We start from the raw sequence: 115,343 nt of genomic DNA, 5'->3' as shown, positions 1-115,343 counted from the left end.
CGATGAACTTTTTACACGGCTCGGTTGGTGGAAAACCACCCAACAAATTCCGCAGTGGTTCAACGAAGGGCTTGCCTTGATGGTTGATTATCGTTTTGTAGAAAACAAACCTCCCGCCCTGCGCTACTTAGATTACAAAGATGAATGTGATTATATTTCGAGCGGTGGGCAAGTAACCCTCGCGCTTAGCGAAATTAGCTCAATGCGTGGATTTTTTACGGGACCCGAAGGCCGTGTTATGTTGGCCTACATGACTTCGGGAATGGAAGTGTCTCGTTGGCTGGCCGCCGCAGGACAACCTGCCATCCCCGCTCTCGTCAAGCACCTTCAGGAAGGGCGTGACTTTCACGACGTTTATCAGCAATTAGAAGCTCATAAATAGAGTACTAGTTAAGCCTATTTAAAGTTTTACCCGCCGATTAGCGCAGATTAAAAGCCGCAGATAAACGCTGAGGTATGCCTTCATCAAGTCCTTTTTCAGCAGACTTCTGAGGGTAAATGATAAAATTATTTACTTAACAATCTAATAAACAACCCTAGTCCGTTTTATGGGTTCATTTTCAGCTTCAAAAACTCAGCTGTGTAGTTATTTTCTAATGCCAGCATACTCTCGGGCGTACCCGCAAACGTAATGTAACCGCCCTTGTCTCCCCCTTCAGGCCCCAAATCAATAATCCAATCAGCCGATTTAATTACTTCGACGTTGTGCTCAATCACAATCACCGTATCTCCCTGATTAACAAGCGCATTGATGGATTTTAACAATTTTTGAATGTCATGAAAATGAAGTCCCGTGGTTGGTTCGTCAAAAATAAACAACGAACGCCCTTGATTAGGATTCGATTTACTCAAGAAGAAGGCCAGTTTTACCCGTTGGGCCTCACCTCCTGATAGGGTATTGGACGATTGCCCCAACTTGATGTAACCAAGTCCCACATCTTTCAAAGGTTGAAGACGTTCGGCCAATTTAGGTTCTTCTTGCTGAAAGAAATCAATGGCTTCGTCAATCGTCATATTTAAAATATCCGAAATATCGGCCGAGTTTCCATCGGGACGTTGATAACGGACATCGAGTACTTCTTGTTTGAAACGCTTTCCACCGCAACCTTCACATTTAAGGTAAATATCGGCCATGAACTGCATTTCAATTTTTACTTGGCCTTCGCCTTGGCACGTTTCGCAGCGCCCCCCCTCGACGTTGAAGGAAAAATGGGATGGTTTGTATCCTCTAGCTTTGGCCAAAGGCACATCGCTCATCATTTGGCGAATGTAGTCATAGGCTTTGATGTACGTAACGGGATTAGAACGAGACGATTTCCCAATGGGATTTTGGTCCACCATTTCTAGGTTGTCGATGCGCTCAACACTTCCCGTCAGATTGGCATATTTGCCTGCATCTTCGTTGTACTCTCCTTTTACACGCGCCAAGGCGGGGAATAAAATCTTCCGAATCAGCGTCGATTTGCCCGACCCCGATACCCCCGTCACCACCGTGAGTGTCCCCAACGGGAATTTCACGTCCACGTCTTTCAGGTTATTTTCTTTGGCTCCCGTCAACTCCAGCCAATGCGTCGCTTTCCGACGGAAGGTGGGGACGGGCACTTGGTCGCGGCCTGTGAGGAAGTCGATGGTGTGGGATCCGTTTGAATACTCGTCATTCTGCCCTCGTACCTCGTCATTATTAATATCCTCCCAGCTCCCTTGCCAAACCACTTCTCCGCCCAAATTTCCTGCATCTGGGCCGATGTCGATGATTTGGTCGGCGGCGCGCATGACTTCTTCCTCGTGCTCAACCACAATTACGGTATTTCCCATGTCGCGCAATGACTCCAGCACACTTACCAACTTTCGGGTATCACGGGGGTGAAGACCAATGCTTGGCTCGTCCAAGATGTACATTGAACCTACCAATGCACTCCCCAGCGAAGTCGCCAACTTAATCCGTTGAAATTCCCCCCCTGAAAGCGAATTAGTCAAGCGGTTGAGGGTCAAATAACCCAACCCCACGCGATCCATGTATTCCAAGCGGTTTTCAATTTCAATCAAAATTCGTTTGGCCACGCCGTATTGAAAATCGGGTAGCGTTAGGTTTTTGAAAAATTGTAACACCCCCGAAATTGGCATCAAAACCAAATCAGTAATGGAAGTACCATTTATTTTTACGTAACTCGCATCCTGGCGCAAGCGTGAGCCCCGACATTCTGGGCAGTTTGTTCGCCCACGATACCGCGATAACATCACGCGGTATTGTACTTTGTGCGTCTGCGATTCCAAATGCTCGAAAAATGCCGTTAGACCTTCAAAATAGCTATTACCCGTCCAGAGTAACGTTTTTTGTTCTTCGGTCAGCTCTTTATAAGCACGGTGAATCGGGAAATCAAAACGAATGCCGTGACGCAATAAAGGGGCCTGCCATTCGCTCATTTTTTCGGAGCGCCAGGGCGCAATTGCTCCTTCAAATACCGAAAGATTTTTGTCGGGGATAACCAGTTCGGGGTCTAAGCCCAGTACTTTTCCAAAACCTTCGCAGCGTTTGCAAGCTCCGTAGGGATTATTAAAGCTAAAGAGGTTGACGCTCGGTTCTTCAAATTTTAACCCATCCAATTCAAACTTATCAGAAAACGAACGTTTTTCTCCACCCACTACTTTTATCCAACACAGCCCTTCTCCTTCAAAAAAGGCCGTTTGCACCGAGTCCGAAAGACGGAAAAGCGTATCTTCGTCCTCGTGCTTAATGGCCGCTCGGTCCACCAAAATAAATAGCTCGGTTCCCTCCAAAGCCCCCTCAACGTTACCTTCCTCCAATAGTTCCTCAATCGAACGTGTTTCGTCATTGACCACGATTCTCGTGTAGCCTTTGGAAAGTAGAATGGTTAATTCTTGTTCGAGCGTCCGATTTTCTTTCACGATAAGCGGTGCCAAAACCATTGCCCGCGTCCCTTCCTCGTGGCCCATGAGGTAATTGACCACGTCGGTCACGGTGTCTTTGCGAACGACTTCTCCCGAAACAGGCGAGTGAGTTACCCCAATTCGGGCAAAAAGCAGTTTCAAATAATCGTAGATTTCGGTAGTAGTTCCTACCGTTGAGCGCGGATTCCGTGTATTGACTTTTTGTTCGATGGCTACCGCAGGCGAGATTCCTTTGATATAATCCACTTCGGGTTTTTCCATTCTCCCCAAAAACTGACGGGCGTAGCTGCTCAAGCTTTCGACGTACATGCGTTGACCTTCAGCAAAAAGCGTATCAAATGCCAACGATGATTTGCCCGACCCCGACACACCCGTTACGACAACGAGTTTGTTTCGTGGAATGGCCACATCAATATTTTTAAGGTTATTGACTCGCGCCCCTTTGATGAGGATAAATTTTTTGGGATCTAGTCCTTCAAAATCAGAAGAAGATACAGTCGGATTACTTGTCGTTTGATTCATTGGGCTGGTTTGCAAAACTCACAAAAGTAGGGAAAACGGCTCCGATATACTAACAATCGCTGAGGTGAGTTTTGGGGTTATAACAAAAAATCGGAGCAATTTGTCTCTTGACAAACTGCTCCGATTGAAAGAATGTTTTATTGACTATTAGTATTGCTCCAATAAGTACTTAATAACATCCGTAGTGGTCACAATTCCAACGAGTTGGCCATTTTCGACAACAGGCAGTGCGTGGTATTCTTCCGAAGCTAGAATTTCTGCCACTTCTTTAATACTCAACGCCGCCTCCACAGTACGTGGTTTTTGGGTCATTACTTGCGAAATACTGAGCATTTCCAAAATCGCTTCGTCAGCACCTTCTTGATTTTCAAATAATGAGCTGAACGTCAAACGATTTATATCTGTACTGCTAATGATTCCCACCACGTCGTGTCCTTCCAAAACTGGAACGTGCCGAATGTGATTTTTCTTTACTAAGTCAATAACATCATGCAAATCGTCTGATACTTGAACAGTGGCTACGTTTTTGGTCATGATGTGCGAAATTGGTTCTCTTCTTTTCATTGGGAGGATTGATTGATTGTGATGCCCAATAGTACCCTCTTTTTGACAGAACCTTTATGACTAATGCTACCATTACAAGGTGCTTTTTGTCATGTTTTGTTGCTATCCTTACGGTAACAATACGCGGTCAATGACGTGGATTACGCCATTAGTTGCGACCACATCGGCCGAAGTCACTGTGGCATTGTTTGTTCCGTTTCCAGCTCCGCGCACCTGTACTGTCGAGCCCAATGTCACAGTAAGTGGTGCTTGGCCTGCGGTAGTTACTGTTCCTGCCACCAAGTTAGTAGAGAAAACACGCCCCGCAACAACGTGCGCAAGTAGCACATTCGTTAATGTTGTCAACGTAGCACCGCTCGCTGCATTTATTGCGTCAATGCTATTGAAAGGAGTAGCTTGGAAAGCCGCATTGGTAGGAGCAAATACCGTGTAAGGTGAGCTACCTGTTAGCACCGCTGTGACTGTTGCACCCACTGCTGGGTTGGCCTGAATCACTTTACTGAGTGCCGCCACCAAAAAAGTAAAGTTGGTGTTTCCTTGGGCCACTTGAAGTAGATTACCCGCAGGTGGTAACAAAACACGATTGATAACGTGAATCACACCATTGTCAGCCGCCACATCGGCTGCTATCACCCTAGCTCCGTTAATCGATACCCCAGCAGTTCCTTTGGTAATGTAAGCTTTTGCTCCCCCCAAGGTAGTCACCTCCGTGTTGCTTGCCGTTGGTAGGTCGGTCGAAAGATTTTTCGTTGCCAACACATGGTACTGTAGTACTGCCTTTAAGGTATTGACATCCAAACTGTTGACAGTAGCGAGGTCTAATCCTGACGCTGTAAATGCCGCATCGTTAGGGGCAAAAACGGTCAACGTACCTGCACGCAACGCATCCGCTAATCCTGCGCGAGTCACTGCTGCCCGTAAAATTGTAAAATCATTGTTTTGAAGAACTACATCGGTAATGGTGTTTGTAGTGGGTTCATCTTTTTCACAACTCATTAAAAAGAAGCTGCTTGCTAACATTGTTAGTACCAGTGAGGCTGTTTTGAACGTTTTCCAATAGATGTTCATGGTTTTGAAAAGTTATAAGTGTAGATAATAAATTGTTTAAAGACAGACATATAACTTTTTGTTTAAGAGAAATTGTTTAACTTTTATATGAAAAAATTAAACAAAAATATTTTTGAACAAAAAAATAAGGCTTTCGAATAACTCGAAAGCCTTATTTTACAGGCACTTATGTAGCAACAACTATCCTTCTACTTGTGCGTATTCTTCTACAGGAATACACGCACAAATCAAGTTACGATCACCATAAGCCGAATCGATACGGCTGACACTTGGCCAAAATTTATTGAAACGCAAGTGTGGCAATGGAAATACTGCTTTTTCTCGGCTATACGGGCGATCCCAGTTTTCAGTCAACGCGGTGCGAACCGTATGTGGTGCATTTTTCAGTACGTTATTTGCTTTGTCAGCCACCCCTTCTTCCACTTCACGAATTTCGGCACGGATGCTCAACAATGCGTCGCAGAAACGATCCAATTCCGCTTTTGATTCTGATTCGGTAGGCTCAATCATCAGCGTACCTGCCACTGGAAACGACAAGGTTGGTGAGTGGAAACCATAATCCATCAAACGTTTGGCAAGGTCTTCGGCTTCGATACCTACGGCTTTGAAAGGACGGCAATCCACAATCATTTCGTGAGCGCAACGTCCGTTGGTTCCCGTGTACAAAATTTCAAATTGCCCTTCAGCCGATAAGCGTTGCTTGATGTAGTTGGCGTTTGTGATGGCCATTTTGGTCGCATTCGTCAATCCTTCGCCTCCCATCATGGCGATGTAGGCGTGCGAGATGGTCAGAATGCTTGCCGAGCCATAAGGTGCTGCTGAGACGGCCCCAGCCCCTTCCTTGACCTCGGTGAGGTTAACGTGCCCTGGCAAATGCGGCACCAAATGTGCTGCTACACCGATAGGCCCCATACCTGGCCCACCACCACCGTGAGGGATACAGAATGTTTTGTGCAAATTGAGGTGGCAAACGTCCGCTCCAATTGTCGCAGGACTCGTAAGTCCTACTTGCGCGTTCATGTTTGCACCATCCATATACACTTGTCCACCGTGACTGTGGATAAGTGAACAAATATCAATAATACTTTCTTCAAACACCCCGTGGGTTGACGGATACGTCACCATCAAACACGAAAGTTCGTTGCTGTATTGTTCTGCTTTCGCTTTTAAGTCTTCTACGTCAATGTTTCCGCGCTCATCGCACTTCGTCACGACTACCTTCATCCCTGCCATTACCGCCGAAGCTGGGTTTGTACCATGCGCCGATGATGGAATCAGGGCCACGTTTCGGTGACTTTCGCCGCGCGCTTCGTGATAGGCACGGATCGTCAATAAACCAGCGTATTCACCTTGCGCTCCTGAGTTTGGTTGAAGAGACATAGCGGCAAAGCCCGTAATTTCGCACAACCAATCGTTCAAGTGCTTGAACAACAGCTGATACCCTTCCGTTTGGAAAGTAGGAGCAAATGGGTGCATTTTACCAAACTCTGGCCACGTCACTGGAATCATCTCGGCTGTAGCGTTGAGTTTCATCGTACAGCTTCCCAACGAAATCATGGAGTGCACCAACGACAAGTCTTTATTTTCCAACGACTTCAAATAGCGAAGCATATCGTGCTCCGTATGATAGTTACTGAATACGGGGTGCGTCAAGTATGCGGATTGACGCGCTAAGTTCGCAGGTAACGATACTTCTACTTCATCAGGAATGCTCATTTCGATACCTTCGCCCGATGCAGTTGCAAACAAATCCAACAATTCAATCAAGTTGGCAAATGTTTTCGCTTCATCAAACGATACCCCTACCGAGCCATTGGCGTTGAAGCGCAAGTTGATACCGCGCTTACGAGACTCTTCTTCAAGCTGCTCTGCATTACGCACATTGACCGTCACCGTATCGAAGTAATTTTGAGTAGCCACTTCATAACCCATTTCCGAAATGGCATCGGCAAATGCTTTCGTTAAGCCTTGGATTTTTGAAGCAATGCTTTTCAAACCTTCTGGGCCGTGATAAACTGCATAAGCAGCAGCCATCACCGAAAGTAGTACTTGGGCAGTACAGATATTTGAGGTAGCTTTTTCGCGGCGAATGTGCTGCTCACGCGTTTGGAGCGCCATACGCAACGCACGATTTCCTTCCGTATCTACCGATACTCCAATGATACGGCCAGGAATCTGACGTTTATAAGCATCTTTGGTGGCAAAAAACGCCGCGTGCGGCCCGCCGTATCCCATCGGAACGCCGAAACGTTGGGCCGAACCAACGACCACGTCTGCCCCCATTTCGCCTGGGGCTTTCAACAACGTAAGGCTCAATAAATCGGCAGCGACTGCCACAAAAACGTTCAGTTCATGGGCCGCAGCAATAAAATCAGTATAATCAATGACCTCTCCGTCGGTGGCTGGGTATTGTACCAACACCCCAAAAATGGCAGGGTCAGTCAAATCCACCTTAGAATGGTCGCCTACTACCACATTGATTTCCAACGGAGTAGCACGCGTATAAATCAAATCTATGGTTTGTGGGTGGCAACGATCCGATACAAAAAACGTCTCCGCTTTCTTTTTGGCCCCCGTACGCAAGCTATGAAGCATTGTCATCGCTTCAGCTGCGGCCGTTGCCTCGTCCAAAAGCGACGCGTTGGCAATCTCCATTCCCGTCAAATCAATCACCGCTGTTTGGAAATTCAACAACATCTCCAATCGCCCCTGCGCAATCTCAGCTTGATACGGCGTGTAGGCCGTGTACCATGCTGGATTTTCCAAGATGTTACGCAAGATGACATTCGGGACAATCGTATCGTAGTAACCTGTACCAATGTAAGACTGGTAAATGCGGTTGAGGCGTGCTACTTTTTTCAAGTCGTTGAGGTACTCAAACTCCGACTTAGGAGCGGGCAACTCTAGCGGTCTTGCTAAGCGAATAGCGGCAGGAACGGTTTGCTCAATCAACTCATCGACGGTACTTACTCCGATGGTTTGTAGCATTTCTTGTAACTCTTCGGGACGTTGGCCGTGGTGACGGCGCTCAAAGGATTCTTGTTGGTGAAGACTGATTTTCATCCGATTTATCAGAGCGGTCTATTGTGTGTAAGATTTCGCAAAATTAGTCAAAAAAAAGGGTCTTTGTTGCGCCCTTTTCTTGGAAAAACAAAAACCAAGGGGTAAAGTTTCGCTTTTTAGGCTTATTACGTAAAACGTAAATTCGATTTCGCAACTTCTTGTTCCCCCACCCTAATGAAGAATATTTTTTATCTACTGGCTATCATTGTGTTTTTGTACTGCCCAACAGTCTATTCACAAAATGCTACTTTGCAAATCGACCTCAACAAAGAAATTGGACCTATGCAACCTGCGTGGGCTTGGTTTGGGTACGATGAGCCCAATTATACGTACATGAAAGACGGCAAAAAGCTGCTGTCTGAGATTTCAGCCCTTAGTCCTGTGCCTGTATATGTACGCGCTCACAACCTACTCACAACAGGCGACGGTACTCCCGCGCTCAAATGGGGTTCTACCAACGCTTACACCGAAGATGCCCAAGGAAATCCTGTCTATGACTGGACGATTGTGGACAAAATCTTTGACACCTACGTCGAACGGGGGATGAAACCAATGGCTCAAATTGGATTTATGCCCGAGGCACTTTCAACCAAACCTCAGCCCTATCGCCACCAATGGGCGCCTGGTCAGCACTATACTTCGATTTATACGGGTTGGACTCACCCTCCTAAAGATTACTCCAAATGGGCCGAATTGGTCTATCAGTGGGTCAAACATTCGGTGGAAAGGTACGGTAAAAAAGAAGTAGAAAGCTGGTATTGGGAACTATGGAACGAGCCCGATAGCCCTTATTGGGGCGGCACGGTGCAGGAATATTGCAAATTGTACGATTACTCAGTCGATGCCGTTAGGCGCGCATTGCCAACGGCCAAAATCGGCGGCCCTCACGTCACAGGCCCTTCTGGTCGTCGCGGTGGTGATTTTCTGAAAAAATTCTTAAAACACTGTGTTTCTGATACCAATTACGTAACAGGTAAAGTTGGCACTCCCCTTGATTTTGTTGCTTTTCACGCCAAGGGTGCCCCTAAACTCGTCAATGGCCACGTTCAAATGAACATGGGTACGCAGCTACGTGATATTTCAACGGGTTTTCAAATAGTAGCTTCGTTTGCCGAATTAAAACACTTACCCATCGTCATCGGAGAGTCTGACCCCGAAGGCTGCGCAGCCTGTGGCATGAAAACCGACCCGCAAAATGCTTACCGCAACGGCACGATGTATTCAAGCTACACAGCCGCGTCGTTTGCCCGAAAATACGCCTTGGCCGACCTCCATCAGGTCAATTTCAAAGGGGCAGTATCGTGGTCATTTGAATTTGAAGATCAACCGTGGTTTTATGGATTTCGTGATTTAGCCACCAACGGCGTGGATAAACCCGTGCTGAACGTGTTTCGGATGTTTGGTAAAATGGGCGGTAAACGTGTCGAAGTCAGTGGAAATATGATGTATCCGACCCTCACGGTGCGAGACTCAAGTGTACGAAGAACTACTCCTGACATCGGTGGCTTGGCAGCCAAAGACCACCGTAAAGCCACCGTACTTTTCTGGAATTACCACGATGATGACGTTCCTTCCGCTGCTTCTTCGGTGCAGTTAACGTTTGACCATCTTCCAGCCAAAAAGGTAAAAATCACCCAATACCGCATCGACAGTCAACACAGTAATAGCTATGAAGTATGGAAAAAAATGGGCTCTCCTACCAACCCTACTTCCGAACAAATAAAAGAGCTTGAGAAAGCGGGGCAGTTAGCGCAGCTAGGCGCACCTCAAACCCAAACCGTTCAAAATAATCAACTCGTAGTCACTACTTCCTTAGAGCGTCAAGGAGTAGGATTGGTAACGTTAGAGTGGTAATGATTAGAGCTATTTTTATGCAGGCTGTACAGTTTTCCACTCTTCCCAAAAATGGCGAATCTTTGAGCGATTTACGGTTTGTTCTGCGTGCCAAAGTTCATAGTTTTTTTGCAAATTCACCCAAAACTGTGGTGTATTGCCAAACGCTTCGGCCAACTTTACTGCCATCTCGGGGCTAATACCCGCTCGTCCATTGACAATAGCTGATAAATTGGCGCGAGCAACCCCTAACCCTTCGGCTACTTCCGTGATGGTTAAATTATGCTCGTTAATATAATCCTCACGTAAAATTTCGCCTGGATGCACTGGTGGTAAATTACGTTTTAACATGGTTGTCTCTTTTTAGTGATAATCTAAAAAATCTATGTCGTGTATATCCCCCCCTTCAAATCGAAAAACAATCCGATAGTTAGGGGTAACTTTGATAGACCAAAAATCTACCAAATCGCCTGTGAGCTTATGGATACCAGAACCCATTGCTTGAATGTCATCAACCGATGAAACCGCGTCTAACTGATCTAAAATACGGTTAATCTTGCGCAAGTATTGGGGTGGTAGCTTCGCACTGTTGCCCTCAGTATAATATTGAAACAAGCCTTTGTGGCGAATAGACTGTATCATACTTGTTTTGTAATGTGTAATATTACGCATTACAAACGTATTTTCAAAAACAACAAATCAATACCCTACTTATTCTTCTCAAAATTCCGCAGAAACTCCTCGCGGTCGGTGATTTTAAAATCAGCCTGCCATTCGTATTCTAGTCCTCGGTGGAGGCCGTGTTGAGCCCCAAAATAGTACATATTTTTCATGGCGGCGATGGTCTGAGCTGAGTTGCCTTTTATTTTTTCAATCACTTGATTAACGGTGCTGTCCAACTCCGTCAAGGGTACCGATTTATTCACTAAGCCTATCCGCTCAGCCTCTTTACCCGATACAGGTTGAGCCGTAAACGAGAGCTCCATCGCCTTCATTAAGCCTACTTTTTGTTGGAGGCGTTGGGTCATTCCCCATTTGGGCGCAATTCCCCACTTTGTATGTGTGTCACCGATTTGGGCCTCGTCGGCCGCATACACTAAATCAAAGGCAAGCATCAGTTCAGTAGCGCCCGTGTAACAGTGGCCATTGACTTGGGCAATGGTGACTTGAGGCATGGCTTGCAGCGTCAGAATAAAAGCCGCGCCCATTTCCATTACTTCAAAGTTAGAAAAGTGCCCTCCTTCAATGCTTTCATTCAGCGCTTTTAGGTCAACTCCTGCCGACCAAGCTCGCCCTTCTCCTGTAACAATAAAAACTTTAATCGCCTCATCCAATGACACTTTTCTCGCCACATCTGCTAATTCGGCGATGAGATTCGGACTCAGTGCATTCAACACTGACGGGCGGTTGAGGGTTACTTTGGCTACGCCTGCTTCTTGCGAAAAGAGAATATCTTGGTAGGTTGTCATATTTTTCTTGATTAATCTTTCTTAAATATCTGTATTTCTAACCGTAAAACGCTCATTTGCTGGCACATTTTTAGCTAGATTATTTACGGGGTAAAACAATTTTGGCGCTTAAAATCGTTTCTAAACTTGAAGAATCAGCCCTCCGAGACATTTTAATCGTAACTTTGCGGCCTCATTTACTCCAAATCTATAAGTTTTGGCAAACCTTATAGGTTTTAAAAAAAGCATCGAACTGAAAACAAACTTCTTTAATGTATAAAGGAAAAAAAGTAATTATCGTTATGCCCGCATACAAAGCGTCGCAAACGTTAGAAAAAACCTACCGAGAAATCCCGTTTGATTTGGTAGATGATATTATTTTAGTCGATGATGCTAGTCCAGACAACACCGTTGAAGTAGCCGAACGGCTGGGAATCAAACACGTCATTCGCCACGATAAAAACAAAGGCTACGGTGGCAATCAAAAAACGTGCTACACCAAAGCCCTTGAGCTAGGCGGTGACATTGTCATCATGCTTCACCCTGATTATCAATACACTCCGCTGTTATTAACGGCTATGATTTCAATTATTGGAAATGGGCTGTATCAAGTCGTGTTTGGATCGCGTATCTTAGGGAAAGGCGCCCTCAAAGGCGGAATGCCTCTATATAAGTACATCGCCAACCGCATTTTGACGTTGACTCAAAACATTTTGATGAACCAAAAACTCTCCGAATACCACACAGGCTACCGTGCGTTTTCGGGGGAAGTTTTGCGGAGCGTTCCTTTTCAAAAATGCAATGATGACTTTGTTTTTGATAACGAAATGATTGCCCAAATTTTCTGGAAAGGCTACGAAATTGGCGAAGTAACTTGTCCTACCAAATACTTTGAAGAGGCGTCGTCTATCAATTTCCAACGAAGCATGAAATACGGCTTTGGCGTTTTAGGAGTATCAAGCCGCTATTTTTTGGCAAAAATTGGACTTTGGAAATGGGATTTGCTGGACTAAGTTTAGAATGACGAATAAGTAGTGCAACAAGCGCGGTTGTGAGCAACCGCTGACACACTGAGTGCCTCTGGTTGCTCACAACCATATAAAAACAAAAAAGGGCAGCTTGTAGCTGTCCTTTTTGTTCACTGTCGACTGTAAAATATAGACTACCAATTGTTTTAAGCGTCTTTCCAACCAATCGCGCATCCTACGGCTTTGGTATGGGTCACTACGACGGGTTTACCCGCCAAAATGTTGTTGACTGCATCTTCCACGTAGCGTTTTGTAACGCCAGCGGGGTCTTGGTAATTATCATCTATGGTGCCAATGTATTGTACCGTGAATTTAGCATTTTCATTTCGTAAAACAAAAACATGTGGCGTACGAGTAGCTCCAAATGCTTTGGCCACGGCCTGCGTTGCATCTTGTAAATAAGGGAAAGTATAGCCTTTTTCCGTCGCTCGCTTCTTCATATTCTCCATCGACTCGTCTTCGTAATCCGAGGCGTCATTAGAATTAATTGCCACGACGGAAAAATTGAGTGCGGCATATTTTTTATCCAGCGCAATGATGCGCTCTTCGTAGGCTTTGGCAAAGGGGCAATGGTTGCAGGTAAACACCACAATTACGCCTTTTTTGTCTTTGTAATCCGACAAACTTACGGTTCCTCCTTTGGCATTTTGCAGCTTAAACTCGGCTACAGTTCCCCCAATCGGATACCCTACGGATGAAGCCTGTGCGCGTTGCTGATGGAACAACAACGTCGTGGCTATACCTACTGTCAACGCTGCGAATAGTGTCGCCCAAAATTTATTTTTCATGGTCGTTGGTATGTTTGCCATTCTGACGAAATCTAGTTAAAAAGTCACAGAAAATCAGAGAGTTCCTTTTCCAAACGGAGGGCGTCAAGTTTTTGTTCAATAAACACTTTTTTTCCCTTTGCATTGTTGAAAATCAGGGTGGCAGGAATGGCACCTGACCATTCTTTACTCACCTTTTCAATCCAGCTATTGGCGTCGGGTTCATTGAGCAACCATACCTGCGATGTTAGCTTTCGTTCGGCGACAAACGGAATCACTCTCGTTGTTAATTCTCTAGCAAAATCCATGCTAATTAACACTACTTTAAGCTTCTGTTTCAGGTATTTCTGTTGAGTTTGCTCAAAATACGGCAATTCCGTCACGCAAGGTTTACACCACGTTGCCCAAAAATTCAGTACGTAGGTAGTATCGCTTTTTTGGGTAAAAAGACTATCCACCGCTGCCCATTTTACTAAAGGCACTTGCTGGGCTCTTCCTACCATTTGCACGCCTACTAACAATATACCTACAATCCAGCCTTGCACCTTCATATACCTACTTGATTTGTAGTTCCATTAAGCTTCTATCAAATGTCTCGGTCGGGTTTTGAGAAACCCTCTTCACGATACTCAATACGTCGGGTTGTGAGCAACCCTCCACACGACAATCTCGGTCGGGTTTTGAGCAACCCGATTCGCGACAATGATGCCCAAGTAAATACGTGATTTTTACTCACATTTACAAATGCCTTTTTTAGTGGGCTTCCAACCAGTTGAGTCCCTTTCCAATCCCCGTTTCCATTTTTACGGGCAATGGAATCGCATTGACCATCAACTCATTTACGTGGTAGCTCAGTTTTTCGATTTCATCGCGGTGCGCATCAAAGACCAATTCGTCGTGCACCTGCAACAACATGCGCGATTGTAACTTTTCACGTTTCAGAAAATCGTGAATATTAATCATCGCTACTTTAATCATGTCTGCTGCTGAGCCTTGAATCGGTGCGTTAATCGCGTTTCGTTCAGCAAAACCGCGCGTTGTTTGATTTTGTGAATCGATATCGGCCAAATAACGCCGACGGCCCAAAATTGTTTCAACGTATTTTTGTTCGCGGGCTTTGTTAATCACCATGTCCATATAAATCTTTACGGCAGGAAATTCTTGGAAGTAGGCTTTAATAATCTCGCTTGCTTCGCCTCGGGCAATCCCCAAGCGTTGTGCCAAACCAAAAGCCGAAATACCGTAAATAATACCAAAATTGACCATTTTGGCCTTCCGTCGCATATCCGACGTTACTTCTTCTAAACTTACTTTAAATACTTTACTAGCCGTACTTGCGTGGATATCAATGCCGTTGTTGAAGGCTTCTAGCATGGTGGTATCTTGACTAAAAGCCGCCATGATGCGAAGTTCGATTTGTGAGTAGTCCGCCGACAAAATCACATAATCTTCATTTCTAGGAATAAAGGCTTTCCGAATTTCACGTCCACGCGGTGTACGAATCGGGATGTTTTGCAGATTGGGATTGGTACTACTCAAACGCCCCGTTGCAGCGACTGCCTGATTGAACGAAGTATGAATTCGTCCCGTCGAAGGATTGATAAGCTGCGGCAGCGCATCCACGTAGGTCGATTTTAGTTTTTGTAACTCACGGTAATCTAAAATCTTACGCGCAATTTCGTGCTCCGATTCCAGATCCGACAAAATATCTTCTCCCGTAGCGTATTGTCCCGTTGCTGTTTTCTTGGGGTTTTTGACCAACTTCATTTTTTCAAACAAAATCACCCCCAGTTGCTTCGGCGAGCCAATATTAAACTCCTCTCCTGCCAATCCAAAAATCTCTTGCTCAACTTGCTTCATGTCGATTTCCAATACGCCCGACATTTCGGATAAAACGTTGGTATCTACTCTTATCCCTTCGCGTTCCATCGCTGCCAAAACGGGCACCAACGGCACTTCTACGCCTTTGAATAGCTTTTCGGCTTGGTTCTCGACCAAAAGCGGCTGTAGTTTGTGCTTGAGTTGGAGGGTAATATCGGCGTCTTCGGCGGCATATTCCACCAACTTTTCGATGGCTACATCCCGCATAGTCAACTGTTTAGGGCCTTTTTTACCAATAAGCGCCTCAATCGCCACGGGTTCGTAGTTGAGATAGGCATTGGCCAAAGCATCCATGTTATGGCGCTTGTCGGGTTCAATGAGATAATGCGCCAACATGGTATCGTACAACGGACCACGAACTTCTACTCCATAATTTTGCAGAATCAACATATCGTATTTGAGGTTCTGCGCTATCTTTTCAATCTTCTCATTTTCAAGAATTTCTCGAAAATCTTCCACAATAACTTGCGCTTCGGCACGGTCGGCTGGTACAGGTACATAAAACGCCTCTCCTTCACGGTAAGCAAACGCCAACCCTACCAATTCGGCATCAACGGCGTCCACAGAGGTGGTTTCAGTATCAAAACAGAAAGATTCTTGCAAACTCAAATAATACGCCAACGATTGACGAAGCTCGGGGGTATTCACCAAATGATAGCGGTGGGCCGTGGTAGCCACTGTACGGCGCTCACTGCTCGTTTCTGGTGTAGTGGTGGGTATGCCAGCCGAAGCAGACTCAGTTGGCTTACTCACAGAAGGCGCTGCTGTTGGCGCTTCACCAAACAGGTTCAATTGACCTGTTTTATTAGCAGCGGGAATGGCCACGGGGGCTTCTGTTTCGCCCAGAAGGCGTTTTTTGAGGGTTTTAAACTCCAACTCATCCAACAACGACGAAAGTAGCTCACGGTTAGGCTCGCACATGCGCAAATCTTCCTCTTCAAAAGCAATCGGCACGTTAATATCAATCGTCGCCAATTGTTTTGACAACACCGCTAAGTCTTTGCCTTCAATGACTTTTTCTTTGAGTTTACCTGCGAGCTTATCAGTATTAACGATCAGGTTTTCGACCGACCCAAACTCTGCGACGAGTTTCTGCGCCGTTTTTTCCCCAACCCCAGGAATTCCAGGAATGTTATCGGAAGCATCTCCTTGCAGCCCCAACATATCCACCACTTGACTAATGTCGCTGATTCCCCACCGCTCGCACACCTCCTTAGGCCCCATAATCTCCACTCCTTTTCCCGAAATAGCAGGTTTGTAAAGATAGATGTGCTCTTCCACCAACTGCCCATAGTCTTTGTCGGGGGTCATCATAAAAACCTCAAACCCTTCGCGAGCGGCTTTTTTGGCAAGTGTCCCAACTACGTCGTCGGCTTCGTAGCCTTCCATTTCCAAGATAGGAATACACATTGCCTTGAGTAGCTGTTTTACGTACGGAACCGCCGTTGTAATGTCTTCGGGTTGTTCTTGACGCTGTGCTTTGTAGGCTTCAAATTGCACATGTCGAAAAGTAGGCTTTGGTGTATCAAAAGCCACCCCAAGGTGGGTCGGTTTTTCATCTTTTAATACTTCTAATAAGGTATTGGCAAAACCAAAAATAGCACTGGTATTTAACCCTTTAGAAGAAATTCGAGGATTTTTAACAAACGCAAAGTGAGCACGGTAAATCAGGGCAAAAGCGTCTAAGAGAAATAATTTTTTTTCGGGTTTCATGGGGTGTTTGAATGTATATTAGCTACAAATAACGCAAAGTTTGGAGAGATTTTTGAAGTTTGTAAACTACCTTTTGCCTTTGTTCGTTACTTTAGGTGTTTTTTAAGATAAAATAAGCAAATGGAAAATCCCATACAAAACGACCGTTGGACAGTTCGTTTACCCATTTTATTGAGTGTTACCCTTGCCGCAGGCATGTTATTAGGTGCTACTTTTTTTGGTGGCAGCAAGGGAATTGCCGATGTAGCCAGAGGACACACCAAGTTTAAGGAGGTGCTACAACTCATTGATAACAACTACGTTGACACCGTCAACACCGACGAGTTGGTGGATTATTCCATCACCAAAATGCTCGAAAAACTCGACCCTCACACTTACTATTTTAACCCCAAAGATGCCGTAGCTGCCCGCTCACAACTCGAAAGTGGTTTTGATGGCATCGGTATTGAGTTCAACCTTTACAAAGATACCGTTTACGTCGTAACGCCACTGGTAGGTGGCCCTTCGGAAGCCGCTGGTATTCAGAGCGGCGACAAAATTCTCAAGGTCAATAACGATATTTTTACGGGCAAAAAAGTGGATAACGCCTTTATTTTTTCCAAACTCCGTGGGCCACGCGGTAGCGAGGTTAAAATCGAAATTTTGCGCCGTGGTGTACCAAAACCACTATCGTTCTTACTTCGCCGCGACCGCATTCCAACCTTCTCAGTCGATGCCGCTTACATGATGGACAAAGAAATCGGCTATGTCAAAGTTACGCGTTTCTCGGAGTCAACCTACGATGAGTTCAAAAACGCCGTGAGTTCGCTCAAAACCCAAGGCATGAAAAAACTCATGCTCGACCTCCGTGGCAACCCTGGCGGATACATGGACCGCGCAACCAACATGGTGGACGAGTTGTTGGCGGGTGATAAATTGATTGTTTATACCGACGGCAAAGACGACCGCTACGACCGCCAAACCCGCGCCAAAAACGCAGGGATGTTTGAAAATGGCAGCGTGGTGGTGCTCATCGACGAAAGCAGTGCTTCGGCTTCTGAAATTGTGGCAGGGGCACTCCAAGACCACGACCGCGCGCTTATCGTCGGACGCCGTTCGTTTGGAAAAGGCTTAGTGCAAATGCCCGTCAACCTTTCAGACGGCTCCGAACTGCGTCTAACCATTTCGCGTTACTACACGCCAAGCGGTCGTAGTATTCAAAAACCGTACAAGATGGGTGATTTGGAAGGTTATGAAAAAGACATCAAAAATCGTTTCGAACACGGCGAGTTATTTGTTTCTGACAGCATCAAAAATAACCCTAAACTTCAGTATCGCACCGACGCTGGACGCGTTGTGTACGGTGGAGGGGGCATTACGCCCGACGTATTTGTACCACGCGATACCAGCATGATGTCGCCGTATTTGTACGAGTTGTTCGCCAAAAATACGGTACGGGATTATGCCCTCAACTACGTCAATCAAAATCGCAAACAGTTTGAAAAACAAACCTTTGCAGAGTTTTTGAAAAGCTATAATGTCACCGATGCCGATTTGAACGGCGTGGTTAAAAACGCTACCGCCGACAACATCAAGTTCAACGAAAAAGAGTTCAGCCGTTCTAAGCCTTACATTCGTACCTACCTCAAGGCACTTATTGCCCGTTATGCTTACCAAAAACGTGATAAAGGTGGCCTCAACAATGAGTTTTACCAAGTCATGTCAAACACCGACGAAGGTATCCGTAAGGCATCAACCCTTTTTGACGAAGCCGAAAAATTGGCCAAAGGGAACGTAAGCTTAAAAGACGCCAAAAAATAATGACGCCCAAATCAGTCGCAAGCTCACAGGTAACCATTACGGAGTTAATGATTCCTTCGTACGCCAATTTTGGAGGTAAAATTCACGGGGGAATCTTGCTTTCGCTCATGGACAAAGTCGCCTATGCCTGTGCGTCCAAACACGCAGGCACGTACGTGGTGACGGTGTCAGTTGATGGCGTTAATTTTCTTCAACCTATTGAAGTGGGAGAACTCGTTTCGTTGCACGCTTCGGTCAATTACGTGGGGCGAAGCTCGATGGTGATTGGCATTCGGGTCATTGCCGAAAACGTCCGCTCAGGTACCCAAAAACACACCAATACCTCGTATTTTACGATGGTTGCCAAAGACGACAATGGCAAACCTACCGAAGTTCCTCCGCTGTTGCTAGACTCCAAAGAAGACATTCGACGGTTTTTGGAAGCCATCAAACGACGTGAGCTAAAAAACCTCTATGCCGACGAGTTCGACAACGAGAAAACGCGCTTGAGCGTGGAAGAAAACCTCCATTTGCTAGAAAAAGAACGTTGTGTAATCGCCCAAAGGTAAGCCGACATTGTGTATCTTTGCGCACTTAAAAATCAGAAAAAACTATGTTTGGAGATATGATGGGAATGCTTGGAAAGGTAAAGGAATTCCAAGCCAAAATGAAAGAGGCTCAAGAAAGCCTTGGCCAATTGAGCGAGTCGGCCGAAGCAGGTGCGGGCATGGTGAAAGTCACCATAAACGGCCGCAAACAAGTCACTAGCTTGACCATTGACCCCGATTTGATGAAACCCGAAGACGCCGAAGTAGTACAAGATTTAATCATTGCGGCGGTGAATCGGGCGATGGAAAATATCGAAGAAAAAATTAAAGCGCGAATTCAGGAATCAACGGAAGGCGTTTTGCCCAACATTCCAGGGTTGGACTTGAGCAAATTCATGAAATAATACGCAATGGATAAAATCGCCATTGTCATTTTGAATTACAACGGGAGAAACTTTCTTGAAAAGTTTCTCCCGTCTGTTATTGCACATTCGGAATCTTACCCGATTTACGTAGCTGATAGTGCTTCCAAAGACGATTCAGTCGCTTGGACGCGGGCGCACTATCCCAGCGTTCGGTTGATAGAACTTCCGCAAAACCGAGGCTATGCGGGTGGCTATAATGCCGCTTTGGGCCAAATTGAGGCTGAATATTACGTTTTACTCAATTCTGACGTCGAAGTCACTGCCAACTGGCTCGCTCCGATGGTACAGTTTTTGGACATTCATCCCAACGTTGGCGCTTGCCAGCCCAAGCTACTGGCTTACCACGATAAAACGCAGTTTGAATACGCAGGAGCTGCGGGTGGGTTTATGGATTGGCTAGGTTTTCCTTACTGCCGTGGGCGGATGTTTGACCATTGCGAAACCGATAAAGGCCAGTACGATACCCCAATGCCCATTTTTTGGGCGTCGGGGGCATGTTTGTTTATTCGAGGGCATTTATTCCACAAACTTGGCGGCTTCGACGAGGACTTTTTTGCCCACATGGAAGAAATCGACCTCTGCTGGCGTTTGCACACGGGCGGTCACGAGATTTATTGCCTTCCTCAATCGACGGTCTATCACGTCGGTGGAGGTACGTTACCGCCTTCTAACCCCTTCAAAACCTACCTCAACTACCGCAACAGCCTTGCGATGCTCTACAAAAACTTACCGTCCAATAACCGTTTTGGCATTATTTTTTGGAGATTAGTTGTGGATGGAATTTCGGCGGTTCGGTTTATACCAAAAGGTGAGTGGGCTAACATTTGGGCTATCATTCGGGCTCATTTTGCGTTTTATGGGTGGATTGGACGGAATTTATCGCAGAAGCGAGAAAAAATTATTCGAGAAATCGGACAACCAAAAGAGGCTCATTCCCTGCCTATTGCGCCCAAGAGTGTGATTTGGGGCTATTTTGTCAAAGGTCAGAAAACGTTCGACTCATTTTCAAGACCTTAATCAAAAAAATTACTTGTTTTATATTCTGCCAAAAAGCCGATAAAATCCTTTAATTTTGCGGCTTATAAAACTTTAGTCACTCTGCGAAAGCAAACAATATGGCATTATTTGATTTTTTAACGAGCGAGATTGCAATTGACTTAGGAACGGCCAATACCCTGATTATCCATAAGGATAAAATTGTGGTGGATGAGCCTTCCATCATTGCTTTGGACAAGAACAACGGGAAGGTGCTGGCGATTGGTCACAAAGCGATGCAGATGCACGAAAAAACCAACGAAAATATAAAAACCATCCGCCCGTTAAAAGACGGTGTAATTGCCGACTTTACCGCCGCGGAATTGATGATTAGAGGAATGATTAAGATGATTGCACCAAACAATCGCTTTTTTACGCCTTCGCATCGAATGGTTATTTGTATTCCTTCGGGTATCACCGAAGTAGAAAAACGGGCCGTAAAAGACTCAGCCGAGCACGCAGGTGCCAAAGAAGTCTATATGGTTCACGAACCGATTGCAGCTTCTATTGGAATTGGTATCGACATCACTCAACCTAACGGTACCATGATTGTCGATATTGGTGGAGGAACGACCGAAATCGCCGTGATTGCCCTTTCGGGTATCGTGTGCGAGCAGTCGATTCGTATTGCGGGCGACGTTTTCACCAAAGATATTGTGGATTACATGCGCCGCGAGCACAACCTTCTCATCGGAGAACGTTCGGCTGAGCAAATCAAAATTGAAGTTGGTTCGGCTTTGCCAGAATTGGACAGCCCTCCAGCTGACTTCGAGATTCGTGGACGTGACCTTATGACGGGTATTCCAAAAGAAATCAAAGTAACCTACAGCGAAATTGCTTACGCCCTCGACAAGTCGATTTCTAAAATCGAAGAAGCGGTGATGAAAGCCCTCGAAATTTCGCCCCCAGAACTTTCTGCCGATATTTATACCAACGGTATTCACCTCACGGGTGGTGGAGCGTTGTTACACGGTTTGGACAAGCGCCTTGCAGCCAAAACCAAACTTCCTATTCACGTTGCCGACGATCCACTCAAGGCAGTTGTAAAAGGAACAGGCGAAATCCTGAAAAATTTAGAATTGTATAAATCGGTATTGATTCAGTAATTATTCGGATAGTGTATAGTCCATAGTCAATGGTCGATAGTCCACAGTATGCTTACTATTGACTGTGGGCTATCGACTATGGACTGCTGACCATCGACTGTCAACCAACAAATGCTCCAACTATTTGAGTTTATTGGGCGTAACCGCAATTTTATCCTCTTTGTTTTGTTAGAGGTGTTCAGTTTTTGGTTGCTTGTCAATAACAACAACTACTGGAGTGTTGAGTATTTTAATACAGCTAATACCCTGAGTGCCAAGAGCCTTGAATTGTCTAACGCAGCGCGCGAATACACCAATTTACGGGATGTAAACGCGGCCTTGGCCGAAGAGAACCGCCGTCTCAACGAGCTGATTACCAAACTCCAACAACAAAAACCCGCCAATGCCCCAGTAGGTTACCAAGCAGATTCTGCCTTTGCCAATCGGTATAAATTTGTGACGATTGCCAAGGTCATTGAAAACAGTACGCACCGAGCTGACAATTACTTGACCATCGACAAAGGCTATGCCGACGGCATCAAAGAAGGCATGGGCGTTGTATCGGCGACGGGCGTAGTGGGTAAGGTCAAAATTTGTAACAAAAAATTCTCAGTCATCACCTCCATTCTGCACTCGCAGTTTATGGTTTCTACCAAGCTACTCCGCAGTGGTGACCAAGGAACGGCCAAGTGGGAAAATAATACCACGCCTTCCCTCATTCAGCTGAAGGACATTTCTCGTTATACCACCATCATGAAGGGCGATACAGCAGTAACTTCTGACCAAAACGTCGTTTTTCCACCTGGAATCGCCGTTGGTATTGTAAAATCGTTTCGTGTAGCGCCTGACCAAGCATTTTTTGACATCGACCTCAAACTTTCTACCGACTTTTCGAAGATTTCGTACGTGTATTTGGTAGAAAACAAATTATTGGAACAACAACAGTCGCTTCAAGAAAGCCTCACTCCAAAACGCAAATGAACCCAACCGAAATCATACGCACTGTCGTCAGATGGCTCGTGTACGTGTTGCTCCACATTTTTGTCGCACGTCACTTGGTGTTGTTCGACTATGCGTTCTGTTTTATTTACGTAGGCGCTATTTTATTCTTACCGATTGAAATCAACCTCACGGCGTTATTGTTCATTGGTTTTTTTACGGGTGTTATTATCGATACCTTCGACAACACCCTGGGGCTTCATACCTCAGCCTCCGTGCTAATTGCCTACCTTCGTCCTATTATTATTAAATATCAGCTTGGGCAAAAGCTTACAGAAGGCCGTCTTCAGCTATCCATTAAAGAGTTGGGCTTCCCCACTTTTTTGTCCTACATCCTGATGCTGATTTCCATTCACCACATGGTGTTGTTTTTGGTTGAAGCAGGTAGCCTCCGTTTATTCCCTTATACCTTCTTAAAAATCGTGTGCAGCCTTGTGTTTACAACAATCACGATTATTCTAACGCGCCTTTTTTCTCGTTAACCTTCGCTTATTTTTCACTGACATTTTGTCCCACTTTTCATTTTCCAAAACCATTGGAATAGTTTTTGACGTATATTAGTACGAACTAATCTGGGAACATTTATCAACAATTAATCACAAAAAAATAACCTTTCATGGGTTGTTTTTGTTGATTGAAGAAAGATGATTTGCGGAGAAGGGTGATGGTTTGTTAAAATTCGTAAATTTACGGCAGCCATGTCAGTCATTATGTCAGAAGAAATCGAAGAAATACCTTTAGCCGCCTCCGAAACGTCGTACAGCGATACAGAGCGCAACGACATCTTCAACCGCGAGTTTATGCCCCACATAAACTCCATGTACAACTTTGCCTTTAGGCTAACCATGGACGAGGACGATGCAAACGACCTTGTCCAAGATACCTATTTAAAAGCTTTCCGTTTTATTTCTTCCTTCGAGCGGGGAACTAATGCCAAAGCGTGGTTGTTCAGAATCCTGAAAAACAGTTTTATCAACGACTACCGTAAGCGTAGTAAGGAACCTTCTAAAGTCGATTACCAAGAAGTAGAGACTACCTACAACTCGGAAGAAGCCGCAGAAGTTGACCATACGACCGACTTGCGCGTCGAGACTGTCCAAGACATGATTGGCGACGAAGTGGCTACGGCCCTCAATTCGTTGCCCGTCGATTTTCGTACGGTGATTATCCTTTGTGACATCGAAGGGTTTACCTACGAAGAGATGGCTAAGATTCTGGATATTCCTATTGGTACAGTTCGTTCTCGTCTGCACCGTGCTCGGAATCTCCTCAAAGACAAACTCAGGACGTATGCCGCTTCTATGGGCTACGATACTGACGAAGATTAGCAATCATAATCACCCTTTTCTTGCGGGCTAACGCGTAGAAAAATCACCAAAAGCAGACACCCAAAATGTTTGCTCATAAACATTTGTGTTGTTGGTGAACGATTTGCTTGGTTAAATTGGTTTAGTTTGAATAACAGGGAGATTAGAAAATAAAAAGTCGTTTACACTGCCCAACAGGAAGCTCAGAAGTATTCGTGAACTTTTTCTTTGAAGAATTCCTTTTTATAATAAATAATAAAAAAACAGAAAGATTCAAAGAATTCATTGAACCTTTACAATAGTATTGGATATGCAATCGTCACCTTCTGCCACAGAGAACACGAAGTATCAGAAAGAGTACTGCGAGCACCACGCAGAGTGTCTGAAAAAGATTCAGGCGGTCTTAGATGGAGGAGCAACCGAGGACGAGAAGGATCACTTCCGACAGAACATGGACCACTGCTTGCATTGCATCAAAATGTATCACCTCGAAAAGTGCGTTAAAGAATCTCTTCAATCGAAAATTGATAAACGCCTTTGCCCCGACAATCTCGTCGCTACAATCAAAGCCAAACTCAATATATAATACGCTTTGGAAGGAAAACTCATCATCTTCTCCGCCCCGTCTGGTTCTGGTAAAACCACTATCGTTAGACACCTCCTTACTAAGTACAACAACTTAGGCTTTTCTATTTCGGCCTGCACCCGCGACCGCCGTGGCCGCAACGAAGTGGATGGTAAAGATTATTACTTTCTCACGCCCGACGATTTTAAGAAAAGAATTGACAACAACGAGTTTGTTGAATGGGAAGAAGTATATCCTGGAGGCTACTACGGTACGTTAAAATCAGAAATCGAACGCTTGTGGGCCAGTGGCAAACACGTCGTTTTTGACGTTGATGTAAAAGGCGGGCTCAAGCTAAAAGAGTATTTCCATGAACGGGCATTGGCCATCTTTGTAAAAGCTCCCAGCGAAGAAGCCATCAAAGAACGCCTCATGTCACGCGGGACAGAAACCGAAGACAGCTTGTCTAAACGACTCTTCAAGGTAAAATTTGAAATGTCATTCCAAGATAAATTTGACGTTATTCTAGTCAATGATGATTTAGAAGCTGCACTTGCCAAAGCCGAAGAATTGGTCGAAGACTTTACAAAATAGCAGTTGCAAAAGGTTTTACTACTCACTCCGCCTTTCACTCAGCTGAATACCCCCTACCCTGCTACGGCCTACATCAAGGGGTTTTTGAACACGCTGGGCGTTGTTTCTCACCAAGCCGATTTGGGGATTGAAGTCATTTTGAAGCTATTTTCGCCCCAAGGACTTACCCAACTCTTCGATTCCCTCGAAAAAGCCGAGCATGACATAGAGCTTACCGAAAACGCGTTTCGTGTCTATCACCTTCGCGACGAATACATCGCGACCATTGAACCCGTTATTTCGTTCTTACAAAATAAAAATCCCACCCTCGCCCACAGCATCTGCGACCGCGCCTATTTGCCTGAAGCTTCCCGCTTCAAAGACGTAGAAGACCTCGATTGGGCGTTTGGAACCATGGGTACGCAGGATAAAGCCCGCCATTTGGCGACTCTCTACTTGGAAGATTTGGGCGATTTTCTGCAAGAGGCCATCGACCCTCATTTTGGATTTAGCCGCTACGCCGAACGCTTAGGACGAACTGCCACGCATTTTGACGAACTCTTGGCCGAACTTCAAAAGCCTGATACGCTTATTACCGTTTTTCTCCACGAATTGTTGGAACAGAAAATGCGGGCATTCCAACCTACCATCGTTTGTTTGAGTGTTCCTTTTCCTGGCAATTTGTTTGGAGCGCTAAAATGCGGTCAGTACCTCAAAAAACACTACCCAACGGTCAAAATCGTGATGGGAGGTGGCTTTTGTAACACCGAACTACGCTCACTTTCTGACCCGCGCGTATTTGATTACCTCGATTTTGTATGCCTCGATGACGGTGAAGCTCCCTTGCGCACCCTGCTCGAATACCTAGAAGAAAAGCGCTCTTTGATTTCACTCAAACGTACTTTTGCTCGTACCAACAACCAAGTCGTTTATTACAACGGTGCGTCGGAGAAAGACGTAGCGCAACGAGACACTGGAACGCCCGATTATTCCGATTTATTTTTACTGGACTACCTATCGGTCATTGAAATCGTCAATCCAATGCACCGTCTTTGGAGCGATGGACGTTGGAATAAATTGACCCTTGCCCACGGTTGCTACTGGGGAAAATGTTCTTTCTGTGACATTTCGCTGGATTATATCAAAAACTATGAACCCCTCACGGCGGCGTTGATTTGCGACCGAATCGAAGAAATTATTGCCAAAACCCAGCAAAATGGCTTTCATTTTGTGGACGAAGCCGCTCCACCCGCTTTACTTCGTGACGTAGCCATTGAAATCATTCGCCGCAAGCTAACCGTCGTTTGGTGGACCAATATTCGTTTTGAAAAAAACTTTACCCACGATTTATCTTTATTACTCAAAGCCTCGGGCTGCATTGCCATGTCAGGTGGATTAGAAGTAGCCTCTGACCGCTTACTGGCGATGATGAAAAAAGGTGTGACCGTAGGACAAGTAGCTCGCGTAGCCGATGGATTTACCCAAGCTGGCATCATGGTTCACGCTTATTTGATGTACGGTTTCCCAACACAAACGGCCCAAGAAACCATCGATTCGCTCGAAATGGTGCGGCAATTATTTGAAAACGGCGTTCTCCAATCGGGTTTTTGGCACCGTTTTGCCATGACCTCGCACAGCCCCGTGGGTTTGGCGCCCGATGCTTTCGACGTGCAACGCATTGGGCCTAGCTTCGGAGGTTTTGCCGACAATGATCTGTACCACGACGACCCCAAAGGTGCCAACCACGATTTGTATAGCGAAGGGCTTCGTAAGTCTCTCTTTAACTACATGCACGGAGTAGGTTTTGATATTCCATTGTCAAAATGGTTTGCTACCAAAACCCCAAACACGACCATTCCATCGAATTACATCCAACGGCAAATGGCGCAAAACGAAGATAGCGTTCGTAAAAATGCTTTTGTGGTTTGGCTTGGGAAGCTCCCTAACGTGGAGTATTTTGAGGTAAAGCAAGGGAAAAAAGTTATCGAACTCGCGGAATTACATTTCTTCGACAAAAAACACGATTGGAGTATTCAAGTCCCCGCCCAACAGGCGCATTTTTTGGAGGAGTTGTTTCCTAAAATCGCGGTTCACCTTTTTGAACAACCGCTTGCTTACCAACAATTACAAACGGAGTTTGAAACAGCCCAATTGGGAAGTTTTTCGGCATTTTCTAAAACGCCGACTTGGAAGAAACTCCGTGAGAATGGATTGCTCATTTTATAAAAGAGAGGGGCGTCGGAGACGCGGGGCCGTGTTTCGCCCCGACGAGACGTCGGGACGAGCTCTTAGGGCGTTGGAGACGCGGGGCCGTATTTCGCCCCGATGGGACGTCGGGGCGAGCGCGAGCAGTTAGGCTAAATTTAGCCCTACAACGAGCCCCCACATGAGCAAGAAACTGATAATCAAAGAGACATTCACCAACACGCCCGCGATTCGAGAATCGTAATTGAGCTCATCCGCAAAGGGAAGAATCGTCATTCCAATTGGTAGAATTACACAGACAATCAGCACATTGCGAAACATGGAAGGCTCAGGAACAAACGTGTAAAGCAACACAACCGCCAATAGCCCACAGCCATACCGAATAGCCAGCACCTTTGCCACCGCCCATACTTGGCTCTTTTCGAGGGCAAAACTCATGTAAATCCCCATCAGCAAAAGCACCAACGGCTTGTTGGCTTTGGCCAGTACGTCCAAAAAATCGTAGGCAACCGTCGGGAGTTCGATGTCGAGGGCGTTGATAGTTAAGCCAATAAACATGGCTTGCAGGGGCGGAAGTTGGAGTACTTTTCGCAGCACTTTTTTAAATTCTACAGAAGCCCCTTCCTCTTTTACCGCAAAATAACTTCCCACCGAATAGACCAATCCGAAAGTGATGATGGTGTTACCAATGTCGAACATCGCCACGTAAACCAGCCCTTCCCTTCCCCAAATTCCCTCAATAATGGGAAAAGCAAATAAACCCACATTAAGCCCCCCACAGGCCATCGTCAGCATTCCTCTTATGCGGTCGGGGTATTTGGCAAACCAAAACCAGCCAATCAGGGTCATGATCACTCCCAAAGCAATGCAAAGCAAAGGGCTAAAAAACAAGGCGGGTTTAAAATCAATGCGAATCGTGCTGACAATCATCAACGCAGGAAACGTCGTGTGCATCAGAAATTTAGAGATTGATTTCCCGTCTTTTTCGGTCACAAAATCAAATTTTTTAATCAAAAAACCCATTGTAGCAATGCCAAGGGTAATGAGAAAAACGCTGTTGGTCTGATTCATCGGAGGTGAGTTGAAGAGCGAATGCGAAGCACTACGAATGCAAAACTACAAAAGTGCGTTGGAAGGACGACCAAAAACTTTGAAAAGTCTAATTTTTAGGCCAATATTTTATGCGTACTTTTTGTTGAGATAAAGCGTCAAAAAATGGCATTTTCTTGCCTGATTACAATCTATTTTTTGTTAAGTACAATTTTGCAAACGTTATCGGTAACGATTGCGTAAAAATATCGGCGCAAATCGTTGATTTACTCCATAATTAAAAATAAACTCAATCCTACCAAACTACAAAATTGGTAGTCAAAGCCAACACATTCATAGCTAAAAAATACAATTTTGAACTCTTCTATTCATCCTGCATTCGAGAAAGCCTTGGTGGCCGACGGTGACATCCCTTGGGAAAAAGTTGACGATAAAATCCAACGGAAGATTATGTCCTTCTCCAACGAGTTAATGTTGGTCAAAGTAGCCTTTTTACAAGGAGGAATAGGCACTATGCACAAGCATCCTCATTTGCAAATCAGCTACGTAGCCAGTGGAGCTTTTGAGGTGACGATTGGAGACGAGCGTCGTTTGCTCCAAGCAGGAGATGTTTATTTTGTCCCTTCTAATGTATTGCATGGCGCGGTATGTCACGAAGAAGGGGTACTCATCGACGTATTTAACCCACTCCGCGAGGATTTTTTGTAGCCTAAGGTACAGGAAAGCATTACCACAAACAGTCATTACTTTTAGCCTCCATTTTTTAACTATCAATATGAAACGCGTTCTTCTACATCTCATCGTAGGTATATTGGTGGCCTACACAGCTACCGCCCAAAAAGCGCCCTATTCGGTACGCATGGCTGAGTCGTTTATGACTTGGCACAAAGACTCCATCATGGTCAAAGAAAACAAACCTGCCAGTTGGGATTATGAGCAGGGCTTGATGTACAAAGCCATCGAAAAAGTATGGAATCGGACAGGCAACGGCAAATACTACGAGTACGTGCGCCGCGATATGGATCGCTATGTTCAAAAAGACGGCTCTATCCGTACTTACAAATACGACGATTTTAACCTTGATAATATCCCTACGGGCAGGGCCTTGTTGACCTTGTACCAACAAACACAACCCGACAAAGATAAGTACCGCAAAGCCGCCGATTTGCTTTGGAAACAAATTGAGAACCAACCCCAAACCAAAGAAGGTGGATTTTGGCACAAAAAGCGTTATCCTTATCAAATGTGGCTCGACGGCTTGTTTATGGCCGAGCCTTTTGCCGCCGAATACAGCCTTATTTTTAACCATCCTGAGCATTTCGACCACATCGCCAAGCAGTTTACCCTCATCGAAAAATACGCCGTTGACCCCAAAACAGGCTTGGTTTATCACGCTTACGACGAAAGTAAAGAGCAAAAATGGGCAGACCCAAAAACGGGTCTTTCACCTCACTTTTGGAGCAGAGCGATTGGCTGGTACGCCATGGCATTGGTCGATGTCTTAGATTATATGCCCGCCAACCATCCTGAACACGCCAATCTTATCAAATACCTTCAACGCCTTGCTCCTGCCTTGGTAAAATACCAAGACGCTAAGTCGGGCGTGTGGTACCAAATGACTACCCAAGGAACGCGCAAAGGAAACTACTTTGAAGCGTCGGCTTCGTGCATGTTTGTGTATGCCCTCGCCAAAGGCGTACGCATGGGATATTTGCCTGCCACTTACCTTGCTTCGGCCAAAAAAGGATACGCGGGTATCTTGAAAGAATTTGTGGAAGAAGAAGCCAATGGCACCGTTAGCCTCAACAAAACAGTGAGTGTGGGCGGCTTGGGAGGCTCTCCTTACCGCGACGGTAGCTATGAATATTACTTGAGCGAGCCCATCCGTAAAAACGACCTCAAAGGCGTAGGGCCGTTTATTTTTGCCAGTGTAGAAATGGAAATTGCCGCAGAAAACAGCCTCGGAAAAGGCAAAGTGGTGGCAGCAGATTATTATTTTAATCATGAATTCAGAAAAGACCACAATGGCAACCAAGAACAATTCCACTACACGTGGGAAGATCGCCAGCACTCAGGTTTTTGGCTTTGGGGAACCATTTTTCGCGATTTGGGGGCCAAAACCACCAGCATTACGGCCGCTCCAACCGCTGCTAACCTCAAAAACGTCAGTGTCTATATCATCGTTGACCCTGACACCAAGAAAGAAACTGCTACCCCAAATTTTGTTCAGGATGCCGACATCAAAGCCATTAGCGCTTGGGTAAAAGCAGGCGGGACGCTCGTGCTCATGTCTAATGACACATCCAACTGCGAACACCCTCGCTTCAACCGTTTGGCCAAAGAATTTGGACTCCAGTTTTTGCCCAAAAACGTCAACATGGTACAAGGACAGCAGTGGGAACAGGGACGCGTGGACATTCCAGTGGGGAATGCAGTGTTCAAAAACACCAAAGCCGTTTACATCAAAGAGTTATCTCCGTTGGAAGTAACAGCTCCCGCTCAAGCCCTTGTCACGCAAAAAGGCGACATCATCATGGCCGTATCGAAAGTCGGCAAAGGGACGGTTTTTGCCGTGGGTGACCCTTGGCTTTACAACGAATATACCGACGGTCGCCGCATTCCGATGACATACGAAAATTTTTCGGCCGCCAAAGACTTAGCATCGTGGTTATTGAACCCAAAAAAATAAAAAATGAGCTATTTATCTATAAACAAATTACCTCAACTTCGCCAACATCCTAACTTGGTGGTACCTGAGGCATCGTTATTCGACCTTCCAGAAAAAGTTTTACAATTTGGAACGGGGGTATTGCTGCGAGGCTTACCCGACTATTTGATTGACAAAGCCAATCGCCAAGGCGTATTCAATGGCCGCATTGTTGTGGTAAAATCAACTGACTCGGGCGATTCGGCTGCTTTCGACGAGCAAGATGGTTTATATACGCTTTGTGTGCGCGGGATTGAAAACAATGAACTCGTCGAAGAAAACATCATCTGCTCGGCAATCAGCCGCGTGCTTTCGGCCAAGTCGCAGTGGGAGACCATTCTTGAATGCGCAAAAAATCCTGAGCTGCAAATTATTCTTTCCAATACCACCGAGGTAGGCATTCAACTCGTTCAAGACGATATTTCGGACACACCTCCTACTTCGTTTCCTGGCAAATTACTGGCATTTCTTTACGCTCGTTTCAAAGCGTTTGGGGGAAGCCAAGAATCAGGTTTGGTGATTGTTCCGACCGAGTTGATTCCTGATAACGGAACCAAATTGGAGTCGATTGTGATTGAACTAGCCCACCGCAACGGCCTAGAGTCTGGCTTCTTTGACTGGCTCGAAAGTGCCAATCATTTCTGCAATTCACTTGTTGACCGCATTGTGCCTGGCAAACCCGACGCCAACACTTGTCAAGCGTTGTACGATGAACTAGGCTACGAAGATAAATTGCTGACGTTGAGCGAAGTATTTCGTCTGTGGGCCATTGAGGGCGACGAACACGTCAAACAAGTTCTTTCATTTGCCACAACCGACGATGGCATTTTTATTGAGCCCGATATTAACTTGTTCCGTGAACTCAAGCTTCGCTTACTCAACGGCACGCACACGCTTAGCTGCGGGTTAGCTTACCTTGCGGGTTATGACACGGTTATCAGCGCCATGCAAGACGAAATTATGGCTTCTTTCATCGGCAATTTAATGCTGGCCGAATTGGGATTAGCCATTCCGTACCCCATGGACGACAAACGTCCGCAGCGGTTTGGAATGCAAGTGATTGACCGTTTCCGCAACCCACACCTCAATCACCAGTGGCTTAGCATCACGCTGAACTACACCTCCAAAATGAAAATGCGAAACGTAGCCACGTTGCTGCGTTATTACGAAATTTTTGACTGCGTTCCTCAATATATCTCTTTAGGATTTGCCGCTTACTTGTATTTTATGAAACCAGTTGCCAAAGAAGGTTTTGTGTATTTTGGTGAACGTAACGGCATTCCTTACCCTATTCAAGACGAAAAAGCTGAGTATTTCTACCAAAAATGGCAACAATACGATACCGCAGAACTTGTTGAAAAAGTGCTACAAGACAAAACACTTTGGGACACCGACTTGTCGCTTTTACCTGGCTTTACACAAAGTATCATAGATAACTTAGAAAATATGCTCGACAATGGGGTAAAACAGTCCCTCGAAAGCTTTTTTCTAAGACATCCCTCTCAGGTAGCCGAAACGAACGAGATTCTCTAAATTTAATCCTCATTTACTAACATGTTGGTAACTAAGACATTTCTTGACGAAGATTTTTTACTCCAAACCGATAGCGCACGCACACTCTACCACGAGTTTGCGAAGCAAATGCCTATCATTGATTATCATAACCACCTTCCTCCTGACCAAATCGTAGCCGATAAAACGTTTGAAAACCTCACACAAATTTGGCTCTATGGCGACCACTACAAATGGCGGGCTATGCGTACCAATGGTATTCACGAAAACTATTGTACGGGCGCTGCTAGCGATTACGAAAAGTTTGAAAAATGGGCCGAAACCGTGCCTTATACGCTTCGTAATCCACTCTACCACTGGACTCACCTTGAGTTGCAGCGCTATTTCGACATTCACGAAGTTTTAAGCCCTAAAAGTGCTCGCCGTATCTATGATGAGTGTTCGGAGAAACTTCGTACACCTGATTATTCGGTGCGTAACTTGCTCCGCAAAATGAACGTCGAAGTAGTTTGTACTACCGACGACCCACTCGATACATTGGAATACCACCAACAATTAGCTACAGAAGGAACGCTTGAAATTCAAATGCGTCCCGCTTTCCGTCCTGATAAATTTATCTTAATTGGCAACGCCAACTTTGCTACTTACCTCCAAAAATTAGGGACTATCGTTGGTTTTGAAATCAACCGCTACGATGACCTTACCAAGGCACTCCGTGCGCGCGCCGATTTCTTTGCTTCTTTGGGCTGTAAATTGTCTGACCACGGCCTAGAGCAAATCTACGCAGCCGACTTCACACCCGAAGCAGCCGATAGCATTTTGCAAAAAGCACTTGCAGGACAAGCACTGTCTCAAAACGACATTTTGGTGTATCAATCGGCCATTTTGCACTTTTTGGGCACCATGTACCACGAACTTGGCTGGACGCAACAGTTCCACTTAGGAGCACTTCGCAACAACAACGCGCGTGCGCTGCGTCTTTTGGGGCCTGATACAGGCTGGGATTCGATTGGTGACTGGTCGCAAGCAATGGCATTATCGAAATTCTTAGGCCGCTTGGACGAATACGACCAATTGGCCAAAACCATTATCTACAACCTCAATCCTGCCGATAACGAAGTGATTGCCACCATGATTGGCAACTTCAACGACGGGTCGATTGCGGGTAAAGTCCAGTTTGGCTCTGGTTGGTGGTTTTTAGACCAAAAAGACGGCATGGAAAAACAAATCACGGCCTTGTCGAACATGGGCTTGTTGAGCCGTTTTGTAGGTATGCTCACCGACTCTCGTTCGTTTCTGTCGTTCCCTCGCCACGAGTATTTTCGTCGTATTTTGTGCAATATGTTCGGAAATGACATCGAAAACGGCGAAATCCCCAACGATATGGAATGGGTTGGCCAAGTGGTTCAGAACATTTGTTACAATAACGCAAAACAATACTTTGGATTTTAGGGCCTTTTCTTCTCAAGCCCTAAGATTCATTAGGTTTTCATTTTTCGTGCAGGCGGTTGCTCACAACCGCCTATGTACTAAAAATATAGCACTATGGACATCAAAAATAACGTAGGATTGGGGACTATTTGTTGCTTCGGGGAAGTTCTCCTTCGCTTTTCGCCTCAGTTCAACGGAGAATGGATTAAGCACACAAACATGCCTGTGTTTGTGGGAGGAGCCGAGCTCAATGTGGCCAATGCCCTTGCCAATTGGAACATTCCCGTTCGGTACAGTACCATCATGCCCGAAAACCAACTTTCGGTCGAAATCAAAGAATACTTAACCCAAAAAGGCATTGATACCACGGGTATTCGCCATTTTGGAAGCCGAATTGGGGCGTATTACCTACCGCAAGGCGCTGACCTCAAAAACGCAGGCGTGATTTACGACCGCGCGTTTTCGTCGTTTTCCGAACTTGCCGTGGGGAAAGTCAACTGGGAAGAAGTGTTAGAAGGTTGCTCTTGGTTTCATTTTAGTGCCATCAGCCCCGCCCTCAACCAAGACGTAGCGGATGCCTGTAAAGAGGCTTTGGAAGTAGCTTCCCGCAAAGGACTGACCATTTCGGTGGACCTCAATTACCGCGCAAAACTGTGGCAATACGGCAAAAAGCCTACTGACATTATGCCCGAACTGGTCAAGTACTGCGATGTCATCATGGGCAATATTTGGGCTGCCAATACCCTTTTGGGCATTCCTGTTGACAAAACAGTGGAGGTAATTCATACCCAAGAAAGGTACTTACAACACAGCATTACCACTGCCGAGGCCCTTCAAGCGGCTTATCCCAAATGCAAAGTGGTAGCGCATACGTTCCGTTTTGACGCCTTTGGACAAGGGATTGAGTATTACACCACCCTCTACAAAGACGGGCAGCAGTACGTTTCGCCTGAATTTACAACCGATAAAGTAGTCGATAAAGTAGGCAGCGGTGACTGTTTTATGGGAGGGCTGATTTACGGATTAAGCCAAAATCATGCTCCGCAAGACATTATTGATTTTGCGGCGGCGGCAGCTTTTGGTAAATTACAAGAATATGGCGATGCCACCCAACAACGCGTAGAAGATGTACACGAAACGCTCCAAAGTTTGTTAAGCAACTAAGACTTTCCAAGTTTACAGTTCTACCTAAACATAAAACTTGGAAAGTCTTAAAATAGATAACCATTAATTCCCCCTCAGAAATGGCCTTTGAACCACAAAAAGTCTATCAAACCTTAGCCACTGCCCCAATTGTCCCCGTGTTTTATCATGCCGATGCCACCCTAACTTGCCAAATTATCAAAGCGTGTTATGAAGGTGGAATTCGGGCGTTTGAGTTTACCAATCGTGGCGACAAAGCCAAAGAAGTTTTCAAAGTATTGCGCCAATACATAAGTACAAACTACCCAGAAATGGCTTTAGGTATTGGAACGATTTTCAATGGACAGCAAGCCGAAGAGTTCATAGCAGCGGGTGCCGACTTTTTGGTACAACCCGTTACGTCTCCCGATGTTGCCGACGTTTGTAAAGCCCATAACATTGCTTGGATGCCAGGTGCGATGACCATCTCGGAGGTGTATAACGCCACCGTACTAGGCGCCGAAATCGTGAAGATTTTCCCTGGCAATGTGGTTGGGTCTGGCTTTGTAAAAGCACTTAAAGGCCCCATGCCTGCCACCAAAGTAATGGTAACGGGCGGCGTAGAACCCACGCCAGAAAGCCTCAAAGAGTGGTTTGGAGCAGGGGTAAGCGCCGTGGGAATCGGCTCGCAGCTTTTTCCAAAAAATGTCGTTGAAGCAGGCAATTTCGAAGAAATTACTCAAAAGATAAGTGCTCTAATTAGTTATTACCAAACCCTTACAAAGTAGTCGGTTGATCCTAAACAACCTGCTACATTACAAGGATTAAAACCCTTCTACTAAATGGAAAAAATCGGTAATTATCGCTGGACGATTTGTGGTCTGGTGTTTTTTGCAACTACCATCAACTACCTTGACAGGCAAGTTATTAGCCTTCTAAAATCCACCCTTTCTGAAGAACTCAATTGGAATGATGGTGACTATGCCAATATTGAGATTGCATTTAAACTATTTTATGCTTTCGGGATGCTTGGTGCAGGACGTTTAGTGGATAAGTTGGGTACTAAAATTGGCTATGCAGTGGCCACTACATTGTGGAGCGTCGCAGCAGTAGCCCATGCTTTGGTCAATACGGTTTTCGGGTTTGCAGTAGTTCGCTCAGCGTTAGGTATTACCGAAGCGGGCAACTTCCCAGCTGCGATTAAAACCGTAGCAGAGTGGTTTCCTAAAAAAGAACGTGCTTTTGCCACGGGGATTTTCAACTCAGGCACCAACTTTGGAGCGATTGTAGCCCCGCTTTCTGTGCCGTTTATCGCGGCCGAAATGGGCTGGCAATGGGCTTTTATTATTACAGGGATGTTGGGCTTTATATGGCTAGTGCTTTGGCTAATGTTTTACGAAACGCCAAGCAAAAGCCCCAAACTCTCTAAAGCCGAATACGATTACATTCACTCTGACGCGGCGGAGGTATTGGCCGATAAAAACGATATAAACAAACCACAAGTGCCTTGGGTCAAACTATTAGGTTTCAAACAAACATGGGCTTTTGCACTTGGCAAACTCCTCACTGACCCTATCTGGTGGTTTTACTTGTTTTGGTTACCCGACTTTCTTCAAAGCCAATACAAACTCACAGGTACTGAAATCGCGATTCCTGTGGCGTTGGTTTATACGTTATCCACGATTGGAAGCGTAGGTGGAGGTTATATCCCTATGTATCTTATCAAGATGGGCTGGCCTGTCTTTAAGGCCCGTAAAACTTCGATGTTAGTTTACGCACTTTGTGTGTCACCTATCGTTTTTGCTCAAATTTTGGGTGGTATAAACATGTGGTTGGCCGTTTTAGTCATTGGTTTTGCGGCAGCAGCTCACCAAGCATGGAGCGCCAATATTTTCACGACAGTTTCTGATATGTTTCCCAAATACACCACGGCCTCTGTCACTGGAATCGGCGGTATGTTTGGCGCACTGGGTGGTATTTTGCTTTCACTGTTGGTTCAGAAAAACATGTTTGTCTATTACCGTTCTATTAATCAAATCGAAACGGCGTATTACATCATGTTTTTTGTGTGCGGCGCAGCTTATATTTTGGCCTGGGTGGTTATGCACTTCTTAGTACCAAAAATGAAACCAGTTGATTTGTAATCATGAAAAAGGTAATCTTTGTGCTTTTTCTTAGCGTTTGCTCGTGGGCAGCGCAAGCACAGTCGAAAGATGAAATAGCGGTAGCCAACGCCGTCGAAGCGCTCAAAAAAGCGATGATTGATGCTGATAAAACTGCCCTCGAAAACCTTGCCACTGATGCGCTGAGCTATGGTCATTCGGGCGGCAAAGTGGAAGACAAAGCCGAGTTTGTTCGCGCTATTGTCAGCGGAGAATCTGATTTTGTTACTATTGACCTGAGCGAACAAACCATCAAAATTGTGGGCAACAATGCCATCGTTCGCCACAAACTTTTTGCCAAAACCAACAATAAAGGACAAGCAGGAACTGCTAACATTGCGATTCTACTCGTTTGGCAAAAACAAAAAGGGCAGTGGAAATTGCTGGCGCGCCAGGCGGTTAAGCTTTAATACGTGAGTCGGGTTGTGAGCAGCCCGACTACTTCAAGAGGCTGTCCAAAAAGTCTGGTATCACCAAATTATCTTCAGCGTCTGTTCAACCTCACGGCAGCGGCCGGCCGTCCCCTAAATCCCCCTCTCCTTTCTGGAGATGGGGACTTTTAAAGCCCTTCTCATGGAAGGACAGGGCCGCCTGAGCGGAAGGGTTGGGATGAGGTTGAAACCAAAGAATATTTTGTAACCTGTTACTTTTTGGACAACCTCTTTTATTTTTTATTTCAAATGTAATGTCCCAAAAGAATCGGGGCGGTGGAATCTTGGCGTAGCACCACTCATGGTGGGGCTCCAACACAAAAAAGCACAATCGGCAGGGCTGCACTTCCAGTCAGCATTTGAATGCGATTGAAGCGAGACAATGCGGTAAAAATTGAAGCGATAGGTATCTTTCTTCCCTCCCAACAACGTCCACGGAATCTGCATTTTACCCGACCACGTATCGCCTGCGGTCTTCACTTCGTGTTTTATTCCTGCTTTTTCGTAAGGGACAAACGCCAAATTTTGCGGGGCTTCTTTCGTGGGGTTTTCAATCCACCCCACAAACAGCGCATTAGTAGGATTAATTTCTAGTTCCAAATACCGCGTCGGAATGGCTTCTCCTTCGGCAATAAACAACTCAAACACTTCCTGATTCCACATATCGGTATTGTGCCCTCGGTAGCTATTTTCTTTCCAAAAAGGGTTTTGGCCGCACTCAAAATCAATGTACAAATACGTGTCATCGTAACGAAGTTTTACGAGCGTAGGCTGAGGTGCCATACGGCCGTCGGTAGCGTATTTGAATTGTGTTTCGGGCAACGTCAACCATTGCTGGGAAGTTAATGTAACAGAAGGATTGGCAAGATTCATGAGAAATAACGATAGTAGAAAACTGTACATAATTGGCTAATAATTAACGGCTCCGTCTTTTTTAAAGGGCTTTCCCGACCATGCTTTCTTTTGCGTCCATTCGGCATCGGTATCGCTCCAGAAAGGGTCAGATGCAGGTAAGCCAAGCGGCAAAAAGCCCAACGTAGTCAGGTACATACTTCCTGAATTGGAATACGAATCGGCAATCGTGGGCTGGTGTCCCGCAAAGCCCAGCGTCAACCAGCCTTCTTGGTCGAACACCCCTTCTTGCGAAAACATCCGCTTGATGACGGCCGTCAGGGCACAACGCGCCTGCGACGGAGTGACGTTTTCGGGTAGCTGATGAATCAATGCAGCGTGTGTCAACGACTGAAACGCAGCTACTCGGTACGTAATACTACGACCGAAGGCAGGAAAAGTACCTTCGGGAGAGATTAAACGTTCCAAAAAATCGGCATGACGCTGCATCCGTTTTACAGCTTTGGTATATCTATCTTGCAATGCTTGGTGATTGCCCGACAGCGATTGACGTTTGTTAACCTCTAACCAAGTTTGCAGCACATCCACGAGCATGGGTTGGATTACAAACGAATTGTAATAATCAATGTGAAACACTTCGCCGTCTTTAAACCAGCCATCTCCTACGTACCACTCCTCTATTTTTCGCACGCCAAACTCAATGCGGTAACGGTCGGCATTTTCACCAATCGACAACAAGAATGCTTCTACAATAGCCGCAAAAAGTACCCAGTTGTTATTGGGCGGAACTACCCGACGTAACAGCGTAAACTCCTCAATCACACGTTTTTTAGCAACCGCATCCAATGGCTTCCAAAGGGCATCGGGCGCTTTGAGAAACGCCTGTGCCAGAAAGGCGGCATCCACCAGCGTTTGGCCTTCTTTTCGCCAAAGCATGTAGTCGGGCGAGTCAGGATTAACGCTGTTTTCGATGCTTTTGAGGGCATATTGTTTGAGTTTTTTACGCAATGTACCTTCTTCGGTATCATCATCGGGCAACGCCAACCACGGCGCTACGCCTACGATGGTACGCCCAAAAGCCTCCAGATACGCGACTTTGGCATTGCGATTGTCCCACGTGGGGCTAAACTCCACTTTCCAGTTTTTGACCAGCGTGTGTTGGCTCAAATTTTTCAGGACGGGTTCGGCGATTTTGTAAAGTAACTTGGCCCAGTACAGGCGCACGTTTTCGGCGGCGGGGTCCGATGGCTTTTGCCAATTCAGCACACCCCACCCCAAAGCAGCGTTGGTATGTAGGAAATTTCGTCGGTTCATTAGTTTCTTTTATTTCTCAATTTACCCCTTCTTACTCCAGCACTTTCAAACATACAGGCATTGATACTTTGATTTCTTTGCCAGTGGGCGTCAATTTTCCTGTTTTGGTATCCCGACTAAAAATCACGACGTTATCGGTATCTTGATTCGCCACAAGCACCCATTTTCCCGTAGGATCAATCATAAAATTACGGGGCGTTTTTCCGAGTACGTCTTGGTTACCAACGTAGGTAAGTTCCCCCGTTTTGGCAGCAATGCTATAAATAACTAAGCTCTCTTGGGCGCGGTTAGAGCCGTACAAAAACTTACCATCGGGCGAAATGTGAATATCAGCGCACCACATACGCCCCGTGTAGCCACTGGGGAGCGTCGTCACCGTTTGTATAGGGGTTAACTTTCCTTTTTTGTATTCAAAACTTGTCATCGTTGCGTCCAGTTCGTTGATGGCATAGGCCCATTTTCCGTTGGGATGAAACGTAAAGTGGCGCGGCCCCGCCCCTGGCGTAGCCGCCGTAAATGCAGGATTTCCAGGCGTAAGGCGCCCAGCTTTGGTATCGAGGGTGTAGGTCATGATTTTATCCATGCCTAAATCTGGCACAAACACATCGACGTTGTTAGGAGCCACATTGATAGAATGGACGTGTGCTTTTTCTTGCCGTTGTGCATTCACACTTTTGCCTTCGTGCTGAATGGTCTGGGTAGCCACCCCAAGCGAGCCGTCGGCTTGTACGGGCAAAATACTCAAACTACCACCGCCGTAGTTTCCTACCATTACCCACTTCCCCCTTTTATCAGTGGCGACGTGACACGGGCCATTTCCTCCTGCCGATTGGGTATTTAATAGGCTCAATGTACCCGTATTTCGGTCAAATGAATACGAATTTACCGCTCCGCCATTTACTTCCGCGACCGAATACACAAAACGCTTATCGGGAGAAATCGCCAAAAAGGAAGGATTTTTGACCCCTTTGGCAATACTTACTGGGTTAAAATCGCCCGTTTCGGTATTGAATTTATAGACATAAATGCCTTCGCTGGTTTTTGTTGTGTAGGTACCAATAAAGAGGTATTTTTCTGAGTTTTGCCCCCATGCCCCTATGTTGAGTATTGCCAATAGGCCAACCAGTAAGAATTTGATTCGTTTCATTCTGTCCGTTTTTTATAAAAGTAAAAAGCGAACTCCGCAAGAGTCCGCTTTTTAAAGGATTTTGGATGTGTTTCTTACCCAACCCGTCCCAAAACTGTACTTTGGGGACGCTATGGATTAGTGTCTCTGACACGCTTGCATCAAAAAAGGCGTCGGAGACGCTGGGCCGTGTTTCGCCCCGATGGGAAATCGGGGCGAGCTGCGCGCGGGGCGTGCTAAAGTTTGAACTTTATTGGTGCTAATTTTTTGGCGCGGCCTATTTCTTTCCCCTCCACAAATACACGTAAACCTTTGCCTTTTTTGTAATGCTTACCCGTTTTATCCCAAAGGATTGTCACACTTTTTCCGTGGTACATAACCTTATCCAAACAAAACCAATCCCATTGATTTTGAGGCACTAATGGGCGAATTTCCAAAATATCATCGGCGCGGGGTTTGAGCCCAATCAAATCGCTGATAATCAAATCGGCGTAGCCCGAATGGTTGTAAAATTTACTTCGCGGGTCGTCACCTTTGAGCCAGCGGCCATTTTTTTCGTCTTGGTATTCTCCGAGGTACAACTTACCATTCATTTGGTGGGAACGAGCATAACGATGAAGCTCATCGTAGAAAACCTGCGGCGTCATGCTCCCGTGGTTCTTGTAATTATTAAGCAAATTTGAAAGCCCTCGGAGCGTCTGAGTCGTCGCAAAAGGCCAGACGGGGCCGTCCCACTCACAACCATGTCCCGAGCCATGCGTACGAAATAAAGGGTGACGGCGCTCGGCAGTAGTCAGCCCCCAAGGGGCTCGAAAGCCAGTCGTATCGGTGAGTTGCTCCCACTGTCGGGCGTATTTTGGGGCATCTTCGGGTAGGTTGAAGTACCACGGAATAAACCCAATGGCCTCGCGGGCGTTGTCAAGGCTACCGTTTTCGTGTTTTACTTTAAAGAATGAAGCTGATTCATCCCACAAGTTTTCATGGACAAGGCGTCTGAGTCTTTCGGCTTTTTGCTGGTATTTTTGGCGTAAGGTATCGTTCCCCACAACCGCCGACATGCGAGACAGAGCGAGGGCGTTGCCGTACATGTAGCTATTGATGGTCGGGCGGATGTTTTTTTCTTTTCGCGAGCCACTTATTGATTCTTCCATGGCGTCGCGCACGTCAAACTGCCAAAAAAGCTGCGTTGGTAGCATTTTTTCCGTCTCCCACTTACGATAATCGGCCTCTAAATCGAGCAGTGTTTGTTGCACAAAAGCTTTATCTAAGTTTACCAAATACCGACCATAAACGGCATCGTCCACCCAACTACTGAAAGCATGAAAACGCTGGACGGTATGTTTTGGGTCAACGTACAGCCAAAACGAAATGTAATCGTTGAGATACTGCGGATTGTGTAACCAGCGCCCTTCATAAATATGATGCCCCAAAGCGCTGCTAATGGCATTGTACTTACCCGCATGATTGACTTTGGTGATAAACTCGGTAAAAATAAAACCTTCAGGCGTTTGTTTGAGATGCTTTCGGAACGACCACCAGCGGTAGTTATAGACCGTACGAATGACGGAATCGGGGCAATCAAAGAGCGGAATATTTTCTGAAAGCCAAGCAAACGATTGCTCGTTGGTGACGTGGTTTTTGACCGCTTCGTCGTCGATGGAGTTAAAGTAAGCAACGTCTTTTTTGAGTTGGTCGGTGGTTAAAACCGTTGCTTTTTGAGCCACCCCCTGAAAAGGCAAGAGGGCAAGGAGCAAAAATTGGACCGTCGCACGGCAAATTTGCAAGGGATAAAAGGTAAAAAGTAGATTACGTTTTTTTGTGGACATCGGTTAAATTTTTTACTTGTCACCTTGAAAAGAGTCTAATTTCTTCTTTTGTGGTCGCTCGCGTTCCGCGTGTGACGATTATTAAAATGCCTCTGGCATAATGTTTTCGGGGCTGGAAGCCCAAAAATTGTCGTCACTCGCGAGACGCGAGCGACTGCATTACTCAAACAGCCAATCAATATTTTTCTTGTTACCAGCCATACCCGCGTCGAAAATGGGGATGGCTTGGTTTCCTTTCATAAACCCTAGAATGAGGCACGCTCCTTTGCCCAAATTCAGGGTGTGGGTGCCCGCCCCAAACGAGTACGCGTGGACGTTGGCAGGTGGAAAGCCGTTGACCAAAACAGCATTTGAAATTTTGATTTCAGCCTGCCCATAGTCGTTGGCGCTGGCGTCGGTTTCTAACTCAGGAGTTGGTAAATAATTGGCTTTCTTTTCATTGAAAAACCCAACCAATAATTTCACTGGCTCTTGCGTCGTGAAAGTCAGGGTTGTGCGTTGCGATTGTAGTTGGTTTTTGGCCAACTTAATTCCTTTCAGCGCCTGTAATTCGGGCGCAATTCCGCTAATCACCGCCGCCGTATCGCTAAAAACGGTTTGTCCCTTTACCGCCGAAAACCATGCTGCTTGCGGACTCTGCAAGGCCACTTCGGCGGGTTGTAATATCACCAATTGCTTGGTAGTTTGCGAACTGTGTGTTTTGAGCGAATCAATTTTATACTTGAACGTTTTCAACTCTTTTTCATAAACTGGCAACATTTCTGTCCACGTCTTATACGCACCCTCAAACCCACGCATCGGAATTTTGCGTTGCTGCGTTTGCATACTGTTGGCGTACAGATAGGTGTCTTTGGTCAAGGCAACGAGCTTGGCGTAATGGCCCACGCTTTTTTCCAGATGAGGCAATGCTTTTTCCAAATCACGCACATCGTTTGAGTACTTAAAACGTAGCGTTGCTAGAGCCGCCCGTGCTTTTTCGGCATAAAAATTCGCCATGGCGTCTTGGCAATGTACGTCGTTACGAAGGCGGCCAAACTCTTCCTTGTTTTGAGTAACACTTGCGGCGGCGCGTTCAATCGCTTCCACGGCCTTTTGACCATGTACCACCACTTCGTCGGCCACGATAACGGGCGTTTCCCCAATGTGCGACTGTCGGTTCCATTCTTTTTCAGCGTACTCAATAATCATTTCACCTTCAGGCGCTTCCGATTCATACATGAGCGTAAACAAACCATATCGAAATGGATTGATAAGTTGGGTCATCAACATGCCCAACGTCAGCGTTTGGCGATTTCCGTCCGTGATTCCGTATCGGCGAAGAAGTTTAGGGGAAATTTCTCCTGTTTGTTCGTAGGCTTCCAACACATCTTTGCCTTTGTCGAGTGGTAAGCCGTATTTTTCCGCCAATTGGTTGCCCCAATAATTGATTTCGGCGGGGCGCTCCCGTTTTGAATTCCACGCGTATCGCGCCCACGTTTTGTACCAAATCCAATCACGATCCAGTTGAAAAAGACGTTTTTCGGCTTTATCGGCCGTATAAGGCCAATCCCAATACGATGCCTGCGGATACAAATGAAGGCCATTGGCTTCATATACATTGTGCATGGCTTGTACCGATTTCTGAATAAAATCAGCCGAGCCGTAGCGAAAAGGCTCCAAATTGGCCAAAATATGCACATTTTCGACGTGTACCGTTCCGATTCGACTTAGGCTACGGTGCAAATCCGCCCACTTACCCCGAGGCGTGTAGGTCGTTAGCGCTTCGCCGTTGTACTTGGCCATGGTGTAGAGGTTTTTGTACAAAGGCAACGCTGCTTTCATCACCCGAGGGGCGTCGGTATCGTGGGCACGGAGAACAATGGGTGGCTCCGTCGTTTTCCCCAAGGCTTTGAGTCCATCTTGGACGCCTGGAATAATCGTTTTGGTAAACCAATCTACATCATCTTGCCCCTGTCCCTCCATGGCTTCCCCGAGGGTAATGAGTAATCCAACGTTGGGGTATTTTTCGACAAAAGCCGCAATCGACTTACGGGTATAATCGGCAATGAGCGGCACAATCGGGCGGTTGCGGTCTTGGGTTTTAATGCCGTGTTTTTCGGCGAAAGGTTTAGAAACAATGATGTTATAAAACATCTGAATCACCCATATTCCGCGCTTATCGGCCTCGGCGGTGAGGAAACTAAAAAGTGCTTCATTTTTTTGAAACGTTGCCTCGTCCACCTCCAACGCGTACGGGTAGTCTTTCAATTTTACCAACGACGCAAACGGGTGTCCGTTCCATAAATAGAGCGAGTTGTACCGATTTTCAACCATCATGTCTAAATACCTAATCCACTGTGCTTTATCGTACAACCACGGAAACGTTTCGGGCGTGTAAGGATATTCATATACCTCACGACCAGGCAAATAAACGGGCTTTTGAACCCCGATACACGTACCGCGCAGCACCATTTCGGGTTGGTCTTTGAGCGAAAGTTGCTGGGGTAATCGCTGATTTTTCTTGAGTTGCTCCGCCAATTCTAAACACCCATACAACACACCCGAAGCATCTGCTCCCGCAATAAACAACGGAGAAGTGGGCTGCTTGAGGAGTTCAAAACTTTCCTTTGAAGAGCTCGCTGCAAGCGTTACTTTTTGACCAAGCGTCAGTTTTTGGAAGGTTGGGTCAGTAGCCAAACCCACCACAATTTGGTAGCTATTTTTAGTGATGCTTTTGTTCAAAGTCACTTGATAACCCGCAACGCTCAAGGCAGTTTTTAGCTTTTCTACCCCAAAATTCACCCGTGCGTTCGGGTCAGTTGCCCAGATGTTGACGGTTTTTTGGGAAAAGACAGCCTTAACCGAAAACAGGATAAGACATAGCCAATAAAATGGTTGTTTTCTCATGAATTTGTATTTTTTGGAACACAGAGGTTCACAGAGTTAGACACAGAGTATCATCACTGAGTATGCCAAAACATCAGTTGTTCGCCGTTTTCAATGATTTTATCACAAACACGGCTTCCGTCTCCACGGCGCTGCTGTTAGGCAAATCATAGTTTTGGTCGGTGGGCGTATCGGCATCGGGGAAACGGCGGACTTCGCCCGTGCGGAAAACAACCCGTTTGAACGAGGCCACGGGAGCAAAATAGACTTTTGCCCCCTTGCTTTGGCCATTTACAAACACATTAAAAATTCGTTTGCTTTGGTCGAGTTCAAGGCGAATTTCGTAGGCTTTTCCTGCTTCGTATTTCATAATGCCCGAATTTCGGTAGCCGACTTTGGCTTTCAGTTCCCCATCCGCATCAAAAATCAAACGCGTTGCGGCGCTGCCTTTGGCGTCTTGTAATTCAATGTGCAAGCGTCCTTTGTCGGTTTGTTGGGGAACAACCGTAAACGTAATCTCCACTTTCTTACTTTCAGGAATAATACGTTCGGCTTTGGCGTAGTCAAACGCGTCGCTGTCGCGTAGCACCAAGTTTTTGGAACCATCCGCCGCTTTTTCCATTTTTACCGAGGCGCGCAATGGACTAAAAACATTCCAATAGTTGAGTTCTTGTCCCGAAGGTAAATCGTTAAATACCTCATTGACGTGCGTTTTTACTTCGTCAGTGATAGGAACGGGAATTTTTGACACCCAAATATCCTCTTTATTCATGCTGTACGTTACCCACAGGTTTTTATCAGGTGGCGTACCATTTCCTTCTTCGATTCCCCGAACATACTGAGGCCCGTACGATTTGTAATTTCCTCCGTAGCGCATGGACGTAATTTCGCCATTGACCAACAACAAGTTATCGTAGGTAAGGCCATCTTTACTGACCGATACCGCCAACGGCCAGCGAAACTCCGCAGGGTTATAGACCGTGGCATAGCGCCCATCAGACGTCCTTTGTCCCCAAATTTTAGCGTTGCTGTTAACAAAGCCTGGTGCCCGCAATGGCGCATACAACCACGTTTTGCCGTTGTCCTTACTTACCGACGTCAAGGCATGTTTCCACAAACCAACGACGTTTCCATTGGGCAAATGATAATAACTAAACGCCTTTAGCTCCCGCTTCAACGGTACGAGAGGGTCGTCGCGGTCGGCTTCTTCGAGCCATTGCTGCATCATGAGCGGGTTGGCCAACAGTTCGTTGCAAGCCTCCACAAAACCAGCATCGTTGGAGGTGGTATAAAACGGATAAGCCGATTTCGACTTGTCCCAAGTAGCATTGTGACGAATAAAATAAATAGGTCCAAACCGTCCATCGGGATAAATTTCACGCACCACTCGTCCAATTCCTTTCCCATCGTTCGGGTCATCTTTGGCATCCAAGGCAATCCCGTAGTACGCCAACGTCAGCAAGCGATTTTTTTTCGATACAAAAAAGCCCATGCGTTGGTGCATGACAGCATCTAAGTTTTTGGCCACGCCCGCATACCCTTGTTTTGTCCAGCCGTCAGGAATACGATACGTCGGAAAAAGCACCGTTGGGGTTGTCCATTGATAGCCGTCTTTGGAGGAGGTAATGAGCGTCGCCCCAGGCGGAACGTGTTCTCCGACGGGATTGCTTAAATAATGCAAGTAAAAGGTGTTGTTCCAATACACGAGCATTGGGGCGTGGTTGTAGGTCCAATCCAGCGCCGTTCCGTTTTTACTTTCACGGTCGGCCCTGAATACCTGAATGTTATGCACTCCCACCGCAGGACTCAATTGCCCGTGGTGGTAGTCCACGTTGGAAAGCGTTTTGCCTACGTAACGAATGGTGTCTTGGGCTTGGACAACTGTGCCAATTAGCCAAGCGAGTAAGAGGATAAAATGGTGTTTGTGCTTCATTTGTACCAAAGTTAGTCAGGGCTAAAGCCCCTCTCTATTACGTTTTTTTCATGCCCCACGCTAAAGCATGGGGTTATAAGAGTTTCATTTCTTCTGTAATTCGCCTTCTTTATCTTTTCATGCCCCACGCTAAAGCATGGGGTTATAAGAGTTTGTTCCCTCTCCTCCTGTAACCACGTCCTTTAGGGCGTGGATCAGCCTTAGCTACTCAGCAAAAGGGCTTCAGCCCTGGCCTACTCACTCCAGTAAACCTTTTAGTACTTTTTTACTTCCTTTAAAAATCGTCCCATGCTTGTGTCCTTGCGGCACAGCGATATGGGCATTGGCGTCGCTAAAGGTGTTAAAATCTTTGGTTCGGACGGCGTCGTACCGCTTATCTTGGTAGGTATCAAAGTAAATCAGCCATTCGTCTCCCGTTTTCACTACCGAAGGCCCTTCCGTAAATTTTTTGCTAAACGGCACCGATACGTTTTCAAAAGGGCCTAACGGCGTTTTACCAAAGGCAACTTTCAGGTTTCGTTCAGGACGAGTGTTATCTTTTAGAACCAACACATAGTCGTTTTTTTGACGCTTGACAATCACCGCATCAATCACACTAAAACCTGGGTCAAAAAAGAGTTGGGTAGGGGTAAATGTCTTAAAATCTTTGGTTGTGGTACAATACATTCGGTGGTTGTTGTCTTCATCTTCAATTCCCCGAGGAAAACGAAACGGAATCGTGGAAGCCCAAATAATGATAAATCGGTCGGCTTCGTCGTCATAAAATAGCTCAGGCGCCCACACATTGACGGTGGTTGGCTCATGCGCCATCACAGGCAAGAGCCGTTGCTCCGACCAGTGAAGCAGGTCTTTCGAACTGGCATAGCCAAACCCTTTGTCTCCCTTCCAGCTCGTTGTCCAAACCAAATGATACGTACCGTCTTTTCCTCTTGCTATTGAGGGGTCACGCATTACTTTCTGCGTTCCGATTTCGGGCTTCAATAAGGTTTTATTGAGGCCATTCCAGTGACGCCCGTCGTAGCTGTATAACATTCGTAAGCCCTCGTTGGCGGGCTCGTGAAAAGAAGTAAATAGCCACACGTCTTTGCGGCACGAGCAGCATAAACATGTGAGGAGAAAAAGGAATAAAAGTCGTTTCATTGGAAAACGTTAATGGTTTGACCCTTTTCAAGGTTTAGAACCTTGGAAAGGGTTATCTTTTTTGCAACCAAATGACCGAAGCAGCCCCTGTCCCATTTTTGATAGTTGCTACGCTCCCACCCTTCACGGAGTCATTCGATGAAACCACTGCTCCCGTTTTGGGATGAATAAATTTCACCGAAAATGAATGGGGAACCGCCGTTAAATCAAGCATTACTTCGGCAGCTTCGGTATAAATGACAAATCCAACGTTGGCATTTCCTAGCATCCATTGCTGCGGGGCAGAAGATGCCAACGGCTTCATGGTGGGTAGGTCTTTCAAAAATTGAGTGTCTGCCACCGAAGGGATACTTGCCATCGAGCCACCCGCTAACAATACTGCCCACCCAAAAGAATCATAACTATCGCCCGAGTACATCACGGCTTTGTCAGGAAATTGTTGGCGATACTCACTGACCGCCCGATACACTTGGTCAAATGAACTGCGTTTGGGAGAAAGTAAGCGCGCATGTTGGCGGGGTGCCAAATTTTGCCCTCCTGCGGGCGCGTAAGCCGTGCCATTGGCTTGGTAATGCCAGTACCGAATGTCTATCATATCAACCGTGGCGGCGCGTGAAGCATCTGCCAAAATTGCGTCTTGGACATCTTTGGTTGTACTTAGACCTACCAACACATTTTTCTTTTTCTCTTTTTCCCACTCTTTGATGACATCGAGCCAAAACTGCACAAACGCTAATGGCCCCGTATATTCTGCACTAATCAACTGAATTACACCTGTTTGTTCCATAAAATTATCAAGGCACTGACGGATATAAGCTCGGTGCAGCTGCCGACGAACGGGGTGCGACACATCATAAAACTGCTCCGCCATAAAAATCCGCTTGTCGCCCGCGTAAGGCACGGGTTCGGGAAAGCCCGTTTGGTTGAGGTTATTGGCAGGACGCCACGGAAAATCGGCGTAATGCGCTCCCGCTTCGATGATGTTGTGTTGGAAATAGTTTTGGTGAATCAGCACCAGCCCTTTTTGGTCGGCCAATTGGGCAAACCGTTGGAGGCGGCTCCAATACCACCGATTATACTGCGTCAAATCGTATTTGCTCAGGCCGTCCCAAGCCGTTTCTTTTCCGCTCCGTGCAAACGGCAATTCATAAAAGGGAGTCCACACTTCACCGTCCATCCGTCGGATGCGCTCGTGGTCATCGCGGCGGCGGTCGTACCAAAGGCCATAATTGTGGTCAATCGCCAACACGTTATTGGCCTTCATCCAATCACTCACCTCATTCAGGTCGTCGGTCAGGCCACGCCCCGTCATCCGAGGTACAAAGCGAGTCAAATGAGGTTTGGCATTTTCCAACCCGTGCGGGCGCGCGCTTCCATTCCACCAAGGCACTTCTTGTCGCTTGCCCGTTTGTACGACATTCCCACGCACCAACCAACCATTTTGAAGGGTCAATGCAGGTACATTCATAATCTTCGATGCCGTTGGCAAGCCAAGTTGTTCGATTGTTTTTGCCGTTGTTTGGGTTGTAATGGGCTGTCTTTCGGGGGCTTTTTGAATAAATTCATCTAAGGTCAAAACGGGTTGCTGCGCCAATTTTGTCAGCGCCATCGCTACCTCTACTTTAGGGCTACTCGACGCTTCAGACGCCACGGGCATCAGAATTGCCCGAGCGTTGGCCGAATTACCGATGCGTTCGGAGAGTTGGGCATAATACAAACTTCGAGGGCGAATATGTTCGTTGGACATTTCCCAATGCCCATTTCCCGTAAACTGTGCCCACGTACCAAACGCCCAATTTTGAGCCGTAGGAGGCTTTGAACAATCGACCTTGGCCGCTGTGCATTGCCAAAATACGCTGTTGGCCGCCGTCCAACCTGCCCCTTGACCGTCTTGGCCACGGTTTCCAAAACTAAGCGCTTTCCCGTCGATATTGACCACATCAAACAATATACCCGACGCCCAACTGTCGATGGTTCCGCTGAAACTATACGGCTCATGCGATTCACATTGCACAAAGGCATTGGGGCCTGCCGCACAGTATCCCACGGCAAAATCATGGTAGCCATTTTCGGCATATAAGCGTTGAAAAAGGCATTGTTGACCTTGGGTAAAAAAGGTATAACGACGCTCTCCGCCAACCTCTGAAACAGGCTCGAACGCTCGGCAATCCTCGACGGTAACGCGACGAGCAGAAGTCAAAACACTCACAGCAGCACCTGCAAAGTATTTGAATGTTACTTGGCGTACCCACGCATCTTGCACTTGGTCGAACGAAACTCCTACCCAGCGATGGTCTTCGTCTTTGGGGTTGGTAACATCATAGGCCGACACCAATTGTAGGTTTTCGACCCCTACGTTGGTAATCGTGTTTTGTTGTTGATAAACTCGTACGTTTCCGCCTCCGTACGTGGCATCCAAGGCAACGGTGAGGGGAGCGTCCAGCGTTAATTCATTCCCCGAAATGGCTGTAATCGTTCTATCCCAATAGCTATCACGTTGTCCCACCTTCCAGCCCAACGCCGTTACTCCTCCGCCAAAATGCTCCATCCCAAGGGCTTGAATCCATTCTTTGGTCGAAGGGCGATGTACTTGTACTGCATCTCCTACTTTTACACCCGACGCGTCATCAACGAATAGGGTCGTTGCATTGACGGGTACGTACGGATTTGTGATTCGTAAACGGCTCTTTGATACTACATTTTGGCCACCAATGACATTGACTAAATGTTCTCGCGACGTACCTGTGCCTACGATGGTAGTACCATTTTCAGTCATGCCACTTCCCCGCAGCACAACCCCCGACGCTTTGAGGGTCAGTTGGCCCGCCACTTCAAACGTTCCTTTTCCTAGCAAAACCGTTCCTCTGAAGCCGTTTCTATCCAATGGTAATGTGGCTACATAATCAATCGCCGCCTGAATGCGGTTAGTTGCATCGCCTTTTTGCGTGTTTACTACTACCTGAATCGGCACGTCGGGAATGGCCTCGGCTCCTGCCCGATACCCACAGTATGAAAAGTCGGGGATGCGGTTGCCGAGAGAATCAGGGGTGTAAACCAAATGCCCCTGCTCATTTTGGTAAACAGGGGGTTGTTTCTTGACAGGTTTGGGAGTTTGAGCCTGAAGCTCTGCTCCCATTAGTGCCGCCAGAAATAGTAGTGTATGTAAAAATATTCTCAAAACGGATTTTGACTTATTCGTTTACGATTTGGTCGGGTTGTGAGCAACCCTCAGCACGAGGAACACAATATTCGACATTCTGCCCTCTGCACTCGACATTTTATTAGTCGGGTTGTGAGCAACCCTCAGCACGATTTACAATTTACAATGATAGACACAGAGTAGCACAAAGTTTTTCACGGAGTTACACAATGTATAAACCTCTGTGAAACTTTGTACCTAACTTCGTGAAACTCTGTGGCCAAACAAAACACTAGGGTTTAACCTGTTTTACCGACACTACGCTATTGAGGTAGTCCTCGATATTGGTATAGCCATCCTTGTTTTTATCCGCACTTGCATCCGATGGGTCGCGTGGGTTGAGACCGTTTTTAGTTTCCCAAGCGTCAGGCATTCCATCTTTATCGGTATCGGTATAAGGAGTTCCTTTGTAGTCAGGATACCCACCTACTTGCGCAATGTCCGTGATGATACCTTGTTTGTACGAATCAATGGGCAAACGACGGTGTTTAAACTGCGTCTCAGGAAGTTTTACACCTTCTAAGTACGTAATTTTTCCTGTACGAACTTGCTCCACAATGCGTGTATCCACGGGGTCACGTTTTGGCAAAGTAGCTCCTGCATTGGCCAATACATAGTCGTGGGCTTTAGCCGTAGGTAGAATCGTCATTTCGGGCATCGGAAGTGGTGCATTCACTTTGATGTCTGGCATATACTTATCGGCATTTTTGAAATTTTCGACTTGAACCCCACCCTTCCAGTTGTCTTTCGTCACCACGTCATTTCCTTCCACTACGTTGCCGTCCACGTAGGCACGCCCAAACGTCAAATACCCCAGTTTACTTCTGCCTGATTCGGGTTTCAAAATACGGTACCCGATAGGAGAATCTTTGGGAGTCAATGGCCCTGGTTTAAAATAATTGTTGACAATATTATACATCGCGCGATAATCGCCACCGTCCACCGAGCGGTGTACCCAGTTGAAGACTACGTTATTGACGAAATTGAAAACTCCAAACCAACCAATCGAGGGGTTACGCCCTGCATTATCAGCCCAGAGATTACGCATAAATGTGCAGTTTTCGCCCCCCAACGTGCTGCCAAAGGCGTGATTCCACGTATCTAATGCTTCGGAAAAAATAGAGTTTTGAATGGTAATATTGACCGTCGGTAGCTTTTGTTCAATAGCTCCCGTGCTGTCGTTGTACATGTGGCGGTACATCGACATATTTTCGTCTAAGCCCCAACTGGCCGAAACGTGGTCAATGATGATATTCCCAATGGGATTGCCACCAATGGAATCATCGCGACGACCAACAAAAGTTTCTCCCCGACGAAAACGCATGTACCGAATCACGACGTCGTGCGTATTAATCCAGACTGACTCACCTGCCACACAAACACCATCGCCTGGGGCTGTCTGCCCTGCAATCGTAATGTATGGTGCACGAATAATCAAGGGCGTTTTGAGGCGAATGATACCTGCTACGTTAAACACAATGGTGCGCGCACCTCCTTGTTCACAGGCATCGCGGAGGGTTCCTGGGCCGCTGTCTTCGAGGCTAGTCACCACATACACTTTACCCCCGCGACCGCCAAACGAAAAAGCGCCTCCCCCTTCAGCTCCTGGAAAAGCAGGAATTGAAGCTTGTGGCAAATCGACAGGGCGTGCTGCCCACGGAATGTACGGTTTTCCTTCGCGGGATTCTTTTTGAATGATGGGCAATGCCTTTTGCCAAGCAATATTCGACTGGTGCATCGCTTCTTTGAGCATTTCGTCGCTGGCTTTTTGCACGTCTTGGGGAACTTGCGGATACTGGGCTACAACGGGTTGTTTTGTTCCCAGTAACACCGCTATCACCAAAAGTGATGAAAATTTAGCCCGCAGATGACGCAGATTTTCAAGCGCAGATAACCGCTGATTTTTTAGAAAACCAGTATTGTATAATTCTAAGTCTGGTGTGATTACAGTCTCTTTCATAGATTTGTTTTTTTTACTTCAAAGGGTCAAAGCCGCCGCCCCAGGTATTATTTTGAATAATTTTAGGATTATTGTCAATGGCCGACTGCGGGATGGCAAAGAAATAATACTCTGGTTTCCAGTTGATTGCGTATTTAGTATCCAATTGCTTAGTCACAATCGTGAAATAATTGGTATAAGCTACATCCAAATCAACGTTGTCGCGCGTGGTAGCAAAATCAGCAGGCACGCCCGTTGTTTTAAGGTTGATGGTCACGCCTGTTCTTCTTTTTCCGTTCAACGTCTTCTCAATAAGTTTCCAACGACGCAAGTCCCAAAAACGCTTTCCTTCAAAGGCAAACTCAAGCTGGCGCTCAAACAAAATCGCTTCAAACATTTCGGCGCGCGTCATGTTGGCTTTTAGGCCGTATAATCCGTCGGTTCCTGCCTCAATCCCCGCTCTTTTACGGATGGCTTTGAGGTGGGTATAAGCTTCATCAAGGCTATTGATTCCACAAGCACTTTCGGCTAAATTAAGCAACACTTCCGCAAAACGAATCTCAATCCAATCGGTTCCAGAAAACTGTACATCGCTTACGCCTACTGTTGGGTTAATCGCCTTTCGTGTATAAAAACCTGTGTTTGAAGCCTTTACTTCTACTGTTTTGTTACTCACAAAATACGTCCAAAGCTTGTACGATGTATTTCCATTCAAAGGCCAATTCACGCCATTGTAAGCAATGGTTTTGTCAAAACGAGGATCACGGTTTTTGTAAAACAATTGGTCAGAATAAGTGTATTTGGTCGATTCTCCTGCTTTTTTACCATCTTTCATTGGGAATGCTTTTACCATTTCCCACGAAGGCTGGTTAGAACCTCCCGCTGTACCTGCGTACGATGGGCGAGTGGAGTTATCATAGCCGTTGTTTTTTCTGGTTTGGTCACCCGTTGACGTGTTAAAACCCGTCAAGAAAACCGCTTCTGGATTGTTCACTTCCTGAAACCACAATTGGTCAAACGAGGCGTGTAAACCGTATCCGTTGGCCACTAGCAAATCATACGCTTGTTTGTTGGCTGCATACGAAGCTTGCCATTTAGCCGCATCGTCCGTTGGGTTAAACTGCGGACTTGCCGCGTACAACAAGGCACGACCTTTGAGCGCAGCCGCACCTCCTTTGGTGATACGCCCCCAATCTGATGAGCCTCCCCACCTGCCTGGCAAGAACAACATTGCTGAATCTAAATCGCTGACAATTTGCTTGTACGTTTCGGTGGTCGTATTTCTTGACAAAAACGCGGCTTCGCGGGCTTCTACTCCTACTGCTTGAAGTGGTTTTGTGACCAAAGGTACGCCTCCATACAAACGAACCAAGTCAAAATAACGCCATGCCCGAAAGAATTGAGCCTGCGCGTTGAGGCGGTTTTTAGTAGCTTGGGCAATTGTTCCTCCGTTTACATCATTGATAAAAGTATTGATTACTCGAATCTTCCCGTAGTTGTTTGTGGCGTTCAGTGCCGTGCCAAAATCAGCTACGTCGTTGACCAATAGGGTTCCTTCAAAAAACTTACTTTCACCCGACGACTCATCCGAAAGGTCGGGGCGTGTACCCCATGCTCCTCCCCAAACGGGTAGGTTTTGATCGTAGATGTAGTCCAAATTCATGCGTGCCAGGACAGAGTCTTTAAAGATAAGACTACCGTTGACCGAACCTAAATCAGTTTTATCGAGTACCTTTTCGCAACTTGCCAGTCCAAGCAGTCCCAAAAGGCTGAGTATAGAAAAATAATTACGTTTCATTGTTGTCATTTGTTTTGTGGCAAACCACTTTTTTGTTCATTACTAACAGGTTACAACGCGGCTGAGAGCAACCGCGCTCACTACAATCCAAGGTTTAGACCCAACGAGAACGAGCGCAAAGTTGGATACGCATCATAGCTTCCTGAGTACGCTTTGTAGCTGTATGGATTGTAGAAATTGAACGGATTGACAGCTACGACATAAACTTTAAGATTGCTCATGCCCAGTTTTTTTGCTGCCTTCGCGGGCAATCCATACGACACGTTGAAGTTACGCATTCCCGCCGACAACGAATTGGCAAACCAAAAATCAGATACCACTTGGTAAGTATCTCTATAATAAGGATTTGGATAAGCCGCTGTGGTATTTTCGGGTGTCCAGTGATCAGCCCAAAACTGCGGACGGTTGGCGGTCAAGGTTGCTTGATTACGCGCTGACGATTCGATGACGGCTTGTCCTCCAAACGAAGCCCCCATTACGACCGATACCGATAAGTTTTTGTAGGTAGTACTTACGTTGAAACCCAGTCCGTAATGATTGTTTGCTTTTTTGGTTAAAAACAACTGGTCATCCGTCGTAATTTTTCCGTCGGGAGCGGTGTATTGTCCTGTTGCATCTTTGGGCCCTCTCACGTCCTGATAATAAAGCATTCCTGGCTTAGGAGCAGCCCCAAAAATGGTATAACCTGGGTTTTTCTCCAACCAGCTATCCACGTCTTGCTGCGTACGAAACATACCCGCATATTGGTAGCCTTGCACGCCCATGTCAGTAGATTTTCCGATAGGGTCTTCGTAAGTGCCAATTTTACCTTTGTCCACATCCACCTTCAATTGTTTGTTGTCACTCCACGACAAAAACGCGTTGACTTTGTACGTCCAATCATTGGTGATTTTATCAGCCCAGCCCAACGAAATTTCGTAGCCAAAACCATCGACTGACGCATAGTTTTCCGATGGAAGAGTAGCACCGACGAGCAATGGCACCGACGACGTAAGCGCCGTAAGCATATTGTAACGATGGTCGTAGAACGCATCTAGTCCTAGCGACAAGCGATTTTTCAAGAATTGAGCATCAATCCCGAAGTTGTACTTGGTGTTGTTATCCCAACGTGCCTGACGGTTGGCCATGGCGTTGTTAGGGGAAATAATCAACGGACGGTCGCTATTTCCGCCAAACACGGCTCCTTTGCCCGTTTGGATAGAATAGCTTGTGAGCCAGTTATAGGCTTTGGTGGCATCTCCCCCCATGAATCCAACCGACCCACGGAATTTCAAGAAATCAATAAAAGAGACGTTGTTTTTGAAGAAATTTTCGTCCGAAATGACCCAACCAGCCGACACCGACGGGAAAAAGCCCCAGCGGTATTCGGGGGCAAAGTTGGTAGAAGCATCGTAGCGAGCGGCAACTTCCAACAAGTATTTATTGCCGTAGTTGTAATTGATACGGCCTGCGTACGACAAGTTTCCTGACTCTGATTGGCTTTCAGAAGCCGTTTGAGTACCTGTGGCATAACGCATGTTGGGCAGCCCACCGATGATGACACCTTCGGCCATAGCGGCCACGTTGTCGTAATTGGTTTCTGACTGCTCAAAGAAGGCAATTCCCGAAACATGATGTTTGCCAAATTGACGGTCGTAGTTCAAATAGCCATTAAATTGGTACGTATCGTTGTAGCTTGGGTTGATACGTACGCGGTCGCCATTGTTCATAGATACCGTCCGTAAAATATTGCCTCCATAAATGTGTTTATTCTGACCTAACATACTGAAAGCGTACACGTTGTACTTGGTTCCGTATTGCTTTCCGAAGCTATTATCAATGGTTTTGGCAAATAATACGCGGGCTTTTAATCCTTTGATGAACGGAATTTCATAGTCAATATTAGCCGTGACGTTCAAGCCCGTGTTGCGCGTACGGGTGAAGTTGTCGGAGTTTTGCACTTCAAAAAAGTGAAACGCATCAACTGTGTTTACGTTTCCTGCATTCGACAATAATACTGGAAGGCCGTTTACATACGGCGGGTTAAATTGAGGCGTAAACAGCAGCGACTTCATGTCGTTTTCAGGATTTTCGCCGCCTTGTTTGAGGTAGTACATTTGTTTATCATACAAATCACCGCTCAACGACAAGCCCGTTTTCAGCCCTTTGGCTACGACGATGTCAGCACTCGCACGAAACGTCCATTTGTTGGCGTTAATGTTATCGAAATTGGCATTTTGGGCATTGTACGTAATTCCCGCAAAGTACGTAGCACGCTCTCTTCCTCCGCTTACGTTGAGCGCATGACGCATCACCGACGAAGGTTTCCACGCCATTTTTAACCAATCGTAGTTGTTTTGTTTAAAATGATCGAGTTCGTCTTGGGTATAAATTAATGGATCAGTAGCTGGACGACCTGCCGCAAAGTTGAGGTTATTCATGTAGGTAGCATGTTCATATCCATTCATCATTTTGGGCAACATCGCCGCATCCGATACCCCCACCGAGCCGCTGTAGCTAAACTTTGGCGCGCCTGCTTTTCCGCGTTTGGTACTTACCACCACTACTCCTTGGTTAGAACGCGCTCCGTAAATGGCCGCAGCCGCATCTTTTAGTACCGAAATAGCTTCTACTTCCGACACGTCCAATAAGTTGAAGTCATCTTCAGTTCTTACGACGTTGTCAATGACAAACAATGGACGCAAAGTCCCTCCGTCTTTTGACAAAATGATAGGGTTACGAACGGTCAACTGACCATTATCACCAGGGCGGCTTGTTCCTCCAGACACACTTACCCCTGGCATTTGACCCTGCAACGCCGCCGACAAACTCCCGACGGGTAATTCTTGAATGGCTTTCATGTCAACGGCAGCAACCGCCCCTGTAAGGCTCACTTTTTTCTGCGAACCATAACCGACTACAACGACTTCGCTGATGGAAGCCACGTCGTCGTCGAGGGTTAAGTTAATGTTGGTTTGGCCATTTACGGCAATTTCACGCATCTTGTACCCCACCGAACTAATCACTAGGATTTCGTTTCCTTTGGGTAAATCAATTTTAAAATTCCCTTCACCGTTGGTAAATGTTCCTACTTTTGAACCTTTGATAATCACGTTGGCCCCTGGAATGGGTTGCCCAGCAGCGTCCTTTACATTTCCTGTTACGGTAATTGCGGCCGTTTTCACGGTTGTTTTTAAGGTAGTTCCTTCGTGTTTTTCAGCGTAGGAAACTCCCATAAAACAAACAGCTACTACCGCCGTGAGACACGCCTTGGCAAGGCTTTTGTCCCATGTTAGTTTGGTTTGTAAAAAAGGATTCATTGAAGAGTAATTGGATTAGTTTTGAACTTAGTTTGAGGTTTATTAGTATTCTAAAATCGCGGTTGCTCGCACAGAGGCGCGGTTGTAAGCAACCGCTGGCACACCTTAGGTTGTGAGCAACCACGTGCAAAGAGGCACATTAGGATTTATTTTTTGCTTCTTTGATTCGTTTTTCCCAGTCTTGACCCGCCTTTTTCATGTCAATTCCTTGGGCTGATAGGTAATTGTTGATTTTGCCTTTGTATTTGCCAAACCAAGCATGTTTCTTTTCTGAGGTATCGGCGTCCATGGCCAATTCACGGGCTTCGGTGAGCCACGTCAGGATTTGGGCCTTTTGGGTTTCGGTCAAATCAGGCAGCATTTCTTGGTAGCCACGGTAGGTTTTGGGCAACACGCCGTACGTCATTCCATCTTTTATTTGGTCAACTTGGGCGGGTGTAAGTTCTTTGGCAAGGTCGGTAAGGTAGTTTTTGTGTAATTGCCCCAGTTGAACATTCATTTCCGACTCCAACTGTTTTACTTTTTCTTCCGACGGTTCGGCCAATGCTTTTTTAGCTGTTTTTACGCCTTCGTGAAGGGTATTCAAATCGAGGTATTGCTTGGCTACGCGGTGACTTACTCGTTTAAACTGAGCAGAATCAGGCAGTTGCAACGCCGCCACTATCTTTTGGGCACGCTGTATTACTACTTGTTCGTAAGTGATTTCTTTGTCGTTGGCTTGCCCCAATGCAGTCGTAGCCATGGCCCAAAAAACAAACAATAATTTCTTCATTTTCAATTAGTTATACTCATTTAAAACTTCTTCAATTCAATTATTTGCCCTTTTTGGATTACCAATTTTGTCACTTTCCCTGCGTAGCGCAGGGTGCAAGGATTCCCCGCCACAGACGTGATTTTTACGTAAGTGAGTTTGCCTTGTTCCCAACTAAAATCCAGTTCAAAACCACCACGCGCTTTGATACCTCGTACCGTTCCTGTGGGTAAGTCGGGGGGCAATGCTGGTAAAAGGTCAATGTACTTGGTGTGACTCTGTAGCAACATCTCAACGATGCCTGCCGAACCGCCAAAATTTCCATCAATCTGAAACGGCGGGTGGGCGTCGAACAAGTTGGCGTACGAGCCTCCTGCTCCCGAGGCGGGGCGCAATAACATTTTGACCATCTTTTGGGCGTGTTCACCCTCTTTGAAACGTGCCCAAAAGTTGATTTTCCACGCCAAACTCCAACCCGTTCCTTCATCGCCACGGTATAGCAGCGATTGGCGGGCAGCTTTGGTCAACTCAGGCGTTTCGTCCCAATTGATTTCGTTGCCTGGGTGTAGCCCCCACAAGTGCGATACGTGGCGGTGTTTGTTGGTGGTATCGTCTTTGTCTTCGAGCCATTCTTGCAACTGTCCGTATTTTCCAATTTGGTTAGGGGCAATTTGAGCATAGGTAGTTTGCAGTTTTTTTCGCCACGCTTCGTCGGTTTTGAGTACTTCCGACGCCGCGATGCAGCTTTTAAGTAATCCGCGAATGATTTGGTGATCCATCGTTGGGCCTGCCACCAGCCCTCCGTTTTCGGGTGAATTGGAAGGCGTACTAATTAACCAACCCGTTTTGGGGTCTTTGACCAAAAAATCCACAAAAAACACCGACGCTTCTTTCATCATCGGGTAGGCGGTTTTTTGTAAAAATTCACGGTCTTGCGTAAACAAGTAATGTTCCCACAAGTGCTGACAAAGCCATGCCGCTCCTGTGACCCAAATGCCGTGATTGGAAGCATTGATAGGGGTTGTGGTGCGCCAAATATCGGTATTGTGGTGTACGACCCAGCCGCGTGCGTTGTAGTAAGTGCGGGCCGTTTCTTGCCCTGCCACCGACAATTCTTTCATCATTTCCAACAACGGCTCATGCAATGGCGAAAGGTTAAGCACTTCGGCTCCCCAATAGTTCATCTCGGCGTTGATGTTGGTGGTATATTTACTTCCCCAAGGTGGCGCCAATAAGTCGTTCCAAATCCCCTGCAAGTTGGCGGGACGAGTCTTGGGACGTGAGCTGGAAATCAGCAAGTAACGGCCATATTGTACATATAAGGCCATCAAAGCAGGGTCTGGGGTTTGGCCAAACTGCGCAAGTCGTTGCTGAGTCGGTAGGGTTGCGGCGGCACTTTTACCCAAGTCAATCGAGAACGTTTGGTAGTACGATTGGTATTCTTTCAGGTGAGCCGTCCGTATTTCTTCGTACGTTTTTTTCCCAATAGCCGCGATTGTTTTTTCACAAAGCACCGTTGGGTTGGCCGAAATATCTTGGTAATTGACGTAGTTGGTCGCCGCTGCCAAGTAAAACGTAACCCTGTCGGCTTTTTCAATTTCAATGCCTTGGTCGGTGCATTTAAGCGTGCCATTTTGCAACTGCACTGTCAGGTAACTTTCCCCTTTCAACGCGCCATTTTTCACTTTTACCGACAATGCCAACGTATGATTGTCCACGCGGCGAAGTAAGTAACCTTTGTGCGGACTGCTCAACGCAGCCGTAAGAGACAAACTAGCTTTGCGGTCAGCTTCTAGGCAAACGGCCATAACTTGCTGAGGTTCACTCACAAAATATGTTCGGGTAAAACGCGTTCCGTTGGCGCGAAAACTGGTTTTACAAAGCGCGTCCGACAAACGGAGCTCGCGGCGATAATCGCTGATTTCGCCCAAATCTGAGAATGTCAACGTCAAATCACCAAAAGGCTGATAATCGGCCTGATATTTTGGTGTCGCAGGGGGATTTTCGTCTTGAATTCTATATTTCCACGGTTTTACTAACGAAATCAATGCACTTGCTTCACCTTCGGGATAGAGTCCAATTGGACGAGAAGTGTCTTTGTAGCCTGCAATTCCTCCTTTATCCACGTAGTTAAGTACCTGTACAGCAATCACATTTCGTCCCGTCCGAAGTACATTGGCAGGAATGCGGTATTTACGCGCCTCCATGCTGTTGGTCGCTCCAATCAACTGCCCATTGACGTACGTAAGATCATAATCACGAATACGGTTTAAGTCCAACACTACGCTTTTCCCTTGCCAATCGGCGGGAATATCGACTACCGTCCGAAACCAAACGGCTCCATCTAAGCCCTCAAACCCGACGGTTTCCCAACCTTCATACGCTGGAACAACCATCGTTTCCCAAGTCGCATCATCATAATCTGGCAACGCAGGATTTCCCTTTAGCCCTTTCAAAGCCAGCATGTCGCTTGTCCACTGCTCCTTGTTGCCCGCTTGGGTTTTTAGCCCCATAAAATGGGTTTCGGCCAGTTGTTCCGCCGCTTTTTGTTTTCCTTCAGCCAACAACTGACGGATTTCGGCCAAGTACTTCGCCGCATCTTGTCGGTTAGGGTTACGTGGCTCACCCGTCCAGAGGGTTTCTTCATTGAACTGAATACGGTCTTTTTTTACCCCTCCAAACACCATCGCCCCTACTCTGCCGTTGCCAATGGGCAACGCTTCTGTCCACTTTTCGGCAGGAACATTGTACCACAGTTGATAGTCCTGTGCGTAAGCCCAAAGAGGAAGTAGGAGGATATGAAAAAGGAGTTTTTTCATCCGTTTAAGAGGTCTGAAAAACAGACTTGATGTATTGGGTATTTGCTCCGAAATTTTTCTTGACGTTGTGCGGCTCTTTGGCATCGCGGGAACGCTCAATAACCAGCCAACCCACCCACTTCATTTCGTCGAGGGTTTGTTTTACTTTGTTGAGGTCGAGGCGGGTATTGTGTTCGAGCCAAACCCCGTCTTCATCGGTGCAATGAATTTGGCAAATACGCTTGCGACCCAGTATTTTAAGCTCTTTCAACAAGTCTCGTCCTGCTTTAAGCGGATTTGAAAAATTGAAATAGATTTGAATGTGTTTGGAGCCGATTTCTTTTAATAATTCTACTTCTCCTTGAGCGTCCAACGACGTTTCAATACCAATCACAACACCTGCTTTTTGGGCCATTTTCCCTACTACTTTTAGGCGTTCTACAATGGCAGGGCGTAATTCGGGGTTTTGCACCAAATCCCCCTGAACACCCAATGGCAAAAAGCCTACTTTCACATTCATGGCTTTCATGGTGTCGATACAGTCTTGCACCATGCGCTGGTACGTAGGGCGCGTCGCAAACGACTGAGCGTAAAAACCCGTCATTGCCAGCGAACAAATTTCCAGTTGCAATTCTTTGGCTTTGTCCAAAAACTGCTGGCGCACTTCTGACTTAGCTAATTGATTATCAAAAGTTTCCCGATTACCCAAACCTCCCATGTCGATTTCTACTCCGTCGGCTCCAATGTCTTTGGTTAGCTGGAAAGCACTTAATTTTTGGCGTTTCAAAATCATCAAATCCACTACTGCTACTTTGTAACGGTGACTTGAACCCGCCCACCCACGCGCCACTCCCAATAGCATACTTGCAATGAGTACACTACTTTGTTTCAAGAATTGGCGACGTTGGGTGAGCATGGGTACTTATTTATGGTTATTAGAGGATTCAGCTATTTTTTACGTATTATGAGACTTTCCAAGTTTTGAAAACTTGGAAAGTCTTTAGTTCTTTTCGGCTTCGGCAGGTTGGGGGGCTTTGTACCCGTCCAACTCAGGCCATTGTCCGTCTTTGATAGGAATTAACTTCATTTTTTTAGGGTCAACTACCGCGTGCTTGATGCGCTGACGACGCCACGTATAAATCACGTGAATCATCCCGTCGGAGGTCTGAATCACCGAAGGATACGAATACTGACTAATGGGGGAATCTTCCAAAATCACCGCTGCATCCCATTCTTTGCCATCTTTTGAAACAGAAAGATGCAAGGGCGTGCGCGGGCCTTTGGCCAAGTCACCTGGGGGCAGTACATGGTTGTAAACCAGCGCATGACGACCGTCTTTGAGCGTCACGGCGTCAGTACCAGAGTTGTTATTGGGCAAACTTGATTTAGCTAATTCCGACCAAGTCTCGCCATTGTCATTTGACCATGCTTCCACTAATGCGCGGTTACGGCTGCGGGCCAAAATCTGCAATTTGCCCTTGCCGTGATTCAAAATGCTCGGTTGAATGGCGTTGATGGTTTTACCGTCGTTGATGGGGCCTATTTTTCTCCATGTTTTACCAAAATCGGGCGTTACCTCAAAATGAATTTGCCAACCACCTTTTCCTTCAGTGCTAGTCGGGCTCATCAAGTTTCCGTTGGAAAGCAATACGGGTTTATTTTTAATCGGGCCTAAAAACCCTTCGGGCAGGGCTTTAGCTTCTGACCACGTAAGGCCACCGTCCGAAGAGGTCTTCAACCAACCTTTCCACTCCGACGGGCTTGGACCGATTTTGTAAAACAACATCAAATCTCCGTTAGGGATTTGAAACAAAACGGGGTTCCAACACGCATAGCGGAGTTTGTCGTTGACAACGCCATCGGCTACGTTCTGGGGAGCAGTCCACTTGCCATTTACCTGACGGCTGACCCAAATACACACGTCGGGATTGCGTTCTTTGGTCCCCCCAAACCAAGCCGCGACCAAACCTTTGGACGTCTCGGCGATGGTTGAGGCGTGACTCTCAGGAAAAGGCGCGGTTTCAAAAATAAACTCATCTACCACTACTCCCGACTGCCATTTGGCCAATTGCGAAAAAGCAGCTTGAGTGACGACTAAGCACAAGAAAAAAGGAATAAAAAAACGTTGGATTACCATGAAAACAAAAGCTAATTGTGTTATTTTTTGGTTAACTACCTCTAACAAACGAAGAAAAAAGCAACAAAAACAAAAACAAATGAAAGAATTTTCTTTTTTCTTTTCAGTTCATTTGTCGTTTTTCTCCGCCAATGGGCTCTTTAGGGCTTCATTGTGTTAAGGTGGCTTCTTAAAAAAAGGCTTTTTGAGCCATTTAAAGGGGTTTTTGCAATTTTTCAAGAATTACCCGCCGAAACCTGATGACAATTATACTTTTTTAAAAAAAACTAACCCTCCTGAACTGTCTGCTTGAATAGAACTTTAACCCTATTTATTGGTAATAAAAAAGGGAGCAAAGCGCCCCCTTTCTCGAAAAAATACGAAACTATGGTTTGGTTAAAAAAGGCTATTTAATTTTCGTTTCAAAAACCTTGTTTAAGAACTGAACGCTGTGGCTCAAGACAGGTTCAAACCAAGGATGAAACAGTACAAACGTATGCGGCGCGTCGGGAAAAGAGTGAACTTCCGAATAGATATGAAGCGCATCAAGTTTTCGCCGCATGTCGTCACGACCAGCGTGCATACGATCTACAGAACTATTCACAAACAAAATAGGAGGCGTGTTTTTGTCCACATGGTTGAGGGCGCCCGCTTCGTGCCAAAGTTCAGGTTTTTGGGTTTTGTTGTAGCCAAACCAATACGTAGCGGCCGAAATCCCTTTGCTATCGTCGCCTTCTCCCGATTCGGGATGAATAAAGGCCAATGTTCCATCCAAATCGACAATGGCGTTGATTCGACTTGAAAAAGCCATGTACTCACCTTGGCTTCCTTCAAAAGCTGGATTGTCGTTGGTTGTTCCTAACAAAGCCGCCAATTGTCCTCCCGCCGAAAAGCCCAAAGAGGCAATTTTATTGGGGTCAATTTGGTATTTTTTGGCATTGGCTCGCATCCAACGTACCGCCGCTTTCAAATCATGCACAGCCGCAGGATATAATGCTTCGGTCGAAAGGCGGTACTCTACTGTTACGGCTACAAAACCTTGTTCCGCTAACTTTTGGGCCAAAGGCACGTGGTGCGTGCGGTCGCCCGAACGCCAGCCGCCGCCATGAATCACCAACACCGCTGGGCGAAGTCTCTTGGACTTACTTTTGGGATAAAACACATCCAGCTGCAAATTGCGAGCACCTACCGAACAATAGGTCACATTTCGTTCTTCCGCTACCGAAATTGGCAACGAAAAGGATACTTTAGAGACTTTTGGGTACTGTTTTTGAAGTTGAGAAAAAGCTTTTGGCACGTTGAACGAAGTATCGGGGACATTGGTCAAGCCAAAGGTCAACAAGGGGCCTTGCGGGTTCCAGTTGTCTTTACCTGCAAGCACCCTTCCAATCGTATATTTTTGGGCTTCGATTTCGGTCAACTGTTTTGACCACGACACTCGTTTTGAGGCAATGGCACCCGCTCCTTTTGAACCATATTCGGCATAAAAAGCAGTTTTTTCGGCATGAACCTTATCCCAATTATGCCAGCCTTCGGGCTTTACTACGTTCGACATCGTACAGTTCAAGAATACCGTTTGGGCATAATCTCGCCACGGTCGTCCCAAATACACACTTGCCTCGGGCGATTCGCCATCGAGTGTACATTCGTTAAATACAAAACCATGGACTTGTCCTTGCGGCGTAGAGGCTGCCGTGTAGTAGCCGCCTTGCAACTTTGAATGTATGTGGCATTGTTGAAAATAGGCCGTTGCCCACCCGAAAATAAAATCGACCGTTCCTTCAATGTAACAATTTTGGTAATATTGCCGCGTTCCTTCTCGCTTGGGATAGAGCGTATCTTGGCATCCTAAAAAACGGCAATTGATGAAACGAGCACGGTCACCATCGACAAGCATTGCTACGGCTTGCCCAACAGGGCCTGCGGAGTTGGCAAAGGTGATATTGATGGCCGTAAAATCGTTGGCAACGATGCGCGTAGAAGTGGAGGTAGTTGTTCCGAGCTTTACGCCTTGTGGGTTTATTTTTCCCGAAAAATCATCGTACGTCAAAATCGTATTTTCAGGATCTTCTCCCATGACAGTGACGTGGTTTTTGGTTGAGTCAAGGGTCAATTTTTCCTTGTAAACGCCTTTTTTGATACGAATGAGCACGTCTTTCGTATTGTTGAGCGGAATGGCATTGAATGCTGCTTGCACCGTCGTGAAATCTCCCGAGCCGTCTTGGGCAACAATCAATACGTTTTTGGAGGTTGTTTGGGCAAACAACGACCCCGTCAATAAAAGACACAACCAAAAGACGCTTTTCATATTTTTTATTGTTTATTCTTCTCATTCGTCACGACTTTAAGTCGGGACGGGCATGGGCTAAAGTCTCTGACTTACATCTCAATAATCAACGTCGGAGACGTTATACCAGAGCGTCCCCGACTGCAAGTCGGGGACAGCTTACGCGCTCATCACGACTTGGAGTCGGGACGGGCATGGGCTAAAGTCTCTGACTTGCATCTCAATAATCAACGTCGGAGACGTTACACCAGGGTGTCCCCGACTGCAAGTCGGGGACAGGGTTATTTTCCCCACTTTTGCACCCAATTGGGGTACTCGGTTGATATAAGTTTTGCGGGCCAGTTTCCATAGTAGGCATAGCCCACGCGGCGTTCGTTTTCGATTTCGGCCAAGGTTACCTTTGGTACACTATCACGCCCCGTAAAGAATGGCTTATTGGTGTCAAGTTCATAAAATCGCGCCCATAAAGTCGATGTAGGGTCGGTGACCACGATACGGTCTTTGCCCTTGGGCTGTGATGCATCTACCACATTATCAACGCGAATACCTACTATTTTTACTGAGTCTAGCCACGCTACTGCGGCCTGAATCGCTCTTTTGATTTCGGGCGAAGGATTGTCAATCGCCATCAAGAACTGAATAATACCTACGCTTTCATTGCCGCTTAGTGAGGCTAACTCAAACGCCCGTGCCTTGGCAGGAAGCAGCGTTTTTCGGTCGTGTTGTGCACACCAAGCCGTCAGTTTTCCGTGCTGAACGTACTGAGTTTTCAGGATGCAGTCGATTCCCTTCGCCATTGCGGCTTTGGCTTGGGGAATCAAGGTTTTTACTGCATCAAAATCATTTTTACCCTCGGTAATGTTTTTAAAAATCCACATCACATCCATCATCGCTTGGTCGTTATAAGTGATGTGTTTATGGTATCCACTCGTATCTGGAAAGAACTGCCCCCAGCCTCCTGCGGAGTTTTGCGCCGCCAATAAATACTTTATTCCATTTTCAGCGGCTTTCAAGTAGGTGGTATTTTGGGTCTTTTTGTAGGCCTTAACCAGCGTATTGATTTCGCGCGTTGTTGCTTTATCGTCGATGGTCGCGTCAAGTTTTCCCTTTTCAGAAAGCAGTATTGCTTTTTGCCCATCCGTTAGGCTGAGGTTGTAATTAATAGCATCACCACCTGGCTGAGGCCATCCGCCGTTGTTTCGTTGAAACAGCAACATTCGCTCGGCCACCGAGTCTTTGGCCGCTTCTTGCAGGGTAGAAATACCATACGAACAACCTCCTATTCCCAAAAATGGCAATAAAAAGATGCTCATTAAACTTCCAGTAAGGAGTTTTTTTGAATAAGTATGAAAGTACTGTTTCATAGGGGATACTTGCTAGACCTATAAGGTTTTGGAAACCTTATAGGTCCGTCGTTCATATTAATACCCAGGATTTTGCTTCAACTTACCTTGATAAGCATCCACCGTTGCTTGGTCGTACGGGAACAATTCACTTTTACCCGTCACAAAGAAACGAGCGATTCCTGCGTGTAATTGTACCCCGTCGATTAAGTTAGTGGTTAAGTGCTGACGCCAATCCAAACGCGTCCAACCCGTTGGGGCTGTTGTCAATGCAGTAGGTTGATAAAAAGAATTCATCCACTGAATTTCTTCGCCATTATTTCGCCAGAAAATATAACGAGGCACATTAGCGTATGCTCCTTTCGCATCCCGAATGTCTTGGATTTTTTGGCGCGTTTCGGCAATTTTTTGCGCTAGTAAATTCCAACGAATCAGGTCAAACTTACGAATACCTTCGCTTCCAAACTCCAAATAACGCTCATTGACGATGGCATTAAAGAACCCATCTTTGTCAGTCGGAGTTTTGCCTATTTTGCTTTCATTTCCTTTGTAGGCCCTTTTACGCACCTCTTCAAACGCCGAAATCGCAGCTGCCGTTGGCCCTCCATTCAATTCGTTTTCAGCTTCGGCAAACATCAACAAGACGTCCGCAAAACGAATCAATGGCCAGTTGTAGCCTGGGTTCAAAGCCGTACCTGGCAACAATGGATTACGCCAGTCTTTGCGAAACTTACCATCGGTGATTTCGCCCAAACGGCGAGGCGATTTAATATTTGTGGCAGCTACGGCATAAAGTGTTGTGGTTACGTCGCGGCGGGTATCAGTAGAGTCAAACGCGTAGAAATAGTTGGGTAATACCAACAAACCACCGCCTCCTGTGCCATAACGCGACGAAGCATTGACCGACGGGCCGTTGTAGTTGCCCATACGGCTGTCGGAGTTAGAATTGGAACCTCCCGCACCCACTTCAAAGATAATTTCACCATAAGGATCATAAGTAAACGAGGTCAACTTGCGCCAAACATCCTCAAAGCTAGGATTAAGCGTGTGTTCTCCCCGCTTGGCCAATAGGTCAGCACATTCGTCACGTGCAATTTTGATGTACGTTTGGTAATCGGCATTGCGCTCCAATTTGCCGCTGCTACGCAACGAATACCCTCCACGAAACATGGCTAACTTCGCTCGAAGCGCTTTTACCGCCCCTTTCGTTACTCGTTCATTGCGTACAGGAATTTCGGTTCTCCAGGGCACGAGGTCGGTGGCTACTTTGAGGTCATCAATGAGCTTTTTATACGTCTCATCACGGTCTGACTGCGGAATAAACAAGTCGGTTTGTGTATAAGCTGGAGTAAAAGGAGCAGGAACATCGCCCCAGTTACGAAGCAATTCAAACATAAACTGTGCTCTCAGCGTCAGCACTTCTCCGTGCAAACGGCGTAGTTCTTTTTTATCTGCTTCACTACCGTTGTTGTAAAGCGCCATTTGTGGAATCTGTTCGATACACAAATTGGCTTTTTCAATGCCACGGTACAATTGCAAAAATGGGTTACGGAGTTCGGCATTGGTCAACAACAACTGATAACGGCCAATGCCCCGACGACCATTATCAATATTTCCCGATACAATCATTTCGTCCGAATCGTACGGATAGTACATATTGATACGGATTCCGTAGCCGTTGTCGCCCATGAGTTCGTCATAGACACCTATCACGGCGTTGGTGGCATTGGCAAGGTTAGAAAACGCGTCCGAAATGCTAATCTGAGACTTAGGCTGTACTTCCAAGAATTCCTTGCAACCCGTCACCATCGTCATTGTTATGGCAAATGGCAGGCCCAAAGTGGCTATTTTTTTAAGTAATTTATTCATTTCTATCAAAAGTTAGAATGTCTTAAAATCAGTTTTAGTACGTGTTAGAAAGTTACATTTACCCCAACTACCCACGTTTTTGCCCGAGGATAACCAGCAAAATCGACACCTTGCGTCAATGGGTCACTACGGCGCGTGTTTACTTCTGGGTCATAGCCTGTATATTTCGTAAAGGTGGCTAGGTTGTTGACCGTTGCGTACGCTCTAAAACGCGAAATCTTGATTTTCTTCAACCACTCGTTTGGCAATGAATAACCTACTGTTAGGTTGTTCACCCGTAAAAATGAGCCATCTTCCACCGCCCACGAGTGCAGCCAATACCGCTGAACCCGCACAGGCGACCAAATCTTGGCATTTGCATTGATTGCTGCCAATTCGGTAGGATCTGTTACCACCGCACCTTGGTCGTTGATGTTTGTCCAACGGTCTTTCATGAAAGAAAGCATGTTCAAGTTCGGGAACGCGCCGTCCGTCATTTCAATTTTGTTGGCGTTATAAATATCATTGCCTACTACCCAGTTTAAGAACAAACTCAAATCAAAGTTTTTATAGACTACTTGGTTGTTCCAGCCACCAATAAATTTCGGGTTGGCATTACCAATCACGGTACGGTCTTTGTCGGCCGTAATCAAGCCATCGCCGTCGATGTCTTTCCATTTCAACATTCCTGGCTGCGGCGTTCCATATACCGAGTTCACAGGAACCCCTGGTTTAATGGTATAAGTTTTGGTGGTTTCGTTGTAGTTAAAATCGTCGATTTTGTAATAGCCATCCGTCACAAATCCATACATTAACCCAGTCGGCTCGCCTACTTTCACCAAATAGTCATCAGTTCCATCCGACCCTTGCCATCCCGAGTTACGCGTCAGTTGTGTTACAGTTCCAAGGCTTGTTACGGTATTTTTGTTGGTAGAGATGTTAAAATTTGAATTCCAAGTAATGTCTTTTTTCTGGATGATATACGCACTTAGCTGCAACTCAACGCCTTTGTTGGTCGTCGAACCTAAGTTCTTGATTTGCGACGAATAACCCGACGTTGGCGGAATAGCTACGGCCAAAAGAAGGTTATTTCCTGAGTTTTTGTACGCGTCAATCGACACTTGGAAACGGTTGTTTAAAAACGAAAGATCAAGGCCGACATTTTGCGAAACGTTTGACTCCCACTTCAAGTCTTCGTTGGCCAACGCTACAGGCGCATAGCCTGGTACTACGGTGTGGTTGAGCGCATATTCACCCGTTACGCCGTACAATTGTTGGTACAACAAATCACCAATGCGGTTGTTCCCCGCTACCCCGTAGCCAAGACGAAGCTTTCCGTCGGTTAAGATTTGATTATTTTTCAAGAAATCTTCTTTCGTAAAGCGCCACGCCAACGTACCAGACGGGAATACCAAAGCTCCGTTGGCATATTTAAACTTGGTCGAACGGTCGGAACGCAACGAGACCGTTGCTAAATATTTATCATTGTAGCCATAGCTTACGCGTCCAAATAACGAAAATAAGCGGTTAGGTGGCGTTTCATTTGAGGTTGGGCGAGGCTGCGCCGCTCCCGTAGGTGCTGAACCTAACCCCATGTTGGCCAGTGCCTGTTCTGCCGAAATATCAGAAGGGAAATAGCGCGTTTCAAAACCTGTACTTTTTGTGGCATTCTGATAAATTTCCTGACCCACAATCACGTTTAAGTCGTGCTTATTATCAAACTTTTTGGCATACTGCAAGGTGTTTGAATTGTTGATGGTAACGGTTCCTTGTTGTAAAATCGACGCTACTGGCTGTGACGCGTAGTTACGAGCTGTTCCCGTTATTTTACTCCAAAAAGAGTTCGTTTGTGCGTCGTTATTATCAATACCTACCGTAGTTTTAAACGTCAAGTTTTTCAAAATAGCGTAGCTTGCGTACCCGCTCAGGTTGATGGCTTTGGTATATGCTTTGCGGTATTCGGCTTGGGTCATCAAGATGGGGTTCACCAAGTTTCCTGACGAAATATAGAGGTTTTCATCAAAATCATCCACATCTGGCTGTGCTGCCACCAACAAAGGGCGGTATTGTACCGAGTGGCGCAAACGGTTGGTTGATTTTGTACCACTTGCCGTCGTTCCTGCCCCATTTACAGTCTGGTTCAAATAACGAACGTTGAACCCTAAACGTAACTTATCATTGGCTTTATGATCCATCTTGAACGTGGCCAAATAACGGTCAAATCCCGACTCTAACAACACGCCGTCTTCGCGGTTGGCAGTTAGGCTTAGGTTGTAGTTGGTATTGGCATTGCCCCCGTTTACGTTCAAGTTATGATTTTGGTACTGCGCTCTCCGACCAAATACCTCTTCCTGCCAATCAATGGGCGTAACGGTTTTGTACTGATTGATATTTTCCCACGTTCCGTACATGTCCGAAAAGCTTTTTTCGGCAGTGGCATCGTTGCGACTACGCTCGTATTGCCAACGCACAAAATCGTACGGACTCATCACATCCATTTTTTTAAAGATTTCGCGAAAACCCACCGAGCCATTGTAACTAACAGTGGTTTTTCCATTTTTTCCCGATTTGGTCGTAATAATGACTACCCCGTTGGCACCACGCGCTCCGTAAATAGCTGTCGTTGAGGCATCTTTCAATACATCAATGGTTTCAATGTCTTGGGGCGACAGAAAACTAAGCGCATTTTCGACCTGAATCCCATCCACGATATAAATCGGCGAATTGTCTTGGGTAATCGAACCACCCCCACGAATACGAATCTGAATGTCAGCTCCTGGGGCTCCTTCCGAAGTCGTGACACGTACCCCCGCCAAACGTCCCGTGAGGGCTTCGGCAGCGTTGGTCAACGGAATATCTTTTAACTGTTTCGCTCCTACCGACGATACAGACCCCGTCAAATCGCGGCGATTGATGGCATCTCCGTAACCAATCACGACCACTTCTTCGAGCATTTTTTGGTCGGTTTTCAAGGCGACAGAAACTTCCGAACGAGCGCCTAAAACGACCGTTTCGGGCAAATATCCTACGAAACTAAAAATAATCGCCGTTTCTTTTTTATCGGGAACGTTGATGGTAAACTTCCCATCAGTATTGGTCGTTGTTCCTACCGACGAACCTTTAACCAAGATACTTACCCCTGGTAGGGTTTCTCCTGTATTGCCGTCGGTCACAGACCCCGTCACCCGACGGGTTTGCGACCATCCCACTGAAATACAGCCCAGTAGTAACAGCAGTGTGAATAATTGTTTTTTCATATCAAGTGTTAGTTAAATTAAGTAAATGAGCAATCGTTATCGTAATGAAAGAATAGGCACTCCGTCCATATCGGTAAAGTCTTTGTTTTCACCCGCCATGCCCCAAATGAATGAGTAACTCGATGTACCACAGCCAGAATGTACCGACCACGGTGGCGAAATAATGGCTTGGTGGTTGGCTACCCACAGGTGACGCGTTTGGGTAGGCTCACCCATCAAATGCAACACGGCGTGGTTTTCAGGAATATCAAAATAACAATACACCTCCATACGACGGTCGTGGGTGTGCGACGGCATGGTATTCCAAACACTCCCTGGCTGAAGCACGGTAAGCCCCATTACCAACTGGCAACTCTGAATCCCTCCTTCATGAATGTATTTGTAAATAGTACGATGGTTAGAAGTTTCTAGTGCCCCCAACGTAACGGGCGATGCCTCCTCTTTGGTAAAAGCCCGATTGGGATGTGTATGATGCGCGGGCGAAGACAACAAGAAAAAACGAGCGGGGTTTTCGCTGCTATCGCTCTGAAAGCTTACATGCTGGGTACCTTTGCCAAGATACAAACAGCCTAGCTTATCCAATTCAAACGTTTGTCCATCAGCCACTACCGAGCCTTTTCCTGCCACGTTAATAATGCCCAACTCGCGACGTTCCAAGAAGAAATTGGCTTTGAGCGCATCCTGTGTTTCGAGCGTTACAGCCGATTGCCCTGGCATTACCCCCCCAGCCAATACGCGGTCGTAGTGCGAGTACACCCAAGTGATTTGGTCGGGAGCAAACAAGGTTTCAATCAAGAAGTTATCGCGCAACTCCTCAGTGTTCATTTGAGCTACTTCTTTACGGCTACTTTCGTGTCTGATTTGCATTTGGTTCTTTATTTTCAGTCGATTTGTTCGTTTAATAAAACATTAGCGACCCATCCAGCCACCGTCAACGGTCAGAATGGTTCCGTGGACATAGTCCGAAGCCGACGAGGCCAAAAACACCGCAGGCCCTTTGAAGTCTTCGGGCTGTCCCCAGCGGGCGGCAGGAATACGACCCAAAATTGCGGCACTTCGGTCTTCATCGGCACGGAGCGCCGACGTGTTGGCCGTCGCAATGTAGCCTGGCGCGATGGCATTGACGTTGACTCCTTTGGACGCCCACTCGTTGGCCAGCGCTTTCACAAGACTTCCAATAGCGCCTTTGCTCGCGGCATAGCTTGGAACGTTGATGCCTCCTTGAAAGGTGAGCATAGATGCCGTAAAGACGATTTTTCCGTAACCCCGCTCCAGCATCTCTTTTCCAAACTCTCTCGCCAAAATAAATTGAGCGTCCAAGTTCACCGAAAGAACCTGATCCCAATATTCATCAGAATGCTCGGCGGCTGGATTTCTCAAAATAATACCGGCATTATTGAACAAGATATCTATTTGAGCAACCTCTTCTTTGACTCGTTTTATAAAATGGTACAACGAATCTCGGTTTCCCAAATCTGCTTGATAGGGGCTAAATTTCCGTCCCAATGCCCTGACGGCCTTCTCAATTCCGCTTCCTTCCAAAGGCATTGAACGCGATACGCCCACAATATCAGCTCCCGCTTCAGCCAGCCCAACGGCCATGGCCATTCCGATACCACTATCGCATCCCGAAACCAGCGCCACTTTGCCCGTCAAGCTAAAGTTGTTCATTCGTATTAAATTTTAATTTTTTTTAGAAATTGAACTATGGTTACTCCAGCTCCCTCTTGGAGAGCTGTATTCAAGTTTAGTACCGCTTTATGGTACATTACAAATAAATTGTTGACTTTTTTTATGCAATCGTTGTCGGTAACGTTGCCAAAAAGATGGCTTTTTACTTTTAAGGATTTTTTTTTAGTTACTTTATAAAAAAGTGTATCTTCACCTCTTCAAATTATTTCCTTTACTATCAGAGGGATAAATTGTACAAAACCAACATTTAGGACTGTGGAAGTGATCACAATAAAAGACATAGCGAAGGCTCTCAACCTTTCGACCTCGACTGTTTCGAGGGCATTGCGGGGGAGTTATGAAATTAATCCCGAAACCAAACGGCTCGTGATGGAGTATGCCGAACGCATGAACTATCGCCCCAACCCTATCGCGCTTAGCTTGAAAGAAAACCGAAGCCGTTCGATTGGGATCATTATCCCCGAAATCGCCAACAACTTCTTTTCGCAGGCCATCAATGGCATGGAGTCGATTGCTTATAATCGAGGATACCACGTTGTTATTTCGCAAAACCACGAATCGTACGAACGAGAACTGGTTAATACGCAGTACCTCGCCCAACGCCGAGTGGACGGTCTTATCGTTTCTCTTTCGGGAGAAAGCAATGATTTAGAGCACTTTAAAGAGTTACAAACCAAAGGAATGCCGATTGTTTTTTTTGACCGCGTTCCGCAAGATTATATCACCCACAAAGTGAGCGCCGACAACTTTGTGGGGGCCTACGAAGCTACAGCCCATTTGATTCAACAAGGTTTTAGAAGAATTGCCCACCTTACGAGTCCCTCTTGGTTATCAATCACTTACGAGCGACTTGAAGGCTACAAGAAGGCACTGCAAAACCACGGAATACCGATTGAAGAATCGTACATTAAGTACTGTAGCCACGGTGGGATGAATCCTGACGAAGTGGAAAAAGCCGTCCTCGAACTCATTCATCATCCCGAACGCCCCGACGCAATTTTTTCCGCTGGCGACCGCCTTACTACTTCGTCGATGTCATTGATTAAACGTGAAGGTTTACGCATTCCCGAGGACATTGCCATCGTCGGGTTTACCAACCTTATTTCGGCGCATTTGCTCAGTCCTGCGCTGAGTGCTGTGACACAACCTGCCTACGAAATGGGGCAACTTGCCACGGAGTTTTTGATTGATTTAATCGAACGCCCCAAAAGCACCATTCGTTTTGAAACCAAGCGTTTGGAAACCAAATTGGTCATTCGCGAGTCGTCGCTAAAACCTGCCTAATGGTATCTTCCTTTTTATTTGGAGTAAGATTTTGCGTACTTTTAGCCAAATCTTACTCCAATGCCCCGTCTGTTTTATAGCCTCTTTCTTTTCTTTTTTTACGTCACTGGTTTCGCCCAACTCCGCGATACACTTTACCAATTTCGCCCCGACTCGGCCGTTTTTGTTCGTACCAAAGGCCCATTGGCGTACCTCAATTATGGCCTTGGCGAAGACCGTCTCGGAGGAGCCAAAATGGCTTACCTCGACTCACTCGTATTGCTGAAAGTAACGGGGCGATACAAAGACCAATACCGCGTTCGGTTGACTTCTACGCTATCGGCTTGGATTCCGCAAAACCTTACCCGCCGTGACAGCATCGTCAAACCACCGATTCAGTATCTAACAACTTCGTGGAGAACGTGGGGCGATGACCGTTTTGATTATATTTCTATTCCACTCACGGAGCGTCTTCCTTATCGGAGTTGGCAAGAAATGAACCCTTCTCGGATTGTCGTTGATATTTTTGGGGCAACTACCAACACCAACTGGATTACGCAGTTCAAGTCCGCCACCGAAACAAAACACGTTGATTACGAGCAACTTGCCGATGAGCATTTGCGCGTCACCATCCAACTAGCCCACGCCCAGCATTGGGGGTATCGGATTGGATACGAAGGCCGCCGCCTCGTGATTCGAATCAAGCACCAACCCGAAAAACTCAAACTTGACGGCCTCACGATTGCTATCGACGCAGGGCACGGAGGCTCCAACCTTGGAGCGCGCGGGTTGCGCTCGAAGCAATGGGAAAAAGACCTGAATTTGAGCATCGCTTTACACCTCAAAAAAGAACTTGAAGACAAAGGAGCACGCGTTCTCATGACCCGAACTAACGATACTCTCTTCAATAACACCGACCGAATTGTGCACTTCCGCGCGCTTCAACCTGATTTGTTGATTAGTATTCACAACAATGCCGCAGGAGATACCACCAAAACGCGCGGAACAAGTACATACTACAAACACATTGGCTACCGACCACTAAGTCAAGCGGTATTGGAGCGTTTGCTCGAAATGGGACTGGTGGAATATGGTAACATCGGGCGGTTCAATTTTGCGTTGAATAGCCCCATCGAATACCCCAACGTGCTTGTAGAAGGCGCGTTTATGAGTCACCCCGAAGACGAAGCGTTGTTGATAGAAGATGATTTTCGCAAAAAAATGGCGAAGCAGATTCGTAAAGGCGTAGAAGATTGGCTCAAAGCCATCAGGCGCAACGATGACTGATACATACGTCGGGTTGTGAGCAACCCGACGCACAGTGTAGAGGGTTGCTCACAACCCGACCCTTTATACCAGTTCTAAATCATCGGATGACGTTTGAACTCTTTGGTACGGTCAAAAAGATAACGGTAGGTCGTATGAATTTTGTGAGGCACGCCTCCCAAAAGCTCCGCAAAGCGCACCATTTTAGGATTAAAGTCACCAATCCAGTTAAATTCGAGTTCGGTATATTGGTAATTGGGGCGCCAAGCCACGCGCGTTGAAGCAAGGGCCATGGCTGATTCAACTCCTCTACCTTGATATTCAGGAATAACGCCAAAAATCACCCCAAACGCTTTGTAATTTTTTTTCCGTAGTTTGTGGTACAAAAACTTGATTTTTCCAATCAAGTCTAGCTTGCCGTTGACGTGTTTGAAGATTTGGTTTAGTTCAGGAAGCATAATAAAAAACGCCACAGGCTCACCGTCTCGGTAGCCAAACCACATCATTTCCTCGTCCATAATAGGCTTCATCCGCTGCATAATGGCTTTTGCCTTTTCGGGAGTCATATCGTCGGTACCAAGGTGTTTTGCCCAAGCTTTGTTATAGACCGTCCGAAAATCTTCCGCAAACTGCCCTAACTGCTTTTTGTCAATGTGCTTAAAAGAAAACTCTGGATTGTTTAAAATACGCTCTGCCCGTTCAAAGAATATCATATTTACTCGCTCCATAAATTTCTCTTTGTACATGTGCAAAAAGAACGTAAGCTGATTAAAGTAGGTCTGAAATCCGTAGGCTTCAAAGAAAGTTTGATAATAAGGAAAATGATACCCCATTCCGTAGAGAGGTTCTTTGTCAAAACCCTCCGTCAATAGTCCCCAAAAACGGTCGCGTTCGCCAAAATTAATCGGCCCATCCATGGCCTCCATGCCTTGTTCTTGCAACCATTTTTTACAAATATCAAAAAGCGCAAAAGCAGTAGCTTGGTCTTCGATGCACTCAAAAAAACCCATTCCGCCCGTAGGTTGGTCGTTTCCTTTCAGCACCGTTCCTTGGTTCACAAACGCCGCTACTCGTCCGATGGTCTGTCCTTGGTCATCGACGGCAATCCAACGTACACACGCACCGCCCTTGAAATATTTATTTTTGTCAGGGTTAAAAGTATCCTCCACGTCCTTATCAAGTGGGCGAATCCAGTAAGAATTATCTTTATAGAGCCGCACGGGCAGCATCAAAAACTCGCGCTGACGGGTAGTATCTGTTCCTACTTCAAGAATTTGCATAGTGTCTAAAAATCAATCAAAACTAACAACTGACAGCGAAATTAGGCGATTCTATGCGATAATAGCGCATCAAGCCCCACAAAAAGCTAACTTTGCCCCCGCAAGTACCTCAAAACTCACCTCCCATGACTAAAAAACGGATTGCGATTTTTGCTTCGGGCTCTGGTTCTAATGCCGAAAAAATCGCCGAACATTTTGCCTCTAACCCCCAAGTAGAGATTTCGTTTATCCTCACCAACAATCCTCAAGCGGGGGTGATTGCCCGGGCGCGCCGCCTTCACATTCCTGTGGTGGTATTCGACCGAGCAACGTTTTATCACTCATCCCGCATTATCGAATTTTTGCAAAACCAACACATCGACCTAGTCGTTTTAGCGGGCTTCATGATGCTCATTCCCGAGGCAATGGTGCAGGCATTTCCCAATCAGATTGTCAACATTCACCCTGCGCTTCTTCCCAAATACGGCGGCAAAGGCATGTACGGTCATTTTGTCCATGAAGCAGTTGTGGCCGCTCAAGAAACAGAATCGGGCATCACGATTCACTACGTAAATGAGCATTACGACGAAGGAGCTATCATTTTTCAAGCGACTTGCCCCGTCGTATCAACCGATACCCCAGAGGATGTTGCTAAAAAAGTACAAGTACTAGAACACAAACATTTTCCCGAAGTGGTGGAGCAATTGTTGAACGCATAGCATAAAAAAAGCCGTGCCTCATCGGGACACGGCTTTACAACTATTTGGTTCTTAGCTTAAAGTGTAACTATGTTCGTTGATTAAAAAACGTATTTGTTCTCCGCAATCATCGCATCTGCGATACGACGACGCGCATTTTTGGTATTGAACGGCTCAATCTTCGTGAAGCGTTTCAAGCCCATGAGCATCACGCGAAGCTCATCGCCTTCTGCAAACGACATGATAGCCGATTTACCAGCGCTGTTCACTTTTTCTACCGCTTCGTGTAAATAGCACATAGCCAAGTCTTTCTGTAACGCACAAGCGGCTTCTCCTTTGATGCCAATTAGCTTTTCAGTACGCAAAATCGCTGATTCCGCCGCATAAATCTCAATGGCCATATCGGCTACGTTCATTAAGATTTCTTGCTCTTCCGAAAGTTTCATCATAAACTTCTGAACGGCCGCACCCGCAACCATCAAGGCCGCTTTTTTCAAGTTTTTAATCACTTTTTTCTCGGCGGCAAATGGTACTTCATCGTCGGTGCTGCTAAAATCAGGGATTGACATGATTTCTTTGGCCACTGCCATCGCAGGCCCCATCAAATCGAGTTCACCTTTCATGGCACGCTTGAGCATCATATCGACCGTCAACATGCGATTGATTTCGTTGGTCCCTTCAAAAATGCGATTGATACGGCTATCGCGGTACGCGCGGTCCATCGGTGCATCGGCTGAGAAGCCCATACCTCCATATACTTGCACGCCTTCATCTACCACATAATCAAGCACTTCCGAGCCATGTACTTTCATCATGGCGCACTCAATGGCAAACTGTTCCAAGGCTTTTAATTTGGCTTCGGCGTCGTTTACACCTTTTGCTTTGAGGTCTTCAATGGCATCGTCGATGTTTTGCCCTGCACGGTACGAGGCCGACTCGGTAGCGTACAATTTCACGGCCATTTCGCCCAATTTGTGCTTAATAGCGCCAAAATTGCTAATCGCCGTTCCGAATTGTTTACGTTCGTTGGCATATTGTACCGCGTGGGCTGCTACTTGCTTCGCACCGCCCATGGTCGCTGCCGCTAGTTTGATACGACCGATGTTAAGGATATTAACGGCAATCTTAAATCCATTGCCACGGTCAGAGAGCATATTTTCAACGGGAACGTGGCAATCGTTGAAGAAAACTTGGCGCGTGTCCGAGCCTTTGATACCCATTTTGTGCTCGGGTTCGTTCATCGTAATTCCACCAAATGTTTTCTCTACGATGAAAGCTGTCAAGTTTTTATCGGTCTTGCCGCCTTCTTCTATTTTGGCAAATACAATAAATACGTCGGCAAAACCACCGTTGGTAATCCACATTTTCTGACCGTTGAGCACGTAGCTTTTTCCGTCTTCGCTCAACACTGCTTTGGTTTTTCCCGAGTTCGCATCCGAACCCGAATCTGGCTCCGTCAAGCAGTAAGCTGCTTTCCATTCGCCAGAAGCTAACTTTGGTAAGTAGTTCGATTTTTGTGCTTCATTTCCGTAATATACGATGGGCAATGTGCCAATCCCCGTATGCGCCGACAACGCTACCGAGAACGAATTGCCTGCTCCTGTCGCTTCGGCTACGAGCATCGATGTATTAAAATTCATTCCAAATCCGCCGTACTCTTCAGGAACTGCCGTCCCTAGCAAGCCGAGTTCTCCCGCTTTATCGAGCAGCGATGACATCAGCTCGGGAGACTTCGCCTTGTCGATTTCTTCGACGCGTGGCCAAATTTCAGTCGCCAAAAAGTCACGGCACGATTGCGCAATCATCAACTGTTCTTCGGTAAACTCTTCGGGAATAAACACTTGAGATGCCTCCGTATCTTTAATCAAGAATTCTCCACCTTTGATACTAGCGCGATTTTCTACGGTTGTCATGGTTTTTTAGGAATTTTTAAACTGTTGTTATGCTTGCATACAAAATTAGAATAAACAAAAATAGTATGCAAGCATACTATTAAAAATTTTTACATCTCGAATCACTATCTTTGTAAAAAAATCCAACGAGCATGGAAACTATCGCAAAAACAGAGGAGCAGTTGCGCCAAGAGCGGGCAGTAGCCTGGGCGAAAAGATTGTTGGCAAGCAAACGTGAATTGGAGAAAAAAATGGACGACGATGTTCAAAATAACCCTAAAGTCAGGGAATTGGTAAACCAAATTCGTAAAATGTAATATTCACATGTCTCAGTACTATGCCTATTCTGATATAGTTTACCTGAACTCTCTAATTTTGCATACAGATAATCTTCACTTTGTAGAAATCATCGACGCCTTCCGAAAAGTAACGGGAGGCTATTCTGAAGATAAATGACCGAAACGCTTACACTATCGCCCGAAGTACTTGCCAAATACGAAATCGTGATCGGCTTAGAAGTACACTGTCAGTTACAGACTCAAACTAAGATTTTTGCGGCCGACGCCAACCAGTTTGGTAGCGACCCCAATACCAATATCAGCGTCATTACGTTGGCCCACCCAGGTACTCTCCCAAAATTGAACAAAAAAGCCGTTGAGTACGCTGTTCGGATGGGGATTGCGTGTGGGTGTGACATTACTCGCCACACGATTTTTGACCGTAAAAACTACTTTTATCCTGACCTACCCAAAGGCTATCAGTTGTCGCAAGACAAAGCGCCTATTTGCGTAGGAGGCGGTATCCCTGTTTCGTTCAAAGATAAAGCAGGGAAAACCGTGGAACGAACGGTAAAAATTCACCATATTCACTTAGAAGAAGACGCAGGAAAATCGGTACACGATGGCGCCGCTACGGATACCTTGCTTGACTACAACCGCGCAGGAACACCGCTCATCGAAATGGTCACCGACCCTTGTATTGGTTCGGCCGAAGAGGCAGGCGCATTCTTAACGGCCGTTCGTCAACTGGTTCGTTTTATCGACATTTGCGATGGAAACATGGAAGAAGGTTCGCTCCGCTGCGATTTGAATATTTCGGTGCGTTTGAAGGGAGCCACTGAATTTGGCACCAAGGTGGAAGTCAAAAACATGAACTCCATCCGCAACGTCATGAAAGCCGTGGAAACCGAGTTTCCTCGTCAAGTACAAATGGTCGAAAACGGTGAGACGATTTTGCAAGAAACGCGGATGTTTGACCCCGAAACGGGCGAAACTTCGGGAATGCGGATGAAGGAAACGATGAACGATTATCGTTATTTTCCCGAACCTGATTTGGCTCCCGTGTTTATTTCGGACGAATGGATGAACCAAATCCAAGCCGAAATGCCTCCGTTGCCGCGCGTTTTGTTCGAAAAATTCACCACTCAGTACGGGCTTTCGGCAGGTCATGCCACTACCCTCGTTGACACCAAAGACGTGGCGTTTTACTTTGAAGCGCTCGGAGCCGCTTGTGGCAATTACCAAGCTGCGGCCAACTGGGTATTAGGTCCTGTCAAAACTTTCTTAAACGAAAACAACGACGCAACGGCCGAACAGTTTCCGCTTTCGCCCGCTCAATTGGCTGAAGTCATTAAATTGGTAGAAAGCAATCAAGTAAGTCATACCACTGCTTCGCAAAAGCTATTGCCTGTTTTACTCGAAAAACCGTCTCTATCGCCGCTTGACGTAGCCCAACAAAACAATTGGCTTCAAAACAGCGACGCAGGTGCGCTGGAAACTATTGTAGATGAGGTACTAGCGTCGATGCCCGACAAGGTAAAAGAATTCAAAAAAGGCAAAAAAGGCTTGATGGGCTTGTTTGTGGGCGAAGTGATGAAAAAATCAAAAGGCAGCGCCGACCCGAAGGTTGTCAATCAGTTATTGGGGCAAAAGCTCGCCTAAGCTATTTCGAACCTCACGTCTCTCTGGGACAACAATAAAAATGTTGGTATGAAAAAATAGCTTCGGAGAAGCTCAATCTTTGTAGTAGCACAAGGTGTTGGTTTCACATCAAAGACTTCGGAGAAGTCAAACTTCACCTTTTATTACAAATTTTGAGCTTCTGTTCCCTATATGTTCTCTTTGTAGGATACTACCTAGCACTGATTACTCCACGGTAAACCACGTATAACTTTCAGGGTCAATCGTGACGGTCAACGATACTTCGTAGTTGCGGTTGAGGGTGTATTTTTGGGCAGTTGCCCCTTTTTCTTTAAACATAGCGGACGACGTCAAGCCTGTGTAATACAGCGGAACGTTGATTGTCCGCGTGATACGCTCTTTGGTCGGGTTATATAGCATTAAAAAGCCCTTCTGCTTCTGTTGCGGGTCCACATGAATAAAACCGTCCCAGTCGCGGCCGTCGGCGCGGCGCAGGTGAATCATGTCGGCGTTCAGAATGTCGCGGTACTGCTTGTACCACGCCACCGTTTTCGACACCAGTTGGCGGGTGGTTTCGGTATCGTACAGGCGCGGGCCACGGTAACAAGCCTGCACGCCCGCCCCGTAGTACTGCACCATCAGTTGCTCATAATCCGTCAAATGCTCGCTCAATGGCTCCAGCACCGCCTCGGGGCCACCGCCCTGATAGCGCGTCAACGGCACAAAACCCCAACTCATGGCCGCCGTTTTTTCCATCGTTCCGTCGTGGATATTTTGGCGATTGAGGATGCGTTGCTGCTCACGCGACAACGAGAAATTGACTTCCCGATACCCAATGGCAATTTTATGAGTCCCGTCGAGGAAGTACCAGTCGGGAGCATTGATATAGACACCGCGCTCGTTCAGCCAACGATACAGTTCCTTCTGGATTTCCATCTGCCGCCACTGCGAATCGTCCAGCCCTTTGTGGCCTGGATGCACGTTTGAGCCACATACATCGCCTGGGTAAGGGCCGTCGTTTTCCCAGATATCAAACCCTGTTTTTGCAAAAAAGTGCTTGATTTTATTGCGGTAAGCCAGTCCCCATTTGCTGCCAAAACAAGGGGCATGACCAAAAAACGCGCCACCAGGCTTGCCCGTTTTGGGGTCAACCACGTCGTCTTCGTCACTGATGCGTCGGCTACTGAAGAGTGAATAGCCGCCCAGCAGAATTTTTTTGCTATGCGCATAATCGGCCAATTCTTTCCAACGAGCGATGTTTTTGGCGGTGCTGTCCTCCATGTTCAGGTGGCTGCCAAAACTCAGAATTACGGCTTCGTAGCCCGTGGCGACGCATTGGTCAATACAGCTTTTTACCTCCTGATCATTTTTGCTCACAAGGTGCATAAAAATAGGATTTTGGGTCGTCCATGGCGCTACGGTTCGGTACATTTTACGAATCATCAGACCTCGGCGTTGACGGTCGTAACTGTCCATCAATAGCTCATGCGTCCGTACCGATTTGAATACTTCATTGGGTTGCAGGTCAATGCCCGGGGCTTTTTCGGGATATACTTCCAGCAAGCAGGGTGTTTCAAAATTATAGTTTACCTGCGAGGTATAAGTCGAGTCAATTTTCCAGTGCGTGGTCTGGTCGCTAATGTCGTAGCGCATGGCGTTGTTGAAGGCGTAGTTGGTTTCTACATACATACCATGTTGTTTTTTCATCTCCGCGGGCTTACCCACCACGGCGCTTTCTTCTTCCACCAGCGCCAATACTTCATTGACGACTCGGCTTAGTTTCAGCTCGGCACTTTGTTTATTTTCAACAGACACCCATTTGACTATCAACGGAATACCGTCATAAATCTCGTAGTTTACCGTCACTTCCAACCCTTTCACGGCTTCGGCCTGCGCTTTATAGCGGAAGGTCAGCACTTTACCCGAAGGGCCTTTTTGGGACGCTGCCCACGAATTGGCTTTCCAGTTTACAAAGGGTTTTATTTCCGACACTGAATGACCCGCAGCCACAAAATCGTCTTTGCCTACCGTGAATTTATCCACCCATTCGGGCAGGAGATAAGCATTTTCTTTTTGACCCATCAACCCGCCAATGTTGTACGTTTTTCCGTTGACCACGATTTTGGCTTCGGGCTTAACAGCCCGTAAAAGCTGTTGACCATTTGACAGGTTTTTGTAATCAATACAAACCACGTTGGGTTCGATGCGAAAAACCCGTTTGACCAGACCATTGTACAAAATGATGTTTTTGCCTTCCGTAATGACTTCGGCCTTTTGGGTAACAGGCGTTACCAACCAATCGCCCGAAGCAGGTTTATCGTAGCGGGATTGAGCTTGTAATTGTACAATGCTCATTACAATGAGGAAAAAAAGATTCAGCTTCATCTCAAAATACAGTAAGTCAAATGTTTATTTTTTACATTCCTATTTCAAACAATCGGTAGCGCCTACGGCGCAATTTTTGCGCCGTAGGCGCTACCGATTTGTAGCCATAAATTCCCAATTAATTTTTGTTGAATACCCAAACGGTTTTCCGCTGACAGGTGTATCCATTTCGCCTTTGAGCTTACCATCAGCCGTTTTTGTTACCGATAATCGGGTGAACGAGCGCGCTCCCTTTTCATAATCAAAAGTAGCCCCGTCGTCGTCGTACAGCTGAAAACTACCTATCGCCGTACCGTAGTGACGAACCGTCAGTGGCAGTGTTTCACCATTCTTGGGAGCTTGCCGACGGGCAGTTGTCATTGGTATAATACCACCGTCTTTTACAAAGAGTGGAATTTTATCAAGTGAAGGGGTAATGGTAATAATCTGATTGCTACCGACTTCTTTTCCCGTATAAAAATCAAACCACTTTCCCTGCGGCAGATAAACTTCGCGGCTTTTCTCTCCCGCAAACATGGGTGCTACCAACAGATAATCACCCATCATGTATTGATCTTTGATGTCTTTTTTAATGCTCATGGCGTACGGATTGGCAGTAGCATCCATTTTACCCTCCACCGTAACCGACTTAAAACCAAAACCTTCGACCAGATTCATCGCCCTGAACGGCGGTTTTCCCTCAAACCGATACTGGGCAAACGTAGAATAAAGATAGGGTAATAGCTGCATTCTGAGATTGGCTACGTCGCGAACGGCTTGTTCTACCTCAGGAAACGACCACGGCTTCGTGCCATCAGCCCAGGCGTTGAGCATCGCCATCGGCGAAAAACACACCGATTGCATCCGCCGCACCCATTCTTCGGCAGTCTTAGAAGCCCGTACCTCTGGCGTCCAGAGCACACCAATAAAACTACTGTTTACCAGTGCCGTAATAAAGTCTTTATGGCTGTAGTAATCGTTATAAATCACGTACGGGAAATTGCTCGCACCTGCGTTGGACGCCCGCACCAGCCCATACGTCCGTTTATTGATTTCTTTGAACCAGCTTCCCGTCATTTGTTGCACCATCAGACCGTACGTCTGTCGCATCTGTTCGGCGCTGGTACCCGACGGAAAGGTCGCCACATCAGGCCAAATCCAGTTATCGTAGCCGTCCACCTCGTCGATTTTGTAGCCCCCCACCCCGATGTTGAGGTGCTCACGCATAAAATGCTCCTTAAACAACTGGCGAGCCTGTGCCATCGTAAAATCGGGCACAATACCATTCCAAACAGTATGCGAACCTGTAAAAGGTTTGATTTTGGGGTACAACGACCCCACTGGTGACACGTACGGGTTCAGCCAGAGATTAGCGCTGATACCTTTGTCGGCCAGTTTTTTCAGAAAACCTTTGGGGTCGGGGAAACGCGTTTTCTCCCACTCAAACGTACACGGGTACGCCATGCTGTGCCAACCTGGTTCTACCCCAATGAAGTCCAGCGGAAAATTGTGTTCTTCAAAGCTTTGTACTTCTTTCAGAATATCATCCTGTGAGTACAAGGTCGGGACGCGCTGGGTGAAGCCTAAACCCCATTTGGGCGGCAAATAACCCCCGCCGTTCATGAGGTTGTAGCGCTGTACCACGTTCATGGGCGTTGGCCCACCAAAGATATAGAGCGTCGCCCCTTCGGCAGGAACGAGCATTTCTACCGCATCGGAATACGGCTGCGCTTCCCACTTTTTGTCGGTGTTGCGGTCGCGCAGCACGGGCGGGTGTTTGGCATCGGCCCGAACGGCCGTACCTGCATAGACCGTGATGTAGCGTGCAGCATCTACCAGTACTCCGTAGCCTTTGGACGACACATAAAACGGCACAGGCGCGTGCGTACGGCCATTATCTTTCGTGCCATAGTGGTCCACGTGCAGCTCCATGATTCTCCCCCGCTGGTTGACGGTCTGAAAATTTAAGCCGAGCCCAAACAGCTGTTCTCCTTCGTCGAGCGGAAAGCGCAGGTAGGTTTTGCCGTCGATAACCCGAACGCTGATATCGGCTTTTGCTAATGGAAAGGAAGTTTTGGGCAAAGCTGCCAACGCATCGCGATTGGGAGAGGCACCCGCTGCGCTCAGGAGACTAATTTTTTCAGGCTTGCCCGCGGTGGTTTTCCAAATACCTGGATACACCTCCTGCCATCGAGGGGAGGTTTGGGCTTGGGAAGAATAAAGTACTGTAAAGAGTAGAAATGTGAGGAACAAACGTCGTTGGTGTTGCATGAAGCGAGGAAGTTAGCAATTATCCCAATAAATCATTGGAGATAAAAGCCAACTACCCTTATAAACTCACCATTTCTTGAACGACTTTGATTTCTGGACCGCGCGGTTGTGAGCAACCGCTAACACGTTTTGACTAAATCCACTAACGTTTCTACCCAAATCGGGCTATCGTTGAGACTTTCGACCAAATCCCAATGTTCACCACCTTCTTTTTCAAATACTTCTTTGTATTCTTCACCTACTTCGAGGGTGGTTTCGAGGCAATCGGCTACAAAAGCAGGAGAGAAAGCTAGAACACTTTTCATTCCTTTCTTGGGAAGCTCTTTGATAACGTCTTCTGTATAGGGCTTAATCCACGGGTCATTGCCTAATCGTGACTGAAAACAAGTCGTATATTTTCCTTCTGGAATATTAAGGGCTTTGACCAACAATCGCGTCGTTTCAAAACACTGCGCACGGTAGCAGTGCTGGTTCATCGTGTGCAAGGTATCGCAGCAGCTTCCCAATTTACAGACTTCTTTGGTGCAATCCCCCTTACGGATTTGACGCTCAGGTAAACCGTGGTAACTAAAGATAAAATGGTCGTACTGATTGGCTTGGAGGTATTTTTGAGCATTTTGGACAAATCCTTCCAAAAACTTAGGATGCGACAGAAACTGATTGACAAACTTCACGGCAGGCATCACTTGCCACTTAGACAACACCCGCATCACTTCTTCATATACTGAGCCCGTGGTAGCGGAAGCATATTGGGGAAAAAATGGAATGACGATGATTTCGGTCAAACCCATTTTTTGAAACTCCATCAATCGTGATTCAATACTTGGATTTTGATAACGCATCCCTAGTTTGACTACGTAATCGTCGCCCAACGCTTCTTGCAGCATTTTTTCAACCGCTAACCCATACACTTTCAGCGGCGACCCTTCGGGAAGCCATACTTCTTTGTAGGTTTTGGCCGACTTAGGCGCACGAAAAGGAGCAATGATGCCATTTACTAACAAAAAACGAGGAATAAACGGAATATCTATCACTCGCCCATCCATCAAAAATTCACGTAAATACTTGCGAACATCGGGGGTGTTGGGGCTATCAGGCGTACCAAGGTTTACAATAAAAACGCCCGTTTTCCCAATTTTTTGGGGAGTACTTGAAGTAGGTTGCGACACAGATTGATTCATATTCATTAAAATACCTATCATTGTAACTGAATTCGAGGAAAAAAGTTCCTACGAATTTTTATGCAAATATACGAGGTAACTAGCACGGTGGATTGGAACACAATAGCCAAAACTCAAAATCAACCGTTACCTTTGTTGTCCTTTTGCTTCTAAAAACAAATCCAAATTGCACGTACTATGGCATTCAAATTTGATTATCGTAAACCATTGGTCATTTCCGAAATTGGCTGTAACCACATGGGTGACTTTGAAATCGCTAAAGAACTTATCAAGTTGTCGAAAGACTGCGGTGCCGATTACGCCAAATTTCAGAAGCGAAATGCCCGCGAATTGCTCACCGAAGAACAATACAATACGCCCCACCCTGTACCCTACAACGCGTACGGAAATACTTACGGCGCTCACCGTGAGTATTTAGAGTTTACGTGGGAACAACACGCCGACCTCAAAGAATACGCCGAATCAATTGGTATTGGCTATGCGACCTCGGTGTGGGACATCACTTCGGCCCGCGAAATCGCTGCCCTCAAACCCGATTTTATCAAAGTACCATCGGCTTGTAACAATCATTACGAAATGCTTCAGCTTCTTCGGGATGAGTACACTGGCGACATCCACATTTCTTCGGGAATGACTACGCTCGATGAAGTCGAAGAGTTGGTTAAGTTTTTTGAAGTAACCGACCAAGCCAAAAGTCGATTGGTGTTGTACAATTGTACATCGGGCTACCCAGTTCCTTTCAAAGACATTTGTTTACTGGAAATCAACCGTTTGTACGACCAATACGGTGACAGAGTTAAAGAAATTGGGTTTTCGGGACACCACTTGGGCATTGCCGCCGACGTTGCCGCTTATACTTTGGGCGCGCGCTGGATTGAACGCCATTTCACCAAAGACCGTACGTGGAAAGGAACTGACCACGCCGCGTCGCTCGAAGTACCTGGATTGCAAAAGCTGGTACGGGATTTGAACCAAATCCAGCAAGCCCTTGCGTTTAAAAACAAAGAAATTTTGGACATCGAAGCCGAACAGCGCCAAAAACTTAAATACCGAAAAAATACTACTCCTCTTGCCTCTTAATCATCTATGGCGTATCCAAACGTTTTAGCCATCGTCCAAGCCCGCGGCGGAAGCAAAGGGCTTCCCAATAAAAACTTATTACCGCTGGCGGGGCATCCGTTGGTGGCGTACAGTGTCAAAGCGGCCCTCGAAACCCCGTCCATTACCAGAACCATCATTTCAACCGATTCCGAAGCCATTGCGGAGGCAGCCCAAAAATACGGCGCCGAAGTTCCATTTATACGCCCCGCAGAGTTTGCGCAAGACTTAAGTACTGATTTTGACGTATTTACGCACGCCCTCAACTGGTTTTGGGAGAATGAAGGCTATCGGCCCGACCTCGTGGTGCAGCTACGGCCAACCTCGCCCGTACGGTCGGTTCACCACATCGACGATGCCATTCAAACGCTTTGGAACAACCCCGAGGCCGATAGCATTCGTACCATTACTCCTACCCCCATCACGCCGTATAAAATGTGGATGTATGACCCCGAAACGGCCACGATGAAACCGCTTTTGAGCCACCCTACCCTTCCTGAATTTTACAACGAACCCCGTCAAAAACTCCCGCCCGTGTACTGGCACATTGGAAACCTCGACGTCATTCGTCCGCACGTTATTTTGGAGAAAAAATCCATGTCAGGCTACCCTATTTTACCTTATGTCCTGCCTTTTGAGTATGCCATCGACATCGACGATCTTGCTGGTTTTCGCAAAGCCGAAGAAACCATGAATCAGGTCGAATGTGTCCGATTTGAGTAACACCTTATTCCCAAAAACGTTATTCCTCATGCTCAAAAAACTCACCATTTTAGCCGCAGGCAGCATTCCTGTTTTATTTTTCTTTTGGTACGCCTATCACTTTAGCACTCCTTTTCCCAACGAAGACGATATTCCTGCCATTTTGGCTTTCATCAACCGTGCCTTTCCGCTTACATCCGAGGCAGGTCGATTATTATTTGTTCCGTTTCGAGAACATGTCATTCTTCCCGCCAAACTCATCGCCTACCTTCAAGTCGCCCTGACGGGACAAATGGATTTGAAAATGATGATTTTGCTAGGCAATCTTTTTTGGGTACGAATTTTATGGCTGTTGTTTCGTCTTTCGCAAGAAGTTAAGCTCCCCACGCTGTTTTTTTTGCCTGTTCCTTTCATTCTTTTTCAGGTTCAGTTTTCCGAAACGGCACTTTGGCCCATGGCCCTCTGGTCTAACCTCATCGTGGTTTGGCTGGCGGTTGAATCGTTCAACTTATTGATTTCGGAGAAAAAAGAATTTTGGCGCCTTGGCTTGGCCTTTCTCCTTGGACTCACCGCCACCTTTTCCAACGGTAACGGTTTATTGGTCTTACTCCTTGGATTTGGGGTATTGGTTTTCCAAAAGGTCAATCGCCAGTACCTCGTTTTGTGGGTAGCCGCCAGTATCGTTTCTGTGTTTTTTTACCAATGGGCCAAATCCCTCGGTGTCCCCGATCCATTTTATGGCATCCAAAAGAACCCATTAAAATGGGTACTAGGAAGCATGATTTTTGTGGGTAATTACGGCGATTTTATTTCAGGAAGCCTCAAAAAAGTAGCATTAGGGCTTGGGTTTGTACTTACAGCCGCACTTGTGGTGATTAATTTGGGGCAATGGAAAAAGCCTTCCTACGGCACTTCTTTCCATTTTCGAATGCTGGTCTTCTTTTTGTTCATTCTCGCAACGGCGGGAGGCGTTTCCATTTTACGCACCGAACCCGTTGGGCTAGATGCGATGTACTTGGGACGTTATCGGCATTACTCTGCATTGGCCGTCGCCCTTGTTTACTTGAGTAGTATGGTTTATTTGTACCCAAAACGCCAAGCTAACTGGCTTTTTGCAGGAACGATGGCCGCAAGCCTTGTGGTAGGAGCGTTTTCTTACTACCGCGACTGGGGCTATCGCTACATGGACAATCAGCGTTTTTTTACCGATGCCTACAATATGCAGTACAACGATGCGCTGTATCTTGAAATGCCCGCTCCCCAAGAATTTGCCAGCGTTTTTCAGGAAACGTTGTCAAAAAAACTCCTCAAAGCAAACCTATCTGACTTTGCCACCGCGCAGTGGCCTGGTTCTTCGGAAAAACTACCTTTAGCTCCCATCACCATACACGTTAATAAGTCGGCCGATACGACGCGTTGTGTGGAAGCATATACCGTACAATCAACCACGCCACAGTTCGAGCTTACGCCAAACGCTATGTGGTTTTGGGCACTGAAGAGCGACCAACACGCTTTCTTGTATCCTACAACTTCGCTCAAGACGAAGCCTGCGCAATTTGTGCGGCAACGAACGTACTTCCAACCTGGTTTTGTGGGAGAATTGGCGACTTGTCAGCTTCCCGAGGGGGAGTATCAGTTGTTTTTGGTGCATTTGGCCGAAAATAAAAAAGTGCAATTTTACGCTACCAAGCAGACAATACGGCTTTAGGTTTCTCCTTCGTCGAAATGACAAAATTATTCGTCGAAATGACAAAATTAATAGAGGCGAAATAACAAAAATTGCAAAGTCGATGCGACAATCATTATAAATTGGACTACCCAATGGCGATAAAACTCTTTTTAACCGATGTGGATGGCGTCATGACCGACGGCAGTATGTATTACACTGAAAGTGGGGACGAGTTCAAGCGTTTTCATACGCACGACGGAATGGCATTTGAATTGCTTCGTAAAGCAGGCATCAAAACGGGGATTGTGACCTCGGAAGATACCCAAATCGTGGCACGACGAGCGGCTAAAATCAAAGCCGATTACCTCTATCAGGGAAAGCGCGATGGGGGTAAATTGGCCGCTGCCCAACAAATTTGCGAAGAACTTAACATCGGTCTTGAAGAAGTAGCCTACGTGGGAGACGACATCAATTGCTTCGAACTTCTGAGCGCAGTTGGCGTTGCGGCTTGTCCTGCCAATGCAGTCAAGGCCATCAAGCAAATTCCAAACATTCTATTACTCGAAAAAAAAGGCGGCGATGGTGCCGTGCGCGAGTTTGTGGAGTTTATTTTGAACAACAATGTCTAAAACAACGGCTGGATTAACAGGACTTCTTATCGGTGCAACTCTCTACGTAGCGTGGTATTTCTATTACGTCGCCCACTACTCCGTGGATATCCCCTACCTCGATGACTACGATGCGATTTTAGACTATTTGCTCAAGTTTCGTGAAGCAACAGGCGGGGAAAAACTTCGCTCTATATTTTTACCTCATAATGAGCACATTATCTCGATGACTCGGTTGGTAAGTTGGGTTGATTATGGCCTGACGGGAAAAATCAATATTGCGGCGTTAGTCCTGCTTGGGAATGGGCTGCTGCTCCTTCCTTTGGGCTTACTTTACCGTACTTTTGTGGCGACCCATCGCTATCCAGCCTACTATTTTCTCTTGGTTGTTTTTATTTTCTTAAACCCTCAATACTCCGTTACGTCCTTGTGGGCGATGGCTTTATGGTCGAATATCTGGGTTTTAGTGCCCGTTGCCTTCAGTGCTTGGTTGCTTACCTCCCCTCGTCATTGGTACTGGGCTATTCCATTGGCAATGGTCGCTACGTTTAGCAACGGCAACGGACTCATGATTTGGCCTATTGGGTTATTAATTCTCTTGCTCGAACGCCGCCCTTTCTTACAGTGGACAATTTGGGGAGGCTTGGGCGTCATCACCTGCGGCAGCTACTTTTATTTAATGCGCCAACAGCCATCAGAAGGGCTGTTTTTGTTAAGTAACTTACCGATTTTACCTTTCAATGTGCTCGCGTTTTTGGGTTCTTATGGGGCATTGTTAGGAGGAAAAGCAGGACAAATTATCGCGGTGATTGTGGGGGCTGGCGTTCTTACAATGGCATTGATTACAGCTAAAAAATACCTCAAAACCCACGAACGAACCGACCTTATTCTTTTGGCGTTGGTTGCTTTTGTTGCACTGACCGCCTTGGCCGTTGGCTTGTTTCGGGCCGAGAAAGGCATGAGCATCATCATTGGAGGGCGTTATCGACAATATAGCTCGTTGGCCGTAGCAGTAAGCCTCTTGATGGCCTTCCGCCACCTTCCTTTTCACCTGCCTCGCTGGGGACACGTGTCGATTTGGGGGCTAGTTGGGTTGGTGACTGTGCTGAGTTTTTACCGTGACATTGGCCTCCGTAAAACGACCGAATGGCGCACGATTGTGGACTATCACAATCGACTCCACAATCGGCTCGACGTATTGGGAACTTCTCCCAACCCTCAATTTGGGGCGGATGTCGTTGAAGCCAAACAAAGTGGTTTATTTACCGTGGCTTCTCCGTATGATTTATTGTCCCAGCTCACCAATGCCACTCATACAAATTTCACAAGTCAGGCCGTAGCCGAACGATTTGAGGAAAAAAAATTGGACGGAGTCACCTGCGGTAACTATTGGCTTATCGAAGAACCTCAACTCCAATTCCCAAACAAAGCCAACGAAGCAATTTATTTAGTTCTTTCCAAAGATAATCAGCACGTTGTGTGTCCAACGGCCTCCAAACGTAACAGCCTTTCGGCCATGGTGAAGCAACGAAGCTATTTCCGAAAAGGACTAGAAGCCGAAGTATATGACTGTCTGGAACCGTTTGATGCGTATGAAATTAATTGGCTAAAAGTTGGCGAAAAACCAGTGTTATACACAACTCACACCACGATTTCACAATTTCGCATACGTTCCCGATAGCCTGTGCGTTCTCTTATGTACCATCTGTTTGACTTATGAAAAAAATTATTGATACTTTTTTATTTAGTGAACCTCATGAGAAAGAAGCCCTCCTTATCAAATTTATTTTGGGCGGGCGTTTTATTACCGAGTGGGTCATCGTTGAAAATGAATATACCTTTCAGGGAGAACACAAGGGTGTTTTTGCCCAACAAGTACTTGACTCCGACGAGCGTTTCACTCCGTTTCGCGACCGCATTCACCTGATTTCTGCCTCGTTACAGCATCCTCCCATTGATTATAACCGCAAAGACATCGACACCCAAGGCATGGATTCGGAGCGTCGTCAGCGCTCACTTGCGCAGCAGTATATTGTTGACAAATATAGCCACGAACCCGATACGTGGGTGCTTCTCTCAGATGCCGACGAAGCGATTGATTTTGATTCTTTTCCCGACAATTTTTCTTTTTTAGAAAGCAAGCTATCCTCTGCCCAAAACGGTCTTTTGCAACTCCCCCGCCGCCGATTTTGGTACGACTACGACAACCTTTGGAATGCAGTACGCGCCACTCCGCTCGTTACGGTACAACGCCTCGCCCAAGCCACGGGCGACATGGGCATGGGACTGCTTCGTTCTGATTATATCGGAGCCGTGCCTGAATGGGACCGAACGCTCGTGTTTGAGTATTCGTATTGCTATAATCGAGAAAACATTCTACGAAAGTTTCGAACATTTCCGCACGGCGGCATGACCGACGAAGAGATTGTCCAAAGTATGCGTTGTAACCACATCCCTATTTCAACATTTAGAAAGAAGAAGCTGGATTTACACCATGACTTATGGATGGAAAAAGTTGTCCTAAACGAAACCAACTCTCCGCGCTACGTACGAAATCACTTAGCCACGCTTCGCACCGATGTAATAGATAGTCAGTATTCTGTCAATCGAAAAACTGATTATCCGCATTTGTATAACATTTCCCACCGTATGGGCTTTTTTGTGAAACAGCTTGGCAAAAAAATACTACGAACCTTCAAATGAATTTAGACTATCGCAACATAGCTACTTTACTGAGTCTCAACACCATCAATGTCATCCTGAATGTGGTTAATTCCACCCTCATGGTGTATTTTTTTGGGACGTCGGCGGAAGTAGAGGCTTTTTTTGCCGCTTCGGTATTGGGCACCACCGTTTCTCGCTTTGTCAACGCTGGGCAGCTGGTAGAAGTAGTCGTGGCACGTTACCACCGCATCAAATCCGAAGTGAGTACCCAAGCAGCGATGTCAATCGTAGCAACCTTGGCCAATTATATCGTAGGTATCGCCTTTGTTCTGGTCCTTTTATTCATCGCCAGTGGTACCGATGTAGTCAATTTACTCGTTCCAGGCTTTAAGCTCACCACCAAAGAGCAAGTGTGGCAAATTTTCTGTTTTACGGGTTTTTTGCTCCCAATTCAGATTGCCACCAATATTTTCCAAGGAATGCTCAATGCCGAAAATATTTACGGAAAAACCGAGTTTACCAGTACCATTTCTCAGTTGGTTCATGTCCTTATTCTTTGTATTTGGGGACGCGACGGCAATATTTGGAGCTTGGTCGCGGCGCTTTTTATTAGTGTGCTAGCACAATTTGGTACCGTTGTTTATTATCTACGGCACATTCGTTACCGCCACACTTGGCTTTTTCGTAATCCTCATTTTCCCCTCCGAGAGCTGTCCAGTACCCTCATGGCAACCTCTACCTACATGGGGGGCGTACAGGTATATACGTTTATCTTCAACGCTGCCCTTTCGCTTTTGCCATCGGGCACATACGCACTGTTTCGGTACGCTGAATTGATTTACGGCAAAGTGGCCAACGTCTTTTTAATCCCCGTTAGCACCGTTTTTTTCAACGAAATTAATCGTCTGCTTCACCAAAACAACGGGCAGTTGATCAAAGCCTTCGTCTCCAAAAATCTCAACTTTTCTTTTTTTATTGGCTTTTTAGTCCTGATTCCTTTTATCACAGGGGGGCAATACCTGATTTGGACGCTTTGGGGAGGCGTTAAATTCAACGCTTCTGACGTAGCGCGTGTTTATCAGCTTTTATGCGTATTTTTTGCCGCCATGATTTGCACGGGGCCCTACATGATTTACCGCAAATTGGCCGTTTCAGTCACCAATCCTGAGTTGCAGTATTACTTTTGGAGCGTGGTTCACGTTTTTTCGGCCTTGTTTAGTTATTTCATCATCCAGACCTTTGGTTTTACGGGCGTTCTGATTCATTTGTTTACCCACAGTACCTTTATGGCGCTCGTTCCGCTGCTTACGGTATGGGTAAAAAAGAAAGCCTATTTTGGTTTTTACGAACTCCCTGAAGTCCTCAAAATCACCTTTGCTTTTTTAGTGAGTGTTGGCGTAGGTTGGTTGGCCAAAGGATATTGGCAAGAAATTAGCCATTACAATAAACTGGCCAGCTTTTTTATTGGCACCAGCCTTGCGGGCGTAGCCATTCTCATTTTTATTGGCATCTGTCTTTTGTTAAAAGTAACTGATTTACAAATCATTAGAGAAAAAATAAGGAAGCGTTTTCCCAAATAACAAACACTTCTGTCATTTCGACGACAGGAGAAATCCACAACGCCGCTCTGCCCGCTTATTACTTTTCTTTTGCCAAGCGGGGCAAAAAGCCCCCACTATGCGGGGCTGTCTTCAAAAATGTGTAGCGTACTGGCTCGGTCTAAGACATAAAGCCTGTTGTCTTGATACTCAACCTTACTGATTCCTTTAAAAACTCCCTCCTCGCCCAATTCTCGACTTGTCCAGGTGATTTGACGAGTTTTACAATTGAAAATACCTACATAGGTAGCATCTTGGGCGAATGAATTTTGACCAAAGAAGATTTCATCACCAACCCAATTACCTTTAAAATCAGGAATAATATTCTTCTCTTTACTCGTCCCTGAAATATCAAAATGCAGATAGCTCTCGGTTGGATTATTCAAATCACATTCCCAATAATGAACATGGTCTAAGCCAAAGATAGTGCCTTTTTCTGCATCAAAATACGATTTTTTGGCAGGGGTAAATACCTCCCAATTTCCCCACTCGGCAGGCTGGTTGATTGGGGTTTTCAAATGATACTTGCAATCGCCCGTTTCAGTTTCTAAACCTATCAGATGGCCCATATCGCTCACAATCCACACGATACCAGCATAAACGCCTAAAATATTGGTTACTTCTTTGCTCACCACAGGTGAGTAATTTGAACCTTGTGAATACTCCCCAGCAGGTAAAGTGTAGTGCCAGAGGTGGCCGTAGGTTTCTTTAGAGTAACAGGTTAGTGTGGTATTGTCAAAAATGGAATTAGCAATTACAATATTCCTAAAACAATGTATTTTATTTCCTAATCTTTCTCCAATACGCCCTACTTTACTATTTGTATCAGAATCATAAAAGAGGGTTGCTTTCATTTCCCTATCATACAATAAAATATTCTTATGACAATAAGACAAAAAACTGGTATTCTGCAATCTAACAACCTCTTGAAAATTCAAATAAACCATTACATTTGGTTCATTATTATCTGAAAATATACAAAAACTATCTTTTACCTCTCGTAATTGGAAGTTATCTTCAATAGCTATCGAAGTAACTGAATCATTATCAATGATTTTTATATGCTTTTGAGAATCTAAAAAAAGCTTACCATTAGAAATCTTAAATGAAGATACTGAGTTTATTTCTTTAATCTTGGTAACTGTTTAGGTAGCCCATTGAAAAGAGCCTTGTAGGACAGATTCGATATTTTGAATGATATTCCGATTCATTTTTCGGATTGTAGAAATGAAGCCAGCGATACGTGCGTAGGCAGTCGCCCCACCGATACTACGGAAGCAGTTACTAATTTTCTGTTTTACCTTGGCGGCTCTCAAGTCGCGCTCGGCTTGGTTATTTGTGAAGGGTACGCCTGACTCAAACCGGGTCGCCGGTGCGAGCAAATGCAAGCACGGCCTCTTGATGAAGAATCAAGCGCTGTAATAAGTTACGTCCTGTCGTCTTTTTGGCTCTACCCAAGCGACCATTCGATTTGATAAAGTAGATAGGGGGATGTTCTTCTTGGTCGGCTTGTTGGCAAATTTGTTGGTAGCGACTTTTCCAATGCGCCTGTTGGTCAGTAGGAATTGGGCCTTGCCGAGTGGCTCGATAAGCTTCCAATAAGTACTCGTGCATGTCTTTAGCCCACTGGCGTCCTTGGTCAATGAGGGCTTGCAATTCTCGCAATAAATGTGCTCCACAGAGAGTATGTCGCCCTTTGCCTACCGTAAAATAAGACAACCAGCAGTCGTGAACCGTCCAATTAACACATTCGGAATACTCAGTTTGGCAATCCAAGCCTTAAACTTCATATGTCCCAACAAATCAAGCCCTTTTACACACCAGCCGTTACTCGGTGCGGTAGCTATGCCCAGTGTGCCTACGCCTTCAAGCATCAAACCTTCTATTTGGGTAGGTTCCTTCACCACAAAGGCACTGTCTACGGCAATAAAGCTTTGTAAGGCAAGGCTAAACAAGAGCGTGCCTTTGCGGATAGCCTCAGCAGTTATTTTGCCCGTATTGGTAACAAACTCATATCTAAGGTGCTTTTGATGACCTTGCCATTGAGCCAAATTTTAGCTATTTCAGCTACTTTTTTAGATGTTTTCCCCCACACATTGCGTGAGCCAATACTTCCGTCTTTTTCGAGGGTTTGTAGGGTTGGTGTTTACACTACTTCATATTTTACATATTCATTTTTGAAATAATAATTGTCATGGAAAACTGAAATTATAAATTTATTCCAAGGTTGAAATTTGTCCTTTAATATACCATAATTACTTTCACTAAAAACATATTTTGCATAATCATATAGATTTTCATTAAGAGGCAGATCTTTTGAATTTATAAATTTTTCATTAGAAAAATAATTAATAATGCAACTAATTTTTTCGTCAAATACAGTTAAGATAACTTCTGCTGTTTCCCAGTTTTCATCATTCCAAATATCAAATTGCAATTCTTGAATGACACGGTCAGGGAATGTTTTTATATTATTTTCCATGATCTTTAGGAGTCTTGTATCGTCCCAGAAAAATTTTCCTTCATAACTACCATCTTTGAATAATTTAAATCTGAAAGTGTTCCAAACTTCATCGCCACCAGAGCCTATTGGGGCATTATTTGTATAAATAATTTCATACACATCACTTATGTTGATTTTTTTTCTAAGTTCATCTTGAAGGAATTTAGAGTTCTCTTTGGGATTTAAACTGTAATAAGATCCACCCTGCCCAGATACTTTATCAAAATAAAATATCTGAGGTTGGGGATTATCAATGACATTACCAAATTCAAAAAAATCCCATTCTCCCTCTGGTAATGTTTTGGAAAAATAATAAGCTAATTCTTTAATTATTTTTTCTTGATTATTCATACCTTAGAAGGGGTTAAAAATTGTGTTAGAAAAAGTTTCTCCATTAATCTTAAATGTTACTTCATATTTTGATGCTCTCAATGGATGAGCCACATCATCGAAAAATTTATTGATTTTTATGTTAGTAATTGGCGGGGTAACTGGTTTTCCTCGTAATTCAGTAAGAGTACCTTTTAAAATATCAGCCCATTCCTTTTCCATTTGATACCATTCTCCGCCTCTATCACCATTTGTTGATGATGGACTACGGTTAATGTTCTGATTTTGAGGGTCATAATTTATTTGTTCAACTGGTCCGTTGAATTGCGCACCCACATTGTGTCCACCATCATCAGGGGGACTACCTAAATTTCCATCTTTTACAGTTTTTGTACGAGCCTGTTCTGTTCCATCCCTCCTAACAGGTGTTGGACCTAATTCTAAGTTATCAATCTCAACCAAATTGACTCTTGGATTTGAAACACCATCCTTAATAAAATTATCAGTTGTAAATTTAAAGCCATCTACGTTATAAGTTCTATTTGGAAGAAGCTTTTTATTCAAAAACTGATTTCGAAGAGTGCTATTTGAATTGTTGCCAAGACCACCCCGATAGCGCGAGCGTCCCCGCTCGTGCTAACTATTCCTAGGCTTCAAGCCTTCGTGGGAAAAATGGTAGGCTAGAAGCCTGCTAATAAGTAACACGAGCGGGGACGCTCGCGCCATCGGGGGACACTCACGCTATCGGAGACTTCTACAGAAGTGGCGTTTTTGTGTAATTTACACTATACACGATACATTCCAACAACTTTGCCTTTGTCTTGTTATACTACTAAAAGGCGCTTATCTGGCGCTTGCCAACCTAATTTAGAAGCTACCCATGACAAAAAAACCTCAGTGACTTTTCCCAATACGTACAGTTTTTAGACTTCTAATTTGGGCAACTACGATTATTCAGTAAATTTGCCCCCGTTTTTGGGACTTATTTCACCAACAGACATCTTTTCGACCTAACTACTATATGTTTCCACAAGCTACACCGTCGATTCCTGGCGTAATACAGTCTATCCCTCTCCAAAACTACGTGTTGTTGGCTACAACACTGTTCGTGATAGGCATTCTGGGGGTGCTGACCCGTCGCAACGCGCTGATCATTTTTATGAGCGTCGAACTGATGCTCAACGCCGTTAACCTCTTACTTATCGCCTTTTCAACCTATAAATCTGACCCCGTGGGGCAGGTTTTTGTGTTTTTTATCATGGCGGTTGCCGCTGCTGAAGTGGCCGTAGGCTTGGCGATTATTGTGATGATCTATCGCAATACCCGAACCATCGACATCGGTTTCTTGAATAAATTGAAATGGTAATTAAAAGCTGTTATTTGTTATCCGTTAATTGTTAATCGTTGAACAGCCATCGCTTCTAAACAGTTAACAATTGACCACTAACGTTTCAAAAATATATGTCTCCATCCTTACTTATTCTTATACCCTTGTTGCCGTTGATTGGTTTTGTCATCAATGGCGTAGGTTTTCGGCACGTTCCCAAAAGCCTAGTCGGGGTCATTGGTTCGGCCGCTACCTTGGGAGCTTTCATTATTTCCATTTTGGCATGGAATAGCTTCGACGGTCAACCTCAAGTGGTAAAGCTTTTTGATTGGATTTCTATTGGACAACTTACGATTCCATTCTCGTTCCAAATTGACCAGCTGTCGCTTTTGATGCTGTTGGTTGTAACGGGCGTAGGTTCGTTGATTCATATTTATTCGATTGGCTACATGCACCACGACGAGGGCTTTGGGAAGTTTTTTGCTTTTCTGAACCTCTTTTTGTTTTTCATGTTGCTCTTGGTGATGGGTTCCAACTACGTCATCATGTTTATTGGATGGGAAGGCGTAGGTCTTTGTTCGTATCTGCTCATTGGTTTTTGGAACAAAGTAACCAACTACAACAATGCTGCCCGCAAAGCCTTCATTATGAACCGTATCGGGGACTTGGGCTTTTTGTTGGGTATTTTTATGATTATCCAGCATTTCGGCTCAGTGGAGTACCTCGAAGTGTTTGGAAAAGCAGCCAACGGTAGTTTTGGCATCAATGATACCGTGATTGTGACCATCACTGCCTTGTTGTTTGTGGGGGCGATGGGAAAATCAGCCCAAATTCCTCTTTATACGTGGCTTCCTGACGCGATGGCGGGTCCAACGCCTGTTTCGGCCCTTATCCACGCAGCGACCATGGTGACGGCGGGTATTTACATGGTGATTCGTTCCAACGTGCTCTATTCGTTGGCACCTGCTACCCTCGGCTTTGTTGGCGGAATTGGTTTGTTGACTGCCCTTGTGGCTGCATCAATTGGTTTGTACCAAAACGACATCAAAAAAGTATTGGCTTACTCTACCGTCAGCCAGCTAGGATACATGTTCTTGGCATTGGGCGTAGGTGCTTACACCTCCGCGATGTTTCACGTTATGACCCACGCATTCTTTAAAGCGTTGTTATTCTTAGGTGCTGGTAGTGTGATTCACGCCATGTCCGACGAACAAGATATTCGCAACATGGGTGGGTTGCGTAAGCATTTGCCCGTCACTTTCTGGACATTTACGATTGCGACCTTTGCCATTGCGGGTATTTTCCCTCTTTCAGGGTTTTTCTCAAAAGACGAAATCTTAGCGCACGTATTTGAGCACAATAAAATCATGTGGGCATTGGGAATTGTAGGCGCGATGATGACTGCCTTCTACATGTTCCGTTTGTTGTTTGTGACGTTCTTTGGTAAATTCCGTGGTACGCACGAGCAAGAGCACCATTTGCACGAGTCACCTGCTACGATGACCATTCCGTTGATGGTGTTGGCAGTTCTGTCGGCCGTGGGAGGTTTGATGAACATACCACACGTATTGGGCGGCGGCGAAGCATTGGGTCATTTTATGGCTCCTTTGTTTGAGGGTTCAAAACAAGTAAATCCCGCCCTTTTTGAAGGCCACTTGGAGCACTCAACCGAATACATCTTGATGGGTGTGTCGGTAGGGGCAGCGGTATTAGCGATTGGGTTTGCATACAGCTTATTTATCAGCAAAGCCGTGGTTCCTGCAGCCGATAAAGACGTGACGGGCTTCCCCAAAGTACTTCAAAACAAATACTACATCGACGAATTGTACGACTCGGTGTTTGTGAAGCCCATCAGCAAACTTTCAGATATTCTTTACAGCTTCGGTGAGTTCTTGATTGATGTCATCGTCAACGGCTCAGGTCGTTTGGTACAGTTTCTAGGCGGTCGTCTTCGTTTGTTGCAAACGGGCGAAACGGGCTTCTATGTTTTTGCAATGGTGATTGGTATCGTCCTTGTATTGGCTTGGAATTTCTTAATAAAGTAAAGTGAAGGTTTTAATAGAAACTGAACTCTTTTAACATTCTGAAATCGACATTTTAATATGCTTACTCTTTCACTTATACTCATTCCGTTGATTGCAGGGGTGATTACGTTGATTACCAAAAACAACAGCGCAAAGCAGTTGGCGCTGATTGGAGCAGCCATTGAGCTGGTTTTGGCAGTGGTAATTTACTCTCAGTTCCAACCTACGGCTGCCCAGCAGTTCGGTTTTAGCTATCCTTGGATTCAATCAGCAGGGATTTCGTTTGCAGGAGGAATCGACGGCATTAGCATTTTGCTGGTGATGCTTACGGCCTTCTTGACCCCGCTCATTGTTCTTTCGACCTTCCGTCAGCCTTACAAAAATGCTTCTACGTTTTATGCACTTATCCTTTTCATGCAATCGGCACTGATGGGGGTATTTACGGCAACAGACGCGTTCTTGTTTTACTTATTCTTTGAAGCGGCACTTATTCCAGTGTATTTCTTAGCGGCAGTTTGGGGCGGCGAAGACCGTATTAAAGTAACCTTCAAATTTTTTGTCTATACTATTTTCGGAAGTTTGTTTATGTTGGTGGCTTTGGTGTATTTGTACTACCAAACGAGCTCGGCACAAGGCCATACTTCAGAAATTTCGGCATTCTATAAATTAGCCCTTGATGCCCAAAAACAAGGCTGGATTTTCTGGGCGTTCTTTATTGCTTTTGCCATTAAGATGCCCGTCTTTCCGTTCCACACCTGGCAGCCCGACACATACACGGAGTCTCCTACACCTGCTACCATGCTTTTGGCTGGGATTATGCTTAAAATGGGGGTGTATGGCGTGATTCGCTTCGTGTTGCCCATCGTTCCATTGGGTTTGCAAACGTGGGGAACTACGGCTATTATCTTATCGGTCATTGGCATCGTTTACGGTTCTATTATCGCCATTCAGCAGCGCGACATGAAACGTCTGATTGCGTATTCGTCGTTTGCGCACGTAGGCTTGATGTCAGCGGGGGTGTTTTCACAAACCCTTAGTGGTGTACAGGGCGCATTGATTCAGATGTTGGCCCACGGAATCAACGTGGTTGGTTTGTTTTTCATCATCGAAATTATTTTTTCTCGTACCAAAACGCGTAACATCGAACAGCTCGGAGGTATTACTCAGCGCACGCCTCACTTGACGGTCTATTTTATGATTCTCATGTTAGGAAGCGTTGCCCTTCCGTTGACCAACGGATTTGTGGGTGAGTTTTTGTTGCTTCGCGGGGTATATGAGTCCAACATTTGGTTGGGAGCCATTGCTGGTACTACCATCATTTTAGGAGCAGTTTATATGTTACGTTTGTTCCAAAAGTCAATGTTTGGAGGCAAATCAACGTTTACTGAGCATTTTGCCGATTTGTCGTTCAGCGAGCGGGCAGTATTAGTACCATTAGTGATTATGGTTTTCTGGATGGGTCTTTATCCTAATTCATTTTTGAAATTGACCGAACCCGCAGTAAGTAACCTTTTACAAATGATTCATTATTAATTTGAGAATTATTTTTAAGCGGTTCGCCGCCGTTTCAGTTTCAAATTGAAAAATTAAATAAAATGCTTCCAATCATACTTCTTTCCATACTTGGCCTTTTGGTATTGTTTTTGGGTTTTCAAAAATCAAAAAACTTACTATTGCCTGCCACTCTTTTGGTATTGGTTCTTACCTTAATCGCCAACTTCGCTAACTGGAACGATGCGCCGTCATTGTATTTCAAAGGGATGCTGTTTGAAAACAAGCTCACCATGGCTTTTTCAGGAATTGTGTTGATTTCGGCTTTGTTGATTTCGGCGCTTACGCGTGGTTTCATCGACGATGAAGCTGCCCAACCCGCCGAATACTACGCTATTATGTTGTTTTCGTTGGTAGGAGCCATCATTATGATTGGGTACGAAAACCTGCTCATGCTCTTTGTGGGCGTCGAAATCCTTTCGGTTTCTATGTACGTCCTGACGGGAAGCGACAAACGCAATTTACGCTCCAACGAAGCCGCCCTCAAGTACCTTTTGATGGGATCATTTGCCACAGGTATCATGCTTTTTGGAATGGCGTTGTTGTACGGTGCCACGGGTTCATTCAACCTGACAGCCCTCAAATCATACGTATTGACAAACCCTAGTCCGTCGGTAATGATGTACGTAGGTTTGTTGATGTTGTTGATTGGTATGCTTTTCAAAGTATCGGCCGCTCCTTTTCATTTCTGGACTCCCGACGTCTATGACGGAGCGCCAACGGTATTTACAGCCTTTATGTCAACGATTGTAAAAACAGCAGGTTTTGCGGCCATTTACCGCCTTCTTTCGGGCTCGTTTTCGGGGGCTTATACCTTCTGGTGGTCAACCCTGGCGGGCATCACTGTGCTAACGCTTTTGGCAGGAAACATTACCGCTGTTTATCAAAATAGCTTCAAGCGTATGATGGCTTACTCAAGTATCTCGCACGCGGGTTACTTGCTTTTGAGCCTTACCGCTCTTAGCTCGCAGTCTCAGGATGCGATTGTCTTCTACTCATTGGCGTATTCATTGGCTACTATCAGTGCTTTTGGCGTGTTGATGATTGTTGGAAAAGAAACGGGCGTACGTTCAAACGAAGTGAGCGAAAACTTCAACGTTTTCAACGGTTTGGGCAAGAAAAACCCGCTATTGGCTTTCGTCCTAACGGTGTCGATGCTTTCACTCGCTGGAATCCCACTTACGGCTGGGTTCTGGGGTAAATTCTTTGTATTCTCAAGCGTAGTAGAGCGCGGCTTGACGTGGATTTTGATTGTGGCCGTTTTGATGTCAGCCGTGGGTATTTACTATTACTTCAAAGCTGTCATTGCCGCTTACATGCGCGAAGGCGAAGGAAATGCCATCAAAGTGCCACAATTCTACCGTTTGGTGTTGATTGTGACAACCATCATTACCCTTTTCTTCGGGTTACTTCCCGATTTGTTAAAAGGGTTGGTATAAAGCAATAAGTGGCGTTTTAAAGGGAGCCGCGGCGAATCAGGCCAAAAGGGTTTTTGAGGTTCATCACCTTTCCTTTTAGAATCAACTCTGCCGCTGTACGCCCCATTTGGCTGTGGTTTGTCGAAATAACGGTGATTCCATTGGCCAAAACCTCTTTCAGGGGCGTATCATTAAAAGATACTATTCCTACCTCTTCACCCAAGACCAGGCTTTGTAGTCTGGTCTTTTTTACTAATTCGGCCAAATCAGAATCTTCCAACACAATGTAAGCGTGGCCTTTGAGAACTTCATCGTCGGACGCCTTGCCGATAATTCGTCCTTGTTTGTGGTAGTGCGCACAAAAATTGCGGAAACCGCGTACAATTTCTGGGGGATATTTTACATCCTGCGGAAACACGAGTACAATTTCCTCGTATTTACTCAGCAGGTCTATTCCCGACTGCAAAGCACCGTAAATATCGTCCGTAAAATCTTGGTAAACGCTGGCATATTCTCCCGAAAAATCAGAGAACTCGCGGTCGAGTAAAATGAGCTCTTTGGGGTCAATCTTTTTGAGCATCGACAATACCGACACGCGGTCTGCCTCGTCATAAAAGTGCGGCATGATTACGTAATAGTGGTAATGCCCGATGCTCTCCTTCATAATGTCGTCGAACACCCGTACGTTGCCGTGATGTATGTGCAATGTCACTGCCGCACGATCGCCCAAAGTACTCACAAAAGCCTCATACACGGCTTTTTTGTAGGCGCTAAGTTTGTTCATCACCAACAACACCCGCATTTGCTTTGGCTTTTCGTTCAAAATATAAAAGCCTTTCCCACGTACGGAGTCAATCACCCCTAGTGCTTTGAGTTCTTTATAGGCTTTTTCGACGGTGTCGCGCGCTAAATAGTACTCTTCACTAAGTTCGTTGATGGAAGGAAGTTGGTCGTCCTGTTTTAAAACACCACGTTCAATCGAGCTAATCACCGATTTTACAATTTGCTTGTATTTAGGGGTTTTAGCGTCGTGGTCAAGATGTAGGGTAAAGCTCATGCAAAGTAAGGCTTATTGGCCATTTTACTGCTAATATCAACAGTAAGTAATAGCTTGTTGTGGGCTAGTCATTCATCAAAGTTACTTGTTTTGCGCTTTTTTCGCCTTTTTTTGCTGTTGTTTTTTCTTTATCTCTTTCAGAGGGTTCTTGTGCAATGGCACTTTTTGTCCCAGCAATTCTCGAATAACAACAGAGGCACAGACGCTTCCAAAAGTAGCGGGCAAATACGAAATGGTACCGTAGGCCGAGCGTTTGAAATTGTTTCCATCTGTCAACATCAACGAATCTTTTTGCACTTTTTCGGTCGAAAACACCGCCTTAATTCCTGACGTAATCCCGTATTTTTTGAGGCGTTTGCGAACATAATGGGCTAAAAAACACTCGTACGTATCAAACAAATCAGCTACTTTCAACTGAGTGGGGTCGTATTTCCCCCCCGCTCCCATCGAACTTACCAGCGGATAGTTATACTCGCGCGACGTTACTAAAAGGGTCAATTTTGGGGTAATACTGTCGATGCAATCCATGACGTAGTCGTAAGACGCTGCACCAAGAATATCGCGTACTTTTTGAGGGGTCAAAAACTCTTTAATGACCGTCAATTTCAATTCGGGGTTAATGGCCAACAAACGTTCCGCCATCAATTCGGCCTTCGATTGCCCGTGCGTAGTGGCCAACGCGGGGAGTTGTCGGTTACGGTTGGAGGGGTCAACCACGTCTCCATCCACAATGGTCATCGTTCCTACACCAGAACGCGCAATAAATTCGGCGGCAAAAGAACCCACACCACCTAGCCCTACGACTAAAACGTGAGCTTGTTGAAGTTTATCTAATCCTTCGTCGCCCACCATGAGGCGCGTACGCGAAAGCCATCCTAAATCTGCCATTTGAAACAATATCGTAAATAAATAAAATCACTCGCTAGACTACGGCTACGAACACAATGCTGCAAAGTTAGTCCAAATTTGGTTTTGTAGGTGTCCTGTGGTACACTGCAAATGTACCGAAGCTGCTTGATAAACCTCCTCAATGGGTATGTCACGGTCATCGTTTTCGAGAAAAAGTCGCTCAAGCGGCATCTCGCGGAGTACTTTTGTGGCGTTGGAGTCGTTTCGGAGCAATGCCGTTCCCAACGATAAATAAAATCCTTTCTGTAGAAGCTGTTGCGCTATTTGCGGTTGGTTATTAAACCCATGAATAATCAAAGGCACTTGCGTTCGGCGGTGTTTATGCCATTGCAACAGTTCATTGAAAGCCCGTACGCAGTGAATTACTACAGGCTTTTGAACACGTTCGGCCACTTGTACTTGTGCTTCAAACACCTTGAGCTGTATTTCTAACGAAAGTGGAATCAAACGATCAAGGCCGCATTCTCCTACCATTTTTACTTCAGCTTGGGTAACCCGTCGTTCCAATTCTACCAACTGGGTTTGCCATGTTTCGACATCGACATACCAAGGATGAATGCCGAACGATACCCAACGGTCTGGGTCAAAGCCGTACGCAGCCATATCTTGCCCGAGAATGTTTAAAATACTTCGTTCAGCGGGAAGTTCTGACGAATTATGTGTGTGAAAATTTAGAAATTGTTCCAATTTTGCCAAATCATTGTCCTTTGTCAAAGATAACAAACCTCCCGAAAATTATGGCCGCCATCACGTTTCAGTGCCTTTCCTTCGACCAACTCAGTTTACGCCAATTGTACGACTTGCTTGCACTTCGCATTGATGTATTTATTGTGGAGCAAAACTGTCCCTTTCACGATGCCGACGGAAAGGACTTTTACGCTTGGCACTGCCTTGGTTACGATGCAGAAGGCACCTTGGTGGCTTACACTCGTTTATTTGACTTGAATCTATCTTTCGAAGGTTTTACGTCGATTGGGCGCGTGGCGACTTCCGACAAAGTACGCGGGCAGGGTGCAGGAAAGCAGTTGATGACCTATTCTATTGAGCAGTGTGAAAAATTATTTGGGCACCAACCCATCAAGATTGGCGCCCAGCAGTACCTTCTAGCGTTTTATGAGTCGTTTGGTTTTAAGTCAACGGGTGAAGACTACCTCGAAGACGGGATTCCGCATACTATTATGATTCGGGAAGCTTAATCAAGATTATCAGTTTTGATGTCTTCAAACTGTTCGACGTGCCCAAACGCGTAATTCATTTTCTGACGGTCAAATTCTTTTTCGTGGTTGGCTAACCACACCGTCGCCACGGCGTTTCCGATGAAGTTGGTAATGGCCCGCGCTTCGGACATAAAACGGTCAACGCCCAGCAACAATGCTAACCCTTCTACGGGGATGGCCTTGAGCGCCGTTAGCGTTGATGCCAGTACGATAAAGCCGCTGCCCGTCACACCCGCCGCTCCTTTGGACGTCACCATCAAAATACCGATAATAGTCAGCATTTGGGTCAAATCTAAGTGCACGTTAAACACTTGTGCCAAGAAAATAACGGCCATCGAAAGATAAATCGTCGTTCCGTCGAGGTTAAATGAATAACCCGCAGGTACGACCAAACCCACCACCGACTTCGAGCAGCCCATTTTTTCAAGTTTTTCCATCAAAGAAGGCAAAGCCGCCTCCGACGACGAAGTACCCAGTACAATCAAAAGCTCCTCGCGGATGTAACGCAAAAATTTAAACAAATCGACCTTCGCCGTCCGAAGGATGTACCACAGCACCACGCACACAAAGATTCCCATGGTAGTATAAACCGTCACCATTAGTTTCGCTAACGGCAGCAACGTTTGGATTCCGTATTTCCCAATCGTAAACGCCATTCCACCAAATGCTCCAATCGGCGCAAGCATCATAACCCGATGCAGCGCTTTAAAAATTACTTTGGAAATAGGCGTTAGGAAGTCAATTACCTTTTGCCGACCCGAATAGTTACTTAGCACCGCCCCAAGCACAATCGCCACGGCCAAGACTTGGAGCGTAGAATTATCCATAAAAAACTTCCACCAACTGAACGCACCAGCACTTTTGGTATATTTAGAAATATCGCCTCCTTTGATGCTATCCGTCACCACACCATCGCCTGGACGGATGACATTGGCTACGATTATCCCAATTATCAGCGCTACGGTAGTTACGACCTCAAAGTACAACAACGCTTTGGCTCCCACTTTTCCTACTTTCTTTAAATCACCCATCGAAATAATTCCCAATGTAATGGTCAGGAAAATGATAGGGTTGATAAAAAGTTTGACAACACTAATGAACGTTTTGCCCAGCATTTCGCTAAAAGTGGCCCCAATTTCAAGTTCTTGACCTAAGAATTTGCCTTTGATGGGTTCATCCAATACTTTCATCAACGCCAAATCGGGTCGAAAATGCCCTAATAAGATGCCAATTGTGATGGCCGTCAAAACCCAAAAGGTCAGATTGGTGAAGAGTTTAGAAAGTCCTGAGCGAGAAGCTGTCTTTTGCATTGTAGATGTTTAGGGCTTATATTTGTTTAAAACTGATTATGTTATGACTACTACTCAGAAAGTACCGCGTCGTAAACGAAAACTTGAAAAAATCCCTTCGTACTTGGTTTATGAAACCTTGAACGGGAAAGTATTGCCGTACAAAGGCTACAGGGATGTACTAGACAAAAAGAAAAAAACGGCTGAAATTATGGGTTGTAGTTCATTACAAGGCATTTTGGTTAGTATTATTCATGGGTTTTTATTCATGTCTATCAATCGAAAACGGTATTTTTTGGCTACCAACGAGATTGGGGTTCATATCAGTAAAAACACGAATCTCGCTAATGACATCGCTATTTTTGAAAAGGAGGGGCTGACGCTAAACAATCGTTATTTTGAGGTAGCTCCCAAAGTGGTAGTGGAAATAGACATCAAAATAGATATTGACCCCGACGACCACGATGAAAATTTTAGCTATATCATTGAAAAAGCACAAAAAATGCTTGAGTTCGGCACCGAAAAGGTGATTTGGGTTTCGACCCAAACCAAAATTATTTTTGTATTTTCAAAAACAGAAACATGGGTCATGGTTCCATTTGATACCAACATTCCCGTTTTGGACGATTGTGTCCTCAACCTTGCTCAACTTATGCAAGAAGAAGGTATCGAAATTGAATAAAAATAGCTTATTTCTTCGCCCGTAGCCAAAGATAAAGAAAGATTTAACCTACCGAAACAAAAATTTATAGCCCGATACAATAGCGTGTAGATGCGACGAATCTGAAATGGGCGGAAAGGCAAAACGGGGCTGGGAGAAAGTAAGGGGGAAAAGGTTTGGTTGCTGAACATTCATCAAAGCCATGCGATACCCTGCCTCTTGTACGGCATCGACGGTAACTTGGTCGATTTCGGCCCTACTTCCATAAGGATAAACAAAGAGCGGTACCTCTTGCTTCAGTTCGGTTTCGAGGCGTTGTTTGGAAGCCTCCAATTCCACTTTTTTTTCTTCTTGCCCCAAAAAACGCAGTACACGGTGGGTCTGTGTGTGGGAAGCGACCCTGTGCCCTTGAGCTACCAATGCCCGAATCTGAGGCCAAGTCATAAAATCGTACCGAAGCCCATCAGGCGAAGGGACTTCATACGCCCATCCGTTTTTTTGGCAAATTTCGCGGACAAGGCCATAAACATCCGCCAATTGATGTTTGTAAACGTACTGTTTAAGCTGCCGCGTCAGGTTATTGATTCCTGCAGGTGTTTCGGGAACTCGAAAGGGGGCTTGATAATCGTCTAAGGGCAATCTAACGGATTGGTTTGCAGCTTGGCACAAAAGTAAAAACAAGTGGTCACGCCAAATGTACGGCAGTTGTCGGTCAACCATGGCGGGACAAATCGCAAATAAGGCCGAAATCTCGTGCTTTTCTAAAATAGGTGCTAAAACTTCATAATTGTTGCGCATCCCATCATCAACGGTAATAAAAACTCCTTTGGCGTTTGGGTTTTCTATTTCCTGAATGGGCTGTACTCGAAAGTGTTTTTTTAAGAAATGAAGTTGTTTGTCAAAAATCGCTGCTGTCACATCCACGTTGTACGTATCAAAGGTGGGCAGTTTATCCACACGGAGCACGTTATGATACGAAATAATACCGCGTTTTCTTCCCGCTAAGGCATGGTAAAGCTGACTCAACCCCGTGTAATACGAGGCAGTGAGCCAGCTATCTCTTACAAAATGTTTGATGTTTTTCCCCACGTTTCTTATGAAAGTAGTGCTGCGGTTTTAGACCTATGCCGTTATTTCTTTTTCAAACGCTCGAAGTAATTTTTCATAAAGAGCAATTGATAATCAATGGCATTGTTCCAATAAGGCCAATTGTGCCCCCCTGGGCGTGAGATATAATCGTGGGGGATATTGCGTTCCAACAATTTGTCGTGAAGGTTGTTGTTGACGCGGTAAAAGAAGTCTTCGCTCCCGCAGTCAATAATCAAAGCCAGTGAGTTAGGGGTCAGTAAATGAACCAAGTTGATAACCGTATTTTTTTCCCAAAGCTCAGGTGCGTCGGCATATTTCCCGAGCCGTTTTGCCATATCCCAGTTGTTAGGAAACGGGCGAATGTCCACCCCTCCGCTCATACTTCCTGCCGTTCCGAACACGTCTTGGTGCTTGAAAGCGAGATACAACGCTCCGTGCCCTCCCATGCTCAAGCCCGTGATTCCGCGTCCTTCACGGCTTTTGATGGTTTTATAGCGCCCGTCAATCCACGAAACCAACTCGCTGGAAACATACGTTTCGTAACGCATTGTTGGGTCAACGGGGCTATCCCAGTACCAGCTCGAAAACGCACCGTCGGGACAAACGATAATGGTTTGATATACATCGGCCATGCGCTGCATGGCGGGGGCTTTCTTAATCCAGTCGGCATAGTTACCACTGTAGCCATGCAATAGATAAACAACAGGAAATTCTTTGCTGCCATCGTACGAGTCGGGTGTGAGCACTACTGCCTTGATATTTTTTTTCATCGAAGGGCTGTAGGTTTCTACGGTGTCTATTTTCTCTGCCCAAGCAAACGTACTCAAGAGTCCCATTCCGAGGACCATCCATATCTTTTTGAGTGATAACATAAGGTTGTGGTTATTTGAAATGTTTATCGGCAAAGTTCAGGTATTGTTTCCAATCATACAAGGTAACATCGTGCCCTCCCTCGCGAATATGATAGCCAATTTGCCCTTGTACCGACTGGTTCAGTGGGGGAATAGTTTGGGCAGGAAGTCCTGTTTTGCCTAAAAATAAGTACACCGATTCGGCCGCTTTGGCAGCGGCAAACTCGCCTTGTGGGTCGGCGCCTTTGTCATCGACAGCACTGGCAATATATACAGGTCGCGGCGCGACGAGTGAAATCACTTGGTGCTGATCGAAGGGCAACAAGGTATCTTTGTCCATGTATTTTTTGAAATTGGCAGCGTACCAGTGCGGAAAAACCGTACAGAGTCGACGAATATTTTCGCCTACGCCACGGTGGAACAACTTGGCCCCTCCCGCGCCCGATTCGTTGCTAATCACCATAGCAAAACGCTCATCGGTAGCCCCTGCCCAAAGCGCTGCTTTTCCCAGTCGCGACCAGCCAAAGACGGCTACTCGTTTGGCATCAATCGCTTTGTCGGTTACGACATAATCCATGGCTCGGCTCAGTGCCCACGCCCAGGCCGCAATGGTTCCAAAATTGTCATTGCGTTGCTGATAATCGGGGTAAATGGGGTGAATCCCTTTCTGAAAACCTGTTTTTGCATCATCAGACGCAATGTCTTCACGATAGGCCGTAATTAAGGCATAACCGCGGGCCAAAATCGTATCAATCGGCCACTGAGCGGCATTTACGCCTCTACACGCCTCCGTAGCTTGGTGGTCAGTAACGCACGACAATTTCACGTACGGGTTTCCTTTGCCTGATTCCATCCAACTCGTCGTAATTCGAATCGCTGGGTCGGGGTGTATGGCATGATTACCCCAGAAATTCAACCCCAAAATGGCAGGAGCTGCACGTTTGAGATGATTAGGAATGTACATCAACAAATCCATTCGCGGGCCGTCGGCTTTACCATTAAAATAGACCGCAATTTGCTTGCGAGTGGCTTTGCCATTCAGGGCGTTTTTGTCCACATCAAACACCTCAAACCGCATGTCTTTGGGACGAGGCGGCGCTTGTCCGTACATTTCAGCCGTAAACAATTCAAGCAACTCTTTTCGGCGTTTGGTATGCCACTGTTTGGCATTTTTTACGCGCTGACCATTGGCCAATACGAGCGGGTCTGGAAGGGGCGTTTGTGCCGCTCCCAGGCCCGCACTCAATACAAAAAATAGGCTTAACAGTCGGGATTTTATCATAATTTCAGGTTAAACGCATTAAAAATAAAGTACCCTCAGAGAGGCTAAATCCTAGTAGAAAAAGAAGGGCAAAGACCACCTCAAAGCCCCATCGGGGAAACCAATACTCCTTGAAAGATGTCACCCCGATGGGGCTTTGGTTCTGTACTGATTCATTCGTTCTACTAAGATGTTGCTCCTCTGGAGCAATAAAGAATGGCTTTTTATTGTAATACGTTCAACCTAGTTTAAACTTCTGACATTTGCTGCGTCAGCACTTCAAAGGCT

92 protein-coding genes (2 of these 92 cut by a window edge) are annotated in these 115,343 nt (G+C 46.0%); 41 read left to right on the top strand and 51 right to left on the bottom strand.

The window, feature by feature from the left end; genetic code table 11:
* On the top strand, positions 1–382 hold the end of the coding sequence (locus AC23P2_RS19490; RefSeq protein WP_487774745.1) for a hypothetical protein. 398 nt of this gene lie to the left of the window's left edge; only the last 382 of its 780 coding nucleotides appear in the window; the start codon falls outside the window, past its left edge; it ends in the stop codon at positions 380–382.
* A gap of 164 nt (positions 383–546) precedes the next feature.
* On the opposite strand, the gene uvrA is transcribed toward AC23P2_RS19490, so the two are convergent.
* From uvrA to gcvP, 4 genes are all read right to left on the bottom strand, one after another.
* Complete coding sequence (gene uvrA, locus AC23P2_RS19485; protein ID WP_487774744.1) at positions 547–3,432, bottom strand: excinuclease ABC subunit UvrA; 2,886 nt, start codon at positions 3,430–3,432, stop codon at positions 547–549.
* A 147-nt stretch (positions 3,433–3,579) separates the two neighbouring features.
* The gene (locus AC23P2_RS19480) at positions 3,580–3,996 is read right to left on the bottom strand and encodes a CBS domain-containing protein (RefSeq protein WP_487774743.1); all 417 of its coding nucleotides are present in this window, start codon (positions 3,994–3,996) and stop codon (positions 3,580–3,582) included.
* A 108-nt stretch (positions 3,997–4,104) separates the two neighbouring features.
* Complete coding sequence (locus AC23P2_RS19475) at positions 4,105–5,064, bottom strand: fasciclin domain-containing protein (RefSeq protein WP_487774742.1); 960 nt, start codon at positions 5,062–5,064, stop codon at positions 4,105–4,107.
* A gap of 180 nt (positions 5,065–5,244) precedes the next feature.
* Positions 5,245–8,127 carry an aminomethyl-transferring glycine dehydrogenase gene (gene gcvP / locus AC23P2_RS19470; RefSeq protein ID WP_487774741.1) on the bottom strand — a complete coding sequence of 961 codons (2,883 nt, stop codon included), beginning with the start codon at positions 8,125–8,127 and terminating at the stop codon, positions 5,245–5,247.
* Between the two features lie 174 nt (positions 8,128–8,301).
* Here gcvP and AC23P2_RS19465 point away from each other — a divergent pair, with 174 nt between their 5' ends.
* A complete protein-coding gene (locus AC23P2_RS19465; protein ID WP_487774740.1) occupies positions 8,302–9,981 on the top strand; it encodes a GH39 family glycosyl hydrolase in 1,680 nt (559 codons plus the stop codon).
* 15 nt (positions 9,982–9,996) lie between these two features.
* Here the strand turns inward: AC23P2_RS19465 and AC23P2_RS19460 are convergent, their stop codons facing one another.
* The 3 genes from AC23P2_RS19460 to AC23P2_RS19450 all read right to left on the bottom strand — a co-directional run bounded on the left by AC23P2_RS19460 (position 9,997) and on the right by AC23P2_RS19450 (position 11,429).
* On the bottom strand, positions 9,997–10,311 hold the full coding sequence (locus AC23P2_RS19460; RefSeq protein ID WP_028523767.1) for a HigA family addiction module antitoxin: 315 nt from the start codon (positions 10,309–10,311) through the stop codon (positions 9,997–9,999).
* A gap of 12 nt (positions 10,312–10,323) precedes the next feature.
* Positions 10,324–10,602 carry a type II toxin-antitoxin system RelE/ParE family toxin gene (locus tag AC23P2_RS19455; RefSeq protein ID WP_487774739.1) on the bottom strand — a complete coding sequence of 93 codons (279 nt, stop codon included), beginning with the start codon at positions 10,600–10,602 and terminating at the stop codon, positions 10,324–10,326.
* 65 nt (positions 10,603–10,667) lie between these two features.
* Positions 10,668–11,429 (bottom strand): enoyl-CoA hydratase/isomerase family protein, encoded by a 762-nt coding sequence (locus AC23P2_RS19450; RefSeq protein ID WP_487774738.1) that lies wholly within the window; start codon positions 11,427–11,429, stop codon positions 10,668–10,670.
* A gap of 251 nt (positions 11,430–11,680) precedes the next feature.
* Here AC23P2_RS19450 and AC23P2_RS19445 point away from each other — a divergent pair, with 251 nt between their 5' ends.
* Entirely contained in the window at positions 11,681–12,421 is a 741-nt protein-coding gene (locus AC23P2_RS19445) for a glycosyltransferase family 2 protein (protein WP_487774737.1), read from the top strand.
* Between the two features lie 161 nt (positions 12,422–12,582).
* Here AC23P2_RS19445 and AC23P2_RS19440 read toward each other — a convergent pair whose 3' ends face one another.
* The 3 genes from AC23P2_RS19440 to polA all read right to left on the bottom strand — a co-directional run bounded on the left by AC23P2_RS19440 (position 12,583) and on the right by polA (position 16,797).
* Positions 12,583–13,224 (bottom strand): thioredoxin family protein, encoded by a 642-nt coding sequence (locus AC23P2_RS19440; RefSeq protein WP_487774736.1) that lies wholly within the window; start codon positions 13,222–13,224, stop codon positions 12,583–12,585.
* 44 nt (positions 13,225–13,268) lie between these two features.
* Positions 13,269–13,754, bottom strand: coding sequence for a TlpA disulfide reductase family protein (locus AC23P2_RS19435; protein WP_487774735.1), 486 nt, complete (start codon positions 13,752–13,754; stop codon positions 13,269–13,271).
* Between the two features lie 202 nt (positions 13,755–13,956).
* Positions 13,957–16,797 (bottom strand): DNA polymerase I, encoded by a 2,841-nt coding sequence (polA, locus tag AC23P2_RS19430; RefSeq protein ID WP_487774734.1) that lies wholly within the window; start codon positions 16,795–16,797, stop codon positions 13,957–13,959.
* 120 nt (positions 16,798–16,917) lie between these two features.
* Here polA and AC23P2_RS19425 point away from each other — a divergent pair, with 120 nt between their 5' ends.
* The 11 genes from AC23P2_RS19425 to AC23P2_RS19375 all read left to right on the top strand — a co-directional run bounded on the left by AC23P2_RS19425 (position 16,918) and on the right by AC23P2_RS19375 (position 27,339).
* Positions 16,918–18,597 (top strand): S41 family peptidase, encoded by a 1,680-nt coding sequence (locus tag AC23P2_RS19425; protein WP_487774733.1) that lies wholly within the window; start codon positions 16,918–16,920, stop codon positions 18,595–18,597.
* A complete protein-coding gene (locus AC23P2_RS19420; RefSeq protein WP_472490174.1) occupies positions 18,597–19,145 on the top strand; it encodes an acyl-CoA thioesterase in 549 nt (182 codons plus the stop codon). Before AC23P2_RS19425 ends, AC23P2_RS19420 begins: the two co-directional genes overlap by 1 nt.
* Before the next feature lie 44 nt (positions 19,146–19,189).
* On the top strand, positions 19,190–19,528 hold the full coding sequence (locus AC23P2_RS19415; RefSeq protein WP_028523758.1) for a YbaB/EbfC family nucleoid-associated protein: 339 nt from the start codon (positions 19,190–19,192) through the stop codon (positions 19,526–19,528).
* Positions 19,529–19,534: 6 nt separating this feature from the next.
* Entirely contained in the window at positions 19,535–20,566 is a 1,032-nt protein-coding gene (locus tag AC23P2_RS19410) for a glycosyltransferase family 2 protein (RefSeq protein ID WP_487774732.1), read from the top strand.
* Between the two features lie 98 nt (positions 20,567–20,664).
* A complete protein-coding gene (locus tag AC23P2_RS19405; RefSeq protein ID WP_028523756.1) occupies positions 20,665–21,690 on the top strand; it encodes a rod shape-determining protein in 1,026 nt (341 codons plus the stop codon).
* Between the two features lie 111 nt (positions 21,691–21,801).
* Positions 21,802–22,650, top strand: a complete 849-nt coding sequence (mreC, locus tag AC23P2_RS19400; RefSeq protein WP_487774731.1) for a rod shape-determining protein MreC — start codon at positions 21,802–21,804, stop codon at positions 22,648–22,650.
* On the top strand, positions 22,647–23,150 hold the full coding sequence (locus tag AC23P2_RS19395; protein ID WP_487774730.1) for a hypothetical protein: 504 nt from the start codon (positions 22,647–22,649) through the stop codon (positions 23,148–23,150). The genes mreC and AC23P2_RS19395 overlap by 4 nt, the downstream gene beginning before the upstream one ends.
* Positions 23,151–23,366: 216 nt before the next feature.
* Complete coding sequence (locus AC23P2_RS19390; RefSeq protein ID WP_028523753.1) at positions 23,367–23,996, top strand: sigma-70 family RNA polymerase sigma factor; 630 nt, start codon at positions 23,367–23,369, stop codon at positions 23,994–23,996.
* A gap of 289 nt (positions 23,997–24,285) precedes the next feature.
* Complete coding sequence (locus AC23P2_RS19385) at positions 24,286–24,561, top strand: hypothetical protein (RefSeq protein ID WP_051397970.1); 276 nt, start codon at positions 24,286–24,288, stop codon at positions 24,559–24,561.
* A gap of 6 nt (positions 24,562–24,567) precedes the next feature.
* Positions 24,568–25,134 carry a guanylate kinase gene (gene gmk / locus AC23P2_RS19380; protein WP_487774729.1) on the top strand — a complete coding sequence of 189 codons (567 nt, stop codon included), beginning with the start codon at positions 24,568–24,570 and terminating at the stop codon, positions 25,132–25,134.
* A 3-nt stretch (positions 25,135–25,137) separates the two neighbouring features.
* Positions 25,138–27,339 carry a B12-binding domain-containing radical SAM protein gene (locus tag AC23P2_RS19375; protein WP_487774728.1) on the top strand — a complete coding sequence of 734 codons (2,202 nt, stop codon included), beginning with the start codon at positions 25,138–25,140 and terminating at the stop codon, positions 27,337–27,339.
* 126 nt (positions 27,340–27,465) lie between these two features.
* Here AC23P2_RS19375 and AC23P2_RS19370 read toward each other — a convergent pair whose 3' ends face one another.
* Positions 27,466–28,389 (bottom strand): AEC family transporter, encoded by a 924-nt coding sequence (locus AC23P2_RS19370; RefSeq protein WP_487774727.1) that lies wholly within the window; start codon positions 28,387–28,389, stop codon positions 27,466–27,468.
* A 333-nt stretch (positions 28,390–28,722) separates the two neighbouring features.
* On the opposite strand from AC23P2_RS19370, the gene AC23P2_RS19365 reads away from it, so the two are divergent.
* The 8 genes from AC23P2_RS19365 (at position 28,723) to AC23P2_RS19330 (ending at position 37,712) form a co-directional block, all read left to right on the top strand.
* The gene (locus AC23P2_RS19365) at positions 28,723–29,076 is read left to right on the top strand and encodes a cupin domain-containing protein (protein ID WP_229598730.1); all 354 of its coding nucleotides are present in this window, start codon (positions 28,723–28,725) and stop codon (positions 29,074–29,076) included.
* Positions 29,077–29,143: 67 nt separating this feature from the next.
* Positions 29,144–31,057, top strand: coding sequence for a glycoside hydrolase family 88 protein (locus AC23P2_RS19360; RefSeq protein ID WP_487774726.1), 1,914 nt, complete (start codon positions 29,144–29,146; stop codon positions 31,055–31,057).
* Between the two features lie 3 nt (positions 31,058–31,060).
* Entirely contained in the window at positions 31,061–32,608 is a 1,548-nt protein-coding gene (locus tag AC23P2_RS19355; RefSeq protein WP_487774725.1) for a tagaturonate reductase, read from the top strand.
* A 21-nt stretch (positions 32,609–32,629) separates the two neighbouring features.
* Positions 32,630–34,039 (top strand): glucuronate isomerase, encoded by a 1,410-nt coding sequence (uxaC, locus tag AC23P2_RS19350; RefSeq protein WP_487774724.1) that lies wholly within the window; start codon positions 32,630–32,632, stop codon positions 34,037–34,039.
* Between the two features lie 93 nt (positions 34,040–34,132).
* Positions 34,133–35,182: a PfkB family carbohydrate kinase gene (locus tag AC23P2_RS19345; protein ID WP_487774723.1), complete on the top strand. Its 1,050-nt coding sequence runs from the start codon at positions 34,133–34,135 to the stop codon at positions 35,180–35,182.
* 80 nt (positions 35,183–35,262) lie between these two features.
* Positions 35,263–35,928 (top strand): bifunctional 4-hydroxy-2-oxoglutarate aldolase/2-dehydro-3-deoxy-phosphogluconate aldolase, encoded by a 666-nt coding sequence (locus AC23P2_RS19340; protein WP_487774722.1) that lies wholly within the window; start codon positions 35,263–35,265, stop codon positions 35,926–35,928.
* A gap of 54 nt (positions 35,929–35,982) precedes the next feature.
* Positions 35,983–37,284, top strand: a complete 1,302-nt coding sequence (locus AC23P2_RS19335) for an MFS transporter (protein WP_487774721.1) — start codon at positions 35,983–35,985, stop codon at positions 37,282–37,284.
* 2 nt (positions 37,285–37,286) lie between these two features.
* Complete coding sequence (locus AC23P2_RS19330) at positions 37,287–37,712, top strand: nuclear transport factor 2 family protein (RefSeq protein WP_487774720.1); 426 nt, start codon at positions 37,287–37,289, stop codon at positions 37,710–37,712.
* Positions 37,713–37,973: 261 nt separating this feature from the next.
* On the opposite strand, the gene AC23P2_RS19325 is transcribed toward AC23P2_RS19330, so the two are convergent.
* The 21 genes from AC23P2_RS19325 to kduD all read right to left on the bottom strand — a co-directional run bounded on the left by AC23P2_RS19325 (position 37,974) and on the right by kduD (position 75,095).
* Entirely contained in the window at positions 37,974–38,606 is a 633-nt protein-coding gene (locus tag AC23P2_RS19325; protein ID WP_487774719.1) for a carbohydrate-binding family 9-like protein, read from the bottom strand.
* Positions 38,607–38,642: 36 nt separating this feature from the next.
* The gene (locus tag AC23P2_RS19320) at positions 38,643–39,899 is read right to left on the bottom strand and encodes a DUF2264 domain-containing protein (protein ID WP_487774718.1); all 1,257 of its coding nucleotides are present in this window, start codon (positions 39,897–39,899) and stop codon (positions 38,643–38,645) included.
* Between the two features lie 31 nt (positions 39,900–39,930).
* Positions 39,931–41,046 carry a lactonase family protein gene (locus tag AC23P2_RS19315; protein WP_487774717.1) on the bottom strand — a complete coding sequence of 372 codons (1,116 nt, stop codon included), beginning with the start codon at positions 41,044–41,046 and terminating at the stop codon, positions 39,931–39,933.
* Positions 41,047–41,261: 215 nt separating this feature from the next.
* Complete coding sequence (locus AC23P2_RS19310; RefSeq protein ID WP_487774716.1) at positions 41,262–42,851, bottom strand: MGH1-like glycoside hydrolase domain-containing protein; 1,590 nt, start codon at positions 42,849–42,851, stop codon at positions 41,262–41,264.
* 159 nt (positions 42,852–43,010) lie between these two features.
* Complete coding sequence (locus tag AC23P2_RS19305) at positions 43,011–45,737, bottom strand: alpha-d-galacturonidase (protein WP_487774715.1); 2,727 nt, start codon at positions 45,735–45,737, stop codon at positions 43,011–43,013.
* 73 nt (positions 45,738–45,810) lie between these two features.
* Positions 45,811–47,649: an exo-alpha-sialidase gene (locus AC23P2_RS19300; protein WP_487774714.1), complete on the bottom strand. Its 1,839-nt coding sequence runs from the start codon at positions 47,647–47,649 to the stop codon at positions 45,811–45,813.
* Between the two features lie 237 nt (positions 47,650–47,886).
* A complete protein-coding gene (locus AC23P2_RS19295) occupies positions 47,887–48,789 on the bottom strand; it encodes a glycoside hydrolase family 43 protein (RefSeq protein ID WP_487774713.1) in 903 nt (300 codons plus the stop codon).
* A gap of 52 nt (positions 48,790–48,841) precedes the next feature.
* Positions 48,842–51,967 (bottom strand): DUF6298 domain-containing protein, encoded by a 3,126-nt coding sequence (locus AC23P2_RS19290; protein ID WP_487774712.1) that lies wholly within the window; start codon positions 51,965–51,967, stop codon positions 48,842–48,844.
* A 253-nt stretch (positions 51,968–52,220) separates the two neighbouring features.
* Entirely contained in the window at positions 52,221–53,948 is a 1,728-nt protein-coding gene (locus tag AC23P2_RS19285; protein ID WP_487774711.1) for a pectate lyase family protein, read from the bottom strand.
* A 13-nt stretch (positions 53,949–53,961) separates the two neighbouring features.
* Positions 53,962–55,725 (bottom strand): RagB/SusD family nutrient uptake outer membrane protein, encoded by a 1,764-nt coding sequence (locus AC23P2_RS19280; RefSeq protein ID WP_487774710.1) that lies wholly within the window; start codon positions 55,723–55,725, stop codon positions 53,962–53,964.
* 80 nt (positions 55,726–55,805) lie between these two features.
* A complete protein-coding gene (locus tag AC23P2_RS19275) occupies positions 55,806–59,024 on the bottom strand; it encodes a SusC/RagA family TonB-linked outer membrane protein (RefSeq protein WP_487774709.1) in 3,219 nt (1,072 codons plus the stop codon).
* A 139-nt stretch (positions 59,025–59,163) separates the two neighbouring features.
* Positions 59,164–59,796, bottom strand: coding sequence for a DUF3826 domain-containing protein (locus AC23P2_RS19270; RefSeq protein WP_487774708.1), 633 nt, complete (start codon positions 59,794–59,796; stop codon positions 59,164–59,166).
* Positions 59,797–59,816: 20 nt separating this feature from the next.
* The gene (locus tag AC23P2_RS19265) at positions 59,817–62,594 is read right to left on the bottom strand and encodes a glycoside hydrolase family 95 protein (protein WP_487774707.1); all 2,778 of its coding nucleotides are present in this window, start codon (positions 62,592–62,594) and stop codon (positions 59,817–59,819) included.
* A 4-nt stretch (positions 62,595–62,598) separates the two neighbouring features.
* The gene (locus tag AC23P2_RS19260) at positions 62,599–63,489 is read right to left on the bottom strand and encodes a sugar phosphate isomerase/epimerase family protein (RefSeq protein WP_487774706.1); all 891 of its coding nucleotides are present in this window, start codon (positions 63,487–63,489) and stop codon (positions 62,599–62,601) included.
* 84 nt (positions 63,490–63,573) lie between these two features.
* Entirely contained in the window at positions 63,574–64,710 is a 1,137-nt protein-coding gene (locus AC23P2_RS19255; protein WP_487774705.1) for a sialidase family protein, read from the bottom strand.
* Between the two features lie 385 nt (positions 64,711–65,095).
* Positions 65,096–66,997 carry a pectinesterase family protein gene (locus AC23P2_RS19250; protein WP_487774704.1) on the bottom strand — a complete coding sequence of 634 codons (1,902 nt, stop codon included), beginning with the start codon at positions 66,995–66,997 and terminating at the stop codon, positions 65,096–65,098.
* Positions 66,998–67,257: 260 nt separating this feature from the next.
* Entirely contained in the window at positions 67,258–68,340 is a 1,083-nt protein-coding gene (pelA, locus tag AC23P2_RS19245) for a pectate lyase (protein ID WP_487774703.1), read from the bottom strand.
* A gap of 57 nt (positions 68,341–68,397) precedes the next feature.
* Positions 68,398–70,188, bottom strand: coding sequence for a RagB/SusD family nutrient uptake outer membrane protein (locus AC23P2_RS19240; protein ID WP_487774702.1), 1,791 nt, complete (start codon positions 70,186–70,188; stop codon positions 68,398–68,400).
* Positions 70,189–70,232: 44 nt separating this feature from the next.
* Positions 70,233–73,424 carry a SusC/RagA family TonB-linked outer membrane protein gene (locus AC23P2_RS19235; RefSeq protein WP_487774701.1) on the bottom strand — a complete coding sequence of 1,064 codons (3,192 nt, stop codon included), beginning with the start codon at positions 73,422–73,424 and terminating at the stop codon, positions 70,233–70,235.
* A 36-nt stretch (positions 73,425–73,460) separates the two neighbouring features.
* Positions 73,461–74,291: a 5-dehydro-4-deoxy-D-glucuronate isomerase gene (gene kduI / locus AC23P2_RS19230; RefSeq protein ID WP_487774700.1), complete on the bottom strand. Its 831-nt coding sequence runs from the start codon at positions 74,289–74,291 to the stop codon at positions 73,461–73,463.
* Positions 74,292–74,333: 42 nt separating this feature from the next.
* Positions 74,334–75,095 carry a 2-dehydro-3-deoxy-D-gluconate 5-dehydrogenase KduD gene (kduD, locus tag AC23P2_RS19225; RefSeq protein WP_487774699.1) on the bottom strand — a complete coding sequence of 254 codons (762 nt, stop codon included), beginning with the start codon at positions 75,093–75,095 and terminating at the stop codon, positions 74,334–74,336.
* Between the two features lie 276 nt (positions 75,096–75,371).
* Here kduD and AC23P2_RS19220 point away from each other — a divergent pair, with 276 nt between their 5' ends.
* Both AC23P2_RS19220 and AC23P2_RS19215 read left to right on the top strand, forming a co-directional pair.
* The gene (locus AC23P2_RS19220) at positions 75,372–76,400 is read left to right on the top strand and encodes a LacI family DNA-binding transcriptional regulator (RefSeq protein WP_487774698.1); all 1,029 of its coding nucleotides are present in this window, start codon (positions 75,372–75,374) and stop codon (positions 76,398–76,400) included.
* Between the two features lie 60 nt (positions 76,401–76,460).
* Complete coding sequence (locus AC23P2_RS19215) at positions 76,461–77,666, top strand: N-acetylmuramoyl-L-alanine amidase family protein (protein ID WP_487774697.1); 1,206 nt, start codon at positions 76,461–76,463, stop codon at positions 77,664–77,666.
* 74 nt (positions 77,667–77,740) lie between these two features.
* Here the strand turns inward: AC23P2_RS19215 and AC23P2_RS19210 are convergent, their stop codons facing one another.
* Positions 77,741–78,925, bottom strand: coding sequence for a hypothetical protein (locus AC23P2_RS19210; RefSeq protein ID WP_487774696.1), 1,185 nt, complete (start codon positions 78,923–78,925; stop codon positions 77,741–77,743).
* Positions 78,926–79,050: 125 nt separating this feature from the next.
* Between AC23P2_RS19210 and purN the strand changes: the two genes are divergently transcribed.
* Positions 79,051–79,623: a phosphoribosylglycinamide formyltransferase gene (gene purN, locus AC23P2_RS19205; RefSeq protein WP_487774695.1), complete on the top strand. Its 573-nt coding sequence runs from the start codon at positions 79,051–79,053 to the stop codon at positions 79,621–79,623.
* Between the two features lie 80 nt (positions 79,624–79,703).
* Here the strand turns inward: purN and AC23P2_RS19200 are convergent, their stop codons facing one another.
* Positions 79,704–81,515, bottom strand: a complete 1,812-nt coding sequence (locus AC23P2_RS19200) for an acyl-CoA dehydrogenase family protein (protein WP_487774694.1) — start codon at positions 81,513–81,515, stop codon at positions 79,704–79,706.
* A 131-nt stretch (positions 81,516–81,646) separates the two neighbouring features.
* On the opposite strand from AC23P2_RS19200, the gene AC23P2_RS19195 reads away from it, so the two are divergent.
* Genes AC23P2_RS19195 through gatB form a run of 3 tightly spaced genes read left to right on the top strand, consistent with a single transcriptional unit; the run spans position 81,647 to position 83,434 of the window.
* A complete protein-coding gene (locus AC23P2_RS19195; protein WP_487774693.1) occupies positions 81,647–81,811 on the top strand; it encodes a hypothetical protein in 165 nt (54 codons plus the stop codon).
* Between the two features lie 7 nt (positions 81,812–81,818).
* Positions 81,819–81,950 (top strand): hypothetical protein, encoded by a 132-nt coding sequence (locus AC23P2_RS19190; protein WP_487774692.1) that lies wholly within the window; start codon positions 81,819–81,821, stop codon positions 81,948–81,950.
* Positions 81,947–83,434 carry an Asp-tRNA(Asn)/Glu-tRNA(Gln) amidotransferase subunit GatB gene (gatB, locus tag AC23P2_RS19185; protein WP_487774691.1) on the top strand — a complete coding sequence of 496 codons (1,488 nt, stop codon included), beginning with the start codon at positions 81,947–81,949 and terminating at the stop codon, positions 83,432–83,434. The genes AC23P2_RS19190 and gatB overlap by 4 nt, the downstream gene beginning before the upstream one ends.
* A 204-nt stretch (positions 83,435–83,638) precedes the next feature.
* Here the strand turns inward: gatB and AC23P2_RS19180 are convergent, their stop codons facing one another.
* The 3 genes from AC23P2_RS19180 to hemH form a co-directional block, all read right to left on the bottom strand.
* Positions 83,639–85,768, bottom strand: a complete 2,130-nt coding sequence (locus AC23P2_RS19180; RefSeq protein ID WP_487774690.1) for an alpha-galactosidase — start codon at positions 85,766–85,768, stop codon at positions 83,639–83,641.
* A 120-nt stretch (positions 85,769–85,888) separates the two neighbouring features.
* Positions 85,889–88,048, bottom strand: a complete 2,160-nt coding sequence (locus AC23P2_RS19175) for a TIM-barrel domain-containing protein (RefSeq protein WP_487774689.1) — start codon at positions 88,046–88,048, stop codon at positions 85,889–85,891.
* A gap of 119 nt (positions 88,049–88,167) precedes the next feature.
* On the bottom strand, positions 88,168–89,229 hold the full coding sequence (hemH, locus tag AC23P2_RS19170; RefSeq protein WP_487774793.1) for a ferrochelatase: 1,062 nt from the start codon (positions 89,227–89,229) through the stop codon (positions 88,168–88,170).
* A 177-nt stretch (positions 89,230–89,406) separates the two neighbouring features.
* Here hemH and AC23P2_RS19165 point away from each other — a divergent pair, with 177 nt between their 5' ends.
* The 7 genes from AC23P2_RS19165 (at position 89,407) to murJ (ending at position 97,550) form a co-directional block, all read left to right on the top strand.
* On the top strand, positions 89,407–90,309 hold the full coding sequence (locus tag AC23P2_RS19165) for an N-acetylneuraminate synthase family protein (protein WP_487774688.1): 903 nt from the start codon (positions 89,407–89,409) through the stop codon (positions 90,307–90,309).
* Positions 90,310–90,315: 6 nt separating this feature from the next.
* Entirely contained in the window at positions 90,316–91,050 is a 735-nt protein-coding gene (locus AC23P2_RS19160) for an acylneuraminate cytidylyltransferase family protein (RefSeq protein ID WP_487774687.1), read from the top strand.
* 28 nt (positions 91,051–91,078) lie between these two features.
* Positions 91,079–92,737, top strand: a complete 1,659-nt coding sequence (locus AC23P2_RS19155; RefSeq protein ID WP_487774686.1) for a hypothetical protein — start codon at positions 91,079–91,081, stop codon at positions 92,735–92,737.
* Between the two features lie 113 nt (positions 92,738–92,850).
* Positions 92,851–93,327: a KdsC family phosphatase gene (locus tag AC23P2_RS19150; protein ID WP_487774685.1), complete on the top strand. Its 477-nt coding sequence runs from the start codon at positions 92,851–92,853 to the stop codon at positions 93,325–93,327.
* Positions 93,320–94,987, top strand: coding sequence for a hypothetical protein (locus AC23P2_RS19145; protein ID WP_487774684.1), 1,668 nt, complete (start codon positions 93,320–93,322; stop codon positions 94,985–94,987). The genes AC23P2_RS19150 and AC23P2_RS19145 overlap by 8 nt, the downstream gene beginning before the upstream one ends.
* Before the next feature lie 35 nt (positions 94,988–95,022).
* Positions 95,023–96,009, top strand: a complete 987-nt coding sequence (locus AC23P2_RS19140; protein ID WP_487774683.1) for a hypothetical protein — start codon at positions 95,023–95,025, stop codon at positions 96,007–96,009.
* Positions 96,006–97,550, top strand: a complete 1,545-nt coding sequence (gene murJ / locus AC23P2_RS19135; protein WP_487774682.1) for a murein biosynthesis integral membrane protein MurJ — start codon at positions 96,006–96,008, stop codon at positions 97,548–97,550. Before AC23P2_RS19140 ends, murJ begins: the two co-directional genes overlap by 4 nt.
* Positions 97,551–97,645: 95 nt before the next feature.
* Here the strand turns inward: murJ and AC23P2_RS19130 are convergent, their stop codons facing one another.
* The 6 genes from AC23P2_RS19130 to AC23P2_RS19105 all read right to left on the bottom strand — a co-directional run bounded on the left by AC23P2_RS19130 (position 97,646) and on the right by AC23P2_RS19105 (position 100,965).
* Positions 97,646–98,515, bottom strand: a complete 870-nt coding sequence (locus AC23P2_RS19130; RefSeq protein ID WP_487774681.1) for a hypothetical protein — start codon at positions 98,513–98,515, stop codon at positions 97,646–97,648.
* Positions 98,516–98,713: 198 nt separating this feature from the next.
* A complete protein-coding gene (locus AC23P2_RS19125) occupies positions 98,714–98,950 on the bottom strand; it encodes an IS66 family transposase (protein ID WP_487774680.1) in 237 nt (78 codons plus the stop codon).
* Positions 98,925–99,287: an IS66 family transposase gene (locus AC23P2_RS19120; protein WP_487774679.1), complete on the bottom strand. Its 363-nt coding sequence runs from the start codon at positions 99,285–99,287 to the stop codon at positions 98,925–98,927. Before AC23P2_RS19120 ends, AC23P2_RS19125 begins: the two co-directional genes overlap by 26 nt.
* Positions 99,269–99,619, bottom strand: coding sequence for a hypothetical protein (locus AC23P2_RS19115; protein ID WP_487774678.1), 351 nt, complete (start codon positions 99,617–99,619; stop codon positions 99,269–99,271). Before AC23P2_RS19115 ends, AC23P2_RS19120 begins: the two co-directional genes overlap by 19 nt.
* Positions 99,620–99,714: 95 nt before the next feature.
* On the bottom strand, positions 99,715–100,422 hold the full coding sequence (locus tag AC23P2_RS19110; RefSeq protein ID WP_487774677.1) for a hypothetical protein: 708 nt from the start codon (positions 100,420–100,422) through the stop codon (positions 99,715–99,717).
* A gap of 3 nt (positions 100,423–100,425) precedes the next feature.
* Positions 100,426–100,965, bottom strand: coding sequence for a DNA/RNA non-specific endonuclease (locus AC23P2_RS19105; RefSeq protein WP_487774676.1), 540 nt, complete (start codon positions 100,963–100,965; stop codon positions 100,426–100,428).
* A 457-nt stretch (positions 100,966–101,422) separates the two neighbouring features.
* On the opposite strand from AC23P2_RS19105, the gene nuoK reads away from it, so the two are divergent.
* The 4 genes from nuoK to AC23P2_RS19085 all read left to right on the top strand — a co-directional run bounded on the left by nuoK (position 101,423) and on the right by AC23P2_RS19085 (position 106,742).
* A complete protein-coding gene (gene nuoK, locus AC23P2_RS19100; protein ID WP_028523691.1) occupies positions 101,423–101,767 on the top strand; it encodes an NADH-quinone oxidoreductase subunit NuoK in 345 nt (114 codons plus the stop codon).
* A 95-nt stretch (positions 101,768–101,862) separates the two neighbouring features.
* Positions 101,863–103,773: an NADH-quinone oxidoreductase subunit L gene (nuoL, locus tag AC23P2_RS19095; protein ID WP_487774675.1), complete on the top strand. Its 1,911-nt coding sequence runs from the start codon at positions 101,863–101,865 to the stop codon at positions 103,771–103,773.
* Between the two features lie 57 nt (positions 103,774–103,830).
* Positions 103,831–105,285, top strand: coding sequence for a complex I subunit 4 family protein (locus AC23P2_RS19090; protein ID WP_487774674.1), 1,455 nt, complete (start codon positions 103,831–103,833; stop codon positions 105,283–105,285).
* Between the two features lie 62 nt (positions 105,286–105,347).
* Positions 105,348–106,742 carry an NADH-quinone oxidoreductase subunit N gene (locus AC23P2_RS19085; protein ID WP_487774673.1) on the top strand — a complete coding sequence of 465 codons (1,395 nt, stop codon included), beginning with the start codon at positions 105,348–105,350 and terminating at the stop codon, positions 106,740–106,742.
* A 16-nt stretch (positions 106,743–106,758) separates the two neighbouring features.
* Here the strand turns inward: AC23P2_RS19085 and AC23P2_RS19080 are convergent, their stop codons facing one another.
* From AC23P2_RS19080 to AC23P2_RS19070, 3 genes are all read right to left on the bottom strand, one after another.
* The gene (locus AC23P2_RS19080) at positions 106,759–107,778 is read right to left on the bottom strand and encodes a GntR family transcriptional regulator (protein ID WP_487774672.1); all 1,020 of its coding nucleotides are present in this window, start codon (positions 107,776–107,778) and stop codon (positions 106,759–106,761) included.
* An 81-nt stretch (positions 107,779–107,859) separates the two neighbouring features.
* Positions 107,860–108,666 carry a tRNA threonylcarbamoyladenosine dehydratase gene (locus tag AC23P2_RS19075; protein ID WP_122932746.1) on the bottom strand — a complete coding sequence of 269 codons (807 nt, stop codon included), beginning with the start codon at positions 108,664–108,666 and terminating at the stop codon, positions 107,860–107,862.
* 45 nt (positions 108,667–108,711) lie between these two features.
* Positions 108,712–109,290, bottom strand: a complete 579-nt coding sequence (locus AC23P2_RS19070) for a TatD family hydrolase (protein ID WP_487774671.1) — start codon at positions 109,288–109,290, stop codon at positions 108,712–108,714.
* A 134-nt stretch (positions 109,291–109,424) separates the two neighbouring features.
* Between AC23P2_RS19070 and AC23P2_RS19065 the strand changes: the two genes are divergently transcribed.
* Positions 109,425–109,883 (top strand): GNAT family N-acetyltransferase, encoded by a 459-nt coding sequence (locus tag AC23P2_RS19065; RefSeq protein WP_487774670.1) that lies wholly within the window; start codon positions 109,425–109,427, stop codon positions 109,881–109,883.
* Here the strand turns inward: AC23P2_RS19065 and AC23P2_RS19060 are convergent.
* Positions 109,880–111,214 (bottom strand): cation:dicarboxylate symporter family transporter, encoded by a 1,335-nt coding sequence (locus tag AC23P2_RS19060; RefSeq protein WP_487774669.1) that lies wholly within the window; start codon positions 111,212–111,214, stop codon positions 109,880–109,882. The two genes, AC23P2_RS19065 and AC23P2_RS19060, sit on opposite strands and share 4 nt — an antisense overlap.
* Before the next feature lie 43 nt (positions 111,215–111,257).
* Between AC23P2_RS19060 and AC23P2_RS19055 the strand changes: the two genes are divergently transcribed.
* Entirely contained in the window at positions 111,258–111,875 is a 618-nt protein-coding gene (locus AC23P2_RS19055; RefSeq protein WP_487774668.1) for a Uma2 family endonuclease, read from the top strand.
* Positions 111,876–111,923: 48 nt separating this feature from the next.
* Here the strand turns inward: AC23P2_RS19055 and AC23P2_RS19050 are convergent, their stop codons facing one another.
* From AC23P2_RS19050 to AC23P2_RS19035, 4 genes are all read right to left on the bottom strand, one after another.
* The gene (locus AC23P2_RS19050; RefSeq protein ID WP_487774667.1) at positions 111,924–112,943 is read right to left on the bottom strand and encodes a polysaccharide deacetylase family protein; all 1,020 of its coding nucleotides are present in this window, start codon (positions 112,941–112,943) and stop codon (positions 111,924–111,926) included.
* A 41-nt stretch (positions 112,944–112,984) separates the two neighbouring features.
* Entirely contained in the window at positions 112,985–113,791 is an 807-nt protein-coding gene (locus tag AC23P2_RS19045; RefSeq protein WP_487774792.1) for an alpha/beta hydrolase, read from the bottom strand.
* A 34-nt stretch (positions 113,792–113,825) separates the two neighbouring features.
* Positions 113,826–115,076, bottom strand: coding sequence for an alpha/beta hydrolase family protein (locus AC23P2_RS19040; RefSeq protein WP_487774666.1), 1,251 nt, complete (start codon positions 115,074–115,076; stop codon positions 113,826–113,828).
* 227 nt (positions 115,077–115,303) lie between these two features.
* On the bottom strand, positions 115,304–115,343 hold the final stretch of the coding sequence (locus AC23P2_RS19035) for a sugar phosphate isomerase/epimerase family protein (RefSeq protein ID WP_487774665.1). Its footprint extends 875 nt past the window's final position; 40 of the gene's 915 nt are visible here — the last part of the coding sequence; its start codon lies off the right edge, out of view — the gene reads right to left on this strand; its stop codon occupies positions 115,304–115,306.

It is taken from the genome of Runella sp. R0.1_18 (genome assembly GCF_057652155.1).
The sequence above is the reverse complement of the archived record's forward strand: the minus strand, read 5'-3'. Positions and strand labels throughout refer to the sequence as shown.

Excerpts from the sequence above, each read along its gene's own strand:
- uvrA (WP_487774744.1), bottom strand. The coding sequence starts at position 3,432 with ATGAATCAAACGACAAGTAATCCGACTGTATCTTCTTCTGATTTTGAA.
- AC23P2_RS19480 (WP_487774743.1), bottom strand. The coding sequence starts at position 3,996 with ATGAAAAGAAGAGAACCAATTTCGCACATCATGACCAAAAACGTAGCC.
- AC23P2_RS19475 (WP_487774742.1), bottom strand. The coding sequence starts at position 5,064 with ATGAACATCTATTGGAAAACGTTCAAAACAGCCTCACTGGTACTAACA.
- gcvP (WP_487774741.1), bottom strand. The coding sequence starts at position 8,127 with ATGAAAATCAGTCTTCACCAACAAGAATCCTTTGAGCGCCGTCACCAC.
- AC23P2_RS19465 (WP_487774740.1), top strand. The coding sequence starts at position 8,302 with ATGAAGAATATTTTTTATCTACTGGCTATCATTGTGTTTTTGTACTGC.
- AC23P2_RS19460 (WP_028523767.1), bottom strand. The coding sequence starts at position 10,311 with ATGTTAAAACGTAATTTACCACCAGTGCATCCAGGCGAAATTTTACGT.
- AC23P2_RS19455 (WP_487774739.1), bottom strand. The coding sequence starts at position 10,602 with ATGATACAGTCTATTCGCCACAAAGGCTTGTTTCAATATTATACTGAG.
- AC23P2_RS19450 (WP_487774738.1), bottom strand. The coding sequence starts at position 11,429 with ATGACAACCTACCAAGATATTCTCTTTTCGCAAGAAGCAGGCGTAGCC.
- AC23P2_RS19445 (WP_487774737.1), top strand. The coding sequence starts at position 11,681 with ATGTATAAAGGAAAAAAAGTAATTATCGTTATGCCCGCATACAAAGCG.
- AC23P2_RS19440 (WP_487774736.1), bottom strand. The coding sequence starts at position 13,224 with ATGAAAAATAAATTTTGGGCGACACTATTCGCAGCGTTGACAGTAGGT.
- AC23P2_RS19435 (WP_487774735.1), bottom strand. The coding sequence starts at position 13,754 with ATGAAGGTGCAAGGCTGGATTGTAGGTATATTGTTAGTAGGCGTGCAA.
- polA (WP_487774734.1), bottom strand. The coding sequence starts at position 16,797 with ATGAAACCCGAAAAAAAATTATTTCTCTTAGACGCTTTTGCCCTGATT.
- AC23P2_RS19425 (WP_487774733.1), top strand. The coding sequence starts at position 16,918 with ATGGAAAATCCCATACAAAACGACCGTTGGACAGTTCGTTTACCCATT.
- AC23P2_RS19420 (WP_472490174.1), top strand. The coding sequence starts at position 18,597 with ATGACGCCCAAATCAGTCGCAAGCTCACAGGTAACCATTACGGAGTTA.
- AC23P2_RS19415 (WP_028523758.1), top strand. The coding sequence starts at position 19,190 with ATGTTTGGAGATATGATGGGAATGCTTGGAAAGGTAAAGGAATTCCAA.
- AC23P2_RS19410 (WP_487774732.1), top strand. The coding sequence starts at position 19,535 with ATGGATAAAATCGCCATTGTCATTTTGAATTACAACGGGAGAAACTTT.
- AC23P2_RS19405 (WP_028523756.1), top strand. The coding sequence starts at position 20,665 with ATGGCATTATTTGATTTTTTAACGAGCGAGATTGCAATTGACTTAGGA.
- mreC (WP_487774731.1), top strand. The coding sequence starts at position 21,802 with ATGCTCCAACTATTTGAGTTTATTGGGCGTAACCGCAATTTTATCCTC.
- AC23P2_RS19395 (WP_487774730.1), top strand. The coding sequence starts at position 22,647 with ATGAACCCAACCGAAATCATACGCACTGTCGTCAGATGGCTCGTGTAC.
- AC23P2_RS19390 (WP_028523753.1), top strand. The coding sequence starts at position 23,367 with ATGTCAGTCATTATGTCAGAAGAAATCGAAGAAATACCTTTAGCCGCC.
- AC23P2_RS19385 (WP_051397970.1), top strand. The coding sequence starts at position 24,286 with ATGCAATCGTCACCTTCTGCCACAGAGAACACGAAGTATCAGAAAGAG.
- AC23P2_RS19370 (WP_487774727.1), bottom strand. The coding sequence starts at position 28,389 with ATGAATCAGACCAACAGCGTTTTTCTCATTACCCTTGGCATTGCTACA.
- AC23P2_RS19360 (WP_487774726.1), top strand. The coding sequence starts at position 29,144 with ATGAAACGCGTTCTTCTACATCTCATCGTAGGTATATTGGTGGCCTAC.
- AC23P2_RS19355 (WP_487774725.1), top strand. The coding sequence starts at position 31,061 with ATGAGCTATTTATCTATAAACAAATTACCTCAACTTCGCCAACATCCT.
- uxaC (WP_487774724.1), top strand. The coding sequence starts at position 32,630 with ATGTTGGTAACTAAGACATTTCTTGACGAAGATTTTTTACTCCAAACC.
- AC23P2_RS19345 (WP_487774723.1), top strand. The coding sequence starts at position 34,133 with ATGGACATCAAAAATAACGTAGGATTGGGGACTATTTGTTGCTTCGGG.
- AC23P2_RS19340 (WP_487774722.1), top strand. The coding sequence starts at position 35,263 with ATGGCCTTTGAACCACAAAAAGTCTATCAAACCTTAGCCACTGCCCCA.
- AC23P2_RS19335 (WP_487774721.1), top strand. The coding sequence starts at position 35,983 with ATGGAAAAAATCGGTAATTATCGCTGGACGATTTGTGGTCTGGTGTTT.
- AC23P2_RS19330 (WP_487774720.1), top strand. The coding sequence starts at position 37,287 with ATGAAAAAGGTAATCTTTGTGCTTTTTCTTAGCGTTTGCTCGTGGGCA.
- AC23P2_RS19325 (WP_487774719.1), bottom strand. The coding sequence starts at position 38,606 with ATGAATCTTGCCAATCCTTCTGTTACATTAACTTCCCAGCAATGGTTG.
- AC23P2_RS19320 (WP_487774718.1), bottom strand. The coding sequence starts at position 39,899 with ATGAACCGACGAAATTTCCTACATACCAACGCTGCTTTGGGGTGGGGT.
- AC23P2_RS19315 (WP_487774717.1), bottom strand. The coding sequence starts at position 41,046 with ATGAAACGAATCAAATTCTTACTGGTTGGCCTATTGGCAATACTCAAC.
- AC23P2_RS19310 (WP_487774716.1), bottom strand. The coding sequence starts at position 42,851 with ATGTCCACAAAAAAACGTAATCTACTTTTTACCTTTTATCCCTTGCAA.
- AC23P2_RS19305 (WP_487774715.1), bottom strand. The coding sequence starts at position 45,737 with ATGAGAAAACAACCATTTTATTGGCTATGTCTTATCCTGTTTTCGGTT.
- AC23P2_RS19300 (WP_487774714.1), bottom strand. The coding sequence starts at position 47,649 with ATGAAGCACAAACACCATTTTATCCTCTTACTCGCTTGGCTAATTGGC.
- AC23P2_RS19295 (WP_487774713.1), bottom strand. The coding sequence starts at position 48,789 with ATGAAACGACTTTTATTCCTTTTTCTCCTCACATGTTTATGCTGCTCG.
- AC23P2_RS19285 (WP_487774711.1), bottom strand. The coding sequence starts at position 53,948 with ATGAAAGAGACTGTAATCACACCAGACTTAGAATTATACAATACTGGT.
- AC23P2_RS19280 (WP_487774710.1), bottom strand. The coding sequence starts at position 55,725 with ATGAAACGTAATTATTTTTCTATACTCAGCCTTTTGGGACTGCTTGGA.
- AC23P2_RS19275 (WP_487774709.1), bottom strand. The coding sequence starts at position 59,024 with ATGAATCCTTTTTTACAAACCAAACTAACATGGGACAAAAGCCTTGCC.
- AC23P2_RS19270 (WP_487774708.1), bottom strand. The coding sequence starts at position 59,796 with ATGAAGAAATTATTGTTTGTTTTTTGGGCCATGGCTACGACTGCATTG.
- AC23P2_RS19265 (WP_487774707.1), bottom strand. The coding sequence starts at position 62,594 with ATGAAAAAACTCCTTTTTCATATCCTCCTACTTCCTCTTTGGGCTTAC.
- AC23P2_RS19260 (WP_487774706.1), bottom strand. The coding sequence starts at position 63,489 with ATGCTCACCCAACGTCGCCAATTCTTGAAACAAAGTAGTGTACTCATT.
- AC23P2_RS19255 (WP_487774705.1), bottom strand. The coding sequence starts at position 64,710 with ATGGTAATCCAACGTTTTTTTATTCCTTTTTTCTTGTGCTTAGTCGTC.
- AC23P2_RS19250 (WP_487774704.1), bottom strand. The coding sequence starts at position 66,997 with ATGAAAAGCGTCTTTTGGTTGTGTCTTTTATTGACGGGGTCGTTGTTT.
- pelA (WP_487774703.1), bottom strand. The coding sequence starts at position 68,340 with ATGAAACAGTACTTTCATACTTATTCAAAAAAACTCCTTACTGGAAGT.
- AC23P2_RS19240 (WP_487774702.1), bottom strand. The coding sequence starts at position 70,188 with ATGAATAAATTACTTAAAAAAATAGCCACTTTGGGCCTGCCATTTGCC.
- AC23P2_RS19235 (WP_487774701.1), bottom strand. The coding sequence starts at position 73,424 with ATGAAAAAACAATTATTCACACTGCTGTTACTACTGGGCTGTATTTCA.
- kduI (WP_487774700.1), bottom strand. The coding sequence starts at position 74,291 with ATGCAAATCAGACACGAAAGTAGCCGTAAAGAAGTAGCTCAAATGAAC.
- kduD (WP_487774699.1), bottom strand. The coding sequence starts at position 75,095 with ATGAACAACTTTAGCTTGACGGGCAAAGTGGCGCTGGTTTCGGGATGC.
- AC23P2_RS19215 (WP_487774697.1), top strand. The coding sequence starts at position 76,461 with ATGCCCCGTCTGTTTTATAGCCTCTTTCTTTTCTTTTTTTACGTCACT.
- AC23P2_RS19210 (WP_487774696.1), bottom strand. The coding sequence starts at position 78,925 with ATGCAAATTCTTGAAGTAGGAACAGATACTACCCGTCAGCGCGAGTTT.
- purN (WP_487774695.1), top strand. The coding sequence starts at position 79,051 with ATGACTAAAAAACGGATTGCGATTTTTGCTTCGGGCTCTGGTTCTAAT.
- AC23P2_RS19200 (WP_487774694.1), bottom strand. The coding sequence starts at position 81,515 with ATGACAACCGTAGAAAATCGCGCTAGTATCAAAGGTGGAGAATTCTTG.
- AC23P2_RS19195 (WP_487774693.1), top strand. The coding sequence starts at position 81,647 with ATGGAAACTATCGCAAAAACAGAGGAGCAGTTGCGCCAAGAGCGGGCA.
- AC23P2_RS19190 (WP_487774692.1), top strand. The coding sequence starts at position 81,819 with ATGTCTCAGTACTATGCCTATTCTGATATAGTTTACCTGAACTCTCTA.
- gatB (WP_487774691.1), top strand. The coding sequence starts at position 81,947 with ATGACCGAAACGCTTACACTATCGCCCGAAGTACTTGCCAAATACGAA.
- AC23P2_RS19180 (WP_487774690.1), bottom strand. The coding sequence starts at position 85,768 with ATGAGCATTGTACAATTACAAGCTCAATCCCGCTACGATAAACCTGCT.
- AC23P2_RS19175 (WP_487774689.1), bottom strand. The coding sequence starts at position 88,048 with ATGCAACACCAACGACGTTTGTTCCTCACATTTCTACTCTTTACAGTA.
- hemH (WP_487774793.1), bottom strand. The coding sequence starts at position 89,229 with ATGAATCAATCTGTGTCGCAACCTACTTCAAGTACTCCCCAAAAAATT.
- AC23P2_RS19165 (WP_487774688.1), top strand. The coding sequence starts at position 89,407 with ATGGCATTCAAATTTGATTATCGTAAACCATTGGTCATTTCCGAAATT.
- AC23P2_RS19160 (WP_487774687.1), top strand. The coding sequence starts at position 90,316 with ATGGCGTATCCAAACGTTTTAGCCATCGTCCAAGCCCGCGGCGGAAGC.
- AC23P2_RS19155 (WP_487774686.1), top strand. The coding sequence starts at position 91,079 with ATGCTCAAAAAACTCACCATTTTAGCCGCAGGCAGCATTCCTGTTTTA.
- AC23P2_RS19150 (WP_487774685.1), top strand. The coding sequence starts at position 92,851 with ATGGCGATAAAACTCTTTTTAACCGATGTGGATGGCGTCATGACCGAC.
- AC23P2_RS19145 (WP_487774684.1), top strand. The coding sequence starts at position 93,320 with ATGTCTAAAACAACGGCTGGATTAACAGGACTTCTTATCGGTGCAACT.
- AC23P2_RS19140 (WP_487774683.1), top strand. The coding sequence starts at position 95,023 with ATGAAAAAAATTATTGATACTTTTTTATTTAGTGAACCTCATGAGAAA.
- murJ (WP_487774682.1), top strand. The coding sequence starts at position 96,006 with ATGAATTTAGACTATCGCAACATAGCTACTTTACTGAGTCTCAACACC.
- AC23P2_RS19130 (WP_487774681.1), bottom strand. The coding sequence starts at position 98,515 with ATGGTTTATTTGAATTTTCAAGAGGTTGTTAGATTGCAGAATACCAGT.
- AC23P2_RS19110 (WP_487774677.1), bottom strand. The coding sequence starts at position 100,422 with ATGAATAATCAAGAAAAAATAATTAAAGAATTAGCTTATTATTTTTCC.
- nuoK (WP_028523691.1), top strand. The coding sequence starts at position 101,423 with ATGTTTCCACAAGCTACACCGTCGATTCCTGGCGTAATACAGTCTATC.
- nuoL (WP_487774675.1), top strand. The coding sequence starts at position 101,863 with ATGTCTCCATCCTTACTTATTCTTATACCCTTGTTGCCGTTGATTGGT.
- AC23P2_RS19090 (WP_487774674.1), top strand. The coding sequence starts at position 103,831 with ATGCTTACTCTTTCACTTATACTCATTCCGTTGATTGCAGGGGTGATT.
- AC23P2_RS19085 (WP_487774673.1), top strand. The coding sequence starts at position 105,348 with ATGCTTCCAATCATACTTCTTTCCATACTTGGCCTTTTGGTATTGTTT.
- AC23P2_RS19080 (WP_487774672.1), bottom strand. The coding sequence starts at position 107,778 with ATGAGCTTTACCCTACATCTTGACCACGACGCTAAAACCCCTAAATAC.
- AC23P2_RS19075 (WP_122932746.1), bottom strand. The coding sequence starts at position 108,666 with ATGGCAGATTTAGGATGGCTTTCGCGTACGCGCCTCATGGTGGGCGAC.
- AC23P2_RS19070 (WP_487774671.1), bottom strand. The coding sequence starts at position 109,290 with ATGGCTGCGTACGGCTTTGACCCAGACCGTTGGGTATCGTTCGGCATT.
- AC23P2_RS19065 (WP_487774670.1), top strand. The coding sequence starts at position 109,425 with ATGGCCGCCATCACGTTTCAGTGCCTTTCCTTCGACCAACTCAGTTTA.
- AC23P2_RS19060 (WP_487774669.1), bottom strand. The coding sequence starts at position 111,214 with ATGCAAAAGACAGCTTCTCGCTCAGGACTTTCTAAACTCTTCACCAAT.
- AC23P2_RS19055 (WP_487774668.1), top strand. The coding sequence starts at position 111,258 with ATGACTACTACTCAGAAAGTACCGCGTCGTAAACGAAAACTTGAAAAA.
- AC23P2_RS19045 (WP_487774792.1), bottom strand. The coding sequence starts at position 113,791 with ATGGTCCTCGGAATGGGACTCTTGAGTACGTTTGCTTGGGCAGAGAAA.
- AC23P2_RS19040 (WP_487774666.1), bottom strand. The coding sequence starts at position 115,076 with ATGATAAAATCCCGACTGTTAAGCCTATTTTTTGTATTGAGTGCGGGC.